The sequence below is a fragment of the bacterium genome (assembly GCA_026708015.1).
GTDB lineage: Bacteria > Actinomycetota > Acidimicrobiia > Acidimicrobiales > Bin134 > Poriferisocius.
Genome location: JAPOVT010000018.1, coordinates 57672 through 171493, shown reverse-complemented (window position 1 = coordinate 171493; position 113822 = coordinate 57672). Strand labels below are relative to the sequence as shown.

Genomic DNA, 113822 nt, shown 5'->3' with positions numbered 1-113822 from the left:
GACGCCGGGGGCGTCTTCGATCAACAGGTGCCCTTCGGCCAGCAGGCAGGTCACCGCCAAGTCAAGGACATCGGCCTTGCCCATGATGGCTCGGCCGATGTTGCCGGTGATGGATTGGAACTGCTCGGCGAACAGTCCTTCCTCCGGTTCTTGCAAAGCCATATCTTCGATTCTCTCAGGTGTTGTGAAGCTGCGGCCAACGGCTTGGCATGTCGACGAGCATCCCGTCGGGACAGGGGCCGTGGTCGCGCAGCGTTCCCCGGCGTCGGAAGGCGACGTGATAGCGCTCGGGCTGCGACGTCCAGCAGACATCGGCGACCAGCCCTGATTCGATGGCATCGTCGCAGTCCTCTAGCTCGCTGAGTCGGGCTCCCGAAAGCCAGGTGGTGCGCTGGAGCACCCATGCCGCCTCGGCCTCTTCTGGCCTCAGAACCTGTTCGCACCAGCGGACGAAGCCGCCCCTGATCGCACGACCGGAGAACGGCTCAGGCGATTCGATCTCCAGTCGGGCGGCCATCCGCCAACGGAGCACTTCAACTCCGTCTCTTTCGATCCAAGCGTCGAATGGTGGTTCCTCCCAGTCGGGCACGGTGGCGTCGTACTGGCGGGTGCCGGACTCCCCCCGGGCGGCGTGAAGCACCCCGAGGACGGCCGCATCGTAGAGGTGGGTGCATTGTTGGCGGACATCGGTCCATGCGAAGACCTCGGAAGCGGCGGTGGTCAGCGGGCAGCCCACCAGGAGTTGGAGCTGGTCGAGCGCCCCCTCGCACGGCTCCCAGGGCATTCGGGGTCCGGCCGCGTCCGCTCCGGTGATTCGCTGTCCGTCGTGGGTCAATGCGGCTTCGTAGTGGTGCATGTCGTCCTCGAGCCCCACAACCACGGTCTTGTCGTCGGGGGCAATCATGCGCAGCCGTCGGCGAAATGCTCCACTGCCATGGCGATTGCGGACCAACATGGGCTCAGATTCATGTTGGGGCATTGGTCGATGTTGGCATATCAGCGCCAGACGACCAGCTTCGTCGCCAAGGCAAGTACTGTCGGCTAATCGTGCCCGCCCAGCCTTCTGCCCTCCGCGCCCTGTCACATCGGTCGTTCCTGCTGTTCTTCATCGGAGTGTCCATCGCCACCACCGGGCAGTTCATGCAGTCACTGGCCGTGCCCTTCTACATGAACGAGCTGACCGACTCGAACTTCTGGGTGGGCAGCTCTGCGTTCGCGGTGCTGGTCCCTTCGCTGTTCATGACCCCGGTGGCCGGCATCTGGAGCGACCGGATCAGCCGCAAAGCCATCTTGTTCGGATCGTTCTTCACCCAGCTGGCGTGCTCGGCAGCGTTCTTGGCTTTGTTCGCCGCCGACCTCCTCACCCCGTGGCTGATGATCAGCATCCAAGTGGCGGTGGGAGTGGCGTCGGGGTTCCAGTGGGCGCCCACCCAGGCGATGACCGCGCTGTTGGTGCCTCCCGAGGATCTTCTGTCGGCGGTGCGCTTCGTATCGCTGTCGTTCACGGTCGGACGGGCCTTAGGACCATTTCTCGCTGGCGTCACGTTGTACCTTTTGGGGCCTGGGCCAGCCTTCGCGTTTACCATCGTCGGCTTCGCGATGGGCTTGGCGTTGATGGCGCCGATGAGGCTGCGGCCGGTGGAGCCGGTTGAGCAGGAACCGTTCTTGCTGCAATTCCGCCACGGTTTGGAATACGTCAGACACCGTCCCGCCATGCGTCTGGTGATGTTCACATCATTCATCGTGGCCTGTGTCGGTGCGGTCTTTGCCTTCGCCTTGGTGGCCAGCGTGGCCGACGACGTTTTTTCTCTCGGCGATGGCGGCTTGGCCTGGCTCACCGGCACCTTTGGATTCGGATCGCTGGTGGTGGGCTTGTATGTCACCAGCAACGGAGACCGCCATCTTCGCTCCCGGGTCGAGATGGCCGCCGTCGGGGTATATGCCTTGGGGGTGCTGGCGGTGGGGGCTACCCCGTGGTTGGCGTTCGGTTTCTTGGGCTACTTCGTGTTCGGAGCGGCCCACATGGCCCACGGGGTCACGGTGAACAGTGCCCTGCAAGTGCAGGTGGACGAGGAGTATCGAGGCCGGGTGATGTCGGTGTGGTTGATGTCGGTGCTCTCCGGGTTGCCGGTCGGATCGTTTATCGGCGGTTTCCTAGGCGATCTCGTGTCGATGCGGTTCGTGCTGCTTCTCTATGGCGGGCTGCTGGCCGTGTTCTGGGCCATCACCGTGGTTCGATCCAATGGATTCGCCGGACTCAATCTTGGCTCCGACTGACCGGCGGGGTTGGGAGATGACTCCACTAGTACCGTTGTAAAGGCTGCGGAGGAAGCTGATATTGGGAGGCGAATCGATGAAGACACGAGCGGCGGTGTACCGGGCGCCGAATGCGCCGTTGGACATCGTGGAGCTGGATATCTGCAACCTGGCCCCCCAAGACGTGCTGGTGCGGATCACCCACAGCGGCATATGCCACAGCGACCTGCACGTGTACCACGGCAACCGCGATTGGGAAACCCCCATGATCCTCGGCCACGAAGGCGCCGGTGTAGTGGAGCATGTGGGGGAGGGCGTCACCGGGATCAGTCCCGGCGCCCGGGTAGTTCTGTCGCTGGTGGCCAGTTGCGGGCGGTGCCGGTCATGTGCGGCCGGCTTCGCCAACCGTTGCCAGGTGCTGCCTGCTTTTCCCATCGGCACCTACTACGACGGCGGTCACCGCTTTGAGCGCGACGGCGAGATCCATCACTCGTTCTGCACGGTGGGTTCGTTTGCCGAGCACGCAGTAGTCCACTTCTCCAAAGCAGTGGCGGTGCCCGACGATGTGGGTTTGGACGTGGCCTGTCTGGTGGGGTGCGGGGTGCCCACCGGGGTGGGTTCGGCGGTCAACACCGCCAAGGTCCGCCGAGGGAGCATGTGCGTGGTCTACGGCTGCGGAGGAGTGGGCCTCAACGTGATCCAGGGTTGCCGCCTGATGGGCGCGGCCGAGATCGTGGCGGTGGACTTGCTGGCCGACAAGTTGGCCCTGGCCGAGAGATTCGGGGCCACCCATACCCTGAACGCGACCAACGATGATCCGGTGGCCGCGGTGATGGAGATGACGGGGGGCCGAGGTGCCGACTATGCCTTCGAGGTGATCGGCACCGGGGCCACCTACATGAATGCCTGGAACTCAATCGGCATGGGCGGCTTGGCGGTGATGGTGGGGGGGCCGCCGGCGGGAACCCCGTTCCACATCGATGCTAACGAGATCTACTTCGGCAAGGCGCTCACCGGCAGCATGTACGGCAACTCCTCGCCCGCTCGGGACTTTCCGTGGATCTTCGACCTCTACCGATCCGGCGAGCTCCTGCTGGACGAGCTGATCACCCAGCACCGCCCTCTCGACAACGTCACCGCCGCTCTCGACGAGCTTGATACCGGCGGCGTTGTCCGCACAGTGCTGGACATCGGCGAGGAATAGCCCTGCTTGGGCTGACTGTTTGACTGCTCGCGACGGTACTCTCAGGGCAGTCTCATGAGACACCAACCCGAGATCAGGTTGATCGCCACCACCGAGGTGCCCATGAATTGGGGTCGCTTCACCTGTCACGCCTTCGAATCGATGGACGATGGCGAGGAGCATGTGGCGTTCGCCCTCGGCGACTTAGACAGTGCCGACGAGGTCTTGGTACGGGTACACAGCGAATGCCTCACCGGCGATGTGTTCGGCTCGTGGCGCTGCGATTGCGGGGCTCAACTGCACGCCGCCATGGACGCCATCGCCGACTGCGGCATTGGTGTGTTGGTGTATCTGCGAGGCCATGAGGGCCGAGGTATCGGAATCGGCCACAAGGTCCAGGCCTACGCCCTTCAGGACAAGGGCCACGACACCGTGGATGCCAACCTGGAATTGGGCCTGCCGGTGGACGCCCGCACCTACGGCATCGGTGCCGCCATCCTGGCCGAGTTGGGTGTGAAGCGGGTTGCGCTGATGACCAACAACCCAACCAAGCACGACGGATTGGCATCATTCGGCCTGGAGATAGCTCGCCGGGTTCCCCTCGAAGTGGCTCCCCGAACCGAAAACATGGACTACCTCCGCACCAAACAGCAGCGCCTCGGCCATCTGCTCGATTTGGTGTAGATAAGATTCAGCCCTCCGGTCTCGCAGTCGACAAAAGCCTGGCCGCCTCGCGATCGACAACCACGGAGACATCGGTGTGCAATTGAATTGCAGAGGCCGGAGTCTCAACTGACACCGGTCCTTCGAGGGCATCGCGGATCGGACGGGCCTTATGGTCGCCGAGGGCGACGAGAAGCACCTTTTTAGCCTGCAAGATGGTTCCGATTCCCTGGGTAATCGCCAGGCGAGGGACGTCGTCGATCGATCTGAAGAATCTGGCGTTGTCTCGTCGTGTCTCCTTGCTTAGCGTGACGACGCTTGATGGCGCGTCGAACGGAGTGCCCGGTTCGTTGAAGGCGATGTGTCCGTTGCCCCCTATTCCGAGAAGTTGGATGTCGATTCGAGCCTCGGTCACCAGTTGGTCGTAGCGCCAGGCCTCAGCCTCAAGGTCGCGTGCTCTCCCATCGGGCCCGAACACCGCGTCATCGCCCAGGTCGACAAGGTCGGCAAAACCCTCCCTGATCACGTTTCGGAACGCCTGTGGGTGCCCGGGGTCAAGGCCGACATACTCGTCAAGCAAGTAGACAGATGTTCCAGAGAAACCGAGCGCGCCGGCTTGGTGCCGATCAACCAGCGACCGATAGACGCCGACCATCGTGCTGCCGGTCGCCATCCCGATGCGGGGCCGGAGTCTTGACCGGACAACGCTTTCTACGATGTCGGCTGCCTTGACGGCAGCCGCTGCGGCATCTTTGGCGATAAACACCTGCATGGACGGAATCGATGCTTCAGCCGGTGCCGCGGGCCCCGGTGATGTAGGAAACCAGGTCGTCCTTGGTGACGTCGGCCACGTTGACTTCGGCGCACTTCCGTCCTTGGTAGAGCACGACTGCTTGGTCGCACACTGCTAGCACCCGGTCCATGTTGTGGGTGATAAGCAGTACCGCCACTCCCTGGTCACGCAGATTGACTATGAGGTCGAGAACTCGTTGGGTCTGCTCCACACCGAGGGCAGCAGCCGGCTCATCGAGCAGCACGATCTGCTGGCCCCAGGCCACCGCCCGGCCAATGGCGACAGCCTGGCGCTGTCCGCCGGAGAGCGAGCCGACTGAACGCCTCAGCGACGGAATTCGGATGTCGAGGCGAGCCAGTGTGGAAGCGCATTCCTGGCGCATGCGACGCTTGTCGAGCAAGCCGATGCGGGCCCCCAGCCATCCCCCACGGGTGTGCTCGCGGTTCAAGAAGAGGTTTTCGGCCACATCGAGCGGATCGATGACCGACAGCGTCTGATGGACGGTCTCGATGCCCAGCTCTCGTGCGTGGCGTGAAGAGCTGATGCGGTGCTCTGTCCCCTGGACGAAGATGTGGCCCGCGTCGGGTTGGTAGAGGCCGGAGATGCATTTCACCAGGGTCGACTTCCCCGCTCCGTTGTCGCCCAACAAAGCGGTGACCCGACCGTGGTGCAGCTCAATGGAAACGTCGTCAAGGGCTTGTACCGCCCGAAACGACTTCGAGATTCCAGAGACGACCAACGCGGGGGCACTGCTCATCGGGAGCCCTTCCAGGCGACCGGATTGCCCTGCACATCCCAGACACCGGCCACTGATGGGCTGCCCGAGCGCACTCCGGCCACACCGACAACAAATGCCCTGGTCACGAAGGCTTGAATGCGGAAGCCAAAGACGACTGTATCGCCCTCGCTAACGGTGCGGCCCGGTTCAGGCCTCAATTTGGCGTAGTAGTCGATGGCGGCAGGGTCGGGCATGTCCACGGGCACGGGCTCAGTCACCGCCTCGCTGGGGTCGTGGGCAACGACGGCGGTGGTCTGGTAGTCCCCGAATACGGGATCGATATAGAGACCGCCGCCAAAGCAGAGCGGCGCTCCCTGATGGATGTGAGCGATCTCGCTGACGTAGCAGACCGCAGGTTGTTCGGGTAGGTCGCCCATCGCATGCAGGGGAGTGGTTCCGGTGAGCCCATGCCCCGGCTCCACTTGCGTGGCCCCTGCCTCGGCGAGTTGGGACAGCACAGATGTAGATGTGGTGCCCGGCGCGTTGATCTGAAGCACGTTTTGGTCTTCGCCGCCCAAATGATGCCGGACAGACTCAGCGGCTCGAGCCAGGGTTGCCATGTTGGGAGTGACTCGAGTACCTCCAGTATGCGGATCGAAAAGCAGGGCGGGAAACGTCGTGAGGCCGGCGAACCGGACTCCAGGCAGCCCGCCAATATGGTCGATCATGGCGCTCAATTCTTCGATCGGGACGCCGCCCTCGTGGCCGGTGTAGAACTCGTCGCCGGGAGCGAATACCCTCACCAGCAGATTCTGGACCCGCCCGAGGCGAGCGGCCGCGGCCGATGCCTCAGCCGCCTTATTTGGCGAGAACACCGTCCAATAGTCGGGTTCCATGGCAATGGCCTCACCGGTCTCGGACGCCGCAACCTGCACGAGGTGCCCGATGTGTCCCAGGTTGTGGCCGTTGGCAGCAATGGGCCGAGCGCAGGCCATGTCGACAGCTACGTATCCGTCGACACCGGCTCCTGTTATCGCCTTGAGAACGCCCGGTGCCCTACCCAATTGCTTGGTCATGGCGTACACGGTCAGACCCAGTGCCTTGGCTTCGCCCACGAGGTGGGCGGTGTTGACGGCCACGGTATCGAGGTCCACCGCATAGCTGTTGGCTGGAATGGCACCGGCTTGGTGCAGCGCCACCGCCGCTTCCACGAAGGCCGGGTTCTTGCTCCGAAGCGATTGCAGGAACACGGTCAGGTTTCCTTGGCTTCTCGCATGCTCAGGGCCACGGCCAAGATGATGATCACACCCCGGGCGATGAGCTGGTCGGCCACTTCCAATCCCATGAGGATGAGGCCGTTGTTGAGCATGGCCATGATCAGGGCGCCGGTGACAGCTCCCAGTATCGACGCCCGACCGCCGAACAGGTTCGTTCCGCCGATCACCACCGCGGCGATGACGGTGAGAAGGTAGTCCTCTCCGAGGTCATGGCGGCCGATGCTGAGACGGCCGGCGAGGAGAATCCCGGCGAATCCCGCCGCGATGGCGCTCACCACAAGAGCGGAGATCTTCACCCGGGCCGTGTTGATCCCCACTGCGTTGGCTGCATCTCGATCTGCGCCGGTAGACAGCACATGGCGTCCCCAGCGCAGGTGGTGCAGCGCAATGTGCCCGAGCGCCCCGACGACGACGATCCAGATCAGCAGCGAGGAGACCGGGCCCAGTCCGCCGGCGCCGAAAATCCCGCTGAACCGGTCGTTGCGGATGGGCAGCGACTGCAAGTCGTTCCAATTTCGGGCGATACCGCTGATGATGCCCAGCATTCCCAGCGTCACCAGAAACGACGGGATACGCACCTTCACGGTGATGAGCCCGTTCACGATTCCGACCAGCGCCGATGCCCCAAGAGCCGCCAGTGCACCGGCCAGGAACCCGTGGTTTCCCACGATCTCTGCGGCCACCAGCGACGAAAGCGCAACTACCGAGCCGACCGAGAGGTCGATCTCTCCTGCGGCCAGCGCGAAAGCCATCCCTACCGCCATAACCGCGATCGGCGCAGCCTGTCGACCGATGTTGAGCAGGTTGGAGGAGCTGAGGAACCCGTCGTCGTGCAGGATGATGCTGAACGTGGCCAGGATCAGGGCGAACGCCAGGTAGACGACGTACTGGCGAAGCCCGCCGTTATGACGGTAGCGGTCGATCCAGGCCTCGACCGGGGAGGGGAGATCGGCCGAGGCCTGTTTGCTGATCGACTTTCTAATCACCTGTGCAGGCTATTTTTCCGTCAGACCACTAGCCGCCGAGGGCGTCAAGCACCTCTTGCGGCGGGTCGGCGGCCAGCGACACCCGATATGCCTCGACGATGTTGGCCGCAGTTACCTCGATGGCAGGCACGACAACGAAGGGAGGCGCCTGCTTCCCGAGCAGGCCATAGGCACCTTCGGTGGCCATCGTCCGGCCGATCTCGTAGGCCTCGTCAGCGGCGATGCCCACGATATTGCCGCCTTCCACGAGGTCGAGGGAGACGTTGGTATCCAGGTCCATGGTCACCACTGCCACATCGCTGGCCCCCGCGGCCCGCAATGCGGCCAGCACGCCGTCGGCGGGGCCGGCCGACCACGGGGCGTAGATGCCGTCGAGGCCGGGATTGCGGGTGAGCATGGTGGAGGCGATGTCCTCGGCAGTGGCCGGGTCGGCCAGACCCTGCTCGGCGACGATCTGGATTCCGGGGAAGTTGATCTCGATCCAAGCCTTGAAGGCCTGGTCTCGCTGGTTGGTCACATAGAACGGGGCATCGTGGAAGATGAACCCGATCTCGCCTTCTCCGCCCAGCGCGTTGCCGAGCAAGTTGGCGGCGGCGATGCCCATCTCAGCCAGGTCATCGGTCACCACCCCGACGAACTCCTGGCCCTGGGTGTACCCCTCCGGGGTCGTGGACAAGAACACCAGTTGCACACCGGCCTCGACGGCGGGCCGGAAGCCTTCTGCCGCGGACACCGGGTCGATGGTGAGGCTGAGGATGATATCGGGGTTGAGCGCCATTGCCGTTTCGACGTCGTTGGCCTGCTGGGCAGGGTCGAAACCGGCTTCAGTTTCCACCACCACGTCGATGCCCATCTCGGCGAAGGCGTCGCGCGCCCCCTGGCTCACCGCATCGGTGAAGGCCCCGGAGATGTGCCATAGCAGGGCGGCGGTATAACCGCCCTCTTGGATCTGGGCCAGTTCATCGGCGGTGAGAACGATCTCCCCTGACGGGCTGGCCGGCTCGCCATTCGGACCCTGGGTGACCGGGGCTTCCCTGGCCGGAGCCTCCTCCTCGGTTGGCTCGGGCTCAGGCTCGGGTTCGGGTTCGTCAGGCGGTTCAGGGGCCGCGGTGGGTGCGGCGGTCGCAGGAGCGGCCGTGGCTTCGCTGCTGCTGTCATCGTCGTCGTTGCCGCAAGCCGCGGCCACCAAAACGAAGACGGCGAGTAGTGCGCTCAGTACGAGCCATCGCGATCTCTTTCGTGGTTGCATGGGTTTCTCCTCTTTCAGTTGGTGGTTGGGGCTGGTTCGAGTCCGCACCACGACGCCACGAAATGGGCGAGGGTGCGGGTGGCGGCTACGAGTTCGTCGATCTCCACGCGTTCGAACGGCGTGTGGGCGTGCGAGATGTCGCCGGGCGCGAAGTACACCCCGGGCACGCCCATAGCTGAGAGGAACGACTTCTCCGACCAGTACGGAGCGGCCTCGATTCGGGGCGCATCGCCGGTGATCGCCGTTATCGACGCGCCCAGGGCTTGCACCGCGGGGTGGTCGGCGGAGGTTTCGTCGGGGGTGCCCCCCACCGGATGGTCCCGTGGGGCGGTGAACTCCACCGTGGCTTCGATCCCGTGATCTGCGGCCACTCGAGCGGTGATGTCCCGGATGGATTGCGCCGCGTTGTCAAGGCTCTCGTGGGGGAGGACTTTGCGAATCAAGGACAGATCGAACCGCCCGGGCACCGCGATGCTCTCCCCTGAGCGGACTTCGGTGACGAGGAGGAATGCCTCTCCAATCAGCGGATGTGCTGGCTGGGTTCGGAGACTTTCGGAATGCTCCCAGAGGGCGGTCAGGAGGCGGTGGCCAGCCTTCAAGGCGTCCACCCCCAATTCGGGGCGCCCGAAGTACGCCGACTGTCCGGTGAGTTCGATGTCGGCGATGAGGAAGCCCATCTGCGCGGTGTAGATGGCCGAGGTGGTGGGCTCGGTGTAGACGAGGAGGTCCGGTGGCTGGTCTTGTTGGAATTCTCCGTCTGCTATTGCTGCCTTCATCCCGGCAGAAACACCGCTGCCGGGCTGGCCGGATTCCTCATCGCTCACAAAGAGGGCAGTCACCGAACCCTTTGGCCGGCAACCGGAGCGGCGAATGGCCCGGAGTGCTTCCAGGATGGCGCAGATGCCAGCTTTCTGGTCTGCGGACCCCCGGCCCCAAATCTCCCGGTCGATGATCGAGGCGGCAAAGGGATCGGCCCGCTCAGTTCCCGCCCAGTGACTCTTCCAGTCGTCGGCATGCACGGTGTCGAGATGTCCCGCCAAGACCAGGGATGGGGCCCCATGGCCGACACTGGCGTAGACATTGGCCCGGGAGGCGTCGAAGGGGGCCAGCGCTTTGTGGTCCCAAGCGTTGTCGTCCAGTTGATCGTGTACCCACCGGGCGAATTCACCTTCGTGGAGTGTCACGCTGGGTATGGCGATGGCTTGCTGGAGGCGTTCCACCAGCACGTCGGCATCCACCGACTCGGCGACGGCCTCGGGAGTCACCGCGGCCGCCCCAGCGTGTCGGTCACTAGCGACTCGTGCAGCTCGTCCAGCGCCCACGACACAGCACCGAGAAACGTGGCCCGCCGTCCAAGCGTCGAGGCGAAGACCTCCACGGGCTGGGGGAGATGTCGACGCAGTTCGGCATTGACGGCTTCGACGAACACCGGATTGGCGCCCACACCACCGCCGAAGACAATCCGCTCCGGATCGATCAAAAGGCACACCTGCATGACGGCGGTCGCCATTGCTCCCGCTGCTCTCTCCAAGACATGTACGGCTGCCGGGTCGCCTTGAGCGGCGGCATCGAAGATTTCCGGAACGTCGGCACTGCCGTGCAGTTCGGTCGGGTATCCGGACTCGGCCGCCTGCCCGAATTGCTTGCGGATGGCTGGTGCCGAAGAGACGTTTTCCAAGATGACTGTCGAGTTTGCATCGGCTGGGGAGTGGTTGAGCACCAGCGATCCCACCTCCCCGGCAGCACCAGTTCCCCCGCGATAGAGCTCCCCGCCCACAATGATGCCCATTCCGATTCCGGTACCGATAGAGATGGCGGTGAAGTTGGTTTGGTCGATATCCAGGTCGGCTTCAGCCAGCGCAGCCAAGTTCACGTCATTGTCCACGTGGGCGTCCATCTTCAGTAGCTCTTCGAGCTTGGCTCGCACCCGCAGTCCCTCGAATCCTGGCAGGTTCAAGGCCTGCTCGACGCTGTCGGATTGCGGGCGGTAGATGCCGGGGACGCCGATACAAGCTGAACCGGCTTGCCCGCCGGTCTCTGAGAGCATCTGTTGGGCCGTTTCCGCCACCCGGTTGAGAGCGGTCTCGGCGTTCGGGCCGGTCTCCAGTTCCTGTTCGGCGACCACTGCTCCCAACAGGTTGGCCACGCCCACGATGATCTTGGCGGCTCCGATATCGGCCGCCACCACGAATCCTGCCTCCGGTACGAACTCGTAGAGCATGGCTGGCCGGCCCACATTCCCGGAAGTGGTTGGCGTCTCGGCCAGGCGGATTAACCCCGATGACTCCAAATCGGCTACGAGGTTGGAGACCGTTGGCTTGGACAACCCGGTGACCCGGGCGATGTCGGCTCGGGAGATGCCCTGGGGCGCAGCATCGAACATGGCATCGGCGATGCGCTGCCCGTTCAGCAGCCGAAGCAGTCGGGAGTCGGAGGCCCCTCTCACTAGTTTGTAAGCATAACTAACAAATAAAACCCATGCAAGAGGCGCTCAGTGGAATTCTCGGGACTTGGAAAAGCCTTGCCTGGCAGGCTTGGAGTCAGCAGAACACGGGGGCGACGACATCGGCAAAGGTGCGCATCCAGCCCTCTTTGTCCTCCATGAACTGGGCCAGCACCAACTTGTTGACGCCCCGCTCGGCCAACTCGGTCAAGCGGTCAATGCAGTATTCGGGTGGGCCGGCGATGGTGCCCCGACTGGCCAAGAACTCGGTGAGGCCGTGCTTGTCGGCCAGCCCGGCGTTGACATTGGCGCCGTCGGCGAAGGCGTGGTGGCGGCTGTCATATTCGGCCATCATGGCGGCCACCCGGGGTTTGATGTCTTCAGGCAGGCCTTTGCCGTCCATGTGGAAGCGGTAGACGTGGTTGGCGGTGCCCGCGATCAGAAACTTGATCTGCTCCAGGCCAGCCTCCTCCGACTCGGCGAACAGCAGGTTGGCAAACCACCACACCTCGATCTCATTGGGATCCCGGCCCACCGAGCGGGCCCCTTCGGCGATGTTGTCCAGCACGATCTCGCACACATCGGCGGGCAGGCTGTTGGACAAGATCACTCCGTCGGCTATCTGGCCAGCCATGAACTGGGTGCGAGGGCCTTCGGCGGCGATCCACACCGGGACGGGGGCTGGACCCCACCGCATGTGCAGGTCTTTGCCTTGCCAGTGAGCCGTCTCGCGGTTGCTGAGCGCCTTGACCGCCGCGGTGTAGTCCCGGAGGTAGTCCACCGATGCCGGTTTCTCGCCGATGTTGAGCAGCGCGCTGTCGCCCGAGGCGATGCCGTATCGGAATCGCCCTCCGGAGATCTGTTGGAGCGCCATGGCCGTCGATGCAGCCGCCGCCGGGTGGCGGGTGACAGGGTTGGTGACTGTGGTGGCCAGCAGCGCCTTGTCGGTGTGGTTGGCGGCCACTGAAAGAGTGAGGAAGGGGTCGGCCCAAAGCGACTGGGAATCGCCCGCCACCACCATGGAGAAGCCGGAACTCTCCACTTGGCGGGCCCAGGCCCCGTAGGTCGTCAGGTCCTCGGGAACCTTGCCGGTGCCGAATGCAATCGATGCGACCATGGCCTGAGAATAGAGGCCGCAGTGCGGGCTATTAGCATGGGCCAGTGCAGGACGTCGCTCCGATCGACTTCAGCGAGCCCTCGCTGTACATCACCGCCCATGCCGATGAACGCGTTGGCACTCCCCGGGTGGTTGGCCTGGAGGAGTGGCGGTCGAGGGTGGCCGAATGCTGCGTGGTGGGCCGGCCCGACGACCGCCTCGGCGAAGTCGTGGTGGCATTTGTGCAGCCGGCTGACGGCGCCCAATTGGCCGCAGACGAACTGCTCGCGCGGTGCCGATCCAATCTGGCCTCGTACAAGGTTCCCAGCGAAATCTGCTTCGTGGAGGCATTTCCCCGCAGTCCTCTGGGCAAGATTGCTCGATCCCAAGTACAAACAATGGCCCAAGGATGAGCGGGCGGAGGCACCCATGAGCGACGAACAAACATCCACCGAGGGGTCGGCCTACTTCGAGGACGTGACGGAGTGGTGGCTGGACGCCGAAGCTGAAGAGGCCATGCTGGCTGCTCAAACCGAGTGTACGTTCATCTGGGCCAACAAGGAGGGGTGGCCGGTGGGGGTCATCATGAGCTTCATCTGGCGACGGGGACGGTTTTGGCTCACGGCCAGCGGCCAGCGGGCCCGCATCGCCGCGGTGCGCCGAGACCCCCGAGTGTGCCTGGTGGTGACCAGCACCGGCGCGCCCGGGGTGCCCCGCAGGCAGACGGTGACCTACAAGGGCATATGCCGCCTCCACGATGACGATGAGACCAAGGCCTGGTTCTACCCGGACCTGGCCGCGGCCCTGCATCCCGACCAGGAAATGCAGGGCCACTTCACCCGGTTCCTGGACTCTCCCCGGCGGGTCATCCTCGAGGTGGAGCCCACTCAGCGCATCTCCTTCGACGGCACCAAGCAGTCGGCTGCCACCGCAGCGTGGATTGAGGACACTCGCTGATCTAGAGGAACTGCGCCGCTGGGGAGTTCAAACCGCCGCTGGAGGGCGGAGACGGTCGGCAATGGCCCGGGTGAGGCGGTCCAAGATGCTGGCCAGCAGCACAATGGCGATGCCGGCTTCAAAACCCCGGCCCACCGCGTCGCTGCGCCGCAGCCCCCGGACCGCTTCCAGGCCCAACCCGCCCCCGCCGACCAGCCCGGCGATAACCACCATGGCCAAGATCAACATGATCACCTGGTTCACCGCCACCATCAGTTCCGGTGCGGCCAGCGGCATCTCCACCCGGCGCAGGCGCTGGCTGCGAGTGGCGCCAAAGCTCTCAGCTGCCTCATGGATCTCGGCCGGTACCCGGCGCAACCCCAGGTCGGTGTAGTGGACCGCGGCGGGAACGGCGTAGATCACCGAGGCGATGATGCCGGGAATGCGGCCTACGTGAAAGAGGGTTATCACCGGGACCAGCAGCACGAAGCTGGGGATGGTCTGGAAGAAGTCCAGGACTGGTTTGAGGGCGGTTCGGAGCAGATCGTTGTGGGAGGTCATGATCCCCACCGGCACGCCGATGGCCAGGGTGATGGCCACCCCCACGATGGTCTGGGCCAAGGTGTCCATGGACAGCGCCCACATGCCCAAAAAACCGATGGCGAACAACGCTGCTCCGATGCCGACGGCCAAGCGGATGCCCCGGGCCCACATACCGAGAACAACCCCGATCCCGATCATGGCCGGCCATGGGATGTCGGACGACAGCAGTTCTCGCAGCGGGGTGACGAACTCGAGGGTGACGAAGTCGCTGAACGGTCCTGTGCCGATTCCCGATCCGCCGATGTCGTACAGGTTGTCCCGCGCCCAGTCGGTGGCGTCGTTCACATAGGGGGCGAATTGCCAATTCAGCGACTCGGGGAATTCGTTGTGACCCAGCAAACCCCCGACCACTGCAACCAACGCAACCCCAATAGCCAGCCGTCGGATGGCGAATCCGTCGCGCCCCGGGTCAGCAGTGGCAATGCCGGTAGAGAAGCGATCCAAAACGATGGCCATGATCACAATGGCGATGCCAGCCTCTGAGGCTTTTCCTACGTTGATGTTCTGCATGGCTCTGAGCACCACTTGGCCCAGTCCGCCCGCGCCGATGAATGCGGCGATAACCACCATGCTCATGGCCAGCATCGTGGTCTGGTTCATGCCCGCGAAAATGGCCGGGCGGGCTTGGGGCAACCGCACCAGCCGAAGCGTCTGCCGCTCGGTGGCCCCGAACATCTCTGAGGCTTCGACGGTGACTTGGGGCACCGTGCGTAGCCCCACTTCGGTGAGTCGCACCACTGGGGCGAGGGCGAAGATCACCGTGGAGATCATGGCCGGGACCCGCCCAAACCCGAACAGCAGCACGAAGGGGATGAGATAGACGAACCCCGGCATGGTCTGCATGGCGTCCAGGGAAGGACGGACCACCCGGGCAACCGCATCGCTGCGCCAGGCCGCGATGCCCAGCGGAATGCCGATGACCATGGATATGAGCACCGACACCCCCATCAGGGACAGGGTGGCGAAGGACTCCTCCCACAGATCGACCACTCCGATGAGGGCCACGCTGGCCAAGCCCAGCGCTCCAGCCACCTGCCCCCGGGTCCACCACAGTCCAAGGCCGGTGATCAGCGGGTAGGAGTACCACGGGAACCACCCCAGGATGGATTCCAGCCGGCGAATGCCCCAGTCGATGGCGTCGGTGATCGGGTTCAAGAAAACCGTGTACAGCCAATGAGAGGTTTGGTTGTTGATCAGCCACCGCCGGGTCCGGTCGATGGGATCGGCTAGGCCGATATCCCAGGATTCCGGGAAGACGCTGAAATTCGTGAACAGCCGGAAAACCAAGACCAGCACGACGATGGTACCCACCGCCAAGACAAAGCGAGCCAGGCGACTGTCTGACGCCGTTCGCAGCACACTTGCCGTGGGACGGGCGTCCTCCACCGCGGTCATTGCTGGTTCTCGGAGATCACCCCAGCGACATCGTCCCCGTGGAGCAGCCCCACTGGGGTGTTCTGCTCATCGCATACCACCACGGGATTGATGGACCCGAGCAAGTGGGGGAGTGCGACCTCCAGCGGTGTTGTTGACGAGACACGGCGCCAATCGGGCTCGATCGCGGCACCGTCGAGGGACCGCATCAGCGAACAGACCTGCAAAACCTTGGCCACAGGGGCGTCCTGGGTGAACGCCCGCACGTAGTCATCGGCCGGGCTGGTCAGTATTTCCACCGGGGTGCCGACTTGAACGAAGGCGCCATCGTTCATGATGGCGATCCGGTCGGCCAGCTTCAAAGCTTCGGCGAAGTCATGGGTGATGAACACCAGTGTCCGCTGGAGCTTCATCTGGAGGTCGATAAGCTCGTCCTGCATATCCCGGCGGATGAGCGGGTCGAGGGCGGAGAACGGCTCGTCGAAGAACAGCACTTCGGGATCGACGGCCAGGGCACGGGCCAACCCCACTCGCTGTTGCATGCCGCCGCTGAGCTGCTGGGGGTAGTGGTCGCCCCAGCCATCCAAACCGACTGTGTCCAACAGCTCCCGGGCTCGGTCTTGGCGGTTCTGGCGGTCCACTCCCTGCACCTCGAGCCCGTAGGCCACGTTGTCCACCACCTTGCGGTGGGGGAACAGGCCGAAATGCTGGAACACCATGGCCATCTTCTGTCGGCGCAACTCGCGCAGTTTGGCGCTGTCGGCTTGGGTGAGTTCGGTGCCGCACAGCTCAACGGTTCCCTCGGTCGGTGCCACCAAATGGGAAACGCACCGGATGAGGGTGGACTTGCCCGACCCGGAGAGCCCCATAACCACGAACGTTTCTCCGGCGCCCACGTGGAAGCTGACGTCTCGGACGGCCACCACGCTTCCCGTGGCAGTTTGGATCTTCTCACGGGTGGCCCCCGCTTCGGCCATCTCCCTTGCTTCGCGTGGCTTTCTTCCGAAGACCTTCCAGACGCCCTCAACTCGGACTTGGACTGTTTCGCTGGCTGTGTCCATTGCGCCCCAGTCCTAGACCTTACCGTCCGCTCAGACGGGTATCGGCTTGGAGTACCCTGACTCCGCAATGGCGGAATCTAAGGGGCGGACCAGGAATCTGCCGGTGCAGGAGCGGGCGGTGCTGACCCGTGACCGGATTCTGCAAGCGGCCGCCGAAGTGATCAAACGGGAGGGGGTGTCGTCGCTGACCCTCGACAAGGTGGCGGCCCAAGCGGGGGTGAGCAAGGGCGGCTTTCTCTATCACTTCGGCTCCAAAGACGCGTTGATCATCGGGCTGCTCAACCAGGTGATGGGAGTCCTTGACAACGAGCTCAATGTGTTGGCCGATGGCATTGACGTCCGCCAGGGAGCGTTCGCACTGGCCTATCTCGATTACGTGCGGGAGCCGACTCAGGCGGCCACCGATACAGCGGTGTCGATCCTGGCCGCAGCCGCGGTGGACGACGATCTGCTGGAGAGCACGCGGGAGACTTTTGAACTCTGGCAAGACCGGCTTCGCCATGATGACGGTCTCGACGATGTGGTGGCGCTGTTGGCCCGGATCGTGGGCGACGGTCTCTGGCTCATCGACCTGTTCGGATTGGCACCGCCCACCGCGGAGGAACGCAGGAAGGTGATCGACATGGTTTCCGACCTGATTGGCGATCATGGAGCGGCTCGGGACCTGATCGGCTCAGCGGAATAAACCGGGACGTCTTCGGGGGGAAGCGGCTCGCAGCCCAGTATGAGGTCAGCCGCCTTCTCGGCAATCATCATCACCGGCGCGTAGATGTTGCCGTTGGTGACGGTGGGCATCACTGAGGCATCCACCACCATCAGCCCGCTGGTGCCGTGAACCTCCATTGTCTTGGGATGCACCACCGATTGGTCATCGGTGCCCATGCGAGCCGTACCGGCCGGATGCAGCGCGGTCTCGGCATCGTGGGCCACCCAGTCCATGATCTGCTGATCGGTGGAGACTTCGGGCCCGGGCGACAATTCGCCAGCATTATAAGGGGCGAACGCCGGTTGGTTCATGATGGTACGGGTCACTCGTATGGTTTCCACCCACTCGCGGCGGTCTTGCTCGGTGGAGAGGTAGTTGAACTGAAGGGCAGGTTTGGCTCTGGGATCACGCGACTTGATCCGCAATTGGCCTCGGGCATCCGAGTACATGGGTCCAACATGAACCTGATAACCGTGACCGCTGCTCGGCGATGAACCGTCATAGCGGATGGCCAGTGGCAAGAAGTGGAACATGAGATTCGGGTAGGCCTCGTTGAGGTTGGAGCGCACGAAGCCACCCCCTTCGAAGTGGTTGGTGGCCCCCGGACCCCTCCGGGCCAGCCACTGCAGGCCGATCCAGGGCCGGCGCCACTGCTTGAGGGCTGGTTGCATGGACACTGGTTGGCTCGAGGCGAATTGGATGTATACCTCCAAGTGGTCCTGAAGGTTCTCGCCCACGCCGGGCAGATCAGCCACCACCGGGATGTCCAGCGAATCCAGCAGGTCGGCTGGACCCACTCCGGAGAGTTGCAAGAGCTGGGCCGAGCCGAAGGCCCCTGCACACAGCAGAATGTGCGCCCCCTGGGCGGTATGGGTGCGTCCCCTTCGCCGGTACTCCACGCCCACTGCCCGGTTCTGATCGAACAGCACCCGGCTGATGAGGCTGCCGGTCTCCACCTTGAGGTTCTTGCGGTTCATCACCGGATGCAGGTAGGCCCGAGATGCTGAGAGCCGTCGGCCTTTGTGGACGTTGCGGTCGAACGCCGCAAATCCCTCCTGGCGATACCCGTTGACGTCGTCGCTCAACTCGTAACCGGCCTCTTGCACCGCCTTGAAGAAGGCGGTGAACAGGGGGCTGTCGGCCGGTCCCCGCTCCAACACCAGCGGTCCCTCCTCGCCACGCCATTGGTCCGCTCCGGCCAGGCAGGTTTCCATGCGCTTGAAGTAGGGCAGACAATGGCGGTAGTCCCAGTTCTCCATGCCGGGCTCGGTGGCCCATTTGTCGTAATCGGCGGGATTTCCCCGCTGGAAGATCATGCCGTTGATGGAACTGGAGCCGCCCAGCACCTTCCCCCGGGCGTGGTAGACCCTTCGGCTTCCCATGTGGGGCTCAGGCTCGCTCTCGTATTTCCAGTCGTAGAAGCGACTGCCGATGGGAAACGCCAGGGCCGCGGGCATATGAATGAACACATCCCACTTGTAATCCCGGCGCCCTGCTTCCAGCACCAGAACTCGGGTGCTGGCATCCGCGCTCAGACGGTTGGCCAACGCGCAGCCAGCAGAGCCCCCTCCGACGATGATGAAGTCGTACAACGACTGCTCCTAAAGAGAGAAAGAGAGAACCGGTGTCGGCGACTCCCGCAAGCCGCCGACACCGGTTCTCAGCTGGAGCCTAGGAGGGGAGCCAAGCGCTCCAGACGCTCTCGTTGGCCTCGATCCACTGGGCTGCGGCGTCGTCCACTGACATTCCGTCGTTTTCAATTGCGGCCAGCATCGAGATCTGGTCGGCGCTGGTGTAGTTCATCGCACGCAAGAAGGCATCGGCGTCAGGGGCGTTCTCAGCCAAGTCGCTATTGATGATCTTGAACAGCACGTCTGCTGGGTAGTCGCAGTCAACATCTTCGGGCGCACTGGCCGCTGCCTTGCCACAGGCGTCGGTGTACTCGGGAAGGAGCACATTAGTGAGGTCGTAGTTGTTGAATGCCGAGTGCGGCGTCCACAGGTAAACAAGGACCGGCTCTTGACGGCTGTATGCCGAATCGACCGCGGCCAGGATTGCAGCTTCGGAGCCGGCGTAGACCACCTGAAGGGGCAGGCCCAAATTGTTGATGATCGCCTCGTCGAACTGCACGAAACTCGGGTCGCCGCCTAGGAATTGTCCCAGGTCACCGGTCTCTGCGGTGGCGAACATCCCGGCCAGCTCAGGATTGGAGAACCCCTCCCAAGTGGCCAGTTCTGGGTACTGGTCCACCATGTAGGTGGGGATGAACCAGCCGATCTTGCCGACAGGTCCGAGCAGGCCAGCGTTGTCGATGTTCGCATCTGGATTGTCGATGAAGTCGACGACGTCCTGGGCGTGCCCAGATGGCCAGATTTCAAGCGATACATCGATGTCGCCGGTGTTGATGGCTGGCCACTGGGCGTTCTCGTCGATGTCCACCCGGACAACGTCATATCCGAGTTCGCTCTCTAGTAGCTGGGCGGCTACTGCGGAGTTCGCCGCAGCTCCGTTCCATCCGTTGACGGCAATCGTGATCGTTGACTGAGAGCCTCGGGAGTCGTCGTCGTTGCCGCAGCTGACGGCAACGAGTGCCAGGACCGCCAAGAGCAAGGCGATAATCCTCCAGCTTCGGGTTGACTTGGTGTTTTCTGTCCGCATGGGATCCCCCTAAATTCAATTGCCGAAAACAGGCTAACTGGACTGTTTTCTAAGATAGCACATCCCTGAGCCGTGCGCTAGAGGCTCTTGGTCATTTGGCAGAGCGGGCAGGTTGCGGGCCATGCTGGGCATCCCGACAAGACGATTCGACGATAGGAGAGAGCGATGTCTGATCTGCCGACCGATCCCAGCGAACTGGTGAGTGCGTTTTGCGCCGCGTGGGCCAACGGCGATGCCGATGAGCTGATGGCCTACTTCACCGATGACGCCGTCTATCACAACGTCCCGATGGATCCCTTGGAGGGGGCCGAGGCCATACGGGCGTTTTTGGAGGGGTTCTTCGCCACCTCCGGAGGCATCGTATTTGAGACCCACCAACAAGCGGCCAACGGCAATGTGGTGCTCAACGAGCGAACCGATTACATCAACACCGCCGACGGCCAGGTGGATTTGCCGGTGTGCGGCGTGTTCGAGATTCGCGACGGTCGAATCGCCCGTTGGTCGGACTACTTCGACATGGGCAAGCTGATGGGCAGCTGAGCTCGTCGCCCAAGTGGGCGGCGCAACTAGCCGCCAAACAGCTCCGAGAGCGTGTCGACCACGTAGCCGACGTCGTCTGATCCCAGCCCGTGGTGGGTGGGGATGCACAACGCATGGCTCATCACCAGATCGGCGTTGGGGAAGCCGTCGGCCGGGGCCCGGTGCTCAATGCCCGAGAAGCCGGGCTGGCGGAGGATATTCCCGGTCCAGACCATTCGGGACTGCACATTGCGGTCTTCGAGGAAGTTCTGCACATCGGTGCGGTCGTGCCCTGACTCGGGCCGCAGGATGAACCCGTAGCGCATCCAGGTGGTCTCCAGTTCGGGCGTGGTGCGGGGCAGGATCACTTTGTCGGTGTGATTGACCAGCAGATCGTTGTAGCGATTGAAGGCGTGCTGACGGCGGGCGTTGAACTCTTGGAGCTTGCTGAATTGCACCAACCCGTAGGCCGCCCCCAGCTCGGAGGGCTCGAAGTTGTAGCCCAGGTCGTCGAAGATGAAGATCTGGTCGTACATGGTGCCGTCGTCCAACGGGCCCCAACGGGTGTCCTGCCCTTTGCGGGAGCCGTAGAGGTACGACTCTGACCGCCTTCCCCAGCGGCGACGGGTCAGGCACTTGTCGTGCAGCTCGGGATCGTCCATTGCCACCATGCCCCCATTGCCCGCGCAGGTGAGCGAGTGGGAGATGGCGAAGCTGGTGAGGCTGATGTCGCTGCGGGCGCCGATCCGGGAGCCCCGCAGCCGGGTGTCCAGCACGTCACAGGAATCTTCGATCACCTTCAGCCCGTGCTCGTCGGCAATGGCCCTGATGACGTCCCAGTCGGGGCAGTTGCCCATCAGGTTGGGGGTCATGATGGCCTTGGTGCGGGGGCCGATCATCTCGGTGATTCGGTTCACGTCGATCTGGAAGGTGTCAGGCTCCACGTCGACGAAAACCGGCACCAGGCCCAACTGGATGATCGAGGACACGTCGGTGGAGAAGGTGAGCACCGAGGTGATGATCTCATCACCGGGCTCCAGGTCGAGCAGTCCTATCCCCAACAGCAGTGCCGAGGAGCCGGAGTTGACCATCACCCCCAGTTCCTTGCCCAGCACCGTGGACACCTCGTCCTCGAAGCGGGCCACGTTCTCGCCGATGTTGAGGTCGCCTGAGCGCAGCACCTCGAGCACGGCTTCGATCTCGCGCTCGTCTTGGATGGCCCCGGCAGGCGGCAGGGTGCGGACTGGTTGATTCGCCATGGCCGCCGATCCTATGCGGGGCGCTGCTCCACCAGCCGCACCAGAGGAATGCGGCGGTGGGGGGCCTTAGCCTGGTAGTCGGCGTACCAGGCCCGGTCGGCCACCAGGCCTTCCCAGGTGGCCTGGTAGTCGTCGCCGTCGCAGATGTCGGCCACCGCCCAGAAATTCCGCCCTTCATCGGTGACCAGCAGTTCGGGGTTGGCCTCTTTGTCGGCCAGGTTGAAATACCAGGACGGGTGGGCTTTGGCCCCGGCATACGACGCCACCACAATGCGATGGCCATCAGGATCTCTCCAGTAGGGCAGGGCCACTTTGTGCTCTTTGCCCGAGCGCCGCCCGATAGTCCTGATGAGCACATGGTGCATGCCCGCGACGCCCCAGACGGCGGGGTCGTCGCTGGACTCCATAGCCTCCACATGCATCTTGGTGATAACCGGGATCTCCTCCAACGACGGGGTCTCCCAGTCTTGTTCCACTCGTTGATCGCTCATCGCTTGTCTCCTCTACTCAGTTCTACTCAGTCGAATACTCAGTCCAGCTTCAACACCCGGCGGGCGTTCTCGCGCAGAAAGCTGGGCCATACCTTGTCCCGGAAGGGCACATCCTTCATGTCGGTCATGATCCGCTCCAGCGACAGCCCCATGGGGAAATAGCCGGCGTAGATGACCTTTTCGGCCCCCCGGGTGTTGGCGTAGCGAATGATGGCCTCGGGGTAGTGCTTGGGGGCGAACGCCGAGGTGGAGTAGTGCAGGCCGGGCCATTTCAGCATGAGCTTCACCGCTAGGTCCTCCCACGGCTCGCAGCCATGGCGGGTGACGAAAGTGAGCTCGGGGAAGTCGTACATGACCCGGTCAATGCGCTCCACGTGCTGGGGCGAGAACGGGAACCGAGGGCCGGGAACACCGGCGCACACGAACATGGGCAGATCCAGCTCCACGCATTTCGCGTAGATCGGGTAGAACTTGGCGTCGTCAATCGGCACCTGGGGGAAGCACCCCGCGGGGAACGCGCCCACCGCCTTGACGCCCCACTCCTGGTGGAGTTGGTCGATGCGGCGTACCTCACCCATCACGTCGTTGGGGTCGACACTCATGGAGGGGATAAACCGCTCGGGGTAGTCCTTCAGCGCCCGCTGGCCGGAATCGTCCTCGCAGGAGACCAGGGCCAGCTCGATGTTGAACCGGTCCATCTCCTTGAGCGTTACCTGTACCGGGTCGTCGTCGGTGCCGTACAGCTCCTTGGGCACCCCTTTGAACATGTACTCCACTGGGAAGTCGAACTCCTCGGACGACTGGGCGTCCTTGGTCTGGGACCGGATGAAGTCGTAAGTGGAGAAGTCGGGCTTGGGGAACCCGATCATGGTGTCGATGATCGGAATGTCGGAGGGCATGGCCATGGTGATGGTCCCTTTCGGTCGGCGGGTCAGGTGGGCGGTGTCTAGGCGGACGCTGCTCAGGCGGCCAATCCTCAGGCGGCCAGCGCGGAGCGGGGGGTGATCACGTCCCAGGCGTTGTCCCGCATCATGGCCTTGGCCTCGGCATCGGTGAAGTTGGGGATGTCGTAGATGAAGTCGGTAGGCACCTCCAGCCCCTCGGCGTGGGGGTAGTCGGAGCCGAACAGCATGTGGTCGGCGCCCATCGTCTCTTTGATCAGATCGATGTCATCCTCGTAGTAAGGCGAAACCCAGACATGGGACAAGAACTGGTCAACCGGGTCGGTCTGGAACTCGTTGGGCATCTTGCCGTAGGCGATCTTGAGCTCCTCCACCAGCCGGGGGGCGAACATTCCCCCGTTCTCGATGCAGGCGATCCGCAGGTTGGGGTGGCGGTCGTACAGCCCATGGCACACCATGGCCGCCATGGTGTCGAAGATCTGGCGGTCGTGTCCGGTGACCTGCTTGAACGTGGAGGTCCGGAACGACTGGAAGTCCTCGGTCGGCTCCCACATCTCGTTGTATTCGTGCAGGCCGCCGTCGCCGCCGTGCATCCCCACGGTGATGCCGGCCTCAGCGAGGCGGGCCCACACCGGGTCGTAGTCGGGCATTCCCGGCGATTGGCTACCGCCGTCGGCGGTGGGCACCGGCCCGGGCACCATCACCACCATGCGGGCGTCGTTGTCCAAGGCCCACTCCACTTCGGAAACGGCCCAGTCCACGTTGATCATCGAGACCACCGGAGCGGCGAATATACGCTCCTGATAAGCGAAGCCCCAGTCTTCGGCCAGCCAGCGGTTGAATGCGGTAAAGGCCGCCACCACCGCCGGAGGGTCGTGGCGCAGGGATTGCTCCATGCCCACACCCAGAGTGGGGAAGAACAGGGCGGCTTCGATGTTCTGGGCGTCCATGAGTTCGAGGCGCTTGTCCCGATCTCGGTACTCGGGCCGCTCGGAGATGGGGTCGAGTTCACCGAACATGGTCTTCACGTCCACACCGTCTTTGTTGCGGCCCCGGAAGAAGTCTTGGAGCGCCCCCGGCTTGGACACCGGGTCGAACGTGGGGTTGGGGATGAACCGGTTGATCTTGCCCGCCACCAGCAAGCGCTGCTTGCCGTCGATGTTGGCCCACTGCATACAGCGTTTTTTCATGGTCGGGTCGATGTAGCGAATGAAGGCGTCGGTGGCCTCGTAGTAGTGGTTGTCGGCGTCGAACACCTTGAACGGCAGGTCTGCCATTTTGCACCTCTGAGTGGGGGAGCGAACGCCTTGATTTTCCTCCTCGTCGGGAATCGGCCACAAGTTGCGCTGCGAAAAGCGACAGCCTGCCTTCTTTTCCAAGGCGGGAAGACCGAGGGCCAGGACGTACCATTCAGAGTTGTGAGCGACGCCGTAATGAGCCTGGCCGTCGATTTTGACCCGGCCGGGCGGGACCAGTGGATGGAGCTGGTGGAGCAAGTGCTGCGGGGAGCGCCGTTCGACAAAAGGCTGGTGGGCACCACCTACGACGGCATCCAGATTCAACCGCTTTACACCAGCGACGACCACCCCGGAGACTTCAGCCTTCCCGGTGCCGCGCCATTCACCCGGGGCAGCAGGGTTGCGGGAGGGGCGTGGCAGGTTCGCCAGGCCCACAGCTGTGCTACCGGCAACCGGGCTGTGCTAGACGACTTGCGCGGGGGAGCTGATGCCATAGAGCTCCACATCGACGGCGAAATCAGGCTGGAAGAGCTCGAAGAGCTACTTGATGGTGTTCCCGCCACGGTGCCCATCATGCTGGCGCCGGGGAGCGAGGCCGCGATATGGCACTTGGTCGATCTCTGGGACAGCAGGGGAGTGGCCAGGGACAAGGCTCTCGGCGGCTTTGGGATGAACCCCCGAGATCCTGCGGCGGCTGAGGCGGTGGCCAACACCTTGAATCTGAACTATCCCAACGTGTTGGTCGCGGTTGTCAACGGGGCGCGGCTGGCTGATCAGGGTGCCACCGAAGCCCAGGAGCTGGCCGGGTCGCTGGCCGACGGAGTTGCCTACCTGCGGGCCTGTGAGCAGGCGGGGCTAGACCTGGCACCGGCGGCCGACAAGCTGGAATTCCGCTACGCCGCCGGAGTGGACCAGTTCTTGACCATGGCCAAGCTGCGCGCCGCCCGCCAGCTGTGGGTCCGGGTGACCGAGGCATGCGACATTGAGCCTGCTGCCCAACGTCAGCACGCGGTTACCTCTGGCGCCATGATGAGCCGTCGTGACCCGTACGTGAACATGATCCGCACGACAGTGGCCTGTTTCGCTGCTGCTGTGGGCGGCGCTGATGCAATCACGGTCAGTCCGTTCGATGCTGCCATCGGTGTCCCGGACCAACTAGGGCTGCGTATCGCTCGCAACACGCAACTCCTGCTGCGAGAGGAATCCCACGTCGATCAGGTGATCGACCCCTCTGGCGGCTCCTACTACGTGGAATCGCTCACTGACGCGCTGGCGGCAACCGCCTGGGGCCTATTCCAAGAACTGGAGGCGGGGGCAAGCCTGGTCGAGCGCATCGAAGCGACCCATAGAGCTCGAAGCCAGGACGTGGCCACCCGCCGCCTCCCCCTCACGGGAGTGAGCGAGTTCCCCGATATCGACGAGGAGGCGGTGGATCGGCTGTCGGGGGCGCCAGAGCCCGAACTGCGCCGACTAGCCGAGCCGTTTGAGGCAATGCGGGATGCCGCCGATGCCGCTCCGTCGCGTCCAACCGCATTCTTGGCCAACCTCGGCCCCATGGCGGTACACACGGCTCGGGCAGCGTTTGCCGTCAATCTGCTGGCCGCCGGGGGAATCCGTGCCTTGGGCAATGACGGCTTTGACGCTCCGGCAGAAGCCGCAGCAGCCTGGTCGTCGTCGGGCTCGCTCATTGCTGTGATCTGCTCCTCCGACGATGTGTACCAAGAGTGCGCCGCCAGCACGGTGGCAGCTCTCAAAGCAGCCGGGTGCGGGTATGTGGTGCTGGCCGGACGACCCGATGACCGGTGGGGGGCAGACGCATACATCCACCTTGGATGCGATGCCCTGGCCGTTTTGCAATCCCTTCACGCAAGGCTGGGCCTGTGACTGTTCCCGACTTCACCGGAGTGGAATTCGGTCCAATGTCGGTGTCGAGTGCCAACGGCACCAGCTGGGCCGACCTGGTGTCCGAGCAGACCGGAGATAGCTCTGACCGTCTGACCTGGGCTACTCCCGAGGGGTTCGGTGTGCGCCGGCTCTACACCGCCGAGGACCGGGCGCCGCTGGACTTCTGCGACACCTACCCCGGACTGGAGCCCTACCTGCGTGGCCCCTACGCCACCATGTACGCCACCCAGCCGTGGACCATTCGCCAATACGCCGGGTTCTCCACTGCGGAGGATTCCAACGCCTTTTATCGGCGCAACCTGGCTGCCGGCCAGAAGGGCCTGTCGGTGGCCTTCGACCTGGCCACCCATCGGGGCTACGACTCCGACAACCAGCGGGTGAGCGGTGATGTGGGGATGGCCGGGGTGGCCATCGACTCCATTCTCGACATGCAGATCCTGTTCGACGGCATCCCGCTGGACCAGATGACCGTGTCGATGACCATGAACGGCGCAGTGCTGCCGATCCTGGCCATGTACATCGTGGCCGGCGAGGAGCAGGGAGTGGAGCCCGAGAAGCTGGCCGGGACCATTCAGAACGACATCTTGAAGGAGTTCATGGTCCGCAACACCTTCATCTATCCGCCGGCGCCGTCCATGCGGATCATCTCCGACATCTTCGCCTTCACCTCGGCCAACATGCCGAAGTTCAATTCCATCTCCATCTCCGGCTACCACATGCAAGAGGCCGGGGCCACCCTCGACCTGGAACTGGCCTACACCCTGGCCGACGGGGTGGAGTACGTGCGGGCCGGGTTGGACTCGGGGCTGGAAATCGACGCCTTCGCCCCCCGGCTCAGCTTCTTCTGGTGCATCGGTATGAACTTCTTCATGGAGGTGGCCAAGCTCCGGGCCGCCCGACTGCTGTGGGCCAAGCTGATGCGGCCATTCAATCCGAAAAATCCCCGGTCGCTGTCGCTTCGCACCCACAGCCAGACCTCGGGGTGGAGCCTCACCGCCCAAGACGTATTCAACAACGTGGTCCGCACCACTATCGAGGCCATGGCCGCCACCCAGGGCCATACCCAGTCGCTGCACACCAATGCATTAGACGAGGCCCTGGCTCTGCCCACCGATTTCTCAGCCCGGATCGCTCGCAACACCCAGCTTTTGTTGCAGCATGAGTCGGGCACCTGCCGGGTGGCCGACCCCTGGGGCGGCTCGTACTACGTGGAACGCCTTACCCACGACCTGGCTCAGCGGGCGTGGGAGCACATCAGCGAGGTGGAGACGGCCGGCGGCATGGCTGAGGCCATCGAGGCGGGGATTCCCAAGATGCGCATTGAAGAGGCGGCGGCCCGTACTCAGGCCCGAATCGACTCCGGCGCTCAAACGGTGGTTGGCGTGAACCGCTATCAGGTCGAAGGCGAAGAGTCCATCGAGGTGCTCAAGGTGGACAACGCCGAGGTACGGGCATCGCAGATCGTCCGCTTAGAGCGGCTGCGCACCGAGCGGAACAACGAGGTCTGCGGTCGTGCCTTGGACGCGCTGACGGCGGGCGCCGACCAACCGGTCGGCAGCGCGGACTCCAATCTGCTAGCTCTGGCCGTAGATGCGGCCCGAGCCCGGGCCACGGTGGGAGAGATCAGCGATGCGTTGGAGAAGGTGTATGGTCGCCATGCGCCCCGGATCCGAACGATCTCCGGGGTGTACCAGTCAGAGATGGGACAGAGCGAAGGCAACGGCAGCGGCACTGGCGAAGTGCGGGAGGCAGTAGCAGGCTTCGCGTCCCGAGCCGGACGCCGGCCTCGCATTTTGGTGGCCAAGATGGGCCAAGACGGCCACGACCGGGGCCAGAAGGTGATCGCCACCGCATTTGCCGACCTCGGATTCGACGTGGACGTCGGGCCGCTGTTCCAAACCCCGGCCGAGGTGGCCCGCCAGGCGGTGGAGGCCGACGTTCACATCGTGGGGGCGTCGTCGCTGGCTGCGGGGCACATGACCTTGGTGCCCGAGCTGCGGGCTGAGCTGAAGCAGCTGGGGCGGGCCGACATCATGATCGTGGTCGGCGGGGTGATTCCGCTCAGCGACCACGACGAACTGCGGGCCGCGGGGGCCGAGGCCATCTTCGGCCCCGGTACCGTGATCGCCGACGCCGCCCTGGAACTGCTGGCCGCCTTGGACGACCGCCGGTGATCGACCTCGACGCCAATGAGCGCTGACCGGTCTCGCCGTTCACCGACAGGATGTCGGTGATGGAATTCGATCTCGACGCCTGTGTCGAGGGGGTGCTGGCGGCCGACCGGACTTGGCTGGGCCGAGCCGTCACCCTGGTGGAGAGCACCAAGCCCGATGATCGGGAGTCGGCTACTGAACTTCTCCAGAGACTGCTACCCCACACCGGTGGCGCTCGCCGGGTGGGTATAACCGGTGTGCCCGGGGTGGGGAAGTCCACCTTCATCGACGCATTGGGCACCTACCTCACCTCCCAAGATCACCGGGTGGCGGTGCTGGCGGTGGACCCGTCTTCGTCGGTGTCGGGGGGCAGCATCCTGGGCGACAAGACCCGGATGCCCAACCTGGCAATTGACGATGCTGCCTACATCCGTCCGTCGCCGTCCTCCGGTTCGCTGGGCGGGGTGACCCGCACCACCCGCGAGACCATGACCGTGGTGGAGGCGGCCGGATTTGACGTGGTTCTGGTGGAGACGGTGGGGGTGGGCCAGTCGGAGATTGCGGTTGCCGACATGGTGGACTTCTTTCTGGTGATGATGCTGCCCGGTGCCGGCGACGAGCTCCAGGGCATCAAGAAGGGCGTGTTGGAATTGGCTGACGCCTTGGTGGTGAACAAGGCCGACGGCGGCAACCAAATTGCCGCTCAGCGGGCGGTGCGGGACTACCGGGCTGCGCTGGCCATGACCGCTCCGGACAATCCCAATTGGGTTCCCCCGGTGCTGGCGGTCAGCGCTATCGAGGGCACCGGCCTCGACCAGGTGTGGGACCAGATCCAGGCCTACTTCCAGGTGCTGGCCGACTCCGGGGAACTCGCCGGCCAGCGTGCTGGCCAGCAAGTGCGGTGGATGTGGGCGATGGTGGAGGATCGCCTCCGCGATCGCCTACAGGCCTCGCCAACCGTTGGGGATCTGGCTGTTCAGCTCGAGCAGCAAGTAGCAGCTGGTCAGACCGCCCCTGCGGCCGCGGCGGACCGAATCTTGGCGGCGTTCGACGGCTAGTCGCCGTTGTGTAAGGGCCCGGTGTAGCGGGCGCTGGGGCGCATGATCTTGTTGTTGGCGGCTTGCTCAAGCAGATGGGCGCCCCAGCCGACGACCCGGCTGGTGGTGAAGGTGGGGGTGAAGGCATCTTGAGGCAAGCCGGACAAGTGGAGCACCACGCCGGCGTAGAACTCCACATTGGTGACGATCACTGCATCGGGCTTCCATTCGGCCAGGTAGGCCAGGATGCGGCTCTCGATGTCGAGGGCCCGTTCCACCAACTCGCCGCCCAGCTCAATTGCGACGGCTTTCAGCGTCTCGGAGCGGGGGTCGGCCGCTCGGTACACGGCGTGGCCAAACCCCATGATCTTGCGGCCGGCGTCGAGTTCGGCGGCGATCCAGGGCACCGCGTTGTCGGGATGGCCGATGGAATGCAGCATGTCCAGCACCCGGCCCGGCGCTCCACCGTGCAATGGCCCAGCCAAGGCGGCCAGCGCTCCACACATGGCCCCGGCTACGTCGGTACCGGTGCTGGTGATGACCCGGGCGGTGAACGTGGAGGCATTGAAGCCGTGGTCGGCGGTCAGGCACAGATAGGTCTCCACTGCCCGGGCATGCTCAGGGAGCGGCGTCTCGCCCAGGGTCATGCGCAGGTAGTCGGCGCTGTGGGAGAGCGACTCGTCGGGTTCCAGCGGCTCAGTTCCTGAGCGGATGCGGTTTACCGCGGCCAGGACGGTAGGGGTGATACCGATGGCTCGCATTACCGCATTTCGCCGCCCGGTCGGATCTAGGTCTAATGTGGGGCGGGGATCGACCACTACCCCCAGCACACTTCGCAAAACCGACATTGGCGGAAGATCGGTCTTGGCCAGGGCAGAGACCATTTCTGCCGCGTCCGGCATCAGACGACGGGCAGCAGCTAATTCAACCCGAAATCCCTCCTCGACTGTCCGGTCGGGAAGGGTGCCGTTCAAAAGCAGGTGGGCCACCGCCTCAAAGGAGTGGTTTCTGGCCAGCGCCGCGGCACTATGGCCTCGATAGTGGTACCACCCCTCATCCCCGCGAACTGAGCCCACCTCCGTGTCGGCCACGATCAAGCCCTTCAGGCCAGGAGGAGCGATGTTCTCAGTCAACGGGGAGACGGCATTCATGCCGCCCATGGTACCCGGAGACCGAATTGTTCCGTTTCTGACCCTGCAGTGGGCCCCGTACTGGGAGTGCAGGCGCTAGAGGATCTGGGACAGGAAGAGTTGGGTGCGTTCTTCTCGGGGGTTGGTGAAGAAGTGCTCGGGCTCTCCGACTTCGACGATTTCGCCGTCGGCCATGAAGATGACCCGGTCGGCGGCTTCTCGGGCAAAGCCCATCTCGTGGGTGACCACGATCAAGGTCATGCCGGTTCTGGACAACTCTAGGATCACGTCGAGTACCTCGGAGATCATCTCGGGGTCGAGGGCCGACGTGGGCTCGTCGAACAGCATGATCTTGGGTTGCATGGCTAGCGAACGGGCGATGGCCACCCGTTGCTGCTGTCCACCGGAGAGCTGACCAGGGAATTTGCGGGCTTGCTCGGGGATCTTGACACGCTCTAACAGCTCCATGGCCCGGTCTTCAGCTTGCTTCTTCGGCATCTTGAGCACTTGTCGGGGCCCCAGGGTGATGTTGTCGATCACGGTGAGGTGGGGGAACAGGTTGAACTGCTGAAACACCATGCCGGTTTCCCGGCGAATGAGAGCGATGTTGCGCACGTCATCGGTTAGCTCGATCCCGTCAACCACAATGCGGCCCCGATCGTGGTGCTCCAACCGATTGATGCAGCGGATAAGGGTGGACTTTCCCGATCCCGATGGCCCGATCACCACCACCACTTCACCCGTGCCCACTCTCATGTTGATGTTCGTAAGGGCCTGGAAAAACCCAAAGAACTTGTCCACGTCCGCCATCTCGATGATGAGGTCCCGGCCGCCGATTTGGGTGGCGTCGCTGTTGACTCTGGAGGTTGTTGTTGTGTCTGTCATCGTTCTCCGACTCCGAGGTGGCGCTCGAGGCGCTGGCTTTCTTTTGACATGGTGTAGCTGATTGCCCAGTAGACAAAGGCTGCGAAGACCAGGGTTTCTGCAATGGCGACGGTCGAGTATTCCTGTTGGGAGTGGATCAGCTCGCGGGCCCTATAGAACTCCACCACACTGATGAAGGCGAACAACGTGGTGTCCTTGAACAAGCTGATGAACTGGCCCACCATCGCAGGAATGACGGCCCGCAGGGCTTGGGGCAGCACGATGAGGCGCATCACAGCGGGTGGTTGGAGGCCCACGGCTTGCCCGGCTTCGATCTGGCCCCTGGGCACGGCTTGCAATCCGCCGCGGACCACTTCGGCCACATAGGCCGAACTGAAGATGGTAAAGACGATGATGGTCCGGGTTATCAGGGAAAGGGGAGTGTCGATGTTGAGGAAGAAGTCGATGAAGATCTTGGCCACAAACAGAAGGGCGATGAGCGGCACGCCGCGAAAGAACTCGATATAGGCCACGCACAGCCAGCGAATGGCGGGAAGTGAGGAGCGCCGTCCCACGGCCAGCAGTAAGGCCAGCGGGAATGACAGGATGATGGCCGCCCCGGACGCCACGAGAGTTAGGTACAGGCCTGACCATTCGTCCCAGCTCACGCTAGAGGTGTCGCCGATGAGCCAGTAGATGACTCGTACCGCGACGACCGCGGCAACCACGGCCAAGGTCTGGGCCACTCGCTTGAGCCACACGAGATCTCTGGCGGTGACAAGTCGTTCACGGCCGGATACTGGCCAGACCATCGTCGTTCCCAGGTACCTGGTGAGGTCTCTGGCGCCTGTGAATTGGAAGGCGGCAAGTGCGAACAACCCACTCATCCACCACCATGCACTTCCTCGTGCGCCCGAGACCACCTGGAAGGACACGATGGCCATGAAGGCCGACGCGAACCAGCAGATGCGCCGGGAGGAGCGGGGGAGGCGTATGGCCACTGACCGCACACCGAGCCCCACCGCAATGGTGGAGAGGGTGAAGAGCGTCGGCCAGATGGTGCGGGTGAACACCAGAATGACCACAAGCAGCAGCAGGATTGGCCAATAGCGGCGAAGCAAATCGAGGGGTGTGGGGCGCTGTGCCTCAACGCCAGTGTCATCGGCCCGGTCTTGGCTTCTGGCGGTAACCGTCCCCCAAGCCAACCCCAGGGCTGATGCCACGATGTACATCTGGGCTACGAGCCGCCAATGCTCGTTACGGGGGTACACGCCCAACATGAGGAGCGTGAGGTTCTTGCGCACCGCCTCCCACTGCCCGGTGACGAAAATGAATCGCCCGCCGTAGTAGAGGAGGATCGCTCCCACCACGACGGCTATCACGGTTATCAGGGTGTTGTACCAACTGTTGAACAGGTTCTTGCGCAGCCAGGCTTTGGGGGATACCCGCATATCCGGGGGCAGGGCCGATTGGCTGTCTTCGGGGTTGGTCTCAGAGGGCGGCATAGTGACAGTCATCGGTTCATCGCTCTTTGAGTTGGATGGATCGGTTGTACGCGTTCAACAGCGCCGACACGATGACGTTTATGGTCACGTAAACAATTACGACTATGAGGATGAGCTGGGGAGCGGGGAAGTTGATGCCCCAGGCGGTGACGACCACGAGGAAAAGGTCGGGGTAGGCCACCGCGAGTCCCAAAGTCGTGTTCTTGATGAGGTTGGCGCACTCGCTGATATACGGGGGAATGGCGATTCGTTGCGCCTGCGGAAGCACCACATGGCGGTATCGCTGGCTGGATTTCAGCGCCACCGACGAAGCCGCCTCGGTCTGGCCCTTGGGTACGGCCAGGATGGAGCCGCGGATTATCTCGGCTACGAAGCTGGCCGTGTATAGGCCGAGGCCCAGAGTCAGCGCCATGTAGCCCGAGTTGGTGCTGAATCCCCCGACCACGCGCCTCCCGTTCTCCGACACGGCGGGCCACGACCACGAGTAGGGGCCGCCCAGGGCCGCAAAGCATGCGACCACGATCACTGCGAAGACCCCCAACGACCACAGGACGCGGTGATGGGGCTCGCCGGTGGCATCGTTGCGACGAGTCCGCCATTGCCACACGGCTACAGCGATGATGGCCGCGGCTAAGACGAGCAGCCAGAAGACGCCAACATTGTTCTCAGAGGCCAGCGACGGGATGGCCCACCGGTCTCGGCTGACAAGGATCCAGTTGGCGTCGGAGCCGAAGAAAGTGCCTTGCCACGGAGGGCTCGACGGATTGAAGCGGGGAAACGGGCCGAAGGTGAACAGGGCAAAGCCGAAAAAAACAATGACCACCAGCGGTGGGATATTTCGCAGGCTCTCCACGTACAAGCTGGCCCCCTTGGCTACTAACCAGTTGGAGGAGAGTCGGGCAATGCCTACGAAGAGTCCCACAATTGTTGCGATGAATATCCCGACCACCGAGGCAACGATGGTGTTCTGTAATCCGATGAGCAGCGCTTTCCATACGGGATCGCGCACGTCAAAGCCGTGGGCGTCTCGCAGGGCAACCCCGTAGGGGGAGTCGAGGAATTCGAAGCCCTTGGGCAGGCCTATTTCATCCATGCTCACGATGAGGTTGTGGAACATCCATCGGATGAGGGCTACAACAACCACCACGGCCAGCAGCTGTGCAGCCAACCGGAGGACTCGCACATCGCGCCACAGCGCCGGTATGCCGGGTTCGGGGACTCTCGGATCACTTGTGGGGAGAATCCGCTTTGTCGTGCCGTCGTGAACGGCCCGGATGCCGACAGCGGCCATGCCAGGCGTTTGTCCGATGCGCACCGCATCGATAGCCACAATGGCAACAACCGCCGCGGGTACCGCAGCGGCGAATAACCAGGCGAGGGCCAGCTCGGGAATATCGCTGTAGTCGTTGAGCAGCCGTAGCCCGAACTGCCACACGGAGATGACTCCAACCAATGCCAGAATCAGCAGGTCGGCCACCAGCGCCAGCACCCTGCGGTTACGGGGCGCGGAGGGTACTGCGGTGAGATCAGCTTGTGTGCTGGCGAAATCAGCCGTGCTGCTCATAGCAGTGTGACCTTGAACTTTAGACGAGAGCGGCCCACCGGTCTGTGACCGGTGGGCCGCTCATCGTTTCAGTATCTGCTCGTCACGAGACGAGCGGGATTTTCCCTAGCGGTAGGGCGGGACGTACATGAGCCCGCCATTAGACCAGAGGTCGTTGACGCTGCCGGCGAGGACTCCCAACTGCGGATAGCGGTTGAAGATCTCCTCGTAGTTGCCGACCTGCTCCACCACATTGACGGCGAAGTCAGTGGGAAGGCCGAGGCCGGGATCGAAGCCGTCGCGGCCCAAGAAATTCAGGATGTTGGGATCGTTGCCGTCGTAGCTGCCGATGTTGCTGGAGTCGAGTCCGAACTCCCAGGCCTGCACGGTGGCCATGGTGGCCCAGTTCACGACCTGTGCCCACTGGGAGTCGCCGTCGCGCACCACGGTGCCGAGGGGCTCCTTCGAGATGATCTCGGTCAAGATGTGCTGGTCAGGTCCGCCCTTCCCCTCAATCTCAAACTTGTAGACGCCGAGAACGCTGCTGTCAGCAGTCATCGCCTCGCACTGGCCCTCTTCGTAGGCCGGTACCAGGGTGTCGAAGCCCTCGAAGGTGACCGGGTTGAACCGGATACCCCGGGCAGCGAATACCGCGGTGAGGTTCAGTTCGGTGGTGGTACCGGTGCTCACACAGATGTTGGCGTCTTCCAAGTCTTCCAGGGTGGTGAACCCAGTGGAAGCCGGCACCATGAGGCCCTGGCCGTCGTAGTAAGTCGTGAACAGGAATTCGGCGCCTTCCGTACCGTCGCGGGTGGCGGTCCAGGTGGTGTTTCGGTTCATCACCTCGAACTGGCCTGATGCCAGCGCAGTAAAGCGCTCGGCACTGGTAACGGGCACGATCTCAACGGCATCGGCATCGCCGAAGATGGCGGCTGCCACCACCCGGCACATGTCGATGTCGAAGCCCTCGTACTCGCCGTCCGCATTCAACAGCGCGAAACCGGGGACGTCGTCGCGGGAGCCGCACAGCACATGGCCGCGATCCAGCACAGCCTGCAAGGTTCCACCGTCTTGAGAGGGAACAACCTCAACTGTTTCCTCGGGTGTTGCCTCTGGCGCCTGTGTGGCTGCTTCGGTGGCCGCCGGCTCTGGGGCAGGGGCGGCGCCGTCGTCATCGTCGTTGCCGCACGACGCGGCAATCAGCGAGAAGGCCAGCACCAACCCGAGTAGGGCCAGCAAGCGGTAAACGGACTTTTGCATGTGATTGCTCCCAACGTTGGACTCAAGGGATGGGTAAGACGCTAGCGGCTGAATCGCGGCCTGACTAGGCCCATCAAAGAATTTTGGATGGAGTTTTCAATGACTTTCGACAATTGATCAGACGCACTATTGCGACGCCAGGGCAGCCTCGCGCTGGCGGGTGGAACGGTGCACAGGGTCGGTGTCGATCACCGGGATGACGTGCTTGCCGAAGTTCACGATGGTCTCGCGCACCACGTCCATGGGCAATGTCGAGGTGAGCGGGCTGATCACGTACTGGTCGGCGCCCACCCGCTCGTACTGGCGGGAGACGTGGATGCAGTCTTCGGCGTTCCCCACGCACAGCGACCCGCCCTCGATGGCCATCTTCACATCGTCGTGGCTCGGCTCGGGGATGACCGCGGGCCATTCGGGAATGCCGTCGGGCTTGGGGAAGGTGTCCAGCCAGCGGTACACGAGGCACTGGTAGTAGTACATGTGGCTGCGGGTGGCCAGGTCGATGGCCATCTCCCGGTCGTCCAGGCAGATGCCGAATCCCACGCACATGACGTTGTCATGGACGAAGTCGCCCACCGGGTTCTTGCAGCTGGCCACCTCGTTCTTGTAGATCTCGATCAGCGGGGCGATCTCGTCGGGGGTGCCGATGGTGAAGCACAGCACCCCGATGCCCAGCTTGCCGGCCTTCTCAAAGGTGCCCGGGCTGCCGCACGCCACCCACAGCGGGGGATGGGGCTTGGTAACCGGTTTGGGGAAGATCTCCCGGGCCGGCATCGAGAAGCTGTCGCCTTCGTAGCTGTAGGGGCCCTCGCGCCACATGTGGGGGATCTGGCGGATGGCCTCGTCCCACAGGCCGCGGGTTACCTCGGTGTCGGCCAGACCGGTCTCCGGGTCGCGGGGGGTGCCCGGCATGCCGAATCCCATGACCTCGGTGGATGAGGAGCCCCGGCCGGTGCCCAGCTCGAAGCGGCCGTTGGACAGCACATCGATCATGGCGGCCCGCTCCGCCGACCGTGCGGGATGGTTCACCGGGGCGGTGATGTTGAAGATGGCCGAGCCCAGATGCACGTTTTCGGTGGTGGACGCCACTGCCGACAGAAACACCTCAGGGCAGGACATGTGGGAGTACTCCCGCAAGAAGTGGTGCTCAGACGACCAGATGTACTTGAACCCGTGCCGGTCGCACAGCTGGGAGATCTCCAAGTTGTCGCGGATGCGCTGGGCCTCCCAGTCGGGATTGCCCTCGTAGCCGAAGTCGGGCACGAAGCATTGGGCGAAATATCCGAATTCCATCTTTAGCAACCCTTGGCTAGTGGTATATCGAGCGGGACTGTACCGGCGTTTGCCCGCGGCAAGCTATACAAGGGTTGATTCGGCTGCGCTGCGGTCCTCGTAGGCCCGGCAGGTAGGGTCGGCGCCCATGGCCTGGACGCTGCGTCGCCCCGCAGCCCGAGTGGTGCTGCTAGATCGACACGGGCGCATCTTTCTGATGCAGGCCAGCGATCCCATCGACCCCCGCAAGGGGCCGTGGTGGGAGATTCCCGGGGGTGGTCTGGGGCCGGGGGAGGATTCGGCCCAGGCCGCTCGTCGCGAGCTGTGGGAAGAGGCGGGGTTCGCCGACGTAGAAGTGGGTCCCTGCATCTGGACCCAGCACGTGGAGTTCGATTTCGCGGGCATCCACTTCGACTCAAATGAGCGCATCCATGTGGCCTGGTGCGCCGATGGGGGCGAGTGGAACCCCCAGCATCTCGAAGCTCTGGAGGCGGCGGCGTTCGAGGATGCGCGCTGGTGGACCCTGGACGAGCTGCTGGCTTCTGATGATCAGGTGTTGCCCGAGCGATTGCGGGAGTTCTTGCCTGACGTAGTTGCCGGTCGGTTGCCTGAAGAGCCGATTGACATAAGTCCTTAGCTCAACGGGTCATCGCGGTCGGCGGCTCTTACGGCGTAGGAGAAGATGATGGCGGGGGCCAGGACGAGGGAGCCGACCACGAGGCAAACGATGATGGCGGTGACCAGGGGGCTGTGGAACCTGGTGGCGAAGCCGGTGAAGAACAGGGTGGTCGCGGCCAGGTACAGGAGGTAGCCCAGCCGCTGGCCGGTTGCGGTCAACCGGGCGATGCGGTGGCGGCGGGCAGCCAGATTGTCGGCGCTCACGGAAGCCACCCGGCGTCGTCCAAGAGGGCGACTAGGTCGGATCGCACCCTCTCAAGGGAGAAGTGCTGCTGGGCGATGGCTTGATTCTGGTCCAACAGGTCGGCGTCGGGGCAGCTGAGGAAGTCGCGAACCTCGTCGAGGCGCTGGGGCGAGAACCACCGGAACCCGAACTCGGCCAACTCATCGGCCACCGGGTAGTCGCCCACCACGCACGGCCTCCGCCAGATGGCCGCCTCCACCGGGGGGTTGCCGAACCCCTCCCAAAGAGAGGGGAACACCACCAGATCGGCCGCCGCGTAGATGTCGGGAGTGCGGGCCACCGGCCGGTGGATCACCGGGCACCGGGCATCGGCCAGCAACCCTTCCAGGGTGTCGTCGTAACCCTCTTCGGCTTGTCCCATCAGCCAGTAGGTTCCCCCCAGGGCCTCGGCGATGGCTATGGCCGTCGGAATGTTCTTGCGGGGAATGGCCCGGACAGGATGGGCCACCAACAGCGTCTCGTCGGCTACTCCCAGTCGGGTTCGCATAGCGTCCCGGTTGCCGGCGGCGCTATTGGTGTCGAAACCGTTGTAGATCACCGCTGCCTTGAGCCCCCGCTGAGCAAACTGATCAGCGGTGAGCCGGTTGATCACCACATGGCGCCAGGCGGGATCGTCGGGGGGCAGTTCGGTTACCGAGGCGAATCTCTCCCGCTGCCACGGTGGATCGTGGTGGTGGAGTATTGCCGGCCGACCGGCCAGCGCCCGGGCCACCGTGCGAGCGGCCGACAGGTTCAGCGGAATGGTGCAGAGGTTCTCCACCACTACCAAGTCGACGTCGTCCACCGCGGCCGAGAACTGTTCAGGGTCGGGCCCGTCAGGCTGGTCGATGCCCAGGCCGGGCACCAACCGGTCGACCGGACCTTCGGCGGCCACCGTCACCATGTCGAATCCGATGTCGCCCAGCAACTCCTGCCAGAGGCGGGCGACGATGGACACTCCGTCGCTCAGCCCCAGTCGAAAGGAGACGATCGCAGCCCGGGCCATTCCTACGAGGTAACCAGATAACCCGGTTTTGTGAGACTTTGGAAGTATGGAAGTCCCTGAGAACCCTGACCGCTCGGCGGTTCGGGCCGCGGCGCGAGCGGTGCTGGAGGCCCACTGGGTTCGCCAGGGCTACACCGCTCCGAACCACGCCACCTATCCGTGGCAGTGGCTGTGGGACTCGTGCTTCCACGCCATTTGCTGGGCTGAGCTCGGTGACGACCGCGCCTTGACCGAGCTTCGCACTGCGCTATCGGTACAAGCCGAAGACGGGTTCGTTCCCCACATGAACTATGTCCGCAACCCCGGAGTGGCCGCCGACCTGTGGGGGAGGGACGACGCTTCGTCCATTACCCAGCCCCCCATGTACGGCCACGCAGTGGCTGAGCTCGTGCGCCGGGGTGTGGACGTTGACGAGGAAACGGTGGCCAAGGCGGAGAGCGGGCTGCGATTCCTGCTCTTCGTCCGCCACCGTCTTCCCAACGGACTGGTGGCGCTGTGCCATCCGTGGGAGAGCGGGGCTGACGACAGCCCCCGCTGGGATGACTTCTGCCCTGGGGGGTTTTCGCTGGAGTCCTGGCGGCCGATCAAGAACCAATTGGTGACCTCGATCGAGCGCAGCCTGGCCGGCTCACCGGTGGCCAATCCGACCTTCGAGTCCGCTTCTGCCGGGTTCAATGCTCTCGTGGTGTTCAACGCCTGGGAGTTGGCCGCGGTCACCGGTCGAACGGCGACAACCGAGCGAGCCGACGAGTTCGCCGACTGCCTGGCCGGTCAGTGGGACGAGTCCCGCCGAACCTGGACCGATGCCGGGGCGTCAGAGTCGGGCTCGGGGAGGGTCCGCACCCTGGACGGCCTGCTGCCGATGCTGGTCTCCGCCAAACCAGACCGAATCGATGCGGTTGCGGCCGACCTAGTCGACCCCTCGGCCTACGGGGGATTATGCGGCCCCGCGGGCGTTCATCGCCAAGAGCCCGGTTTCGATCCCCGCTCGTACTGGCGGGGACCGGCGTGGCCCCAGCTCGGCTATCTGCTCTGGCAAGGGCTGCTTCGACACGGCCGGCATGGGACCGCTGAGCAGCTGGCTTCGACCACGGTCAGGGGCGCCATGCGAAGCGGCTTCGCCGAATATTGGGATCCCGACGACGGTACGGGCGGCGGGGCGGTGCCGCAGTCGTGGACGGCTTTGGCCGCGCTGATGGCCTAAACGGCTCGGCTCAGAGAGCGATGTCTTTCATGGTGCCGACGATGAGGAGTCGCTTGCGGCTGAACACATAGCAGGAGACGCTCCGGAGGCTGTCCTCGCCTTCCCAGTCGGTCCGGCTAGGGGTGATCACGCCGATGTCAAGCTCAGATTTCTCATAGACGAGGCCCACGAACGGCTCGAACTGCTCGTAGCACTGAAGCACGCTCCAGGTGTTGACCGCCTCTTCACCGGGGTAGGGGGCGCCGGAGGGTGCGTTGTGGATCAAGATGGCGTACACCTGGCCGTTGTGGGGACGGTTGCAGCCGATAGCGGTGGTCAACTGGGCCGGTAGGTCGTTGCGGTCCAGGTAGGTGTACTGGTTGAAGCATGTCCCCACTGGCAGGTCGTAGGGATCGGTGACGGTGCCCTCGAACCGGTCTCGAAGGTCCTCTTCGGTGGGCAGGAGATCGGGCTCCGCCGTGGGCACGACAAATATCACGTCGAGCACGGGTTCCTCGGGCTCTTCGTCTCCGCATCCGGCCGCGATAAGGGCCAGCACGAGGACTAGGGGCATCCAGATTCGCCTCAAGATCAGCACCGGTTCCTCAGCATCAGTAGGAGGGTAGGACTTGATCGATGTGCCAGAAGGCCATGAACATGACAACCAAGAAGGGCACTGCCGATAGAGCGTAGGCCGGGAGCCTCCTCCAGCGTTGCCCGGCGAACAGAGCGAAGAACCAAATGGCCAGGGCGGCCATACCCCACAGGATGGCGGGGACTAGCCCGTCGGAGTCACCGTCGAGGCCTTCGCCAAAGGAGCTGGCCGCCTGGGTCTCTTGGGGCGCTTCCGGCACCGGCATTGGGTCGGGCGGATCGTCGTTCGGTGCCGAGACCGGCGCCGGTGCGGCCTCGGCCTCGGTCGGCTCAGGATCGGGGGTCAAACTGGTCGCCTGCTCGGTGGGCTCGGACGTGGGTTCCGGGGAAGGCGCCGCCTGTTCGGCTGGCTCGGTGGGCTCGGTGGCGGGGGCCGCCGCCTGCTCGATGGGCTCCGGAGCGGGAGTTGCTGTGATCGTCTGCTGGGAGTCGATGGCCTCTTCCAGGTTCTCAGTGGCCAGCTCGACGGTCGGAAGTGTCTCCTGCCCTGGACGCGGATAGGTGGGCGCGGGCTCGCCTACCAGCTCAGCAATGACAATGATCCGCTGGCGGGCTGAGCCCTTGGGATGGCATGCCGTGAGGGTGAGCCGGTTGGGATGCACGCTGAAGTCTTGGTCGAGAACCTCTACGGCGGTGGGGGCCACGATGAGGTGGCCATGGTCTTCTCCTTGGGGCAGCACCCGGTAGGTGAACTCTCCTTGGATGGTGGTGATGATGATCTCGTCCCCGGGAAGCACCTTGTCGATCTCCCCGAATGGGGCGCCGTAAGTGGTGCGGTGCCCGGCGATAGCGGAGTTTCCGGCCTGACCGGGTAAGGGGGTCGCCGGGTAGTGGCCGGGGCCCTTGCGGAGATCGCCCACCCGGACGCCTTCCACCACGGTTTTGTCCACGTCGATAGCGGGGATCTGGATCCGGGCGATGGCCGCTCCATTTTCCCGGTAGAGCATGGCCAGCCAGGCGGCATCGGGTTGGTGCGGTTCCCGGACCGGCTCGGGAGTGGCGGCTGGGGTGGGAATCGGGGTGGCGCTAGGGGTTGCCGCGGCTGGCTCGGAACCCTCGGCCGGTGGTTCGGCTGTCGGCTCGGGGGCAGCCGCGGTTGGTGAGGGTGCCGGAGTGGCTTGTGCGACTGGAGCGACCGGGGTGGCCGGTCCCAGGGCGCTGGAGGCTTCCAGCAGATCGGCGAACTCGTTGTCCAGGCTCTGCTGGGCCCTGGCTTCGATGATGCCGGTACCCCAGAGCTGGAAGATCCCGAATAGCAGAATCATGAGCCCGAGCGCGATGACGGTCTTGCCCAGTGATCCCAAGACCCGCGCAACTGTCACGGCGGAGATTCTACGAGTAGTGGGTGGCGAACCCATGTTGACCGGAGGTCTTCGATTGACCTCGGGTCCAAGGGGGAGTCGGCGCGCCGTTGTGTAGAGGTGATGGCGGGCTGGGTACGGTGGGACAATGAAGGTAGCTCTGAGCGTGCGGGACTTCCTGGATCGGGCCGAGACGGTTTACGGAGATCGGGTGGGGATCGTTGACGAGCCGGACCAGCCAGCCGAAGGCTGGGGCGAGCTGACCTACTCCCGGATGGCCGAGTTGGCTCGGGCCCAGGCCGCCGCGCTGGACGACCACGGGATCGGGTTCAGCGAGCGGGTGGCCATCGTCTCCCACAATGCTGCCCGGCTGATGGTCTCCTTGTTCGGCGTAAGCGGTTACGGCCGGGTGTGCGTGCCCATCAATTTCCGACTCAACGAAGAGGAGATCAGCTACATCGTGGAGCACTGCGGGGCGACGATGCTGCTGATCGATCCCGAGTTGGTCGACTCTCTGGCCGGCGTTGACTGCCGTCATCGCTACGTGATCGGCGCGGAATCCGACGAAGCCCTGTATCGATTCGACGCCGAACCCGTGCCGTGGACCCCGGACGAGGATGCCACCGCCACTATCAACTACACCTCAGGCACAACCGCCCGCCCCAAGGGCGTGCAGATGACCCACCGCTCGCTGTGGCTGAACGCCACCACCTTCGGCTGGGCCGCCGGGGTGAGCGACTGGGACGTTTACCTCCACACGCTCCCCATGTTCCACTGCAACGGATGGGGCATGCCCTATGCCATCAGCGGCGCGGGCGCTTCCCACATCGTGTTGCGCAAGGTGGACGGGGCGGAGATCCTGCGCCGGATCGACCGCCACGGGGTCACCTACCTGTGCGGGGCGCCGGCGGTGGTGGCCGCTGTGTTGGACGCGGCCCAAGACTGGGAGGGGGAGATTCCCGGTTCGGGCCGGGTGCGGATGACAGTGGCCGGCGCGCCTCCGCCCACCCGCACCATCGAGCGGATGGAGACCGAGTTGGGCTGGGAGTTCATGCAGCTCTACGGCCTCACCGAGACCGCGCCCTATCTGACCATGAATCGCCGCCGGGCCGAGTGGGACCACCTCAGCCCGGCCGAACGAGCGATCAAGCTCTCCCGCCAGGGTGTGCCCGGATTGGGCATCTCACTGGGCGTGGACGACTCCGGCGAGGTGCTAGCCCGGGGCAACCATGTGCTGGCGGGGTATTGGGAGCAGCCCGACGCCTCGGCCGAGGCCCTGGCCGGGGGCTGGTTCCACACCGGCGACGGCGGGCTTATCGACGACGAGGGCTATCTCACCCTGTCGGACCGCAAGAAGGACGTGATCATTTCCGGCGGCGAGAACGTGTCATCTATCGAAGTGGAGGACGCCTTGTTCGCCCACGAGGCCGTGGCCGAGGTTGCGGTCATCGGGGTGCCCGATGAGAAGTGGGGTGAGACGGTGAAGGCCCTGGTGGTGCTGGCGTCGGGGGAGTCGGCCTCTGAGGCTGAGCTGATTGAGCACTGCCGAAACCGCTTGGCCCACTACAAGTGCCCCACGTCGGTGGAGTTCCGCGACGAACTGGCCCGCACCGCCACCGGCAAGCTCCAGAAATATCGCCTCCGCGAGCCCTACTGGTCGGGCCACGACCGCCAGATCAACTGAGCGACAGGACCCGCCGCCCGGGAGCGCTCTGTCAGCCCAGCGTCACTGGCGTCGACACCTCAGTAAAGAAGTCATTCCCCTTATCGTCAGTCACGATGAAGGCCGGGAAGTCTTCCACCTCGATCCGAAACACCGCTTCCATTCCCAGCTCGGGGTACTCCAGCACCTCAACCTTGCGGATCGAGTCCTTGGCCAGCCGGGCGGCCGGCCCGCCGATCGAACCCAGATAGAAGCCGCCGTGGCGGGCGCAGGCATCGACCACCTGTCGAGACCGGTTGCCCTTAGCCAGCATCACGAGACTGCCGCCGGCGGCTTGGAATTGGTCCACATAGGCGTCCATGCGCCCCGCGGTGGTGGGTCCGAATGATCCGGAGGCGTAGCCCTCGGGAGTCTTGGCCGGACCGGCGTAGTAAATCGGGTGGTCGCGCAGGTACTCCGGCATGGGCTCGCCGGCGTCGAGGCGCTCCTTGATTTTGGCGTGGGCCAGATCGCGGCCCACCACCAGTGTTCCGGTGAGCGAGAGCCGAGTCTTCACTGGGTATTTCGACAACTCGGCGCAAATGTCGGCCATGGGCTGGTCCAAGTCGATGCGCACCACCTGGCCGCTCAACTCGTCATCGGTAACCTCCGGCAGGAAGCGGGCCGGGTCGGTCTCCAGTTGCTCCAAGAAGATCCCTTCTGAGGTGATCTTGCCGAGGGCCTGGCGGTCGGCCGAGCACGACACCGCCACGCCCACGGGACAGGAGGCGCCGTGGCGAGGCAGTCGGATAACCCGGACGTCATGGCAGAAGTACTTGCCCCCGAACTGGGCCCCGATGCCGAATTGCCGGGTCAGCTCGAGGATTCGGCCTTCCCACTCCAGGTCGCGGTAGGCGTGGCCGGTCTTCGACCCCTTTGTGGGCAGTGTGTCTAGGTAGCGGGCCGATGCGTACTTGGCCACCTTCAGCGTGTACTCGGCCGAGGTGCCGCCGATGACTACCGCCAAGTGGTAGGGCGGGCAGGCTGCGGTGCCCAGAGTGCGGAGCTCTTTGTCCATGAAGCGGGTGAGCGATTCGGGGTTGAGCAGCGCCCTGGACTCTTGGAACAGATACGACTTGTTGGCCGAGCCGCCGCCCTTGGCCATGAACAGAAACGAGTAGGCATCTCCCGGTGTGGCGTAGATCTCGATCTGGGCCGGCAGGTTGTTGCCGGTGTTGCGCTCTTCGAACATGGTCAGGGGGGCCATCTGGGAATAGCGCAGGTTCGAGGTCTGGAAGGTGTCGAACACCCCCCGGGCGATGGCCCGCTCGTCGTCGGCATCGGTAAGCACCCGCTCGCCCTTGTGACCCACTACCACTGCGGTCCCGGTGTCCTGGCAGCCGGGCAGCACTCCGCCGGCCGCGATGTTGGCGTTGCGGAGCAGCTCGGTGGCCACGAATCGGTCGTTGGCCGAGGCCTCGGGGTCGTCCAGGATGGAGGCCAGTTGGGCCAAGTGACCGGAGCGCAGCAGGTGGGAGATGTCCCGCATGGCCTCGCTGGTGAGCAGTCGCAGGGCTTCGGGATCGACTTGGAGGAATTGGCGGTCGCCGAGTGTGACGGTGGAAACGTAGTCCGTGGTCAGCAGCCGGTATTCGGTGGCGGTATCAGGTCCCTTGGGGAGCAGTTCGGAGTAGGCGAATTCGGCCATTTTGTTGAGCCATTCAGCGCGGGGTTCTACTCAGCCTAACGCCGGGGTTCCGGCGAACGGCGATGGGTCGCCGGTGTCGGGAATTACTGGGGGGTGCCAGCTCATGACCTGGCCAAGCTGGTTTGCGAAGTCACGCCAGTCCGGAGGATTCCAGCCTTCGGCCGAGGCCCGAAGGTTAAGCTGGTGGTCCAAATGGACGATGGCCGGAAGGGACTCCAGCCCCAGGGCTCTCACTACGGAGCGGTCTTCGTCGGCGAATGTCAGGAATTCTTCGCTCCACGGTCCGAGAAACTCCTCGGCCTCTTGAGCTGAGGCGGTGACCATGAACGACACCCGGCAGTCGGCACCGACGAAGTTCCGCAGAATGCGACCGGCGGTGTCGATCATCCACGAGCTTTCATAGGTATAGGGATCGAGCACGACGATGACCAGATGGAAGACGGTGACCCAGTCGCCGATCGGGCGGGGCTCGCCGTTCAGAGGTGTCAGGTTCACATCGGCGTCAAGCGTGGTGGACATCGCATTTGAAAATAGCCCAGTGGGAGGTAGGAACCCGGTGTCGTGGCTGATGATCAGATTGCCGTCGCGTACGCTTTGGCGGTGCACCCGATCGAGCATCTGCGCTATGTGGCCCGGTCTTCGGGCGTGGGACAGGAGTCACTGGTGCGGGAGACGGCCGGGGCGCTGTTGAGTTTCGGTCACGACCCGGCCGGGCTGGTTACCACCTGTCGGCGGATGCTCGCTCGGCAGCCTTCTTCTGGTCCGCTGATGTGGCTGGCCTCACGGGTCCTCACTGCGGCTGATCCCCGGTCTGAAGTCCGGGCGTGCATGGAGGCGATCTCCGATGACAAGACCGCCCGCCTGTTGTCGCGCCAACTTCCCGTCGAGGCCTCGGTCTGCGTACTCGGATGGCCTGATCTGATCGGCCGGGCTCTCCGGCTTCGAGGCGATCTTCGGGTACTGGTGGTGGACGTGCTGGGGGAGGGCCAGCACTTCGTGCGGCGATTATCGGAACAGGACGGTTGGGTGGACGAGGTGGCCGAGAGCGGGTTGGGTGCGGCGGCGGCCTCAGCCGACGTCGTGCTGTTGGAGACCGCTGCGGTGGGCCCGGACGGATGTCTCGCCGTTGCCGGGTCTCGTGCGGCCGCGGCGGTGGCCCACGCTGCCGGCGTGCCGGTTTGGCTGATCGCCGGCAGGGGAACAGTCCTTCCCGGTCCCATGTGGGACTCGCTGATCGAGGGGGCATTGGGAATGGTGGAACCGTGGGATGCCGACGAAGAGGTTGTGCCACTCGCACTGGTGGACCAAGTGGCCGGCCCTGATGGACTGGTCACAGTGGCCGAGGCAATCTCGAGCACCGACTGCCCCGTAACCCCTGAACTGTTCTGCGCCGCCATTTGACTGGTATCCGCCTGATCAGTTGCACCGGTCGCCGGGCCGCGGCGGCTTTGCTGGCTGCGGTGATCGTGTTGGCGGGTGGTTGCGGTGACGGTGGCACGGCTCCAGCGTTCATTTCTGATCCCACTCCCAACACCTCAACGCCGGTTCCCGCGGCCGCGCCTACTCCCGTTGCCACGCTTGCTCCCGCGGTTCCTCCTTCAGCCGCGCCTACTCCCATTGCTCCGCCAACTGCCACTAGCACTTTTGCTCCCACAGCCACACCCATCCCTACGGCTTCGGCGACTCCCGATCCCTCGGCCGAGCCGCAGTCCTGGCATGCTCGGCTGGCCTTTACCGGAGACCTCTTGTCACATGGTCCGGTGTTCAGGCAGGCGCAGGCCAATGGGGGCGAAGATTTGGCCTACGACTACCGCCCCATGTTCGAGTTGGTGCAAGACACCCTGAGCGATGCCGACTTGGCGGTCTGTCACTTGGAGACTCCTCTCTCGCCCAACAACCGCAACCTTTCCGGCTACCCCTTGTTCAATGCCCCCGGCGACCTGGCTGTTGCCATTGCCCATGTGGGCTATGACGGTTGCTCGACCGCTTCGAATCACTCCCTGGACCAGGGGATCACCGGCATCAATGACACCCTCGACCTATTCGACCAGGCGGGCCTGGGCCACGCCGGCATGGCTCGCACTGCTTTGGAGGGGGCAATCCCGAGGTTGTATTCGGTAAACGGCGTCACCATCGGTCACCTGTCCTACACCTACGGCCTCAATGGGCTCATCCTCCCCGATGACAAGCCGTGGGCAGTGGACATCAATTCTGTCCAGGACATTCTCGGAGAGGCTCGGGCGGCCATCGAGCTCGGGGCCGAGTTCGTGGTGCTGAGCATCCATTGGGGCGCGGAATATCAGGTGGCACCGACTTCGCAGCAGAGGTCTTTGGCCAAAGAGCTCCTCGCCGGCGACGAGATCGACATCATCGTCGGCACGCATGCCCATGTGATTCAACCGGTGGAGCGACTCGGCGGCAACCTCGTGATCTATGGACTCGGGAACTTCTTGTCCAACCAGTCACCCCAGTCATGCCGGTCATGTCCGCCGGAAAGCACCGATGGTGTGATTGTGCTGGTTGATTTGGTGGAAGGCGAGACCGGCGCTCTTGATGTGGCCGCGATCAGCGCCGTGCCGACTTGGGTCGATCGGCGGACTTTTACCATTGTCGATGTGGGTGCCGCGTTGGCCGCCGGAACCAGCTCAGAGCTCACCGGCCAGCTTGAGCAGTCGTGGGCCCGGACGACCGCCACGCTTCGCAGCTACGGCGTGGATGTGATGTTCGCGGGGCTGCCTTAGGCGGAGCCTGATGGGGGTCCCCGACGGGAGGTCGATTGGGGATAGGCACTAGCCTTAATGCTGTGGAGGGGCAAGATGTGTCCCTTTTCGAGGAGTCCAAGTGTCTGACAGTCCGCCGTTCGACTCGGCCTTTTTCCGCCAAGTGCTCGGACAGCTTCCCACGGGCGTAACCGTGGTCACCGCCGCGGGCTCTGACGGACCCGCCGGGCTGGCCATTGGTTCCTTTGGCTCCGTGTCACTCGACCCGCCGCTGGTCATGTTCATGCCGGGCAAGACGTCAACAAGCTGGCCGGCCATCGAGGTCGCCGGCCATTTCGGGGTGAACATCCTGGCTGAGGACCAAGGGGACATGTCCAACCTCTTCGCCTCCAAGGCCGAGGACAAGTTCGCCGGTTTGGAGTGGACGACCAAGATCACCGGCGCACCGATATTCGAGAGTTCCCTTGCTTGGATCGACTGCGAGATCGACCAGATCGTTGAGGGGGGCGACCACTGGATCGTTCTCGGCCGGGTATTGGATCTGGGCGTGCAGCGAGACGATGTGGGGCCACTGGTGTTCTTGGCCGGCAAGTACGGCTCTTTCGACCCGATGGGCTGACCCCCAGGACCACAGAGCCATGCCGATCTATGCACTGGGAGACATTGAGCCCAACATCCATCCGGAGGCGTTTGTCCACCCGCAAGCGGTGATCATCGGCCGGGTGAGCATCGGTGTTGAGTCGACCATTTGGCCGGGGACGGTGCTACGTGGCGATGGAGCGGGGATCACCATCGGCGACCGCACCTCCATCCAGGACAACGCCGTTATCCACAACACCGATGAGCTGGCCACGGTGGTGGGCAACGACGTCACCGTCGGCCATCTGGCTCACTTGGAAGGCTGCACCGTGGAAGACGAGGCGCTGGTCGGCGTCGCCGCAGTGGTGCTGCACGAAGCGGTGGTGGGCCGGGGCGCGCTGGTGGGTGCCAGCGCGGTGGTCACCAACCACATGAAGATCCCGCCGCTGGCCTTGGCCATCGGGGTGCCGGCCAAGATTCGGGAGGGGCACATGGCCGAGGGGCAGAATCGAGAGGACGCCCAGGGCTATGTGGACCGGTGCCACCGATATCGGGCTGAGATGCGCCTATTGGGCTGATCGCCGGTAGTATTCAGATCAACCACGCCTTCCCTGCAACTAGGATTTGGATATGTCGTCGGAAGCCCTCGCCTTAGATCTCGGCCGATACAAGCTCGGCTGGAGTGACGAGGAGGATTACGTCTTCAAGCCCAAGAAAGGGCTGAACACCGACATCGTGCAGGAGATGTCGTGGATGAAGAGCGAGCCCGACTGGATGCGGAACTTCCGGCTGAAGTCGCTCTCCCGGTTCGAGAAGCGGCCCATGCCCACATGGGGCGGCGACATGTCGGGCATCGATTTCGACAACATTTACTACTACATCAAGCCCACCGAGGAGCAGGTCGACGCCTGGGAGGACCTGCCCGACGCCATCAAGGACACCTACGAGAAGCTGGGCATTCCCGAGGCCGAGCGCAAGTACCTGGCCGGGGTGACCGCGCAGTACGAGTCGGAGGTTGTGTTCCACCGCAATCGGGAGGACTTGGAGCACCAGGGAGTGCTGTTCTGCGACATGGACACCGCGCTCAAGGAGTATCCCGAGCTGGTGAAGGAGCACTTCGGCACCATCATTCCGCCGGGCGACAACAAGTTCTCTGCTCTGAACTCGGCGGTGTGGTCGGGGGGCAGCTTCATCTACGTGCCGCCCGGGGTGACGGTGGAGATGCCGCTTCAGGCCTACTTCCGCATCAACGCCGAGAACATGGGCCAGTTCGAGCGGACCCTCATCATCGCCGACGAGGGCTCACAGGTTCACTACATCGAGGGGTGCTCGGCCCCGGTGTACACCAGCGATTCGCTGCACTCCGCGGTGGTGGAGATCCTGGTAAAGAAATCGGCCCGGGTCACCTACACCACCATCCAGAACTGGTCCAACAACGTGTACAACCTGGTCACCAAGCGGGCCAAGGTCGAGGCCGAGGGCCACATGGAGTGGATCGACGGCAACATCGGCTCCCGGCTGACCATGAAGTATCCGGCAGTGGTGATGGTCGGCCCCAAGGCCTCGGGCGAGGTGCTGTCGGTGGCCTACGCCGGTCCCGACCAGCATCAGGACGCCGGAGCCAAGATGACCCACGCCGCTCCGGAGACCACCTCCAAGATCGTGTCCAAGTCGATCTCCAACGGTGGCGGGCGAACCAGCTACCGGGGCTTGGTCCGGGTAGAGGACGATGCCTACGGATGTCGCAGCCATGTGCAGTGCGATGCGCTGATCTTGGACGAGGACAGCGTGTCCGACACCTACCCCTACATGGAGGTGGGCACCCGGGACGCGGAGATCGGCCACGAGGCCACCGTCTCCAAGGTGGCTGATGAGCAGTTGTTCTATTTGATGAGCCGGGGGCTGACCCAAGAGCAGGCCATGGGCATGATCGTCAACGGCTTCATCGAGCCCATCACCCGCACCCTGCCAATGGAGTACGCCGTGGAGTGGAGCCGGCTCATCGAGCTGCAGATGGAGGGATCTGTCGGCTAATGCCCATGCGGCAGGATTGCAAGTACTTCGAGAGCCGGTCGTACCCCAATGGTGAGACCGTGCGGAAGTGCGATTTAGACTTGGCCCCTGAGGCTCCGTGGCGCTGTCCCGACGACTGCTCGGCCTACGAGCGGCGCATGGTGGACGTGAATTGGTCCCACGGAACCTTGGTCACACCGCCCACTCCCGAGGCGCCGGCCAGCGTGGGCAGCGACGAGAGCGTTGGTGCCCTGTTGGACGCCGCCGAAGACATCGTGAATGAAGCAGGCCCCAGAGTGCTGGCCGAACTGGAGAAGGAGAAGTCCCGGCGACGGCTGAGAGCAGGCGGCGGCGGAAAGGCGAAGCGGCGAAAGCGCCGTCGGCGTACGTGACCAAAACCCAGTTCACCCCCGATGCGGCCGGAGCCATTCCCGGCCCCGACTGGCTGGTGCGCCGACGAGTCGCCGCCGCCGAGCAGGTGGCTGCTGCGCCTATGCCCTCGGTGGAAGAGGAGGTGTGGCGGTATACGCCGATTGGCCAGTTGGACCTCGGCCGCTATCAGCTGGCGGCAGATCCCGGTGAGCGGTATACAGCCGAGGTTCCCGACCACTGCGCCGTTGCCGATACCAGCAACGGCCGGCTCTGCGGAGTTGAGTTGGCTCCGGAGCTCGCCGACATGGGGGTGGAGGTCCGCCTGCTGGGCGATGGCGACGCCGACTTGGCCGCGTCGGTGGATGTTGACCTGTTCGCCCTCATGAACGCGGCCTTCGCCGTCGAGCCTTTGCTGATTCGGGTGCCGCCAGGGGCGAGCGTGGAGGGTCCGATCATTGTGCGCCATTGGCTTGACGCCGATGGGGGAGCAGTGTTTCCCCGGCTGATCGTGGACGCGGGGGCTGACTCTGCAATTGAGGTGTTGGAGCTGTACGGCTCGGCCGACGTAGCGGCGTTCGTGAGCCCGGTCATCGAGATCAGGGCGGCCGCCGCCGCTCGGGTGGGGTACCTGGCAGTGCAGGATCTGGGGCCCAAGGTGTGGCACATCGGCTCTCAGGTCAGCCATATCGGCTCGCAGGCCCACCTGAGGGCATCCACCGCCGCGCTCGGCGGGGCATATGCCCGGACGCGGCTGGACACCCACTTATCGGGACGGGGGGCGACGGGCGATCTGATCTCGCTGTATTTCGGTGATGGCGAGCAGACGCTGGATTTCCGCACTTTCCAGGATCATGCCGCTCCGGATACCACCAGCAGCCTGCTGTTCAAGGGGGCGGTGGACGACGCCTCCCGGTCGGTGTACACCGGTCTCATTCGGGTGCGGCCCGACGCTCGGGGCACCAACGCCTACCAGACCAACCGGAACATCAAGCTGTCGGAAGACGCCTGGGCTGAGTCGGTGCCCAACCTGGAGATCGAGAACAACGAGGTCCACTGTAGCCACGCCTCCGCGGTGGGACCCATCGACGGCGAGCAGCTGTTCTACTTGGAAAGCCGGGGAGTGCCCACCGAGACCGCCGAACGCCTCATCGTCACTGGGTTCTTTGACGAGGTGCTGGATCAGTTCCCCGTTGCAGGGGCGGTGCCGGCGGTGCGCGCTCGGCTTCAGGCCAAGATCGCGGGGTTGAGCCATCATCATGTGGGCAACGGGAGCGGATTGTGAGCGCTGAGGGGATCACGAGGATCACGCTGTGCCCCCTGGACGAGCTAGAGGACGGGGAGGCTCGACGGTTCGACGTCGAGGTCAGCAGCCTGGTCCACAAGGTTGCAGTCATCCGCTTGGGAGATGATCTCTACGCCTTGGGCGACATATGCAGCCATGCTGACTATTCGCTAGCGGAGGGTGAGGTGGATCCCGAGGAGGGCACCATCGAGTGCTGGAAGCACGGCAGCCTGTTCTCGTTGGAAACCGGCGAGGCCGAGACTCTGCCCGCCACTCGGCCGGTCCCGATCTACGACGTGGGCGTGGATGACGGCCAGGTCTGGCTGGAGGTGGGCCACGATGAGTAGGTCGAATAAAGAAACAGCCAAGAGCAAGCTGGTCGTCTCAGACCTTCATGTCAGGGTCGGCGGGCAGATGGTGCTCAATGGGGTAGACCTCCGAGTGGCGTCGGGCGAAGTCCACGCCGTGATGGGACCCAACGGCTCGGGCAAGTCGACTTTGGCCTACGCCATCATGGGCCGTCCCGGCTATGAGATCACCGCGGGCTCGATCACCCTGAACGATGTCGATCTCGTGGATCTCTCCCCGTGGGAGCGGGCCCATGCCGGACTGTTCTCCACCCAGCAGTATCCCACCGAGGTGCCGGGTGTGGGTTTGGAAGTCATGCTGGAAGAGGCAGTGGCCGCTACCGAGGGAGATCGCAGCGCGGTGGAGGCCCAGGTGGTGGCCGAGGCTGAGTTGGTTGGCTTCGACCTTGATCTCTTGTACCGCTCGCTAAATGTCGACCTGTCCGGAGGAGAGATGAAGCGGAGCGAGGCGGTGCAGCTCGGTGTGCTCCGTCCCCGCATCGCCATCTTGGACGAGCTCGACAGCGGCCTCGACGTGGATGCGCTGGCCGCGGTGAGCCATCGCATCGAACAGGCCACCCATGAGGACAATCTCGGGGTGCTGGCCATTACGCACTTCAGCCGACTGCTGACTGTGCTTCATGCCGACGTGGTCCACATCCTCATCGATGGTGCTATCGCCGAGACTGGAGGCCCAGAGTTGGCTGCCCAGCTGGAGGAGACTGGTTACGATCCCTGGATCGACACTCGGGCCGAATCACCGGTAGAGATCCACTCACACTTAGAATTCGGAGGGGGAGGAGACCCATGGCCGTAGACGCTGATGCCAAGAGACTGCTGAGCGACGAGGAGATTTCGGCTGCCTTGGCCGACCTTCCCGGTTGGGAGCGCCAAGGCGACAAGCTCGCCGCCACCTTCAATTTCTCCGACTTCTCTGAGGCCTTCGGCTTCATGTCCCGGGTGGCATTGATCTCCGAGCGGCTGTTTCACCATCCCGAGTGGTCCAACGTCTGGTCCACCGTCGAGATCGCCATCACCAACCACGCCGCCGGCGGCCTCACTGAGCTAGATCTCGAATTCGCCCGCCGCGTCAACGCCCTGGTCTAAGACCGCCTAATCGGGCGACTTGCGGGGACCGCTGCCCTAACCGACAAGCAGATGCCGAGCCCAAAGGGCAAGACGGTGATTGTGACACACAACTGTTAGCGGTAGGGTTGGCCGCAACCACTCGAGGACATGGGTTTTGGTCCTCCTCTAGCGATAAGAACATCCGAGGAGGCTGGAAATGCCTGCGAGTGAACAAAAGCGACTGGCGCTGCGCAACCGACTGATCGAAGTCCTGGGAGAGGAGGAGGCCGAAGTTCTGATGGAGAGCCTTCCCCCCTTCGATTGGCACAAACTCGCTACCAAAGAGGATCTCTCTGTCTTGGAAGGCAAGATCGAGGCTAACAAGGCGGCCATCGAGGCCAGCGAAGAACGTCTCCGCACCGAGATGGACGCCGGATTCGCCAACATCCGCACCGAGATGGACGGCAAATTTGCCAACATCCGCACCGAGATGGACGGCAAATTTGCCAAGGTCGATGCCGAATTCACCAAATTGCGTGGAGACATGGCGCTTCAGTTCGCCAGACAGACCCGCACGATGGTGTTCACCATGTTGGGCATGTCGTTGCCGACCTGGGGCGCGATCTTGGCCGTGGGCCTGGGCTGACGCTGCTCGTCAATAGCCGCCGGCGGCGAGCCCTTGACCTTGCCCTAGATTCTCGCTGGCCCACGGCCCTCGTCATCGGGGTCCTCCACAGGTCGCGGATGTGGGGTTTTGGTTTAGCCGGCTGGTTTTGGTGTTTGGGGTGGCGGTCCTGCGGGGTGCTGGTTGGGAATGTCCATGGGCATGAAGCCTGGTCCGGGCCAACGGCGGGCTGGGTGGGGAATGCGCGGCCAGTGGGCGGGGTTCGCCGTCTAGGGTTGTTTGAGTCTTGAGCGGTGGGGGGAGCGGCCTTCGAGCGGGCTCCACCGGGATCACTGCTGAACGGGCAGATCCAACTCGACCAAGGTGTAGTGCCCGGTGCCCTCCTGGTCATCCCACTGCACTGCCCAGTTCCAGCAGGCGATGGTCTGGTCGGCCCGCAACCCGCACATAGCGCCGTCGAAGCCGCCGATCTCGGTGAAGCCGGCGATCTGGGTGAACTGCCCGGCGGGCCCATCCAACTCGACCCTGACCGGGTTGTGCTCCCTGCCCTGGATAGCTACCGCGTTTTCCCAGTTCCAGCAGGTGAGGGTCTGGTCGGCCTGTATCCTACACCCAGCGAAATTGAATTCAGCGGTCTGAGGGATCTGGGTGAACTGCTCGGGGATCTGGGTGAATTGCCCGGTGGGCGTGTCCCGCTCGACAAAGACCCAGTTGTGGTCCCGTGACAGTTCCCAGTCCCAGCAGGCGAGGGTTTGGTCGGCCCGCAACCCGCACATAGCGCCGCCGAGTTGGGCGGCGAAATGGGTGAATTGCCCGGCGGGCCCGTCCTGCTGGGCCAAGATCCAGCCCAGATCGTTGCCATCGATATCTCTGCGGTGTTTCCAGTCCCAGCAGGTGAGGGTTTGGTCAGCCCGCAACCCACACACAACGCCACCTAGGTCGGCGATCTGGGGGATCTGGGTGAATTGCCCGGCCGGCGTGTCCAACTCGACCCAGATGACGTCCCAATCTGGCCCCAGGTATGTCAGTGCCCAGCAGGTGAGGGTTTGGTCGGCCCGCAACCCACACATAATGAGGTCTCTATCGGCGATCTGGGCGATATGGGTGAATTGCCCGGTGGGCACATCCTGCTCGACCAAGACTCTGTGCCGGTTGCCCTGGTCATCCTGCTGCGTTTCCCAGTTCCAGCAGGCGAGGGTCTGGTCGGCCCGCAACCCACACACAAAGTTCCTGCCGGTGTCGTAGTTGGCGATATGGGTGAATTGCCCGGTGGGCACATCCTGCTCGACCAAGACTCTGTGCCGGTTGCCCTGGTCATCCTGCTGCGTTTCCCAGTTCCAGCAGGCGAGGGTTTGGTCGGCCCGCAGCCCGCATATACCGCCGCCGAGGCTGGTGATCTGGGTGAATTGGCTGGCTGGGGCTGGTTCGGTTGGGCTCGTGGTTGGTTCGGTTGGTGGGGTGTTGTTGGTGCAGCGGCCGGGCACGATGTGGGTGTCGATGTCGAACTGGCAGCGGTATGTGTTCAGCAGTGTTTCTTGGTTGGCGATTAGTTGGTCGCGGGTTTGTATGTCGGTTTCGGTCGGGTTGCCTTGGAACGGTGTTGGGGGTTGGGGGTCTTGTGCGGGGGTGTTGTTGGTGCAGCCGCCGGGCACGATGTGGGTGTCGATGTCGAACCGGCAGCGGTATGTGTTCAGCAGTGTTTCTTGGTTGGCGATCAGCCGGTCGCGGGCTTGCACCTGTTCGGCTTCGGGGCTGTCTTCTGGGCTGGTTTGCGCGCCCGCTATCGGTGCTGCCAGTGTCTGCGCCGCCAGGCACACTGCGGCGGCAGCCAGCAGCGCCGCTGTCCGGCTTCGGCGTTTCACCCATGTGGAATCCAAGATTATGGGGGGCGACGATACCCCCCCCCCCCCCCGGCAAGTTTCCAATTCCCATGGCCAAGCGGGCGCCTATGTCGTCGCAGACCAGGCGAAAGAGTTGAGCGCAGGCACATTGAGGTGATCGAAGCCGCGGGTGCTTCGAGCGGCCACGGTGAGCCGGTGGACGATGGCGACGGCGGCGATCAGGGCATCTTGTAGCAGCTTGTCGGCTTGCCGATGCATCAGTTGGGCCCATTCGCGAAATGCGGCCGCGTCAACAGCCAGGACTTCACAGGAATCAAGCACCCGCTCCAGCCAAGCCCCAACCTCGCCTGCTTCGGCCGCGCCCTGCTCGCGGGCGATATCAGGCGGTGGCTTGGGCTTCTTCGACGGCTTGGGTGAGGGTGTGCCACGACAGAGTGGCGCACTTGATGCGGACGGGGAACTTGACCACGCCCTTGAGGGCTTCCAGATCGCCGAGCTTGATATCGGCGCCGTTGCCGTTGATCGGCGCGGGATCGTCGGGGTCGGGCTCGATGGACATCATGGACTTGAAGGCCCGGTTGAGTTGGTGCAGTTCCTCGGTGGTGCGGCCCTTGACGATGGCCGACATCATCGACGACGAGGCCTGGCTGATGGAGCAGCCCTGGCCTCCGAACTTGATGTCGTCGACCACCCCGTTGGCCAAGCGCACGTAGATGATGACCTCGTCGCCGCACAGAGGATTGAAGCCCTCGGCCCGGACGGCGGGCGGGGTGTCCAGCTCACCCCGATTGCGGGGATTGCGATAGTGATCAAGGATGATCTCGCGATAGAGGTCTTCAAGATCAGGCATGGCGACGGTTCAACAGTCTACGGGTGAATGCCCGAAGATATGCAGTCATTCTGCCGACCGCGACTTCACTCAATGAAGAAGGCGTCGGCATCGGCCAGGGCATCGGCCAGGGCATCCACGTCGGACTCGTCGTTGTACACGTACATCGAGGCCCGGCTGGTGGCGGCGCAGCCCAGCACCCGCATCAGCGGCTTGGCGCAGTGGTGGCCGGCCCGCACGCACACCGCCGATCGGTCCAGCACCTGGGCCACATCGTGGGGATGGATCCCCTTGTACTCAAACGAAAGCACCCCGCCCCGCTCAGCCGGCTCGGTTGGCCCGTGGATGGTGATGTCGTCGCCGTAGCGCTGGTTCAAGGTGCGCAGCGCATAGCCGGTGAGGGCCACCTCGTGCTCTCGAACCTGCTCCATTCCCAGCCCATTAAGATAGTCCACCGCCGCTCCCAGCCCGACCGCCTCGGCGATGGGCGGAGTTCCGGCCTCGAACTTCCACGGCACCGCAGCGGTGCTGAAGCCCTCCTTGGTCACGTTGAGGATCATCTCGCCCCCGCCCAGGAACGGCGGCATGGCCTCCAGCAGCTCAGACTTGGCCCACAGCACCCCGATTCCCGTTGGGCCGCACATCTTGTGCCCGGTGAAGGCCACAAAGTCGGCCCCCATCTCCATCACATCGGTGGGCAGATGGGGGGTGTACTGGCTGGCGTCCACCATCATCAAGGCACCGGCTTCGTGGGCGGCGTCGGCCAGCTGCCGGATGGGATTGATGGTGCCCAGCACATTGGACACCGCGGCCACGCTCAGCAGCCGGGCGCCGTCAAGCAGCCGGTCGAGGTCGGTCAAGTCGAGATGTCCATCGCTGCGGATGGGGATCCAGCGCAGATCGATGCCCTGCTCGGCGGTCAGCATGTGCCAGGGGACGATGTTGGCGTGGTGCTCCAACTCGGTGATCACCACCGGATCGCCCGGACCCAGATTGGCCCGACCCCAGGCTCGGGCCACCAGGTTGATGGCCTCGGTGGCGTTCTTGGCGAAGATGATCTCTGAGTCCTGAGAGGCCCCGATGAACTGGGCGACCTTGGCCCGGGCCTGCTCCAGCGCCTCGGTGGCTTCCACCGCCAGTTGGTAGGAGCCCCGGTGGACGTTGGAGTTGAAGCGCTCGTAGTAGTCGGTAACCGCGTCGATCACCGGCCTGGGCTTATGAGAGGTGGCAGCCGAGTCGAGATACACCAGAGGACGGCCGTGTACCTGCCGGCACATGATGGGGAAGTCGGCCCGGATGGCCCCTGGGTCTAGCGCCATGCCTCGTACCCCTCAGCGTCCAGCTGAGCGGCCAACTCGAAGCCGCCGCTGGCCGCGATCTTGCCGTTCATCAGGATATGGACGTGGTTGGGGGCCAAATGGTCGAGCAGTCGCCGGAAGTGGGTGATGGCCAGCACCCCCATCTCCGACCGGGAGGTCATCACTTCCTGCACCCCGCTGGCCACGATCTTCAGCGCGTCGATGTCCAAGCCGGAGTCGGTCTCGTCCAAGATGGCCATTTCCGGTTCCAAGATGGCCAGTTGAAGCACCTCGTTGCGCTTCTTCTCGCCCCCGGAGAACCCGTCGTTGAGGTAGCGGTCGGCGAATGACGGGTCCATGTCAAACCGCTCCATCCACTCCATCACGGCCAGACGCAGTTCCAGCACCGACAAGTCGATGCCCTTGCGAGCCGACAAGGCCTGACGCAGGAAGTTCATCACCGACACGCCAGGGAACTCCTGGGGGTATTGGAAGGCCAGAAACAGCCCGGCCTTGCCCCGAACGTCGGCGGGCCAGTCGGTGATGTCGTCGCCTTTGAAGCAGATCCGTCCCCCGGTCACCTCGTACTCCGGGCTGGCCAACAGCGCGCTGGCCAGGGTTGACTTGCCCGAGCCGTTGGGCCCCATGAGGGCGTGTACCTCACCCGCTCGAATGGTGAGATCAATGCCCGACAGGATCGGGATGCCGTCTTCAGCCGTGGCGACGTGCAGGTTCTCGACCTCGAAGAGCGGGGCCTCGGGCGGGCTCACCAGATCAGTCTACGTCGGAGGGCCTGTGATCCCTATCACTGGAAAGCGGTATGGCGCACCGACGAATACGCCTACCAGCCCCGGTCGATCCACTCTTGGAGATGGGGAGTCTCGGTGCCGATGGTGGTCTGATCGCCGTGGCCGGGCAGCACCACGGTGTCGGCGGGGAGCGGGGAGAACATCCGCTGCTCAATTGACTCGATGATGGTGTCGAAGTCGCCGCCCTCGAAGCCAGTGGCGCCGGGTCCGCCGGGAAAGAGGGTGTCGCCCGAGAACAAGATGGGCGAGCCCTCCAGGCGGAACGACATCGATCCCGGGGTGTGGCCCGGCGTGTGGATGCAGTGCAGCCGGAGCTGGCCAACCTCGATCACCGACTCGTCCTCCAGCAGGTAGTCGTAGGAGCCGAGCATGGCGGCATCCTCGGCGGTCACCCCCACCTCATAGCCGGCATCGCGCACCGCGGGGATGGCCTGGATGTGGTCCCAGTGCCCGTGGGTCTCCAGAACGGTGCGGACCCCGAGCGACGAGCACAGCTCCAGCAGCCGCTCGTGCTCGTTGGCCGCGTCGATCAGCACTGCATCGCCGGTTTCGCGGCAGCGGACGACGAACACGTTGTTGTCCATCGGACCCACCACCACTTTGTGGATCTCGGCCTGGGTATCTTTCCAGTGCAGGGTCATAGCGGCGCTACTCACTCTCCGACTCAGGGAATGCTGATTGACACTCCGATTGTGCCCCATCTAGCGGGTCAGTGACAGGTCATTGACGTAGAGGCAGCGAACCGATCGGTGAGCAGAGTGGTCGGGCGTGGCTACCGGGGTTGTGGTCTAGTAGAAACTAGGCCGTGAACTTTGCCTTCAGCGAGGAACAAGAAGAGCTGCGACGCTTTGTCCGGCAGTTCTTGGAGGACAAATCCCCCGAATCGGCTGTCCGAGAGCAGATGGACACCGAGAAGGGCTACGACGATGCCGTGTGGAACCAGATGGCCGAGCAGCTTGGGTTGCAGGGGCTCATCATCCCCGAGGAATACGGGGGCAGTGGCTTCAGCTATATCGAGCTGATCGTGGTGCTGGAGGAGATGGGCCGGGCCCTGCTGTGCGCCCCGTTCTTTTCCAGCGTTGTGCTGGCCGCCAACGCCCTCATCCACAGCGGCGACGAGGAGGCCAAGGCCGCCCTTCTGCCCGGAATCGCCGGCGGGGAGACGGTGGCCGCGCTGGCGTTCACCGAGGAGAACGGCCGCTGGGACGAGTCGGGCATCACAGTGGAGGCCGCTGCCGACGGCGACGGCTGGCGCATCAGCGGCACCAAGATGTTCGTGATCGACGGCCATACCGCCGATGTGGTGCTGGTGGCCGCCCGCACCGCCGGTGGGGTGAGCCTGTTCTGGTGTCCCAGCGACGCAGACGGCTTGACCAGCACCGCACTGTCCACCATGGACCAGACCCGCAAGCAGGCCCGCCTGGACTTCGACAACACCCCGGTCACGCTGATCGGTGCCGAAGGCGGGGGCTGGGCCGTGCTGGAGCGGGTGCTCGACCTGGCGGCGGTGGCCCTGGCCGCCGAGCAGGTGGGCGGGGCCCAAATGTGCTTGGACATGTCGGTTCAGTACGCCAAAGACCGGGTGCAGTTCGGCCGGCCCATCGGGTCGTTCCAGGCCATCAAGCACAAGTGCGCCGACATGCTGCTGGAAGTGGAGTCAGCCAAGTCGGCTGCCTACTACGCCGGCTGGTGCGCCTCGGAGCTGAACGACGAGCTCCCATCGGTGGCCAGCCTGGCCAAGGCCTACTGCTCGGAGGCCTACTTCCACGCTTCGGCGGAGAACATTCAGATCCACGGGGGGATCGGCTTCACCTGGGAGCATCCCGCCCACCTCTATTTCAAGCGGGCCAAGTCGTCGGAGCTGCTGTTCGGCGATCCCACGTACCACCGCGAGCTACTCGCTCAGCGCATCGGCATCTGACGCTCCTAATCGTCCTCGCCGCGGTCTTGGTGGTCGGGCTGGCCGCCTATGCGGTGATGCGGGTGTCATCTCGTTTGTCCCACACCCGGGCTCGAGCGGTGTACGACCTGTTCGAGGCGGTGGACTTTGTGGCCGAGCGCCTGCCTGACGCCCTCTCGGCCAAGTTGAGCTACGACGACGTGCAGGAGATCTTGCTTTGGCGGCTGGACCACCTGCGGTTGCGGGGATCGGCCACCTACGGTCGGGGGGATGTGACGGCCACTGAAGCGGAAGGCCGGGAGGAGAAGGTCGTCACCAGCGACGACGACTCGGTGGACTATGTGCTGGCCAAGGCCTCGGAGTCAGATCGGGACATCGACGCCCTCGACGTGGTTGTGGTGCTCGACCTCGAGAGCCAATACCTGAAGGCGATCGGTGCCCTCGGTCCTCCAGCCGAGGAATCCGAGTAGCGGAAGGGTACGGTTAGGCAATGGACAGGCCTCGGTCGTTGGAAGGCTTCCGGTACGTGGGGGACAAGCGGTCCCAAGTGGTGTACGACCTGGATGAGGTGAGCGACGAGTCGGTCATCGAGGAGCTGGTGGCGTCGGAGCAGTACTTGGTGTTCGGACCTGACTCATTAGCTGAAGCCCGAAACCGCGGTTATCAGCCTCGGTCGGTGTGATTCACTGGCAGACTTCCGACGGCCTCAAGCTTGCCGGGTACTTGGCGCTGCCGGGGAGCCGGCGGATGAGGGCGCTGCCCGGTGTGGTGCTGTGCCCCGCATTTCCATCGGCGGCCAACGGTGGCAAGAGGGCCGCCGACCGGCTCTACCCCCTGGCTGATCGAATAGCACAAAACATGGAGTGGATTGCGCTAGTGCTCAACTATCGCGGCTGCGGTGACAGCGAGGGGGATTTCTCCCTGGACGGATGGACCGACGACGTCCGCAGTGCAGTGGACCACCTCGACGGACTCGAGGAGATTGAAGGGGTTCGGCTGGCGGGATTCGGCATCGGCGGCGCGCTCGCGGCCCATGTAGCCCAAGAAGACCTCCGGGTGCGAGGAGTGGCCACCATGGGAGCGCCGGTGGACTTCGCCCATTGGGGCCTGGATGCCTCCGGGGTAGTGGAGTACTCCCGCTCGCTGGGAATCATCTCCACTCCCGACTACCCCGCTTCGGTCGATTCTTGGGCCAAGGCTGTCGGGTCGATCCGAATTGACCGGTGCGCTGCTGAAATCGCTCCCCGGCCAATGCTGGTGCTGCACGGCTCCGACGACCGGGAAGTGTCGCCCCTCGACGCCCGAGTTATCGCCGACGCCCACGGTGATGCCGGTATGCGCATCATCAGCGGTGCCGGCCACCGCCTCCACTCCGACCCTCGCTGCATCGCCATCCTCCTAGGCTGGCTCGACTCCCAAATCACCCTCATCCCCTGAGGGGCTACGTGGGCTAGTAGTTCAAGAGCGTCTTGATCACCGCGGCCACTTGGTGACTTGGGTCGGGCTCCAGGATTCCCAAGCGATGGATAAGGCGCTTGCGATTTACTGACCGGATGAGTTCGCATTGAACGAAGCTGGCCTCAGAAAGGCCGTTGAATTGGGTGGCTTCCAGTTCAACATGAAACGGCAGGCCGCGGTAGGTGGTTGTCAGCGGCACGACGACTATGAAGGGAAGCTCGATATCTGATTGGTCCGGTTGGCTGAAGATAGGGGATGGCCCAATGACGAGAGCTGGTCGAATGGACCCCGGCTCTCCTGGATGGCGCTCTCCGAAGTCAATCAGACATAGCTCGTCAACCGATGCCATCGGCGACGTAGGTCTCTTCAGCCTCAGCCAGGTACTCCTGCCAGGCTTCGGGATCTTGACGCAACTCGTTGAGCTGCCTCATCACTTCGCGAGCGAACCGCTGCCGCCAAAGAGCCTCAGCGGCGTCTCGAACTGTGGCGACAAGGGAGGTTTCGGCATCGCGGCTCAACTCAAGCAGTCGAGCGTGAGTACTTGTGTCCACGCGGATCGTGGTGGTCTTCATAAGAGCAGTCTACATATTGTAGACATAGAGCCGGAAGTGCATCCCTTCGAAATTTGCGCAACGTCCGCGGTGGTCAAGTACTTCGATCTGGCCCGGTCGATAGGTACTGCTGAACTTCATGGAGGGTGGAAATGACACTGTATTGGCCTTCGGGGAGAGCGGTTGGGTTTGGCGATGCCGATCTCGCCAGCGACGATGGTGGGCAGGCTCCACCATTGGGACTGGGCCTCGTCGAAGACATCTTGCTCGAGTTGATTCGGGTCGCCGCCGAGCACGATGGCGGCCTGCTGGCATGTCGCGGCCACCGCTGCTTCGGCGGCGGGCCGCTCGACAATGAGAGTGTCGTCGAGGTCCCAGACCACTGCTTCAACTGAACTGGGTGGACGGTCTCCTTGATTCAGGTTGGCCAATCGATCTTGCTCCATTCAGCATCACACCGCCGTCACAGATCTTGGTGCTGGTTGAACCATACTGTGAGACGCGTCCAGTTGGAGTTGGCCCGAGGAGAAGCTGTCACTGGCGTCAATAGACTTGTATGTATGGAGTTTAGGCCCTGTGATCAGGGGGAACGGGCTGATCAGGAGTCACCCGGGCCGGTGTGGCCGGAGGTGGTTGATGTGGCTGGCCTGTCGCTGTCGGAGCTACGGGCGAGGCTGGGTTTGATCAAGAAGTCCGAGTCCCGGCTGGCGGCGATGAAGACGGCCGCGCTGGCTGAGTACGCGAGCCGGGGCGGCGAGGGTTTGGCCCGGCGGGTGGCTTTGGATGAGCTTCAGGCTTCCAAGCAGCAGGCCCGCCGTGAGGTGGAGACCGCCTCCCAGTTCTTGCAGGTTCCCGAGACACTTGAAGCTTTGGGGGCCGGGGAGATTCCCGCCGGTCACGCCAAGCAGATCGCCAAGGCCGCTTCCCAGGGGCCGATCGACGAGACGGTGCTGGTGGAGGCGGCTCGCCGCCAGGACTTCGGCAGCTTCTCCCGAACGTTGCGCGACCACCAGCACGAGCAGTCGGGCGACGACGGCAAGTCGCTGTATGAGAAGCAGCGGGAGCGCCGCACGTTGCGCGTTTTCAAGTCGCCTGAGGATGGGATGTTCAACCTGAACGGCTGGTTCGACCCGCAGGCCGGGAACAGGATCGAGGCCGCGCTGGCCGCCGAGGAACGCCGACTGCGCACCGACGACAACAGCGCCGATCAGGCAACATTCGACCAGCGCTTGGCCGACGCACTGGAGAATCTGGTCTGCGCCGACACCGGCGACCGCAAGCCCCAGGGCACCACGCTGATCTTGACCGCACAGTGGGACATGATCAACAACCAGATCTCGGATGTGCGACTGCCCGACGGCGACCTGCTGCCCATAGGTGAGGCGCTGCGGTTGGCCTGCAACGCCGACGTCCTGCCCTGCGTGTTCAACACCAAGAACCAGGAACTCTGGATGGGGCGCACGCACCGCCTGGCAACCGAAGCCCAGCGGGCCGCGCTCATCGTCCGAGACAAACACTGCGTCGGATGTGGGCGATCAGCAGTCTGGTGCGAAGCCCACCACATCCAAGAGTGGTTCAAGGGCGGCCGCACCGACATCGACAACCTCGTGCTGGTGTGCACAAGCTGCCACCACAACATCCACGACGACGGCTGGGAAGTACACCGGCGAAGCGACGGCACCTACGAACTCAGACCCCCGCCGAAGCCCTACGCCGATCTGCGACCGTGGCAATCCAAACCCGACAAGCCCTCCCAGGAAACCGACCCATTCCCCGAAACAGGAATCAGCAACTTGCTGCCAGCCAATCTCCAGCCGGTACTCCTGAGCTGAATACCGTGTCCACCCGCAATGGAAGCTCCTGCGGTATACGAGCGCCTAGTGGGCAGCCAGCAAGTCTCCGAGTTGTTGGAGCCGTAGCTTCATAACTCTCGGCGCTGTAGCCAATACATAACCCTTGTCAGCGGTGCCTTGGATTGCGCCAACTAGTGGACTGGCCAAGGTGTCCAGAACTCGTTGGATCTCCTGCGCTGAGCTGGGCTTATCGGGCTGATCGAGCATCACCATCAGTTGCGAGGCGGTGAGCGATCCGAATGCGCCGGTCCTCTCAGCCAACTTCGCACAGAGCTCTGCTGCGAGGTCCCGAGTCCGGGCCATGTCTCGGGCAGCAATCTCAATCGGGGCCATGTCGACAGCACCGCCTGTGTCGAAAAGCACCCGGTAGTTCTCAAGGCCCAGTGGCGCGTCGGCGTGCTGGATGCACAGGCCAGCAAGTTGCTCAGTGGAAAGCACAGCTACTGTCCTATTCGCCGCCCGGTCCATCAGGCGTTTACCAGACGGGCTCGGTCCCACGAGCATCGAGTAGTCAGCGTTGTGTTGTTTGCGGTGGTCTGCAAGGGTGTCCCAGTCCACCTGGTGATCGCCCAGTGAGCCAGAGCCGACTGTTTTGGCATCGATGGTCACCGAATAGGAATCGTCCCTGCCCAGCGGTGCCTTGACAAGAACATCGGTCTTGCCGCTGCCGCCAAGCTTCTCGGCGTCAAACCCAAGCGCAACTCTTCGAGAGATCTGGGCTCTTCACTCAACTCTGCGAGCAATTCGCCGAAAAACTGGAGTCGACTGTGCAGTAGCCCGATAAGAATTCCGTCGTCCGAACTCAAATGCCAGCGGCTCGAATATTCGTTTAGACGAAGTTGGTCGGTAGCTGACTCAAGAACCCCTGCTTTCCGCAGAAAAGCCACTCGAGCTTTGGCGCTTCCACTACTGAGTTCAAACTGCCTCCGAATCCAGTTGGCCAAGTCTGGAGGTGAAGGGCGTTCGCTGAGGACATGTTCACAGATTTGACGAAGTGAATGGAGGTAGCCTGTATACCCCCCAGGCATGGCATCGACTCCTGGAGCGCGCTGGTCCCAGGGGAGTGGGGGTGGGATGTCGGCTGGGTTGGTCATGCGGGGGTAACCGTACTGAATCAGCCGGTTACGGTCAGTCTTGCTTGGTTTTGCCTTTGGCCTTTTGGGCTTTCTTCCAGGCTCTTACTTGGGCGAGGGCTTCGGGGCTGTCGATGTCGGCGACGGTGCGGGGGGTTGGGTCGGAGAAGGGGCCGGCGGCGGCTTCCCAGCCCTCGGGGGTCACGTCGAAGCGCTTGGCTAGCACGGCAAGGAAGATCTTGGCCTTCTCATCGCCGTAACCGGGCAGGTCCTTGAGCCGCTTGAGGAGGTCTTTGCCGGTAGCGGCCTCGGTCCAGACTCGGGCGGCGTCGCCGTCGTAGTGGTCCACGATATGGCGGGCCAGGTCTTGGGCCCGCTTGGCCATCGATCCGGGGAACCGGTGCAATGCGGGCTTCTCCTTGAACGCTGCCTCGGCCTTCTCGGGATCGAGCACGGCGAGCCGCTCAGCGGAGAAATCGTCGGGGATTCGCTCCTTCAACCGCAGAGGCGACTTGAACGCCCATTCCATGGGCACCTGCTGGTCGAGCATCATGGCCAGCAGCAGGGCGAACGGATCATCGATGAGGAGTTGGTCGGCGTCGTGGTCGCCGGTGACGGCAAGTGTTCCCATCTGCCCATCGTACCGATCTCTCATCACAACGCGTAGCCTGGAGAAGTGGCTCGATCGCTGGCCAGGCTGCTCGTACATCCCAGCCTTTGGACGACCGCAGTGCGGCTGGGATGTCGCCTGAGGCTCTTGCCCGATCCGGCATATATGAAGTTACGGATGGTCACCATGTACGGCGATGCCCAGGCTCAGCCCCAGACCGATGACCTGGTGACCTACCTAAGATGGTGCAGATCTTGGGAGCAGGCCACGAGGTAAACCCGCATTGAATCGCCCCTTACGGGCGGTCAAAGCGGGGGAGTGTTCTCAGTAAACCGCGCGATGGACCTCGGCGGGTTCACTATGGTTTCCCTCATGAGCCGGGCGCTGGTGCTGAACGCATCCTTTGAACCGCTGAGCGTGGTATCTCCCCGGCGCGCCCTCGTTTTGGTGATGACCGAGAAGGCCGAGGTCGTGTTGGAGTCCGGCCAGCGGATCCGCTCCGAGCGGCTCGACCTGCCCGTGCCGTCGGTGGTTCGGCTGCGCTACTACGTCAAGGTGCCGTTCTTCCGCACCGGCGGACTCAGCCGCCGGGGAGTCTTTGCCCGCGACGGATACCGCTGCCAGTACTGCGGACGCCACGCCGACTCCATCGACCACGTCCGGCCTCGAAGCCGGGGAGGAACCCACTCCTGGGAGAATGTTGTGGCGGCCTGCCGCCACTGCAACATGGCCAAGCGGGATCGGTTGCTGTCGGAGACCCCCATGCGGCTGATGCGTCCGCCAGCCGAACCGCCCCGGTCGGCCTGGGTGGCCTCTGCTGTGGGCCACGTGCCCTCCGACTGGCTGCCCTACCTAGACCCCACGGCCGAGTCCGTCGCCCAAACTGCCTGAGCCCGTCGCTAGATGTCAGGCGACATGAGGCGGTGAACGACTCCTCGGCCATCGAGGGCGGGTGGAAATCCCGTCATTTGAGCGGGACAGTGGGCGAGTTGCACCAACTCAGCCCCGATCCCGACTCCGATAGGGAAGTGTGGCTCATGTCGCCCCACGACGCTGCGCTGGTGCTGGGCTCGGCCCAATCCGAGAAGATCGCTGCGGGCGAAATCACCGATGGAACCGGAATAGTGCGGCGCCGCAGCGGTGGGGGCGCGGTGTTGGTGACACCTGGCGACTCGGTGTGGATCGATGTGGTGATCAGCCGGAACGACCCTCTTTGGGATGACGACGTGAATCGGGCGCCCCTGTGGCTGGGACAAGCCTGGCGGGTCGCTCTGGCCTCGCTGGAGGTCCCAGCCGGAGTGGTCCTGGATCGCTATGACCCTGGCCCATGGGGTCGACTGGCTTGCTTCGCCAGCAAAGGCCCCGGAGAAGTACTGGTCGGCGAGGCCAAAGTGGTCGGCATCACTCAGCGCCGCGCCCGGAATACGGCCCGGTTTCAGACCCTGGTGTATCGCCGCTGGGATCCTGAAGAGCTAGCCGCCCGCCTGGCAATACCGGCCGATCAGATCGATGATTTTCGAGAGGCCTTATCAGGTGCAGCCTTCGCCGTTGATGCCCAACGTGATGACATCAACACGGCTTTCTTGAGCTCCCTTCCTAGATAAACGCCTAGTTTCGTCGACCAGTCCTCGAGGTACCGGCCCGTCCCCGTAGCCCTCGGTGGCGCGGCCCTTCTCAAAAACCCAGAGTTGGGTTGCTTTGGTGGGGCTATAGGGGATAAGGTGGGGCGAAATGGGAGATAAGGGGAAATACTCGGGGCCCATTAGGGGAAGTCGTGCTCACCGGTGAGCACACGCGTTCCCTGGATGACAAGGGCCGGCTCTCGCTGCCGTCGGCCTTTCGCTCGGTGCTGGCCGAAGGGGCATACGTGGCCATCTACAACCAGTGCCTCGGCATATGGACCACCGATGAAGCCCGCAGCGCGCTGGAGCGGCTCGAAGCCGCCGTTCGGGCTGGAGAAGCCACCGGCGATGAGTTCCGCCGATTCTCCTCCAGCCTCGAACCGGTGACCGTCGATGTCCAGGGCCGATTGAGTCTCCCGACCTCCAAGCGCGAGGTGCTGGGCTTGGACAAGAACGTTGTGCTGGTCGGCGTCTTCAACCGGGGCGAGGTGTGGGACGCCGACCAATGGGAGTCGGTATTGAGCGACCGGAGCACCGACGACATCGGCCGGTGGTTGTGACGGAGATTGAGAGAGGGAGGACACGGCTGAATAAGGCGATGTAGGAGGAAATAGGGCTCATGGGCAGTCCTCCGTCTGACGAGATGGAAGGCCCCTACTCCGCCCGCTTGCCATCTGACACTGCCGGGGAGAAATCCCGGAGTGCGGTCGCCAGGCGGAGGACTGCCGATGGGCGCCATTTTTATCGCCCGACCCGGTCGGACGCAAAAAACAGCTTCCTCAACCGTGGGGCCGCTGAGTTGCCGAGGAGGTGAATGAGCATGAACGGGGGGACACCGAAGGCGATCGACAGTCGGTTTGTTCATCACCCCGTCATGGTCGCAGAAGTGGTGGAACATTTGTCCACGGTGCCGCCGGGAGTATTTCTCGATGGCACCGTGGGTTGGGGAGGACATTCTCGGGCGCTCTTGAACGCCCGACCTGACTTCTCGCTGATTGGCCTCGACCGTGACCCCTCCGCGGTCGAGGCCGCCACCACTGTCCTGGGCGGCCGCGGCGCCACCATCTGCCGGGCGAGCTTTGCGCAATTGGACGAGGTGTTGGAGTCACAGGGCGTATCTCGCATCGTGGGATCGCTATTCGACTTCGGGGTGAGTTCGCCACAGCTCGACAAGCCAGAGCGGGGGTTCAGCTACCGCCATGAGGGGCCATTGGATATGAGGATGGACTGCGGCCAGCAACTCTCGGCTGACGAAGTGGTGAACCACTGGGCACCGGGCGACCTGGCCCGAATACTGAGCAGCTACGGTGATGAGCGCTACGCCAATCGCATCGCCACAGCAATTGCTGCCGCCCGGCCAATCGCCTCAACCACCGCGCTGGCCGACGTTGTGCGAGAGGCCATCCCCGCTCCCGCTCGCCGGCGGGGTGGCCACCCGGCCAAGCGGACCTTTCAGGCCATTCGTATTGCGGTCAACGACGAACTGGACCAGATTGAGCCTGCTTTGGAAGCGGCCATCGATCGTACGGTGCCCGGGGGCCGAGGAGTGGTGCTCAGCTACCACAGCGGCGAGGACCGCATCGTCAAGCGGGTCCTTCGCCGCCGCGCCGGGCTCAGCGACGAGTCACGCTTCCGCGGTCTGCCTCCGTCGGCGTCCCAGCCCCAGCCCGCCATCGAGTTGACCCCCCGGGGCAGTCGCCGCCCCAGTCCAGCGGAGATGGCCGAGAATCCCAGAGCCTCCAGCGTCCGTTTTCGGGCATTCACCAAGCTGGGAGACGACCAGAGTGGAGAGGCTGCGTAATGGCCTCCCCCCAGCGCCACCCCCGTCCCTCACCGGCCAAGACCGAGGCCAGTCCCCGCCAGCACCTTCAAGTCGCCACCCGGCCCAGCCGCAAGCTGATGCCTCTCATGGGCTGGGCTGCCGCCATCACCGTGGTGGTTGGCCTCTTTGCTCTGGCCTTGTTCCACGCCATGATCGTCGATAGGCAAACTACTCTCGACAACCTCAATGAGGAGCTCGAAGACGTTCGAGCCACCAACGACAGGTTGAGATTCAACGTGGCTCGGGCCGAGGCCCCCGACCGCATTGTGGCGGTGGCCCTATACCGATTGGGGATGGTAGAGCCCGACCGTCTGATTTACCTGTCTCCCGTGGATTTGGACGAGGGTGGCGGGGAGTGAACCCCTCCGAGGAGGTCAGGGGCACCCGATCGCGCCGACGGCGAGGCACCGCCATGGCCGTGGTGTTTGCTTTGATCGCGGTGGTGCTGGGGGTTCGGCTGGCCGACCTCCAGCTTTTTAGTTCCGACGCCTATGTCAAGTACGGCGAGCAGCAGAGAATTCGAACCGTCAAGCTGACCGCCGACCGAGGTCAGATCTTCGACCGCAATGGGGTGGAGCTGGCCGTGTCGGTGCCGCAATGGACGGTCTGGGCCGACCCCAGTCAGGTGGACGACCCGAGGAAAGCCGCCGCCGCGCTGGCTCCAGTGCTGGAGATGGAGGAAGACCACCTGTTCCAACTGCTTAGCGAACCCGATCAGCACGCCTATCTGGCCCGGACGGTGCCCGACAAAGTGTCGCGTGCGGTGGCCGAGCTAAGCCTCAAGGGGGTGTACCTGCTGGAGGAGTCGGCTCGCTTCAATCCCGCAGGCTCCCGATTGGGCCGAGCCGTGGTCGGGATTGTGGACGTCGACCAAATCGGCATCAGCGGCCTGGAGTACCAGTATGACGCTGTCCTCGGCGGCACACCCGGTGAGATGGTGCTGGAGAGCAGCCAGGATGGCCGGACCATCCCCACCGGCGCCCGCCACATCAAGCCGGCCCAGCCGGGCGCCGATCTGCATCTGACAATCGACCGTTCGCTGCAATTCGAAGCCGAGCGCGCCCTCATGCGCCAGATCGAGAAGGTGGACGCGTCCAGCGGTTCGGCCATCATCATGGTGCCCGACACCGGCGAGATTCTGGCCATGGCCTCGGTGGGTCGAAATGGGGAAGGCGATCCGGTCTCGCTCAGCGAGAACCTCGCCGTCACTTGGGGCTACGAGCCCGGTTCGGTAATGAAGAGCGTGGTGCTCTCCGGTGTGATTGAGGAAGGCCTGGGAGCGCCCCACCACGTGCGCGAAGTCAACCACTGGCTCAACCTCTACGATCAGGAGTTCACCGATCACACCGAGTACGGGACCGCGCTCTACACCATGGAGGAGATCCTGGCCCGTTCGTCCAACACCGGAACTGTCGAGTGGGCCCTCGTCCTGGGCTCCACCCGCTTGGCTGCCTATATGTCCCGGTACGGACTGGGATCACTCAGCGGATTGGGATTCAAAGGGGAATCGTCCGGCTTGGTACCCAATCTCCTGGAATGGAGCGGCACCGATGTGGCCAGCTTTGCGCTGGGCCAGGGCATGCTGGCCACGCCATTGCAGGTGCTGATGGTGTACAACACCCTGGCCAATGGCGGACTGCGGGTGCCCCCCACCCTGGTGCGCTCGGCCGTAGACGCCGATGGCCGGGAAATCCCGCTGGAGCAGGCCGAACCGGTCAGAGCGGTCTCGTACAACACCGCCTCGCTCATGACCGACATGCTGGTAACGGTCGTGCGGGAAGGGACGGGACGCAACGCCCAAGTCGATGGCTACACCGTCGCGGGCAAGACCGGGACCGGCCAGAAGGTGCTGACCGGCGGCAACTACGAGGGCGAGGACGGGGCGCGCCTCTATACCGCCACCTTCGCCGGCTTCTTGCCCGCCGAGGATCCTCAGATCTCGATCATCGTGGTGATCGACGAGCCGGTAACCAACATTTATGCCAGCCAGGCGGCCGCCCCGCTGTTCGCCGAATTGGCCAAGTACTCCCTGCAACGCCTCCGCATCGCCCCGCCAGTCGACTTTGTCACTGTCGAGCCGAAGCTGGGTCCTGCTCCCACCCCCCAGCCGACCCCCGCGCTTGTGCCCGCAGCCACCCCGGCGCCGACTCCTGCTTCCACCCCGCAGCCCACCGTGGCGCCGACCAGCGCTCCCCAGCCCGCTCCCATCTCGGCTCCCGAGCCAGCGCCTGAACCGGCATCCCCGTCAGAGCCAGAGAGCCCCTCACAGAGGGTCGAGCCCCAGGGATCAGGAGCGCCGGAACAGGCAAACGGCGAATCCCCTCCGATCGAGGACGGGCAGTGAGCGCTCCGTCGATGGCATTGCGGAAGCTGGCTGAGTCGGCACCAGGACTGGTCGACCGCCAAGGCGATACCGAGATCACCGGGCTGGCCCACGATTCCCGGGCCGTGAACCCCGGCGACTTGTTCTTCTGCGTGCCGGGGGCCAACCACGATGGCCACGACTTCGCATCAGAGGCGGTGGACCGGGGAGCAGTTGGGCTGGTGGTGGAGCGCTCTCTAAGCCAAGACTGCCCTCAAGTGCAGGTCGATTCGGTCCGCCGGGCTATGGGGCCCATGAGCTCTACCTTCCACGGCCACCCGTCCCAGTCCATGGCCATGGTCGGTGTGACCGGCACCAACGGCAAGACCACCGTGTGCAGCCTGCTGGGCTCGGTGCTGGCCGCCGCGGGCTTGCAAACCCAGGTATTGGGCACGCTGACCGGCACCAGAACCACACCGGAATCCCTCGACGTGCAGCATCAACTGGCGGGTTGGCGATCGGCCGGCGTTGAAGCGGTGGCCATGGAGGTGTCCAGCCATGCCCTGTACCAGCACCGGGTGGACGGCATCCGCTACGACGCTGCGGTGTTCACCAACTTCTCTAACGATCACCTCGACTACCACGGCACCGACGAGGAGTATTTTGAGGCCAAGGCCCGCCTGTTCACCCCTGAACTGTCCGACCGCGCCGTGGTCAACTGCGGCGACGAGCACGGCCGGCGGCTGATGGCTGACTCCCGCATCCCCACCACGGGCTATGACCCCGCAGACTTGCCGGTCGAGGTGGGACCGCATGGTTTGTCCATGCAGTGGAGGGATCAATATGTCGCCTTGTCGCTCGTCGGCCGATTCAACGCGGCCAACGCCTTGGCTGCGGCAGAGGCCGCCCTGCTGCTGGGAGTGAGCGTTCCCGACGTGGTAGCCGGACTGGAATCGGCAGCTCCGGTGCCGGGCCGATTCGAGGCCATCGAGTCCGACCGCACGTTCACGGTGGTGGTGGACTATGCCCATACTCCCGACGGGCTAGCCCAGGTGCTGGCTGCCGCCCGGGAGATGGTCGCCGACGCCGGTCGCCTGTGGGTGGTGTTCGGCTGCGGCGGCGACCGCGATTCCAGCAAGCGACCGATGATGGGCCGGGTGGCGGCCGAGCAGGCTGATCAGGTCATCGTCACCTCCGACAACCCCCGTTCCGAGGATCCCGACGCCATCATTGCCGACATCCTGGCCGGAGTGCCTCGCCGCGCCAGGGGGATCATGTCTCTGGCCGATCGAGCCGCCGCCATTGCCCGGAGTCTGGCCGAGGCCGACCAGGGCGATGTGATCGTGCTGGCCGGGAAGGGCCACGAAACGACTCAGACAGTGGGCGACCAGGTGATTCCCTTTGATGACCGGGAGGTGGCTCGAGAGCTACTGGCCGCCATGGAGGCAGCCCGATGATCCGGCTTTTGTTCGCGGTGGCCATAGCCGGTGTGGTGTCGGTGATCGGCACCCGACTGTTGATCACCTTCCTGCGCCGGCACTCCATCGGCCAGCCCATCCAGTTGGACGGACCTCAGGGCCATATCAGCAAGGCGGGTACGCCCACTATGGGAGGAGTGGCCATCGTGGTCGGCGCGCTGGCCGGGTACGGCATCAGCGACCTCTACAACGGCATATTCACCCGCACCGGTTTGATCGTGATGCTGTCCATCCTCGGTGCCGGTGTGGTCGGCTTCATCGACGACTGGCTCAAGGTGACCCGAGAGCGCAATCTGGGTTTGGGCAAACAGACCAAGATCTTGGGTTTGCTAATCGTGGCGGTTGGTTACGCGCTCATGATGATCCACCTGACCGATGTTCGCACCGAGCTGTCTTTCACCCGCTACGACTCCCTGAACATCGACTTGGGGGCGTGGGGCTGGGGCCTGTGGGCCGTGCTGCTCATCCTGGCTACGAGCAATGCCGTGAATCTGACCGACGGGCTGGACAGCCTGGCCGCTGGCTCGTCGGTGTTCGCCTTCGCCGCCTTTGTGGTGATCGGTTTCTGGGCCTTTCGCAACGAGGACATCTACGGCATTCCCCATGCGCTCGACCTAGCTATCTTGGCCGCCGCCATGGTGGGGGCGAGCGCCGGGTTCATGTGGTGGAATGCCGCGCCGGCCCGCATCTTCATGGGCGACACCGGATCGCTGGCCTTGGGGACCGGGATGGCCGGGCTGGCCCTGGCTACCAACACCCACCTCTTGCTGCCCATCATCGGTGGGTTGTTCGTGATGGAGACCCTGTCGGTGATCATCCAGGTGTTCGGCTTCCGGGTGTTCGGCACCCGGGTGTTCCGCATGGCCCCCATCCACCATCATTTCGAACTCCGCGGCTGGCCGGAGACAACGGTGATCATCCGGCTATGGATCATGACCGGCTTCGCCACTGCGGTGGCCTTGGGCCTCTTCTACGCCGACTTCGTTTCCATCGGAGGGGCAGATTGAGCCGGGATCCGCTGCTGCTGGTGGGCTTTGCCGTGACCAACCGGGCGGTGTGCGCCCAGCTGGTGGAGCGCGGCTTGCCGGTGGTGGCTGCCGACGACGCCCCTGACGACCAGGCCCGCCGCTACGCCGCCGATCTGCGGGTCGATCTCCGAGAGCAGCTCGCCACCGAAGAGTGGACATCCTTGGCGGCCGAAGCTCGGGCCATCGTTCCCACTCCGGGACTGCCCGAGTCCCACCCCTCGCTCAGTGCGGCCGTCGCTGCGGGCACGCCCGTCATCTCTGAGTTCGACTTGGCTCAACGGTGGGATGACCGCCCGACGCTGGCGGTCACCGGGACCAACGGCAAGACAACGGTGACGCTCATGGCCGCAGCCATGCTGGAAGCCTCCGGGATTCCGGTAGCGGTGGCCGGGAACACGGAGACGCCGCTGGTTGAGGCCATTCGGGGCGATCGACCCGCCGCATTCGTGGTAGAGGCATCCTCGTTCCGCCTGGCCCACAGCCGGTGCTACCAGCCCACGGTGGGGGCGTGGTTGAACTTCGCCCCCGACCACCTCGACGTCCATGCCTCGCTGAACAGCTATCGGGCCGCCAAGGCCGCACTGTGGAGCCGTGTCGATGAGAACACCACGTCGGTGGTGAACCGAGACGACCCAGTAGTCGCCGAACATGCGCCTGGACGAGGGCGGGTGGTGACCTTCGGGCTCGAACAAGGCGACTTCCGAACGAGCGGAGGGGCATTGTGGGCCGAGTCAGAAAAGCTGGCCAAAATCGCAGAGCTGCACCGGCCCCAACCCCACGAGTTGGCCAATTGCCTGGCCGCGGCGGCCGTGGCCATGGCCGGCGGGGCCCACCGTGATGGAGTGAGGGCGGCTCTGCTGTCGTGGACCGGCCTGCCCCATCGGGTGGTATTGGTGGCCGAACACGATGGGGTGCGCTTTTATGACGACTCCAAAGCCACCACTCCCCATGCGGTGTGCGCCGCGGTGCAGTCGGTAGGGCGATCGGTTCTCATTGCCGGTGGCCGTAATAAGGGACTTGACCTGCGGCCGCTGGCCGCGGCGGCCGACGAGCTCCGATCGGTGGTGGCCATCGGAGAGGCCGCCTCGGAAGTCCAGCAGGTGTTCTCCGGGCTGTGCCCGGTGGTCACCATCGAGTCCATGGAGGAGGCGGTACGCACCGCCGCGGAGATGGCCCAAAGCGGCGATGCAGTGCTGTTGTCGCCGGGATGTGCCTCGTTCGACTGGTACGGCTCCTATGCCGAGCGAGGCGACCACTTCTCCTTCTTGGTACGCGAGATGATCGGAGGATCGCCATGACCGCAATAGCTCCCCGGGCTCCCCGTCGGGCGTGGGTCTCGGCCCTCCGAGCGGCCCCGGCCGGCCAGGCCACGGTTCCGTTCTACCTGTTGTTCGGATTGATCGTGACCCTCAACGCCATCGGCTTGGTCATGGTGCTGTCGGTCTCGTCGGTCACCAGCCTGTACGTCGGCCAGTCCACCTGGTTCACATTCCAGCGTCAGTTCGTCTGGTGTGTGGGTGGGCTCGTGGCCATGATTTTGGTTTTGCGGATGGACTATCGGCAGTGGAAGAAGTACGCCAATGCTGGAGTGGCGCTCTCCTTGCTGCTCCTGGTGGCCGTGCTGATTCCGGGGATCGGCACAACGGCCAATGGCGCCACTCGCTGGATCTACTTCGGCCCGATCAGCTTCCAGCCCTCTGAACTGGCCAAGCTGGCCATGATCTTGTTTGCGGCCGCGTGGCTGGCTGACAAGAAGGGCGAAGAGCGCAGTACCCGAACCACCATCCGTCCGGTGCTGGTGATCTGCTGCATCATGTCTGGGCTCATTCTGCTCCAGCCCAATCTGGGCACTTCTGTGCTCCTCGTGTTGATCGCTTTCGCCGCGTTGTTCATGGCCGGAGTGCCCCTGCTTCCGCTGACCGGCTGGTCGCTGTTCAGCGGCGGGGCGGCTGCATTGGCCGCATGGGGATCGACCTATCGCCGCAACCGGTTGGCCGCCATGCTCGATCCGTGGTCCGATCCGCTCGACACTGGATGGCAGACCATCCAATCGCGGGTGGGCATCGCTTCGGGGGGGCACTCCGGAGTGGGCTTGGGGGAGGGCCGCATCAAGTGGGGATTTCTCCCCGAAGCCCAAACCGACTTCATTTTCGCCGTATTGGCCGAGGAGATGGGCTGGCTGGGCGCCACCTTCGTCATTTGTCTGTTCGCCGGCTTTGTGGTCTGCGGGATCTGGGTGGCGGTCAATGCACCCGACCGCTTCGGACAAGTCCTGGCCACCGGTGTCACGGTGTGGGTGGGGGCCCAGGCCTTTGTGAACATCGCTGCGGTGGTTGGGGTGTTGCCGATCACCGGGGTTCCCCTGCCATTCTTGTCGGTGGGAGGCTCAGCACTGTTGACGAGCATGGTGGCCTCAGGGATGCTCTTGAACATCGCCCGTCAAATTCGAGTCGAGCCGTGAACCTCCCGGCCCAGCCGGGCGAGTCGGCGAGGCGCAGCGAGGAATCAGACCGCCATCCGGTTTGGGCGGTGATCGCTGGGGGAGGAACCGCCGGCCATGTCCACCCGGGATTGGCTGTAGCCCGCGCCCTGGTTCGGCGCGGCCACGAGCCCCACACCGTTCATTTTGTGGGATCGGCCCGAGGGGTAGAGCGTGATCTGATCCCCGCCGCCGGGTTCAATCTGACCCTGCTGCCGGGCCGGGGCATCCAGCGGCGGCTGACGAGGCAGAACCTGTCGGCGGCCTGGAGTTTGGCCCAGGCGGTGGTTCGGGCCTGGAGGCTGCTGCGGTGCCTTCGGCCGTCGGTGGTTTTGGGGCTGGGGGGCTATGCCAGCGTGCCCTGCGCCCTCGCGGCGAGGCTGCTCAGGATCCCGATCGTCGTGGCCGAGCAGAATGCTGTTCCTGGGTTGGCCAACCGCTTCGCCAGCCGGTGGGCCCGGGCGTCGGCCGTCTCCTTTGCGGGAACCCCGCTTCGCCGGGCGGTCCTGACCGGCAACCCGGTGCGGGGCGAAGTCCAAGGGGTCGACCGGGAAAGCGGCCGGTCTGCGGCCCGGGCTGCGCTAGGGGTGGAGGACGGGCGCCGACTGGTCGCCGTGGTCAGCGGGTCACTGGGGGCCGCCCGCATCAACCGGGCCGCCTTCGACGCCGTCCACCGCTGGGCTGATCGGAATGATCTGGCCGTACACCACGTGGTGGGCCGAAGGGATTGGCAGGAGTTGGCCGATTTGCGGCCTGACCTGTCCAATGCGGCGCTGGACTACCGGGCAGTGGAGTACGAAGAGAACATGCCCGGTGTGTATGCCGCCGCCGATCTGATAGTGGGCCGAGCCGGGGCATCCAGCGTGGCCGAATTAGCCGTTGTCGGCCTGGCGTCGGTGCTGGTGCCGCTGCCGGGAGCCCCGGGCGATCACCAGACAGCCAATGCCGCCCAACTGGGCGCTCGGGGAGGGGCGGTGCTGGTGCCTGACGCCGAGATGGACGGCGACCGCATGGTCGTCGAGGTGGAAAAACTCCTCAAGGTCCCCGGCATTCTCAATGCCATGGGCCGCGAGGCGTCCGACCTGGGTTACCGCGACGCCGACGACCGGGTGGCCGATCTTTTGGAGGTGCACGCTCGCGGCCCTCGCCAAGATCAACAATAGAGACCATGGTCGATCTGAGCACGACACCCCGGGTCCACCTGTTGGGGGTGGGCGGAGCGGGCATGTCGGCGATCGCCGTGGTATTGCGGGGGTTGGGCTGTCGGGTGAGCGGCAGCGACTCGGCTGAGACCCCGGTGCTCGACCGGTTGCGGGAAATCGGGGTTGATGTTCATGTCGGCCACGAGGCGTCCCAGATATTGGGGGCCGACATCGTTGCCCGCTCCACTGCGGTGGGCGACGACAACCCCGAGATCGCTGCGGCCCACCAAGCTGGCATACCCGTCTACCGCCGGGCTGAGATCCTGGCGGCCATCACCGATATGCGCTCCACCGTGGCGGTGGCCGGGACCCACGGCAAGACCACAACGGCGGCCATGCTGTCCTATGTGCTGACGGCGACTGGCGCCGACCCCGGATTCGTGGTGGGCGCGGTGTTGGCCGACGACAGCATTGGCGCACGGTGGTCGAAGGGTCCCTTGTTTGTGGTAGAGGCCGATGAGAGCGACGGCACCTTCGGAGAGCTGATCGTGACCCGGGCCGTGCTCACCAACGTGGAGCCTGACCATCTGCGCCCGGATCGTCCGGTTGCTGAGCTGGAGGCCGAATTTGCCCGGTTCTGCGCGGGAGCGGCCGATGGGCTGGTGGTGTGCGCCGACGACCCCGGGGCCATGAAGGCCTCGGAGGGTTGCCACCGGGTTCTGTACGGCTTCGGGCCCGAAGCCGACTACCGCTGGGAGACCCTGAGCCGTAGCCGTGAAGCAATGGTTGGGGAGGTCACCCGCCATGGCGATCTATTGGGACAGTTGACGGTACCCATCCCGGGAGATCACAACGCGCTCAATGCGCTGGGGGCGTTGGCCATGGCCTGCGAGTTGGGAGCGGACAGAACCGAGGCCGCCGCGGCCATGGCCGGATTTGGCGGGGTGAACCGGCGGTTCGAGCGCCGGGGCGAGGCGGCCGGGGTCGAATTCATCGATGACTATGCCCACCTGCCCACCGAAATCGCCTGTGCGTTGAAGACGGCGTCTGAAGGCAGGTGGGATCGGGTGGTTTGCGTATTCCAGCCTCATCGCTTCACCCGCACCTCGCACCTGTGGGCGACGTTCGCCCACTGCTTCGAGGCCGCCGACGAGTTGATCGTCACCGACATCTACCCTGCGGGCGAGCCGCCCATCCCCGGGGTGTCCGGGGAGCTGATCTATCGGGCGGTGAACGAGGCCCACCCGGATAGCGACATCTCTTATATGGCCCGGCTCGAGGATGCGGCCGACTATCTGGTCGACAGTCTTCGCCCCGGAGACCTGTGCTTGACCCTGGGCGCCGGCGACCTCACCCAGGTTCCCGACTGGATAATCCCGAGGCTTTCTGAGCAGTTATGAGCCCGGTTGACTGGAATCGCCTTGGTCAAGACCTGGCCCGAGTGCTGGGACAGGATGCGGTTGTCCGCGAGCGCCTGATCGGCCCGGAGACCACCTACCGGGTGGGTGGGGCGGCTCGAGTGGGTGTGACATTGGCCACCGATGCCGACATGGCCGCCCTGGCCGAGGTGGTGGCAGCCAGCTGTGCCGACGTTCTCGTGGTGGGAAAGGGCTCGAACATGCTGGTGGCCGACACCGGTTTCGACGGGGTCGCCGTTTGGCTGGCTCCCGGGTACGACTGGATGGAGATCGACGGTCTCCAGGTCAGGGCCGGTGCCGGGGCCAGCCTGCCCGTACTGGCCCGCCAGAGTGCGGCGGCGGGCCTGACGGGCTTTGAGTGGGCGGTCGGCGTGCCCGGATCGCTGGGGGGAGCGGTTCGAATGAACGCCGGTGGACACGGGTCCGACATGGCCGCGTCGCTGATCCATGCCGAGGTCGTCGATCTGCGGGCCGGCGCTGTCCAGTCGTGGAACCGACCAAAACTGAAGCTCGGCTACCGCAGCTCCGCGTTGGCCGATCACTACCTGGTGCTGGGTGCCGAACTGGGCCTGGCCGACGGAGATGCCGAGGAGTCGCAGGCCTTGATCGCCGACATCGTGGCATGGCGAAGGGAGAACCAGCCGGGAGGACAGAACGCCGGTTCGGTGTTCACCAACCCCGACGGAGACAGTGCGGGGCAAATCATCGACGCGGCTGGCCTGAAGGGGCTCCGGCTGGGCACCGCCTCGGTATCCGACAAGCACGCCAACTTCTTCATTGCCGACCGGGGCGGATCGGCTGATGACCTTCACGATCTGATGGGTGAGGTGTTCACCAGAGTCCTGGCTGAGTTCGGTATTGCCTTGGTGCCCGAGACCCGCCTCGTGGGGTTCGAAGCCGGTCCCTGGACAGAGCGCGGGGGCTGATATGCCCGCGGATGAGACCCCTGGAGACCGGCCTGAAGGCAGGCCACTGGAGTCCGAGTTGCCGGTGGATCCCCGGATCGAGGCCCGCCGCAAAGACGTCCATTCCCGTCGGCGTCTGCGGGTGTGGATCACCATCGGAGTTGTCGTCGTCTTGTTTGCCGCCGCCTTCGGGATCAGCCGGAGCTCGTTGTTGGATGTGGATGAGGTGGAAGTGATCGGCGCCCGACGCGCCGGAGTCAATCAGGTGTTGGAGGCGGCCGGAGTAGAACCGGGCACGCCGCTGTTGGGACTGGATTTGTCTGGTCCCCGGAGGTCCATCGCGGCGCTGCCGTGGGTGGACCAAGTCCGCTCCAGTCGAACGTGGGGCGGCAAAGTCACGTTCGACGTCACCGAGCGCACGGCCGTCGCCCAGATCCCCGTTGAAGCCCAAATCCCCGGTGAGCAAAGCTGGGCGGTGGTCGACCTCCAGGGCAGGGTCCTTCAGGTCGATTCAACTCGCGGGCAATTGCCGGTGGTGCTGTTCGCACCGGTGCCCGAGCAGGGGGAGTGGCTATCGGAGTCAGTACTGCCGCTGTTGGAAATCAGCCAAGCTCTGGTTCCCCTCCAAGGCAGTGAAATCGGCCCGATTTTCTGGGACAACGGACAATTGATTGTGGACTTGCCCGGTGTGGGGCATGCCTATTGGGGAGGAAGAGACGATCCCCGTGGCAAAGCAGTGGCCCTGGCTACGTTTCTGGCCAGGGTTGACTTGCACTGCTACGAGAAGGTTGATCTGAGCGACCCCGATCGTCCCGCCTTGACCCCAATCGAGGATTGCTCGTAAGCTGGATGCACCTCTACTTGAGGAATAGGTTCTAAGGCCTCAACCCTTCATTCATATAAACCAAAAGTAGAGGGTGAAGAGTTGAGCTATTGGAGTGAGGAAGCCCCATGGTTGAACCCCAAAATTATCTAGCAGTAATCAAGGTAATCGGCGTGGGCGGCGGCGGTGTCAATGCCGTTGACCGCATGATCAATGCCGGTTTGCGCGGCGTGGAGTTCGTGGCCGTCAACACTGATGCTCAAGCTCTGCTCATGAGTTCAGCTGAGGTAAAGCTTGACATCGGTCGAGAGTTGACCCGAGGACTGGGCGCGGGTAGCGATCCTGAGGTCGGCGCTCAAGCGGCAACCGACCACCGCAAGGAAATCGAAGAGGCACTCAGCGGCGCCGACATGGTGTTCATCACCGCCGGCGAGGGCGGCGGCACCGGTACCGGGGCTGCTCCCGTCATCGCCGAGATCTCCAAGAGCATCGGCGCGCTTACCATCGCAGTGGTGACCCGGCCGTTCGGCTTTGAGGGTCGCCGCCGTTCGGTTCAAGCGGAGAGTGGCATCCAGTCCCTCAAGGACAAGGTCGACACTCAGATCGTCATTCCCAACGACCGCCTCCTCAGCATCTCCGACGACCACACCTCGGTGGTCGACGCGTTCCGCATGGCCGACGAGGTGCTGCTGCACGGCGTCCAGGGAATCACGGACTTGATCACCACCCCCGGACTCATCAACACCGACTTCGCCGACGTGCGCATGGTGATGCAGGACGCTGGTTCTGCGCTCATGGGCGTGGGCATCTCCTCCGGTGAGGGCAAGGCAGTCAGCGCGGCCCGCAAGGCCATCGCCAGTCCGCTGCTCGAGGCCTCCATCGAAGGGGCTCGCGGAATCCTGCTGAGCATTGCCGGCGGGGCCGACCTCGGTATCTTCGAGGTGAACGAGGCGGCCGAAATCGTCCAGGGCGTGGCCCACCCCGACGCCAACATCATCTTCGGCACGGTGGTGGACGACGCCATGAAGGACCACATCCGGGTCACGGTGATCGCGGCTGGATTCGACCGCTGGGAGGGCGAGCGGGCAACCAGGATGTCGGCCACCGATTCGCTGGGCGCTGGGGATGTTCCCGATGTGTTCGGAGATTCCGGAGACGACCTGTTGTCCTCCGAGGTGGAAGACGAGTTCGACATCCCCTCCTTCCTCCGGTAACACGCCTAATCGAGACGTTGATCAGCCCCGCAGAGGTAGCCGATCGCCTGGGTGCTCTGCGCGAGCGGCTGTCTAGAGCGGGGGGCGATCATGTGAGGGTGGTGGCAGTGACCAAGGGCTTCGGCCCTGAAACGGTGGCCGCGGCCATGGAGGCCGGTTTGACCGACCTTGGCGAGAACTACGCCCAAGATCTGCTGGCCAAGGCAGCGGAGTTGCCTGCCCAGCCTGACGTGAGCCACCAGCCTCGCTGGCACTTCATCGGCCGGCTCCAGCGCAACAAGATCCGCAAGATCACCAGCCTGGTCCACCTCTGGCAGAGCGTGGACCGCCCGGAACTGGCCGCGGAGATCGCCCGGCGAGCTCCGGGCGCCAGAGTGCTGGTGCAGGTGGACATCGCCGGCATCGGAGGCCGAGGAGGATGTTCTCCCGAAGACACTGCCGGATTGGTCCGGAGCTGCCGCGAAGAGGGCTTGGAGGTGGCCGGGTTGATGGCGGTGGGAGCGCCGGGAACGCCCGCTCAGGCCCGCCCCGGCTTTCGCCTCTTAGCCTCCCAGGCCCACGACCTCGGTCTCGTAGAGCTGTCGATGGGCATGACCGCCGACATAGAGGTGGCCGTGGAAGAGGGGGCCACCATGGTGAGGGTCGGCACCGCCCTGTTCGGCCCTCGACCAAACTAAGCGGCATCGGGGTAGCTGCCCTCCCCGAATTGGGGGGCCGGTTCCTGTACCATCAGCGAGAGAAGTGAATGACTGCCGAGAGGGGGATGAATAAATGTCATCCGTGTGGCAGAAAACCAAGTTCTGGCTCGGATTCGGGACCGAAGAGGAGTTCTCGCCCGAGGGCTATATGGAGCAGGACTCCGACATGCGACTCGTGTCTCAGTCGCCTGGCGATGAGTTTGCCTCGGGTCCTGAGGGAGGCTCGGTGCGGCCCATCCCCGCGGCTGACTCGCCGGATGCAGAAGCGACGGCCGAACAGCCTCGTACCAGCTTTGTCCGCCCCATTCCGTCTACGTCATCCAAGCCCTCCGTGGTCAGCCCTATCTCATTCGACGACGCCAAGGATGTGGGGGACTGCTTCCGGGGCGGGCAGGCGGTCATCGTGAACCTGCAACACAGCAGCCGGGAAGTGGCTCGACGGCTCATCGACTTCTCCAGCGGTCTGTGCTACGGGCTGGACGGCCGCATGGAGCGGGTGGCCGATCACGTGTACTTGCTCACCCCCACCAACGTGGAGGTGTCTGCCGAAGACCGCCGCCGCATGGAGCAGGCCGACTACCAGAACGGCTGACTACTGAGATTCGGCCTTGGCCAGTCGAACAGAAAGCTGGCCCGCGTCAATTGACAGGTCGGTGGGAGTCTCGGCCTCTTGATCGACGTAGATGAGTTGAGGCTGGCCGACGGCCAGCACCTGCTCGCAGACGTAGTTGAGGTGTGCCTGCACCGCCTCGATGATCTCGGCCTCGGCGGCAATGGACAATTCGATCCGGTCGGTGACGTCTAGATCCTGGTTCTTGCGCTCGGCCTGAATGACTCGAACCACGTCTCGGGCGATTCCCTCGGTGGCCAGCTCGGCGCTGACGGCGGTGTCCAGCGCTACGAGGGCATCATTGGTGCGCAGCGCCGCCGCAGTGGTCCCCTCGACCGGGTTCAAGGCCAGCTGGAATTCGCTATCCGAGAGCGTGTGGCCGCCCACGGTTACTGTGCCGTCGGGATTGGCGTCCCACTGGCCCTTTCGGGCGGCGGCGAACACCGCCTGGGCGTCCTTGCCCAAGCGGGGGCCCAGCACTTGGCCGTTGGGTCGGAGCACGAACTGCCCGTAGGCAGTGAGGTCGTCGCTGAAGAGAACCTCCTTCACGTTCACCTCGTCGGCGATCAATGGGGTGAACGGGGCCAGATCATCAACCCCTGTGCCTGCCACCGTCAGAGATAGCAGGGGCTGGCGGACCCGGATGCCCTCATCCTCACGAACCCGCAGACCGGTGGAGCACACATCGCGCACCCGGTCCATGGCGGCCACCAGTTGTGGATCGGCCGGAAGCTCCGCAGGGTCGGGCCAATCACACAGGTGAACACTCGACTCTCCGGTCAGGCCCCGGTAGATCTCCTCAGAAACCAGTGGCAAAAACGGCGCCAGCAACCGGGCCAAGGTGGTCAAAACCGTGAACAGAGTGTCGTAGGCATCTTGCTTGTCATCAGCCGAGGACGGGCGCGACGGGGCCCAGAATCGGTCCCGGCTGCGGCGGATGTACCAGTTGTTGAGGGAGTCGATGAACCCCTCTAGCTCGGCGGTGGCGCCGGGCAGGTCGTAAGCGTCCATGTGGCTGGTGACCGATTCGGTGAGCAACCGGGTCTTGGCCAGGATGTAGCGGTCCAGCAGTTCCTCGGAGCAGGTCCGGGGTTTGGCCTGGATGCCGTCGGCGTTGGCGTACAGGACGAAGAAGTAATAGGCGTTCCAGATGGGGATGATCACCTGGCGCAGCACGTCGTCGATGCCCGAGTCGTCGAGGCGCGGGTCGCCTCCCTTCACGATGGGCGAGGCCATCAGATACCAGCGGAGGGCGTCGGCTCCCTTGGTGGCGAAGATCTCCTCGGGCTCGGTGAAGTTCCGCAGCTTCTTGGACAGCTTCTGGCCCTTGGCATCAAGCAGGATTCCGTGGCAGATCACGTTGTTGAACGCCGGGCGGTCGAACAGGGCCGACGCCAGCACGTGGAGGGTGTAGAACCAGCCGCGGGTCTGGTTGATGTACTCCACGATGAAGTCGGCCGGGAAGTGGTGCTCGAACCACTCCTTGTTCTCGAACGGGTAGTGGACCTGGGCGAAGGGCATGGATCCCGATTCGAACCAGCAGTCCAGAACCTCGGGCACCCGGCGCATGACCGAATTGCCGGTGGGATCGTCGGGGTTGGGCCGAGTCAGTTCGTCGATGAGCGGCCGGTGCAGATCGACCGGGCGCACGCTGAAGTCTCGCTCTATCTCGTCCAGGCTTCCGTAGACGTCCACTCGGGGATAGGCCGGATCGTCGCTGCGCCACACTGGGATGGGCGATCCCCAAAACCGGTTGCGGCTGATCGACCAGTCTCGGGCGCCTTCCAGCCAGGTGCCGAACCTTCCGTCGCGCACATGACCCGGTACCCAGTTGATCTGCTGGTTTAGCGCCAGCATCTTGTCCCGGATCTCGGTCACCCTCACGAACCACGAGCTGAGGGCCCGGTAGATGATCGGCTCGTCGGTGCGCCAGCAGTGCGGATAGTTGTGCTCGTAGGTGGCGTGGCGCAGGATCCGCCCCTGTTCCTTGAGCCGGGCGATGATGCCGCTGTTGGCCTCGAACACGTTGGCCCCGGCCCAGTCGACCACCTCGTCGGTGAAGCGGCCCTGGTCGTCCACTGGCACCACCGTGGGCAAGCCGTGGGCCTCGGCGGCCTGCTGGTCGTCCTCACCGAAGCCGGGGGCGGCGTGGACCACGCCGGTGCCCTCAGCGGTGTCCACGAAGTCGGCCCCCAGCACCTGGAAGGCGCCGTCGGCGTCCAGGGAGGCGAAGTAGTCGAACAGCGGTCGATAGCGCCGCCCGACGAGTTCGGCGCCGGTCACCGTGCCCACAACCCGGCTCTGGCCCAGCTCAGCGCCGTAGGACTCCAGCGCCGCCGCAGCCAGCACCACATGGCCACCGCCATGCTCCACCACGGCGTAGTCGATCTCGGGCCCCACGATCAGCATCAAGTTGGACGGGAGGGTCCAGGGCGTGGTGGTCCAGGCCAGAATGCGCATCGGACCGGGATCACCTGCTTCCGGCACCAGGTCGAAGGCCACGGTGATAGCCGGGTCCTGGCGGGGACGGGTGGCGTCGTCGAGGCGGATCTCGAAATTAGACAGCGGGGTCTCGGCCGCCCACGAGTAGGGCATCACTCGGTAGGCCTCGTAGACCAGGCCTTTGTCCCACAGCGACTTGAAGGCCCACATGACCGACTCCATGTAGGGCAGGTCCATGGTCTTGTAGTCGTCAGCGAAGTCCACCCAGCGGGCCTGGCGAGTCACCGTGGTCTCCCACTCCTGGGTGTAGCGCAGCACCAATTGGCGGCAGTAGTCGTTGAACCGGTCGATGCCGTAGCCGGTGATGGCGGCCCTCCCCGACACCGACAGCTCCTTCTCGGCCTCCATCTCCGCCGGTAGTCCGTGGCAGTCCCATCCGAAGCGCCGCTCCACCCGACGGCCCCGCATGGTGTGGAAGCGGGGGATCACATCCTTCACATATCCGGTGAGCAGGTGTCCGTGATGGGGGAGTCCGTTGGCAAACGGGGGGCCGTCGTAGAACACATATTCGTTGTCGCCGTCGGTACCCGCAGGCCGTTGGTCCACCGACTGGGCGAAGGTCTCGTTCTCAGCCCACGACTCCAGCACCCGGCGCTCGATCTCGGGGAAGAACGGCTTGGGGTCGACCTCGGGGTAGGGAGTGGGCAGATTAGACAACGGGCCTCCAGAAGAAACTGGGAAATCACAAAATAACCCGTCCCCAATCCGGTTCAGACATCGTTAAGCCTGTCTCAGCCATTTGACAGTAATTCGCGGCGGCGGCGGCTACACTCCCGCCTGCGATGGCTGCCAAGAAGACCGCGACCAAGAAGGCTGGGGACAGCAAGTCCGCCGCGAAGAAGCCCGCGGCCAAGAAAACCGCGGCCAAGAAAACCGCGGCAAAGGCAACTACGGCGAAAAAGCCTGCGGCCAAGAAAACCGCGGCAAAGGCAACTACGGCGAAAAAGCCTGCGGCCAAGAAAACCACGGCAAAGGCAACTACGGCCAAGAAGCCTGCGGCGAAGAAACCCCAGTTCGACAAGAAGTACCTGGACAAGCAGCGGCGGCTCCTACTGGAGGAACGCAACCGCTACATCACATCGGCCACTCGCCTCAAGGCCGAGGCTGATTCCCTGGTGGAGGAACGTGAGCCGGGAGATGTCCAGTTTGACGAGGAATCAGGCGAGGGCGACACCCTGGCGGTGGAGCGGGAGCGGGACTTGGCTCTCAGCGCCCATGCCCGCGCCGCAGTCGACCAGATTGACGCCGCCTTAGCCCGTATCGATAACGGTACCTATGGCATCTGCCTGGTCTCGGGCAAGCCGATTCCCCGCCAGCGGCTCAATGCCATTCCGTGGGCGGCGGAGCGGGTTGAGCACAAAGCCGGTGGGTTCTAGAGCCGTCACTCCCGCCGAGACAAAGCACCGATCTCGTCGCCACAACCTGGTCTTGCTGGGGGTGGCGGCTTTTGTGGTGGCCGTTGACCAGTTGACCAAATGGTGGGCGCTGGTGGCTCTCGACGACCGAGACATAGACCTGGTATGGACCCTGCGGCTGCATTTGATCCACAACACCGGAGCGGCCTTCGGGCTGGGCCAGGGACTGGAGGCGGTGATCGCGGCGATAGCGCTGGTGTTCGTGGTCGTGGTGGCCTGGGCCAGCTGGGGCGGCCGCCGGTTGTCGCTGCCGCCGGTGCTTCTGGGCATGATTCTGGGCGGGGCGATCGGCAACCTGGCCGACCGGGTCTTGCGAGCCGGCGACGGGTTTCTCGGCGGGGCCGTGGTCGACTTCGTCGATCTTCAATGGTGGCCGGTATTCAACGCCGCCGACTCCGCCATCGTGGTGGCCGGGGTCATCCTTGTTCTGACCGCGCCCCGCTATCGCCAGCCGGAAGGCGAGCCCCATGGGGCCACGAGCGGAGGCGACACAGAGCTAGATCCCTCCAATGGGCACTAGCGGGGTTGTTCCCGACCCATTGGCGGGCGAGCGCCTCGACCGGGTGGTGGCGCTGGTGTGGGAGTGCAGCCGGGCCGAGGCCGCCCGGCTGATCGACCAGGAGAAGGTGGCCGTCAACGGCAATCCCGCCGGCTCCCGGTCCCAGAGGTTGGCGGCCGGTGATCACATCTCCCTCTTCGAGGCGCCCACGGTCGGCCCGGCGGCGTTGGAGCCCGATCCATCGGTGGAGCTGGATGTGGTCCATGTCGACGAGCATGTGATCGTGGTCAACAAGCCAGCCGACCTGGTGGTCCACCCCGGATCGGGCAATGCCCACGGGACGATGGTGCACGGCTTGCTGGCCCGGTATCCCGAGATCGCCGAAGTGGGGGAGCCGGAACGTCCTGGGATTGTCCACCGTCTCGACCGGGGCACCTCGGGTTTGTTGATGGTGGCCCGTACGCCTTCCGCTTATCATGCTCTGTCCGCGGCGCTGGGCCGACGAGAAGTACACCGGGGCTACGTCGCCCTGGTGCAGGGGTTGCCGGCCGATGATCGGGGGGTGATCGATGCCCCGGTGGGCCGATCCACTCGCCACCCCACCAAGATGGCAGTGAAGGCCGACGGCCGGCCGGCCACTACCCACTACCGGGTGACCGACCGCATGGCGACCGGTTCTGGATCCCAAGACGGGCCCCAAGATGCGCCCGTCCCCTATGACTCGGCCCGTCTGGAGTTGCGCCTGGAAACCGGGCGCACCCACCAGATTCGGGTCCATCTAGCGGCCATCGGCCACCCGGTTTTGGGTGACTATCTCTACGGAGGCCCCGGTGCCCCTGGCATCAACCGTCCCGCCCTCCATGCCCACACCTTGGGTTTCGACCCCCCCGAGAGCGGCCAGCCCCTCCGATTCGAAGCCGAGCCTCCCGAGGACTTCTCCCTTCTCTACCGGCTGCTTAGCGGGTAGAGGTGCTCAGCGTCAGTCTGATCCCGGCCAAGGGAGGAGGCCATTGGCGGTCTTGGCGATGTCATCGAGGGTGTAGTCGCTCAGAAGGTCGTGCATGATGTCGCCCGCATGGGTCCAGATGGCCAGCAACACGCATTGACCTTCGTGGTCACAGGCGCCGTCTTGGTGGGGTTCGCCGAAATCGCCCAGCACGATGGGACCGTCCACCGCGCTCACGATCTCGCTCAGTTTGATTTCGGCGGCGGGGCGGGCCAGCGCGTAGCCGCCCCCCGCCCCCCGCTTGGACCGGACCAGTCCGGCGCCTTTGAGGGCTTGGAGAATCTGCTCCAGATAGGGCTGGGGGAGTCCGGTGCGCTCGGCGATGTCCCGTACCGAGGTGGGACCGGATTCGTCGGCGTGCAGGGCCAGCGACAGCAGCGCCCGGCTGGCGTAGTCGCCTCGAGTCGACACCCTCACGAGCCATCACACTACTTCTCAATCTTCTCCGCATGGTCGAGCCGGTAGTTTGAAGGTCGAATGGGAAGCCCCAGCCAGCACAACGAGCCAACCGCCGGCGGTCCGGCCACCGGCTTTCCGGTGCTGCCCGACTACCGGGGTTCGTGTCTGAGCAACGTGATGCCAGCCCTGCTCGGTCCTCCCGATGCCGCTGAATGGCTGCCCGCACCGGTTCGTGAGGCCAAGGCGGTGGTTCTGTTGCTGATCGACGGGATGGGCTGGGAGCAGCTCCAAGACCGGGCCGAGCTGGCCCCGGTGATGTCGGCTATGGAGGGAGGCCCCATCACCACGGTGGCCCCGACCACCACCACCACGGCGCTGACATCGCTGGTCACCGGGGCGGCGCCAGGCGAGCACGGATTGATCGGCTACCAGATCTACATCCAGGGGCAGGTGCTCAACGCCCTGCGGTGGACCGTGGGCCCCAAGTCATCGGATGCCCGCAAGACCATCGTGCCCGAGCAAATCCAAACCCGGCCCGCATTCTTTGGACGACGAGTGCCGGCAGTAGGGCGAAGCGAGTTCCAGGGAACCGGCTTTACCCGGGCCCATCTCGATGGAGTGGACCACAAGGGGTACAAGCTGACCAGCTCCATCGCCGTGGAGGTGCAGAAGCTGGTGGAAGGGGGTGAGCCGCTGGTGTACGCCTACTACGACGGACCAGACCGAATCGCCCACGAGTACGGATTCGGTCCCTACCTGGACGCCGAATTCGCGGAGGTGGACCGCTTGGTGGCGCAAATCCTGGTCGTACTGCCCTCCGATGCGGCCCTGCTGGTGGTGTCCGACCACGGACAGGTCATGGTGGGCGACAACAAGGTGGAGCTGGCCCGCGACGTGCTGGCCCTGACCGCGGTGACTTCGGGAGAAGCCCGGTTTCGCTGGCTCCACGCCCGGCCCGGGCGAGCCGGTGAGCTCAAGGACGCGGCTGGCGAGCTCTACGGCCGCCATGGTCTGGTGGTCGAGCGGCAGCAGGTGCTGGACGAGGAATGGTTCGGCCCCTACGTCGGCCCGGAGGCCCGCTCTCGAATGGGCGACGTGGCCCTGGTGCCCTGCGACCCGGTGGCTTTCGTCGAGCCCAAGCCCGAGCGCCGAAGCGCGGCTGGGGGAGGGACCAGGCCGGTGTTTGAGCTGCTGGGCCGGCACGGATCGCTGACCTCGGCCGAGATGCTGGTTCCCTGTCTGGCCGCGTCCGGCACCAGAGCGTGACGGTGTTGTCCGACGCCGGCGGTTAGCCGGTAGATTTCCAGCCATGGCAGACATCCCACAGCCGGTTCCGGTCGAACCCACCGAGGTTATCCGCGAAGGACCGCTGGCCGAAGGTGATTCGGATGAGCCGTTGTCGGCCGGGGAGGCCATTGAACAGCCGGCCAAGGTGATGAGGGTCGGAACCATGATGAAGCAGCTCTTGGATGAGGTGCGCCAGTCGTCCCTTGATGAGTCCAGCCGCGATCGTCTGAGAGACATCTACGCCACATCGATCGAAGAGCTGGGCTCGGCGTTGTCTCCTGACCTGCGCGAGGAGCTCGACCGGCTGATTCTGCCCTTTCCCGAGGACCACCCTCCCAGCCAGGCCGAGCTTCAGGTGGCCAAGGCCCAGCTGGTGGGCTGGCTGGAGGGTCTCATCCAGGGCATCCAGGCCGCCTTGTTCGCCCAACAGGTGTCGGCCCAGCAGCAGCTGGCCAACATCCGGGCCGAGCTGCCTCCCGGTGTTCAGCCGCCAACCGAACGCAGGCCGGGCACATATCTGTAAGACCCCTGTAACCAGGGGAGAGACGCCAATTCGGCAGAGGGCAGCATGCGTCCCCCGGTCTTGGTATGGTCAGGGTAAGGCCAAACCACAAGCCTGTAGTTATCCACAGGCAGGCCGCCAACACGCACAGACCATCCACAAACAGCCCACAGGAGCGCCGTGTCCAGTTCCTTCACCCACCTCCACGTCCACACCGAGTACTCAATCCTCGACGGTGCCTCCCGGGTGAGCGATCTGGTCAAGGCAGCCGCGGCCGACGGACAGCCCGCCCTGGGAATGACCGATCACGGCAACATGTACGGGGTTGTCGACTTCTACCGGACTTGCCTCTCTGAGGGCATCAAGCCGGTCATCGGTACCGAGGCCTATATGGCCCATGAGAACAGGAGTGAGCGGCCACCGAGGCGAGGCAAGGTGGACGACAGCGGGGGCAGCACTGAGGGAGGGCAGAAGATCTATTACCACCTCACCCTGCTGGCCGAGAACAACACCGGGTACAAGAACCTTATCCAGCTCTCCAGTCGGGCCTTCCTCGAGGGCTACTACTACAAACCCCGGCTCGATTGGGAGCTGTTAGCCGAGCACAGCGAAGGGCTGATTGCCTCCACCGGCTGTTTGGGCGGCCACGTGCTCCAAGCCCTTCTACGCAATGACTACGACGATGCGGTGGCCAAGGCGGCCCGACTTCAAGACATATTCGGCAAGGACAACCTGTTCGTGGAGATCCAAGACCACGGCATCCCCGAGCAGCAGCGCACCAACCCCGAGCTGCTCCGACTGGCCCGCCAGATCAATGCCCCCCTGCTGGCCACCAACGACAGCCACTACACCCACCGCCATGATGCCGAGGCCCACGATGCTCTGCTGTGCGTGCAGACTGGCTCGCTGGTGAGCGACCCCGACCGATTGAAGTTCGACGGCAGCGAGCACTACCTCAAGACGGCGGCGGAGATGCGCCATCTGTTCTCCGACCTCAGCCCGGCGTGCGACAATACGCTGTGGATCGCGGAGCGGGCCGACGTGGAGATCGAGTTCGGCAAGCCGCAGCTTCCCGACTTTCCCATCCCCGACGAGTACGATAACGCTGACGACTACCTTCAAGCCCTGACCTTGGAGGGGGCCAAAGCACGGTGGGGCGAACCGCTGTCGGAAGAGGTGGCCGACCGGCTGGCATTCGAGCTTAAAGTCATCTCCGACATGGGCTTCTCCTCCTATTTCCTGATCACCTGGGATCTGATCCGCTACGCCCGGGAGCGGGGCATCCGCGTCGGTCCCGGGCGGGGCAGCGCGGCGGGATGCGCGGTGGCCTACTCCCTGCGCATCACCGATCTGGATCCCATTCGCTACGACCTGCTGTTCGAGCGTTTCCTCAACCCGTCGCGGGTGTCCATGCCCGACATCGACATGGACTTCGACTCCCGCTACCGAGACGAGATCATCCGCTACGCCACCCACAAGTACGGCGAAGACCATGTGGCCCAGATCATCACCTTCTCTACCATCAAGGCCCGGGCCGCGGTGCGCGACAGCGCCCGGGTGCTGAACTTCCCCTACGCGCTGGGCGACAAGCTGGCCAAGGCCATGCCCCCGCTGGTTTTGGGGCGGGACACCCCGCTGTGGGCCTGCCTCGAAAAAACCGAGGAGTACACCGACGGCTACACGGCGGCCGCCGAACTGCGGGAGATGTACGACAGCGAAGAGGACGCCCGCAAGGTGGTCGACGTGGCTCGGGGCCTGGAGGGCCTGCGCCGCCAGGACAGCATCCACGCCGCCGCGGTGGTGATCACCAAAGACCCGCTCACCGAGCACCTCCCCATCCAGCGCAAGGCATCGCCGGGCCAGACCCTTGAAGAGGCCCCCATCGTCACCCAGTACGAGATGCACGCGGTGGAGGATTTGGGCCTACTCAAGATGGACTTTCTGGGCCTGCGGAATCTCGACGTGATCGAGGACGCTGTCGGGCTCATCAAGCAATCCCACGGCGTGGACCTCGACATCGACAATGTGCCGCTGGACGATGCAGCCACCTACGAGCTGCTGTCCCGGGGCGACACCATCGGGGTGTTCCAGCTGGAGAGCGGTCCGATGCGCTCGCTGATCCGATCGCTTGAGCCCACCTGCTTCGACGACGTGGCCGCCCTGGTGGCCCTCTACCGGCCCGGCCCGATGGCCGCCAACATGCACAACGACTACGCCGACCGTAAGAACGACCGCAAGCCGGTGCAGGTGTTCCACGAGGATGCCGCCGACATCCTGGGCGACACCTATGGGCTGATGATCTACCAGGAGAGCGTCATGCGGGTGGCCCAGCGCTTCGCCGGCTATTCGCTGGCCGACGCCGACAACCTTCGCAAGGCCTGCGGCAAGAAGGACCGGGCGCTGATGGCCAAAGAGCGCGACAGCTTTGTGGAAGGGTGCGAGAAGAGCGGATACGGCTCAGAGCTGGGGACCCATCTCTTCGACATCATCGAGCAGTTCGCCGACTATGCCTTCAACAAGAGCCACTCCTACGGCTACGGGCTCATCGCCTATCAGTGCTCCTTTCTCAAGGCCCGATATCCGGTGGAGTACATGGCCGCGCTGTTGACCAGCGTCAAGAACCGGCTGGAGAAGGCCGCTGTCTACCTGGCCGAGTGTCGGCAAATGGGGATCACCGTCGCGCTGCCCGACGTGAACCTCTCGGAGTCGGACTTCGCGGCCATCAGCGCCTCAGACGGTGAGAGAGCCATCTCCTTCGGGCTCTCCGCCATCCGCCACATGGGTACGGGCACCGCGCAGATGATCCTCGACGACAGGAGGAAGAACGGCCCGTTCGACGACTTCTACGACTTCTGCTCCCGGGTCGATCCGATTGTGCTCAACAAGGGCGTGGTCGAGGCCCTCATCAAGGCGGGCTGCTTCGACTCATTCGACCATCCCCGACAGGGGCTGCTCAACGTGTCGGAGACCATCGTGCGCCGCTGCATCCAACAGCAGCGGGAGCGCAGCCAGGGCATCATGAGCTTGTTCGGCGAGGGCAGCGAAGAGAGCTTCGATGAGCGCATCGAGATCCCCAACGTCGAGTTCGACAAGGCCCGCAGACTGGCCGCCGAAAAGGAGATGCTCGGGCTCTACGTGTCCGACCACCCCATCATGGGCATGGAGGGAGTGCTGGCCCGCAAGACTACCCATCGGATCGACCAGCTGTCTGAAGTGGAGGAGGGCACCTCGGTGAAGGTTGGCGGGGTGGTGAGCAACTTGCGGAAGCGATGGACTCGCAAAGGCGACCAGATGGCGTCATGCGATCTTGAGGACTTGTACGGAACCATGGAGGTCACCCTGTTCCCCCGGGCCATGGAAGAGCACGGCCACAAGCTGGCTGACGACTTGGTAGTGGTTTTCGAGGGGCGCCTCGACCGGCGCGACGACGAGCCCAGCCTGATCTGCTTTTCCGCGGAGCCCATCGACCCCGCCACCGCGAACGGGCGCTCGACGGTGAGACTGCATCTGGGGGTTCGCACCATCACGCCGGAGCGGATCGACTCCCTGAAGTCCATTTTCGCCAACCACCCGGGTAAGGCTGAGGTTTTCCTGGTGGTGGGCGACGACAAGGCGATCAAGCTCTCATCGGAGTACGGGGTAGACGCGGGTAGCGGGCTGATCGGCGAGTTGCGGGAGATGCTGGGGGAGCACGCCGTAGCGGTGTAAGCGGGCAAGCTGGGGTTTTGCCAGAAGCGGTCCTTACTGAAAACCCTGATGGTGCTGCGGGTTTGCGCGCCTACCGAAGCGATTGATGGACTATAGGGGTGCCCACGGGCCGACAACTGTGGGGGAACGGCGAGCAGAAAGGGCGAGCAGCGCATGGCAATCGACGTCGAAACCAAGGACTGCACAGCGGTTACCGACGCTGAGCTGGCCGAAATGGCCGACATGTGTGCTGATGGTTGCAACCCATTCTCGGTGGGGCTGCTCTCCAAGCAAGCCGAGGAGTGGGTGCTGATATCCACCGCTCGGGAGAACGGCAAGCTCCGGGGATTCGCCTTCTCCACGCTGGAGCGCATCGGCGGGACCCCGAGCGTATTGGTGGGGTTGGCTTCGGTGGCTCGAACCTCCAAGCGCAGCACCGTTCTCCGCCAGCTCATCGAAGCACAGCTCCATCGGGCGCTGATGGCCTTCCCCGACGAGGACGTGCTTCTAGGCACCCAGTTCGACAACGCCGGCGGGTTCGAGGCGTTCAAGACCTTGGTTGAGATCGTTCCCCGTCCGGGACACAAGGCCTCCGGGGAGGAGCGGGCCTGGGGTCGCCGCTTGGCCAAGCGGTTCAGCATCAGCGCCTCCCGGTATCTCGACCGCGACTTCCGGGTGGTGGGCGACAGCGGCCAGGCCTGTCTGCTGGACTACGAGACCGTCAAGCCCGAGGGTATCGATCCCGAAGTGGAGGCCCTGTTCGACAAGGTGGACCGCGACGGCGGCGACACCATGATCGCCTTCGGCTGGATCATGGCCGAAGACCTGCTCAAGTACACCTGAGCCAAATACCGCCCAATCGGCGGCCCATGTGCCGCAACTATCTTCCCGATCCGCTGTCTGAGGGGCTAGTGGCCGAATTGCTCGACCAAGCCCGACGGGCACCCTCGGCGGGAAACACCCAGGCAGTGGAGTTCTGCGTGGTCACCGACCCCGGGCGGTACTGGCGCCTGACCCTCGCGCCGGAGCGACGAGCCGAGTTCCCCTGGCCCGGCCTGCTGATAGCCCCCGTGCTGGTGGTGGCACTCACCGACCCTCAGCGCTACGTGGAGCGCTATGCCGAGCCCGACAAAGCCCATACTGGACTCGGCGACAGCACAGAGGTCTGGCCAGTGCCATACTGGTGGGTAGACGCCGGTATGGCAGTGCAGAGTCTTCTGCTGGGAGCGTCGGCCGAGGGCTTGGGCTCCTGCTTCTTCGGCGCCTTCGAGCACGAAGAAGCGTTGCGGGCTGGACTCGAGCTGCCCGCAGGACATCGCATCGTGGGAACAGTGGCACTCGGCTACCCAGCCCCCGACCGCTCCAGCCACTCCGCAAATAGACCTCGCCGCCCGCTTGAAGAAGTGATTCACACCTATCCCCTTCCCACTAAGGAGAGGGGTCAGACGACTAGCTAGGGTGGGGTGGGGTAGCTCCAAAGCAACACTGATCAAGAAAATCGTCTACCGTTCCCGCCCATGAGCATGCCTGACCCCGGCGACCGCCTGGCCATCGAAGACGTCATTGTCCGCTACACCATCGCCATTGACGAGAAGGACTGGGACCTTCTCGACACGGTCTTCACCCCCGACGCCCATCTGGACTACTCCTCGTCGGCCCCCGGCGTGGACGACGCCAACGCCGACTATCCCACCGTCAAGCGCTGGCTCCAGACCGCGCTGTCCATCTTCCCTATGACCCAGCACATGGTGGGCAAGACCTACATCCGCAGATGGGACGGCGACACTGCCCAGTGCACGACGCTGTTCCACAATCCCATGGGCATGCCCGTCGACGGCGACGGGAAGTTCGACCTCAGCGGGTCGGGGCTGCACATGTTCTACGTGGGCGGTTGGTACCACGACACTGTCGCCCGGACCCCCGACGGATTCCGCATCGTCAAGAAGGTGGAAATCGGGGGCTACATGGAGGGCGGGTTCCCCGACGGATTCGACATTCCCCAGTAGCCGACTATCGGCTCGCCAGCCCGGCGCAGTTGGGCCGGTACATCAGGTGCTGAGGTAGTATTCCCGTCGTGCAGATTCCTCTTGTGGACTACCTCGTCTTGGGCGATGAGCCCCACTTGCAAGCCAACGAATGCGCCAATTGCGGCGCTCGTTTCTTCGGCCGGCGCAACGCCTGCGCCAGTTGCGGCCACCGAGAGTTCAAAGAGGTTCGAGTAAGCGACACCGGCACGCTGCGGACCTTCAGCATCGTCTACCGAGCCGCCCCCACCATTCCCACGCCGTACGTCTCGGCCATCGTGCTCACCGACGACGGCACCTCGGTTCGCTCCAACCTCATCAACATTGAGCCCGATCCCACCAAGATCTCGCTCGGCATGAAAGTCAAGCTCGACACCTATGTCGTGGGCACCGACGACGATGGTCAAGAGGCCGTCGCCTTCGGCTACGCCCCGGCGTGACGACCAATCAATAGGAGGCCGAAAATGGCACAAGACATCTGGGTTCTGGGAACTCACATGACGGCGTTTGGCCGCTACCCCGACCAGGATGCGGTGGATCTGGCCAGCGCGGCCGCCTTGGGCGCGCTCGACGACGGCGGGGTGGCCATCTCCGACATGGACCTGCTGGCCTGCGGGACCCTGTTCCATGCCAACGCTGGCATGGGCCAGCAAGTGCAAAAGCAGATCGGCCAGACCGGCATACCGGTGTACAACGTGTCCAACGCCTGTGCCACCGGGGCCACCGCCCTGCGCACCGTGATCATGGCCATCCGGGCCGGAGAGGCCGAAATGGGCCTGGCCATCGGCGTGGAGCAGATGGGCAAGATGGGCCTTCTGGCCGGTGGCGCCCGCAAAGAGAAGAACGTGTATGAGCCGTCGGGCCGCTTCGGGGCGGTGATGCCCACCGACGGCATATTGGGCACCGACACCATGCCCGGCGTGTTCGCCCAAGCGGGCATGGAGTACGCCAACGACAACGACGGGGTGGGCTTTGAGCAGTTCGCCAAAGTGGCCCAGAAGAACCACGCCCACTCCACGCTCAACCCCCTGGCCCAATACCAGAAGGAGTTCAGCCTGGAAGAGGTGATGGGCTCGCCCATGCAGAGTTACCCCAACACGCTGCTGATGTGCTGCCCCACCGGCGACGGGGCCGCGGCCTGCGTGCTGGTGGGCGAGGAGCGCTTTGCCACCCTCAGCCGCGAGCAGCAGTCTCGGGCGGTGAAGATCTCCGCCTCGGTGCTCACCACCGACCCATATGTGGAATCCGGTGCCATGCAGCCCGACGTGAACACCCTCACCCGCAACGCCGCACAAACCGCCTACGAGCAGGCCGGAGTGGGCCCTGAAGACCTCAGCCTGGTGGAGTTGCACGACTGCTTCGCCACCGCCGAGCTCATCCACTACGACAACCTGGGGCTGTGCGAGCCGGGCGGCGCCGGCGACTTCATCGACCGAGGCGCCCCGTGGCGCGACGGCGACACCCCGGTGAACGTGTCCGGAGGCCTCATCTCCAAGGGCCATCCCATCGGCGCCACCGGCGTGGCCAACGTGTACGAGGTGGCCACCCACCTGCGGGGCGAGGCCGGCGACCGCCAGATCGAAGGCGCCAACGTGGGCCTGGCTCACGTGATCGGCCTCGGCTCGAGCTGCGGCGTCCACATCCTGGAGAAGAGCGGGATCAGCTGAACGGGCTGGGCTCAAACCCCGATAGGAGACCGCGATCATGAGCAGCACTTGTCGGGGCGTGGTCTTCAACGGCGACGGAACCTTTCAACTGAGGGACGATTTTCCGGTGCCCGAGCCGCCGGCTGGTGGTGGGGTGCTCAAGGTGGAGGCCGTGGGCATGTGCGGCAGCGACGTGGCCCAGCTCCACGGCCACCAGCACGTCCCCGGAGAGAAATCACCGCTGGTTCCCGGCCATGAGATCGTGGGCCGGGTTCATGCCCTGGCCGACGACGCCAACTTGGGCGTGGCGGTGGGCGACCGGGTGGCGGTGGACCTTGTTGTGCGGGCCCCGGTTACGGAGAACAACCCGTTCGGCTTAGGCGAGGTGTACGGCTACACGATGGGCCTCGAAGACGGCCACGGGCTGTGGGGCGGCTACGGGGAATACATGGGCGTGTTGCCCAACACCCATCTGGTGAAGCTGACCGAGGACACTGACGCCGCCGAGCTGACCCTGTTCGAGCCTCTGGCCAACGTGTGCAACTGGTTCAGTCGGATGCCCGTGGGCGAGGGCGAGACCGTGGTGGTGCAGGGTCCGGGCCACATGGGGCTGGTGTACGCCGCGGAGGCCAAGCGCCGGGGCGCGGAGACGGTGATCGTCACCGGCACCGATGCCGATGCCCTGCGCCTGGAAGTGGCCCGCGAGGTGGGCGCCGATGTGACTGTCGACGTCACCGCCACTGACCTGGTGGCGTTTGTGGCCGAGATCACCGGTGGGGCCATGGCCGACATGGCCGTAGATCTGGCCGATGCCACCGCCACCGTGCCCCTGTGCCTGAGCCTGGTTCGCCAAGGGGGCAAGGTGCAGCTGGCCGGATTGAAGAACTTGGCGCCAGTGGAGATGATCACCGACCTGATCGTGCTCAAGGGACTGACGGTCCAAGGCGGCAGCGGTTCCACTCCGAGCTCCATGCGAGAAGCGGTGGAGATATTGAATAGCGGGGAGTTTCCCACCAGTCCGCTGCTGGGCGAGGTGTTCAGCCTCGACCAGATCGACGAGGCCATGGCCCTGCTCCAGCGCACCGCCGACCACGACGCCGTGCGGGTCGGCCTCCGGCACGGCTAGCAGTACTGGACCAGTGAGCGTCGAGATCGAGTGGTTGACGGCGGCATTGAGGCGATGAGCGTAGAGATCGACCACTCCGGCAAGGTGGCGCTGGTCACCGGGTCAGGAGCAGGCATCGGCCGAGAGATTGCCCGGTGGATGGGTCGGGCGGGCGCTGCGGTGGCCGTGAACGACATCCGTTCCGCCAATGCCGAGGAAACGGTGGCCCTCGTTGCCGAAGAGGGGGGCACGGCCAGAGCCTTCGCTGCCGACCTGCGAGACGATGCCGCCATCGAGCAGCTGATGGCCGATGTGGCGGCCTGGGGCGGGAGTCTGGATATCGCCGTCAACAACGTCGGCATGATGGCCGGGCGTTCCCCCACCCGGTTTGTGGACATGGACGGGGAATTCTGGCGAGATCTCGTGGATCAGAATCTGGTGCTGACCGCACTGTGCGGCCGGGCTGAAGCCTTGGTGATGATGGAGCAGGGGGGCGGCGTGATCATCAACGTCAGCTCGGGGGAGACCACCCGGCCATCGCCCATGATGTCGAGCTATGCCGCGGCCAAGGCGGCTATCAATCACCTCACGTGGTCGATGGCGGTGGAGCTCGGCCCCCACAACATCCGAGTCAACGCCATCGCCCCCGGCACCACCCCCACTGAATTGATAAGGGAAGCATTTTCTTCTGAACACTACGAAGCCATCGTGGCCGCCACCCCTCTGCGCCGGGAGACCCTGCCCGAAGAACTGGGCCGCCTATCTGTATACCTGGCCTCCGACCTGGCCCGCTGCACCACCGGCCAGCTCATCCTGGCCGACGCCGGGGCGTTCCTATCCCGCACCCGGCCGCCAAATCTCGGCCAAGACGCCAGTTAGATGCCGCGCGGATAGGCGGCCTACCTGGGATAACGCTGTTGAGCGATGTCATAAGGAGAATCCTGTCACCTGCGGATACGCGCCAATCCCCGCGTCCGCCGAGCGATTCGGGAAACGACGTGGTTCACCTATCCGCTTGAGCTCCAAGTGACAATTTGATGGTGCGACCGGGTAGGCCCTGGACTCGATCCCGGTGGCCACCCTCGATCAGCCCGGGCGTGGTGGCCTGGACTCGATCCCGGTGGCCACCCTCGATCCTCGATAGCCAATGCTCCCCAAGCCTGCAAGCCATGTAGTGGTTGGGGGCGGTTTTGCTCCACCAACAGCGCATAGGTGTGGTTGGTCGTGAGGTTCCCCCTTTTTCGTGGAGGCATGCTCTATAAGGAGGAGCTATGTCCAGATTGCGAAGAAATTTCGACTGGGAGTTCCGTGATGGGGCTGTTCGGATCGTCAACGAGACCGGACGGCCGGTGGCCCATGTGGCCCGGGAGCTCGGTGTGTGTGAGGGCACGCTGGGGAGCTGGGTGCGCCGGGACGCTGCCGAGCGGGCCGGCGGGCTGAGCGCAGACGAGCGGGCCGAGTTGGCGAGGCTCCGCCGCCGGGTGGCGGAGTTGGAGATGGAGCGTGATGTCCTCAAACGATCCGCAGTCGTCCGGGTGAGCGGGGCAACGCGGTGACAGCAGAGTTCATCGCCGCCCAGAGGACCGATCACGGTGTGCCTCATGCGGTGTCGTTGCGGGCGCTGGATGCAGCTTCTTCGACGTTCTACAAGCACCTCAACCGTCCGCCGGCCGATCAGCAGTTGCGCCGCCAGGCCCTCGACGCCGAGGTGCGGAAGGCGTTCGACCGTTCCCGGGGCGCCTACGGGTCGCCCAGGGTCAGAGCCCAGCTGCGCCGCGACGGGATATCGGTGTCGAAGAAGACGGTGGAGGTCTCGATGGCCCGCCAGGGCCTGTGCGCCCGCCCCAAAAGGAACAAGGGCCTGATCGGCCAGAACCCCGGCGCCGCGGCCCCGTCGGACCTGCTGGGGCGCGACTTCAGCGCCAAAGCGGTCAACCAGAAATGGTACGGCGACTTCAAAGAGGTCAAGACCGCCGAGGGCCCGGTGTTTTTGGCCACGGTCCTGGACCTGTGCTCGCGGCGCATGGTCGGGTTCGCCACCTCCGATGGCTACCCGACAGCGGAGCTGGCCAAGGCCGCCGCCAACACCTCCACCATCAAGGCGTTGCGACGACCGATTGAAACCGGCCAATACACAGCCAGAGCCTTCGCCGCCGCCTGCCGGCGCCTCGGCATCCACCGATCCTCCGGGCGCACCGGCAACGCCCTGGACAACGCCCCGGCAGAGTCGTTCTTCTCCACCCTCACCCACGAGCTCATCGACCAGAGGGCCTGGGCCACCAAAGCCCAAGCCCGCCAAGAAATCACCCTGTGGGTACACGGCTGGTACAACCAGCACCGCCTCCACTCCGCCATCGGAATGATCCCACCGGTAGAATACGAACTCACCCTGACCCCTATAACCAACCTCTCCACGATTAGGGGGGGAAGCTCATGAATCAAAGCGGCTCGCTTGGGCCTCCGTGGCTAGTGGTAGTTGTTGAGTCTGTTGTCGTTATCGCGATTCTGCGGGTAGCGCTTTGGCTGGTTCCCTTGTCGGGCCAGTGGGATTTAGTCGTTTGGCTCGGCGTGGGAGTGCCTTTGGCTGCGGTGGCCCACCGCTTCAACAAAGCCCGTTACGGGGCTGCCACCCGACCGCCCCTGTGGTCGGGGAAGAAGCGATGAAGGCCCCCATACCCAAGCCCTATCAGAGCGTTCTGGGGATAACGGCAGTCTCGGCCGCGTCGGTGTGGCCGCCAACCCCCTTTGTCTGGGCTGCGATCGCCATGACGCTTGTGGTCGCCGCCTACCTGTACCGGCTGGAAAAGAAGCCGAGACGCAGCAAATCACGCTTGGAGCGCGAAAAGGCTCTATAGGCCGCTGCCAAATGTGGGCCTGGAGTCGATCCCGGTGGCCGCGGTGGGCCTGGAGTCGATCAGCCCGGCGTGTAGGGCATCCAGGCTCGATCCCGGTGGCCAAGCCCGATCCCGGTGGCGTGGCGGCGGTCTGCGTTCCGAGACATGACCCGGCGCGGTCTCCACGGCCTGGTGGTCTGGTCGGGGTGAAGGTGTATGGTGGGGGGAGGGCATGGCTTTAGACAACCCCCCACCACACCTCCCCGACGATACAGCTTCCGGCCCGGCGCGGGAGTGGCTGGAGCGGGAGCGGCAGCGCGCCGAGCCATCTACCTACGGCTTCGCACCTGCCCCAGCGTCGAAGGCAAAAGGGGCGAGTGAATCGAAGGCAAAAGGGGCGAGTTGGCAGGTTTGGGCTGCCATAATTTTGATTAACATCTTTGTCGTGAGGCCGTATGTCGGCTGGTGGGCAGCGGGGCCTTTCGGCGCTGCCGTTCTTATTTTCGTTCTTATTTTCTACCCGCACATGGCTCGGAGATTCAGGGCCTATCGCCATCGCCGACGTGCTAACCAGGGTGGCGCTTTGAGTGGCGGGGGATCGGATGGTTGAGAAATGGCGGACTATGACCGCTTTTGCCAGTGTGCGCCTATTGACCGTTATCGCTGTGGTGGCTCTGTTGGGGTCGGCCTGCGGAAACGACGACGACACCCCCGCTGAGGCTCTTAGTATCCATCGCCATGGATCAAGCCCTATTGGACGAAGCCGTCGGCGAACTGAGAGCCCTTGTAGCCCTTGACGGCGGCGATGTGGAACTGGTATCGGCCAACGAGGGCACTGTGGCCCTGCGGCTCATCCTTGAAGGCGCCGAATGCCGCGAGTGCGTCATGCCCAAAGAGTTCCTAGAACAAATCGCCTTAGACATGGTCACCACCCGCTTCCGCGAGGTCAGCGCCGTCACCATCGACGACCCTCGCGAATAGAGCCTCAACGCCTTTCCCGGTGGTGGATGCCCTAGATTGGGCACCCACCACTCTCACGAATTTCAGGGAAAAGCCTACGGATTAGTGATTGGGGTACCGACAGTAACCGTGTCGTCCGTTCGGTCTGGTGTGTCGTTGTTGTCAATGGTCACCAGGTATCGGTCTGACTCATCGAAGGCGCTATTGCCACCGCTGGAGCTGGCGCCATTTGCCCGTACACGGGCCTGGTAATATATGCCGTCACGCAGGCTTGTCGCTGGGTATAGCGACTCAAGCGTGTCGGTGGTAGCCACGGTCTGACTCGAGCCCCATCCACCGCAGCTGTAGCCGCTGGTGCCACAAGAACGCCACTGCACGTAGTAGCGGTTGACGGTCAAGGAGCTGCTGGGCACACTCCACGTCACTTGAACGGTTGGCCGGCTGCTGGCGTCGGTGCCAGAGGTGATGGCCCCAATTGACGGAATGAAGCTCGAACCCGGACTTTGTATGTTGTCCGCACTAGTTATCGGGTCGGCATCAGGCGTGACCGACCACGGGCCGTTGCCGTAGCTGTTTCGCGCCAATATCTGAACCTCGTAGTACACGCCAGTTGTCAGACCGGTGAGTTCGTAGCTGTACCCGCCGGAGCAGTAGGGATGACCGGTCGCGGTCGTCGGGCAACCGGCTTGAGCCAGCGAGATGTTCCGAGTGGAACTCCAACTCGTTGATCCGACTTGACGCCACCGAAGGGCGAAACCATTCAAGGTGGGCTTGCCAGCCTCTTCGGCGTATGTCCAACTCAAATCCAGATTCCTGATGTTGGTGGGATCATCTGCTGTGCCTTGGTTGTCTTCAGCGGCGGTAACGCTGGTCGGAGCCATTAGCGTGCCGGGCTCAGCAGAGACTATTTGCGACCACGGACCGGGACCGTTGCCGTTAATGGAGCGCATCCGGATGTAGTAGACGACGTTGGTGCTCAACCTTGGTGTTGTGAAAGTCGTTGCACTGGATGCCAGCGTGTCCTCGGCACAGGAGGCGTCGGCTCCGCAATTGGCGGCAAAGCTGCGACTGGTGTCCCACTGAATGATGATGTCATCCACCGCTGGCGAGCTAGGCGGATTGGCCCAGCTGACAGTGATGGTGTCGCCACTGGGCATGGCGGCAATGTTGAAGGGAGTTCCCGCGACTCCCAGGGTGATCCTGGCTGTGGAAGACCACGGTCCACCCACCCTGTCGTTGATGGCTAGGACCCGTACTTCGTACAAGTCCAAGCTTGATAGGCCGGTGATGGTGTGAGTCAGGGTACCGGCAGTGATAGCTGGCGACTGCCGTCTGGATGGGGACCAGTTCTCGTTATCGCTCACGTTGCGCCATTGGACCCGGTAACCGGTTGCCGCAGGGTCATTGTCATTGATCAGCGGCCCCTCCCAGTTCACCTGCAAGCTGGTGCCCGGTGCGACTGTGGTAAGTCTGACGTTTCTCGGCGCACCGGGGTCCTTCAGGTCACTGGTCAATGCGAGCCTTTGGGTGAGTGACCATGTGCCAGGCCCATTCGAGGTGGCCCCCTGGATTCTCACGTAGTAGGTACGCTTATTGGTTAGGCCAGTGATGGTGTATTCCGTGGTCGAGTTCGAAACTCTATGCTGCTCGCAGTTGCTACTGGTGCCGCAGTTGTTGGCGAAGCTGGTACTGGTGCCCCACTGAATGGTATAATTCAAAATTGCGCTATTGCCCTCGGCCGGGTGATCCCAGTATGCCGATATCTCGCCGTATTCCTGGCTAACCAGCGCTTGAACTCCGGCCTCATCGTTATCTTGGTCGACCCATCTCGGCGGGCCAGCGATCCCCGTCCTGATCGCCAGAGTGGGAGTCCAGTAGTCACGGGTGGCGTTGTTACCTGACCCTGTGGAGTTGGGATTACCCCGATTGGCCAAGACCCGCACGTAGTAGGTGGTGTCCGTGCGCAGCTGGGGAATCGGGCATTGGTACTCGGAATGACCGGCGCTCTCGGTACCGCAGTTGTCGGGTTGGGTGCCCGAAACTGAGCCATCAGTGTTGAGCTTGAGCACAAGCTCCTTGCTGCCCGACATGCTGCTGCTGGTGCTGTATTGCACCTTGTATTCGAAAACGTCGTTGGCGTCGTACGGATCATTGTTCGCGTCGGTGTCGTCATCATCGGCGGTAACCGGGTCCCAACTCGCCACAATTGAACGGTCACTCGGGGCGAGCAACAAATCCTGAGCGGCCCGCTTGCTATAGGTGCCGGGGTTTGTGGCCGTCGGAGAAGAGATACTCTGGGTAGGTCGAGTCGGCCCCTGGGAGCCGCCGGTGTCTTCTTCGTCGTCGGTGCCGGTGTCACCAGTGCCACCGGCACCACCAGTACCGGTGTCGTCTTCGTCCTCGTCACCGGGGAGCGGCCTTCCGGTGCCGGAGGGGTCGGCGCATTCGTCGGTGGCCTCTTGGGGCTCTCCGAATGTGGTGCTGAGCAGTCGGGCGCACTCGCTGGCGAACAACGAGTCAAACAGGTTGTCTCGCTCGCGGGAGAGCTGCTCTAGCGCGTTCTGGCGGGCGATGGTGGCCCGGCGGGTGGTGGGCAGCGAGCAGATGTCGGCCACGTTGTCGCCGTTGACGTCTAGCGGATAAGTCACCGGACCGCCCAGGCTCCGGTTCAGGCAGAAGTTGGGGCCGGTAACGACAGGCCCAGAGAAGAATCCACTGGGCCAAGTTGTGACAAGTACCGGCGAGACGCGAGACAGCGGAACCTGTGGAATGCGCTGTCCGGCAGCATCAGCTCGCCGGGGCTCGGCGCACTCATCTTGGGCTTCTTTCACCGGTTCGCCATAGGTGGCGGCCACATTGGCGCACTCGTAGGCGAACAGCTGGCCGAAGCGGGCCGGGAGGTCCAAAGCCAACAGCTCCATGGCGTTTTGTCGGGCCACAGTTTCTCGGCGGGTGGTGGGCAGCGAGCATACATCGGCAATTCCGTCGCGGTCCTGGTCGAACGGGTAGGTCCTGGGGCCACCCAGGCTGTTGTTGACGCAGTAGTCGGGGCCGGTGATATCCCCCGAGTAGTAGCGCGATTGCGCAGTCTGCGCAGACGCGATCGCGGTGATGCCAGCTACCAGTGCCACTATGGCAATGAGCGCACCGCCCAACTGCAATGCCCGCCTCGGTTTGCTGGTGCCGTTGGACATTTTGCCCTCCATCGTTGCAGTCCGCGCGACATTCCGTTCGCGGCCCCATAGCTTATCCCAGGCTGGGGTGCTTCTGGTGAATCCCTAGCCCTATACAGCGCATTCTCGCTACAGTCGGGCAAGCAGGTCGTCTTTGCTTTCGGCGGGGGCCTCGCAGGTGTAGTTGCGGCAGACATAGGCCAGCCCGTCGGTGCGGTTTTCCCACAGGGGGGAGTCGTAGGGCTCTCCCCAGGCCAACACGGTGTTGGGGCGGTAGCTCTCACGCACCGCGTCCACCAGGTCGGGGCGGTCGCCGCCAATCACAACTTCGGTGAGACCGGTGGCGTTCATGTCCACCGCTTCCAGCAAATGGCCGAAGCCGCTGGGGTGGTTGGCGGCCACTTCGCCTAGCAGGGCCAGGATGTCCTGGGCCCGATCGAGATAGTGGTCTTGCCCGGTGAGGGTGCCCAGGCGCAGCAAGGCCACAGCGGCAGCGCTGTTGGCCGAGGGCACCGCGTTGTCGGTTATCTCCTTGGGACGGCATATCAGCTCTTCGGCGTCCGATCCGGTGGTGAACACCCCACCCCGCTCGTGGTCCCAGAACAACTCCAGCAGTCCGTCGGCCGTCTGAGTGGCCTCGTCGATCCAGCGGGCCTGGCCGGAAGCCTCGCCCAGGCGGGTGAAGGCGTCGGCCACTGCGGCGTAGTCGGCGGCGTAGGCCAGGTGGCGGGCTTGGGCCGGGCGGTCGACGTCGCCCGCCTGCCAGGAGCGCAGCCACCGGCCGTCGGGTTGGCGCAACCGGTCGAGCAGGAACCCGCCGTTCTTGATGGCCGCCTCCATCCACTGCTGGTTGCCGGTGGCTGCGGCGGCCTCGGCCAAAGTGGCCAGCATGAGGCCGTTCCACTCCAGCAGCACTTTGTCGTCCAGGCCGGGGGGAATGCGCAGGTTGCGGGCCGACAGCAGCCGCTCCCGGCTCAATTCCACGCTGGCTGGGCGCAGCAGGTCGCCCCGCACCGGTCGCCACAAGATGTTGTGGCCTTCGAAGTTGCCGGCCTCGGTCACTCCGAACCAGGCCATGAACTCCGTGGCGTCGTCGCCCAGCACCGAGGTTATCTGATCGGGGGTCCACACGTAGAACCGGCCCTCCTCGCCCTCGGAATCGGCGTCGAGGGCCGAGTAGAAGCCGCCGCTGTCGTGGCGCAGATCTCTCAGCACGAATCCAATGGTCTCGTCCAGCACCTGGCGGAAACGGGGCCGGCGCGTCACCTGCCAGGCATGCAGGTACAGCCGGGCGAACAGGGCGTTGTCGTACAGCATCTTCTCAAAGTGGGGCACGATCCACTGGGCGTCCACCGAGTAGCGGCTGAAACCGCCGCCCAGGTGGTCGTAGATCCCCCCCGAGGCCATGGCGTCCAACGAGTTGATCACCATGTTGAGCACGTCCTGGTCGCCGCTGTGCAGGTAGGAGCGCAACAGCACCTCCTGGCTCATGGTCTGGGGAAACTTGGGGGCGCCGCCGAAGCCCCCCCAAGCGGCGTCGTACTGCTGGCGCAGCGCGGCGGTGGCCTGTCTCAGGGTCTCCGATCCGGTTCCGGCCGGGGCTCGCTGGGGGTCGGGCTGGATCAGCGCGGTGCGGTTCAGCGAATGGGTGAGATGGTCGGCCTGGTTGTTTACGTCTTCGCGGCGGTTAACCCACACGTCTTGGATCCGGTGCATGATCTGGGTGAACGACGGCATCTGTCCCCGGCTCTCCCGGGGGTAGTAGGTGCCGCCGTGGAACGGGCGGCCGTCGGGGGTCATGAACACGGTCATGGGCCAGCCGCCCCGGCCGGTGAGAGCTTGGACGGCCTCCATGTAGATGGTGTCCACGTCGGGGCGCTCCTCGCGGTCCACCTTGACGTTCACGAACAGCTCATTCATGACTTTGGCTGTCTCGGGGTCTTCGAACGACTCGTGGGCCATGACGTGGCACCAGTGGCAGGCCGAATAGCCCACCGACAACAAGATGGGCTTGTCATCGGCCCGGGCCGCGGCGAAGGCATCCTCGCCCCACGGGTACCAGTCCACCGGGTTGTCGGCGTGCTGGCGGAGGTAGGGGCTGGTCTCGGCCCCGAGTCGGTTCATGGCTCGGAATCCCTCACGTCTTCAAAACTCGTATGGCTCCGACACTAACGAACTCGGGCGATGGGCTAGACATGGCCCGATGATTCGGCTGTGGATCCAGGGGGCTCGGCCCCGAACCCTTCCTGCCGCACTGGTGCCGGTGGCGGTGGGCACCGCTGCGGCTGCCCCCGACGTGGTGTGGGGGCGGGCGGCGGCGGCGCTGGTGGTAGCGGTGGCCCTCCAGGTGGGGGTGAACTACGCCAACGACTACTCCGACGGGATTCGGGGCACCGATGCCAACCGGTTGGGCCCGGCCCGGCTGGTGGGCGGTGGTGCGGTGGCGCCTGATGTGGTGAAGCGGGCCGCGTTTGGAGCCTTTGGGGTAGCGGCGGTGGCTGGGCTGGTTCTGGCCATCGTGGCGGCACTGTGGCTTATTGCGGTGGGGCTGGCGTGCATTGTTGCTGGTTGGTACTACACCGGGGGAAAGCGGCCCTACGGCTATGCCGGTTTGGGAGAGGCGGCGGTGTTCGTGTTCTTCGGTATGGTGGCCACGGCCGGCACGGCTTTTGTGCAGGTCGAAGAGTTGACCGGGTTGACATCGGCCGCCTCTGTGCCGGTGGGGCTCTTGGCCTCGGCGCTGCTGGTAGCCAACAACCTGCGCGACATTCCCCAAGACCAGGCCGCGGGCAAACGGACTTTGGCGGTGCGCTTGGGCGACCGGGGCACCGCCTGGCTCTACGCCGCCTTGGTGGCGGCTGCTTTCGCGGTGGGCGGCGTGCTTGCCATTGCCCGCTCCTGGACACCGCTGACACTGGCCGCTCTCGGTTTGGCCATCCCCGCTGTGGTTTTGGCCTTTTCGTCAGCGCCCAAGGCCCCCCTGCTCAACCACACCGCCCGGTTGCATCTGGTGTTCGGAACTCTGTTGACGATTGGCCTGGCGGTATCGGCCTAGCCCTCCTTAGACAGCTATCCCTTCCAATACGGGGCCCGCAGGGCCTGTTTGTTGATCTTGCCCATTGCGGAGCGGCCCAAGCGCTCTTCGCTGATGAACTCAACCGATCGAGGGCACTTGTAGTGGGCGATCCGGTCGCGGCAGAAGGCAATGATCTCGGCTTCTGCGGGCGGGTGGTCCGGGTCGGCGGGCACTACCAGGGCCTTGAGCTGCTCGCCCATCTCCTCGTCGGGCACGCCGATGCAGGCCGAATCGGCCACACTGGGGTGTTCGGCCAGCACCTGCTCGGTCTCGGCGGGGTAGATGTTCACCCCGCCCGACACCACCATGTCGGAGAAGCGGTCGGTGAGGTACAAGAACCCGTCCTCGTCGGTGTAGCCGATCTCGCCCAGCGTGAACACCCCGGGTCGCAGGTGGGCAGCCGCCGTCTTTTCCGGGTCGTTGCGGTAGCTGATTCCCCGGCCGCTGGTGTCGGTGAAGTACACCCGTCCCTCTTGGCCTGGCGGCAGCTCGTTGCCGTCTTCGTCCACAATGAGCACCTCAAAGGGGGGAACCGGGCGCCCCACCGAGCCGGGATGGGCCAGCCAGTCTTCGGAGTTGATGTGGCACGATCCGCCCACCTCGGTGGAGCCGTATCCCTCAGAGACGATGGGCCCGAGCCAGTCGATGATGGCCCGCTTTACCGACACCGGGCAGGGCGCGCCGCTGTGGGTCACCGACACCAGGCTGTCAGTGCGGTAGTGCGCCCTCACCTCGGCGGGCAGGGCCAGCAACCGGGTGAAATGGGTGGGCACCATGAACATGGCGTTGACCTGGTAGCGGTCGATGGCCGCCAGAGTGGCCTCGGCATCAAACCGGCCCATCACCACCACTGGGGCGCCGCCCATGAGGTTTCTGGTGGCCGAGAACGGCCCGGCGTGGTACATAGGCCCCACCACCAAATGGGTGCCGATGGCCGCGTTGGGAGTGGCGCAGGTGGCGAAGTACTCCTCCACCGTTCGCCCGCCCCGGAACAGGGCCGGTGGCGCGTCCACGCCCTTGGGCCGCCCGGTGGTGCCTGAGGTGTAGAACAAGTGGGGGACCGGCGGGATGTCGGTGGGCGGGGGCTCGTGTAGGGCAGTGGCCAGGCCGTTTTCCCAGGAAGCCACCTCGGGGTGGTCGGCGCAGCGCCAGCCCATCACCGCGATGGGCGGTGCGCCGGGATTGTTCGACACCGATTGGGCGGCCTGTACGCCCCGCTCTGCCGTCTCGGGGCCTACCAGCAGCAAGGCCGAAGCCGAGTCATCCAGGATGTAGGCCAGTTCGTCGGGGGTGAGGTGGAAGTTCACCGGTACGGCGGAAACCCCCGCCAGCGCGGTGGCCACATAGGCCATCACCGTTTCGGCTGAGTTCTCGGCGAACACCGCCAGCCGCCGCTCCGGGCCCAGGTCGAGGGTGTGGAGCAGGTTGACCGCCCGGTTCATCATCTGGTCGAGCTCGGCCCAGCTCAGGGTGGTCTGCTGGTCGGTCAGCGCCATTTGGTCGGGGTCGTCGGCGGGGATGTGCTGGGCCAGCAGGGACATGGGAGGTTCTGGGCTAGTGCCTTCGGGTGGCGGTGACCAGCTGGGCTATGCCCCCGGAGAGCGGCGAATGCTGGACCGCGTCGAAACCGCGCCCGGCCAAGAGGTCGAGCATCTCCTCGGTGGGGGGCATGTAGGCCACCGACTTGGGGAGGTACTCATAGGCGGTCCGGTCCGACAGCAAACCGCCGATCAACGGGATCACCTTGCCGAAGTACACGCGGTGGCCCAGCCGCATGATCGGGTTCGACGGCTCGGCCACCTCTAGCAATGAGATTCGTCCTCCTGGGCGCACAACCCGGGCCAGCTCGGCGAACAGGGCGTCCAGATCCACCACGTTGCGCAGGGCGAACCCGCAGGTGATGCCGTCGGCGCTCTCCGGAGGGACCGGAAGGCACAGGGCGTCGCCCAGCACCATCGGGGCGCTCAGCTTGCCCGAGTCGCGGTACTTCTGGGCCGCCCGGAGCATGCCGGCCGACAGGTCGAATCCCACGGCCCGGTATCCGGCGGACTCCAGGTCGCGGCACAGATCACCGGTGCCGCAGGCCAGATCGAACACCAGGGACTCCGCGGGCAGCCCCAGCTCCCGCACCGACCGTCTCCGCCAGCGACAGTCCATGCTGAAAGTCAAAAGCCGGTTCAACATGTCATAGCGGGGCGCGATGGCATCGAACATCGACCGCACCGCCGCCACTTTGTCTTGGCCTTGAGGCAGCGAGGGGTCGGCACTCATTGGACAGCCACCTTGTCCTGACACTGGGGGAGTGAAGAGTCCGAGCTCATTCCACAATGCACCGGTAGGCCCGGTTGGTGGAACGGTGGTCGAAGCCCAGGCGGTGGTAGGTGGCCACCGCGGGATCGTTGTCCGACTCCACATAAAGAAAGCCCACGGTGAGCCCCTGGTCGGCCAGGTGGTCGAGGCCGGCCAGGGTCATGGGCTTGCCCAGTCCTTGGCCGTGGAAGTCGGGATCCACCGCGATGGCGTAGATCTCGCCGGCTGGCGGCGTCTCATCGGGGTGGACCTTGGTCCAGCAGAATCCGGCCAGGCGGCCATCTCGCTCGTGGAGCCGAAAGCCCTCGGCGTCGAACCAGGCTTCGGCTATGCGCTCGGCCAAATCGGCGGCAGTCAAGCCCCCTTGTTCGGGGTGCCAGTGGAATGCCCGGTTGTTCACCGCGAGGAATTCCTCGTCGTCGGCGCCGGGCACGAAGGCCCGGGTGGCGATGGTGGCGCGCGGCGCGGGCAGCGGCCGCTGCATCCGCCACAGGTCCCGGTACGGATCAAAGCCGAGGTCGGCGGCGAAAGCGTCGTCGGGGTCGGCGGCTTGCTCGATCCAGAGCTGCACCGCTTCGCCGGACTCGGCGCCGGCGATCACCTCCTGGATCTGGCCTGCGGTGGCTTCGTCCCGGGCCACGTCGGGGGCGATGGTGACGGACCAGGCGAACTCTCCCTGGTGGGGTCGGGAAACCGTCAGCGTCACAATCCTCACGGTAGCGCTGCAATCACCGACTCCGAGCAATTCCCACGGTAGCGGCCCCGATCGCCGACTCCGGGCAAATCCCACGGTTGCGACTCCCATTGCCGAATTAAGAGTCAGGGTCGTTACCATGCGGTCGATGGCGAGGCCACGCACCCCCAAAGGCAGAGCCAGGCGGACGCACGAGCTTCTGGCCGAGGAGTATCCCGAGGCAGTGTGCGAGCTGGACCATGAGAACCCGTTCCAACTGCTGGTGGCCACCATCTTGTCGGCCCAGTGCACCGACAAGCGGGTGAACATGGTCACACCTGACTTGTTCGCTGCCTATCCCACACCAGAGACCCTGGCTGAAGCGCCGTTGGCCCACGTGGAGGAGTTGATCCGCTCTACGGGTTTCTTTGCCACCAAGGCTCGCAACATCGTGGGCATGGCCCAGGATCTGGTCAACCACTT

General features: G+C 64.3%; 113 protein-coding genes (2 of these 113 cut by a window edge). 65 read left to right on the top strand and 48 right to left on the bottom strand.

The features are described from left to right. A protein-coding gene (locus OXG30_04410) for a MoxR family ATPase (GenBank protein ID MCY4134142.1) crosses the window boundary here: on the bottom strand, positions 1–162 show its start. Its footprint begins 798 nt before the window's first position; the window shows 162 of its 960 coding nt (coding positions 1–162); its start codon is at positions 160–162; the stop codon falls past the left edge of the window. 13 nt (positions 163–175) lie between these two features. Further along, on the bottom strand, positions 176–979 hold the full coding sequence (locus OXG30_04405; protein MCY4134141.1) for a DUF2889 domain-containing protein: 804 nt from the start codon (positions 977–979) through the stop codon (positions 176–178). Between the two features lie 68 nt (positions 980–1047). On the opposite strand from OXG30_04405, the gene OXG30_04400 reads away from it, so the two are divergent. The 3 genes from OXG30_04400 to ribA all read left to right on the top strand — a co-directional run bounded on the left by OXG30_04400 (position 1048) and on the right by ribA (position 4123). Next, positions 1048–2277 carry an MFS transporter gene (locus OXG30_04400; protein ID MCY4134140.1) on the top strand — a complete coding sequence of 410 codons (1230 nt, stop codon included), beginning with the start codon at positions 1048–1050 and terminating at the stop codon, positions 2275–2277. Between the two features lie 76 nt (positions 2278–2353). Further along, entirely contained in the window at positions 2354–3460 is a 1107-nt protein-coding gene (locus OXG30_04395; GenBank protein MCY4134139.1) for a Zn-dependent alcohol dehydrogenase, read from the top strand. A gap of 54 nt (positions 3461–3514) precedes the next feature. Continuing rightward, positions 3515–4123, top strand: a complete 609-nt coding sequence (gene ribA / locus OXG30_04390; GenBank protein ID MCY4134138.1) for a GTP cyclohydrolase II — start codon at positions 3515–3517, stop codon at positions 4121–4123. 7 nt (positions 4124–4130) lie between these two features. On the opposite strand, the gene OXG30_04385 is transcribed toward ribA, so the two are convergent. The 8 genes from OXG30_04385 to OXG30_04350 all read right to left on the bottom strand — a co-directional run bounded on the left by OXG30_04385 (position 4131) and on the right by OXG30_04350 (position 12685). Further along, positions 4131–4874: a glucosamine-6-phosphate deaminase gene (locus OXG30_04385; protein ID MCY4134137.1), complete on the bottom strand. Its 744-nt coding sequence runs from the start codon at positions 4872–4874 to the stop codon at positions 4131–4133. Positions 4875–4890: 16 nt separating this feature from the next. Continuing rightward, entirely contained in the window at positions 4891–5652 is a 762-nt protein-coding gene (locus tag OXG30_04380) for an ATP-binding cassette domain-containing protein (GenBank protein MCY4134136.1), read from the bottom strand. After that, positions 5649–6863 (bottom strand): alanine racemase, encoded by a 1215-nt coding sequence (locus OXG30_04375; protein MCY4134135.1) that lies wholly within the window; start codon positions 6861–6863, stop codon positions 5649–5651. The genes OXG30_04380 and OXG30_04375 overlap by 4 nt, the downstream gene beginning before the upstream one ends. A 2-nt stretch (positions 6864–6865) precedes the next feature. Beyond that, on the bottom strand, positions 6866–7876 hold the full coding sequence (locus OXG30_04370; protein ID MCY4134134.1) for an ABC transporter permease: 1011 nt from the start codon (positions 7874–7876) through the stop codon (positions 6866–6868). A gap of 28 nt (positions 7877–7904) precedes the next feature. After that, on the bottom strand, positions 7905–9125 hold the full coding sequence (locus OXG30_04365; GenBank protein MCY4134133.1) for a substrate-binding domain-containing protein: 1221 nt from the start codon (positions 9123–9125) through the stop codon (positions 7905–7907). 14 nt (positions 9126–9139) lie between these two features. Beyond that, on the bottom strand, positions 9140–10390 hold the full coding sequence (locus OXG30_04360) for a M20/M25/M40 family metallo-hydrolase (GenBank protein MCY4134132.1): 1251 nt from the start codon (positions 10388–10390) through the stop codon (positions 9140–9142). Continuing rightward, positions 10387–11571 carry an ROK family transcriptional regulator gene (locus OXG30_04355; protein ID MCY4134131.1) on the bottom strand — a complete coding sequence of 395 codons (1185 nt, stop codon included), beginning with the start codon at positions 11569–11571 and terminating at the stop codon, positions 10387–10389. Before OXG30_04355 ends, OXG30_04360 begins: the two co-directional genes overlap by 4 nt. Positions 11572–11665: 94 nt before the next feature. Continuing rightward, the gene (locus OXG30_04350; protein ID MCY4134130.1) at positions 11666–12685 is read right to left on the bottom strand and encodes an LLM class flavin-dependent oxidoreductase; all 1020 of its coding nucleotides are present in this window, start codon (positions 12683–12685) and stop codon (positions 11666–11668) included. A gap of 44 nt (positions 12686–12729) precedes the next feature. Here OXG30_04350 and OXG30_04345 point away from each other — a divergent pair, with 44 nt between their 5' ends. Both OXG30_04345 and OXG30_04340 read left to right on the top strand, forming a co-directional pair. Then, positions 12730–13077, top strand: a complete 348-nt coding sequence (locus tag OXG30_04345) for a hypothetical protein (GenBank protein MCY4134129.1) — start codon at positions 12730–12732, stop codon at positions 13075–13077. Between the two features lie 16 nt (positions 13078–13093). Continuing rightward, entirely contained in the window at positions 13094–13621 is a 528-nt protein-coding gene (locus OXG30_04340) for a pyridoxamine 5'-phosphate oxidase family protein (GenBank protein MCY4134128.1), read from the top strand. 27 nt (positions 13622–13648) lie between these two features. Here OXG30_04340 and OXG30_04335 read toward each other — a convergent pair whose 3' ends face one another. Further along, positions 13649–15598 (bottom strand): ABC transporter permease subunit, encoded by a 1950-nt coding sequence (locus tag OXG30_04335; protein MCY4134127.1) that lies wholly within the window; start codon positions 15596–15598, stop codon positions 13649–13651. Beyond that, on the bottom strand, positions 15595–16638 hold the full coding sequence (locus OXG30_04330) for a glycine betaine/L-proline ABC transporter ATP-binding protein (GenBank protein MCY4134126.1): 1044 nt from the start codon (positions 16636–16638) through the stop codon (positions 15595–15597). Before OXG30_04330 ends, OXG30_04335 begins: the two co-directional genes overlap by 4 nt. Positions 16639–16705: 67 nt before the next feature. Here OXG30_04330 and OXG30_04325 point away from each other — a divergent pair, with 67 nt between their 5' ends. Next, entirely contained in the window at positions 16706–17323 is a 618-nt protein-coding gene (locus tag OXG30_04325; protein ID MCY4134125.1) for a TetR/AcrR family transcriptional regulator, read from the top strand. Here the strand turns inward: OXG30_04325 and betA are convergent. Beyond that, positions 17284–18936 (bottom strand): choline dehydrogenase, encoded by a 1653-nt coding sequence (gene betA / locus OXG30_04320; protein ID MCY4134124.1) that lies wholly within the window; start codon positions 18934–18936, stop codon positions 17284–17286. The two genes, OXG30_04325 and betA, sit on opposite strands and share 40 nt — an antisense overlap. Positions 18937–19015: 79 nt before the next feature. Continuing rightward, positions 19016–20002: an ABC transporter substrate-binding protein gene (locus OXG30_04315; protein MCY4134123.1), complete on the bottom strand. Its 987-nt coding sequence runs from the start codon at positions 20000–20002 to the stop codon at positions 19016–19018. Positions 20003–20167: 165 nt separating this feature from the next. Here OXG30_04315 and OXG30_04310 point away from each other — a divergent pair, with 165 nt between their 5' ends. Further along, positions 20168–20542, top strand: a complete 375-nt coding sequence (locus tag OXG30_04310; protein MCY4134122.1) for an SgcJ/EcaC family oxidoreductase — start codon at positions 20168–20170, stop codon at positions 20540–20542. Between the two features lie 26 nt (positions 20543–20568). Here the strand turns inward: OXG30_04310 and OXG30_04305 are convergent, their stop codons facing one another. From OXG30_04305 to OXG30_04290, 4 genes are all read right to left on the bottom strand, one after another. Beyond that, positions 20569–21780, bottom strand: coding sequence for a DegT/DnrJ/EryC1/StrS family aminotransferase (locus OXG30_04305; GenBank protein MCY4134121.1), 1212 nt, complete (start codon positions 21778–21780; stop codon positions 20569–20571). A gap of 11 nt (positions 21781–21791) precedes the next feature. Next, positions 21792–22271, bottom strand: a complete 480-nt coding sequence (locus tag OXG30_04300; GenBank protein MCY4134120.1) for a nitroreductase/quinone reductase family protein — start codon at positions 22269–22271, stop codon at positions 21792–21794. 38 nt (positions 22272–22309) lie between these two features. Then, the gene (locus OXG30_04295; protein MCY4134119.1) at positions 22310–23176 is read right to left on the bottom strand and encodes an amidohydrolase family protein; all 867 of its coding nucleotides are present in this window, start codon (positions 23174–23176) and stop codon (positions 22310–22312) included. Positions 23177–23247: 71 nt separating this feature from the next. Further along, complete coding sequence (locus OXG30_04290; protein MCY4134118.1) at positions 23248–24450, bottom strand: amidohydrolase family protein; 1203 nt, start codon at positions 24448–24450, stop codon at positions 23248–23250. A gap of 141 nt (positions 24451–24591) precedes the next feature. On the opposite strand from OXG30_04290, the gene OXG30_04285 reads away from it, so the two are divergent. Genes OXG30_04285 through meaB form a run of 3 tightly spaced genes read left to right on the top strand, consistent with a single transcriptional unit; the run spans position 24592 to position 29527 of the window. Continuing rightward, the gene (locus OXG30_04285) at positions 24592–26295 is read left to right on the top strand and encodes a methylmalonyl-CoA mutase family protein (protein MCY4134117.1); all 1704 of its coding nucleotides are present in this window, start codon (positions 24592–24594) and stop codon (positions 26293–26295) included. After that, on the top strand, positions 26292–28490 hold the full coding sequence (gene scpA / locus OXG30_04280) for a methylmalonyl-CoA mutase (protein ID MCY4134116.1): 2199 nt from the start codon (positions 26292–26294) through the stop codon (positions 28488–28490). Before OXG30_04285 ends, scpA begins: the two co-directional genes overlap by 4 nt. 50 nt (positions 28491–28540) lie before the next feature. After that, positions 28541–29527, top strand: a complete 987-nt coding sequence (gene meaB, locus OXG30_04275) for a methylmalonyl Co-A mutase-associated GTPase MeaB (protein MCY4134115.1) — start codon at positions 28541–28543, stop codon at positions 29525–29527. On the opposite strand, the gene OXG30_04270 is transcribed toward meaB, so the two are convergent. From OXG30_04270 to OXG30_04245, 6 genes are all read right to left on the bottom strand, one after another. After that, positions 29524–30657 (bottom strand): citrate synthase/methylcitrate synthase, encoded by a 1134-nt coding sequence (locus tag OXG30_04270; protein MCY4134114.1) that lies wholly within the window; start codon positions 30655–30657, stop codon positions 29524–29526. The two genes, meaB and OXG30_04270, sit on opposite strands and share 4 nt — an antisense overlap. Before the next feature lie 75 nt (positions 30658–30732). After that, positions 30733–31455, bottom strand: a complete 723-nt coding sequence (locus OXG30_04265) for an amino acid ABC transporter ATP-binding protein (GenBank protein ID MCY4134113.1) — start codon at positions 31453–31455, stop codon at positions 30733–30735. 62 nt (positions 31456–31517) lie between these two features. Then, positions 31518–33017, bottom strand: coding sequence for an amino acid ABC transporter permease (locus OXG30_04260; GenBank protein ID MCY4134112.1), 1500 nt, complete (start codon positions 33015–33017; stop codon positions 31518–31520). 4 nt (positions 33018–33021) lie between these two features. Continuing rightward, positions 33022–34569: an ABC transporter permease subunit gene (locus OXG30_04255; protein MCY4134111.1), complete on the bottom strand. Its 1548-nt coding sequence runs from the start codon at positions 34567–34569 to the stop codon at positions 33022–33024. 105 nt (positions 34570–34674) lie between these two features. Continuing rightward, a complete protein-coding gene (locus OXG30_04250) occupies positions 34675–35808 on the bottom strand; it encodes an amino acid ABC transporter substrate-binding protein (protein MCY4134110.1) in 1134 nt (377 codons plus the stop codon). Between the two features lie 126 nt (positions 35809–35934). Beyond that, positions 35935–37098, bottom strand: a complete 1164-nt coding sequence (locus tag OXG30_04245) for an LLM class flavin-dependent oxidoreductase (GenBank protein ID MCY4134109.1) — start codon at positions 37096–37098, stop codon at positions 35935–35937. A gap of 127 nt (positions 37099–37225) precedes the next feature. Here OXG30_04245 and OXG30_04240 point away from each other — a divergent pair, with 127 nt between their 5' ends. After that, positions 37226–37714, top strand: a complete 489-nt coding sequence (locus OXG30_04240) for an NUDIX domain-containing protein (GenBank protein MCY4134108.1) — start codon at positions 37226–37228, stop codon at positions 37712–37714. Here the strand turns inward: OXG30_04240 and OXG30_04235 are convergent. Next, entirely contained in the window at positions 37711–37959 is a 249-nt protein-coding gene (locus OXG30_04235) for a hypothetical protein (protein MCY4134107.1), read from the bottom strand. The genes OXG30_04240 and OXG30_04235 overlap by 4 nt on opposite strands. Then, positions 37956–38984 (bottom strand): glycosyltransferase family 4 protein, encoded by a 1029-nt coding sequence (locus tag OXG30_04230; protein MCY4134106.1) that lies wholly within the window; start codon positions 38982–38984, stop codon positions 37956–37958. Before OXG30_04230 ends, OXG30_04235 begins: the two co-directional genes overlap by 4 nt. A gap of 46 nt (positions 38985–39030) precedes the next feature. Between OXG30_04230 and OXG30_04225 the strand changes: the two genes are divergently transcribed. After that, complete coding sequence (locus OXG30_04225) at positions 39031–40188, top strand: hypothetical protein (protein MCY4134105.1); 1158 nt, start codon at positions 39031–39033, stop codon at positions 40186–40188. Positions 40189–40198: 10 nt separating this feature from the next. Here OXG30_04225 and OXG30_04220 read toward each other — a convergent pair whose 3' ends face one another. Both OXG30_04220 and OXG30_04215 read right to left on the bottom strand, forming a co-directional pair. Beyond that, a complete protein-coding gene (locus OXG30_04220; GenBank protein MCY4134104.1) occupies positions 40199–40741 on the bottom strand; it encodes a septum formation family protein in 543 nt (180 codons plus the stop codon). Positions 40742–40778: 37 nt separating this feature from the next. Beyond that, positions 40779–42143 carry a sortase gene (locus tag OXG30_04215; protein MCY4134103.1) on the bottom strand — a complete coding sequence of 455 codons (1365 nt, stop codon included), beginning with the start codon at positions 42141–42143 and terminating at the stop codon, positions 40779–40781. Between the two features lie 127 nt (positions 42144–42270). On the opposite strand from OXG30_04215, the gene OXG30_04210 reads away from it, so the two are divergent. Continuing rightward, complete coding sequence (locus tag OXG30_04210; protein ID MCY4134102.1) at positions 42271–43806, top strand: AMP-binding protein; 1536 nt, start codon at positions 42271–42273, stop codon at positions 43804–43806. A 31-nt stretch (positions 43807–43837) separates the two neighbouring features. On the opposite strand, the gene OXG30_04205 is transcribed toward OXG30_04210, so the two are convergent. Next, positions 43838–45472 (bottom strand): fumarate hydratase, encoded by a 1635-nt coding sequence (locus OXG30_04205; protein MCY4134101.1) that lies wholly within the window; start codon positions 45470–45472, stop codon positions 43838–43840. Between the two features lie 30 nt (positions 45473–45502). After that, positions 45503–45991 carry a hypothetical protein gene (locus OXG30_04200; protein ID MCY4134100.1) on the bottom strand — a complete coding sequence of 163 codons (489 nt, stop codon included), beginning with the start codon at positions 45989–45991 and terminating at the stop codon, positions 45503–45505. A gap of 42 nt (positions 45992–46033) precedes the next feature. Here OXG30_04200 and OXG30_04195 point away from each other — a divergent pair, with 42 nt between their 5' ends. The 11 genes from OXG30_04195 to OXG30_04145 all read left to right on the top strand — a co-directional run bounded on the left by OXG30_04195 (position 46034) and on the right by OXG30_04145 (position 54499). Next, positions 46034–46873: a hypothetical protein gene (locus tag OXG30_04195; GenBank protein MCY4134099.1), complete on the top strand. Its 840-nt coding sequence runs from the start codon at positions 46034–46036 to the stop codon at positions 46871–46873. Between the two features lie 65 nt (positions 46874–46938). Continuing rightward, positions 46939–48213, top strand: a complete 1275-nt coding sequence (locus tag OXG30_04190; protein MCY4134098.1) for a CapA family protein — start codon at positions 46939–46941, stop codon at positions 48211–48213. Between the two features lie 100 nt (positions 48214–48313). Next, entirely contained in the window at positions 48314–48811 is a 498-nt protein-coding gene (locus OXG30_04185) for a flavin reductase family protein (protein ID MCY4134097.1), read from the top strand. A 19-nt stretch (positions 48812–48830) separates the two neighbouring features. Beyond that, entirely contained in the window at positions 48831–49349 is a 519-nt protein-coding gene (locus OXG30_04180; GenBank protein ID MCY4134096.1) for a gamma carbonic anhydrase family protein, read from the top strand. 52 nt (positions 49350–49401) lie between these two features. Next, a complete protein-coding gene (gene sufB, locus OXG30_04175) occupies positions 49402–50805 on the top strand; it encodes a Fe-S cluster assembly protein SufB (GenBank protein ID MCY4134095.1) in 1404 nt (467 codons plus the stop codon). A gap of 5 nt (positions 50806–50810) precedes the next feature. Further along, positions 50811–51176, top strand: coding sequence for a hypothetical protein (locus OXG30_04170; protein MCY4134094.1), 366 nt, complete (start codon positions 50811–50813; stop codon positions 51174–51176). Then, entirely contained in the window at positions 51173–52438 is a 1266-nt protein-coding gene (sufD, locus tag OXG30_04165; protein MCY4134093.1) for a Fe-S cluster assembly protein SufD, read from the top strand. The genes OXG30_04170 and sufD overlap by 4 nt, the downstream gene beginning before the upstream one ends. After that, positions 52435–52785, top strand: a complete 351-nt coding sequence (locus tag OXG30_04160; protein MCY4134092.1) for a non-heme iron oxygenase ferredoxin subunit — start codon at positions 52435–52437, stop codon at positions 52783–52785. Before sufD ends, OXG30_04160 begins: the two co-directional genes overlap by 4 nt. Beyond that, on the top strand, positions 52778–53602 hold the full coding sequence (gene sufC, locus OXG30_04155) for a Fe-S cluster assembly ATPase SufC (GenBank protein MCY4134091.1): 825 nt from the start codon (positions 52778–52780) through the stop codon (positions 53600–53602). Before OXG30_04160 ends, sufC (OXG30_04155) begins: the two co-directional genes overlap by 8 nt. Continuing rightward, positions 53593–53892 carry a 4a-hydroxytetrahydrobiopterin dehydratase gene (locus tag OXG30_04150; protein MCY4134090.1) on the top strand — a complete coding sequence of 100 codons (300 nt, stop codon included), beginning with the start codon at positions 53593–53595 and terminating at the stop codon, positions 53890–53892. Before sufC (OXG30_04155) ends, OXG30_04150 begins: the two co-directional genes overlap by 10 nt. Positions 53893–54070: 178 nt before the next feature. Next, positions 54071–54499: a hypothetical protein gene (locus OXG30_04145; GenBank protein ID MCY4134089.1), complete on the top strand. Its 429-nt coding sequence runs from the start codon at positions 54071–54073 to the stop codon at positions 54497–54499. Positions 54500–54807: 308 nt separating this feature from the next. On the opposite strand, the gene OXG30_04140 is transcribed toward OXG30_04145, so the two are convergent. The 6 genes from OXG30_04140 to OXG30_04115 all read right to left on the bottom strand — a co-directional run bounded on the left by OXG30_04140 (position 54808) and on the right by OXG30_04115 (position 59896). Continuing rightward, positions 54808–56340, bottom strand: coding sequence for a hypothetical protein (locus tag OXG30_04140; GenBank protein ID MCY4134088.1), 1533 nt, complete (start codon positions 56338–56340; stop codon positions 54808–54810). Between the two features lie 84 nt (positions 56341–56424). Beyond that, positions 56425–56697 (bottom strand): PIN domain-containing protein, encoded by a 273-nt coding sequence (locus OXG30_04135; protein ID MCY4134087.1) that lies wholly within the window; start codon positions 56695–56697, stop codon positions 56425–56427. Between the two features lies 1 nt (position 56698). After that, positions 56699–57169, bottom strand: a complete 471-nt coding sequence (locus OXG30_04130) for an SUF system NifU family Fe-S cluster assembly protein (GenBank protein ID MCY4134086.1) — start codon at positions 57167–57169, stop codon at positions 56699–56701. Between the two features lie 65 nt (positions 57170–57234). After that, the gene (locus tag OXG30_04125; protein ID MCY4134085.1) at positions 57235–58467 is read right to left on the bottom strand and encodes a SufS family cysteine desulfurase; all 1233 of its coding nucleotides are present in this window, start codon (positions 58465–58467) and stop codon (positions 57235–57237) included. Beyond that, entirely contained in the window at positions 58458–59216 is a 759-nt protein-coding gene (gene sufC, locus OXG30_04120) for a Fe-S cluster assembly ATPase SufC (GenBank protein MCY4134084.1), read from the bottom strand. Before sufC (OXG30_04120) ends, OXG30_04125 begins: the two co-directional genes overlap by 10 nt. 71 nt (positions 59217–59287) lie before the next feature. Next, positions 59288–59896 carry an MBL fold metallo-hydrolase gene (locus OXG30_04115; protein ID MCY4134083.1) on the bottom strand — a complete coding sequence of 203 codons (609 nt, stop codon included), beginning with the start codon at positions 59894–59896 and terminating at the stop codon, positions 59288–59290. Positions 59897–60060: 164 nt separating this feature from the next. Between OXG30_04115 and OXG30_04110 the strand changes: the two genes are divergently transcribed. From OXG30_04110 to OXG30_04095, 4 genes are read left to right on the top strand one after another with little or no spacing between them, the layout of a single operon-like run. Further along, positions 60061–61176 (top strand): acyl-CoA/acyl-ACP dehydrogenase, encoded by a 1116-nt coding sequence (locus tag OXG30_04110; GenBank protein MCY4134082.1) that lies wholly within the window; start codon positions 60061–60063, stop codon positions 61174–61176. Positions 61177–61205: 29 nt separating this feature from the next. Beyond that, the gene (locus OXG30_04105) at positions 61206–61625 is read left to right on the top strand and encodes a hypothetical protein (protein MCY4134081.1); all 420 of its coding nucleotides are present in this window, start codon (positions 61206–61208) and stop codon (positions 61623–61625) included. Positions 61626–61645: 20 nt separating this feature from the next. Next, on the top strand, positions 61646–61837 hold the full coding sequence (locus tag OXG30_04100) for a hypothetical protein (protein ID MCY4134080.1): 192 nt from the start codon (positions 61646–61648) through the stop codon (positions 61835–61837). Continuing rightward, positions 61834–62592 (top strand): hypothetical protein, encoded by a 759-nt coding sequence (locus OXG30_04095; protein ID MCY4134079.1) that lies wholly within the window; start codon positions 61834–61836, stop codon positions 62590–62592. Before OXG30_04100 ends, OXG30_04095 begins: the two co-directional genes overlap by 4 nt. Positions 62593–62605: 13 nt before the next feature. Here the strand turns inward: OXG30_04095 and OXG30_04090 are convergent, their stop codons facing one another. From OXG30_04090 to OXG30_04080, 3 genes are all read right to left on the bottom strand, one after another. Next, a complete protein-coding gene (locus tag OXG30_04090; GenBank protein MCY4134078.1) occupies positions 62606–62962 on the bottom strand; it encodes a type II toxin-antitoxin system PemK/MazF family toxin in 357 nt (118 codons plus the stop codon). Beyond that, complete coding sequence (locus tag OXG30_04085) at positions 62949–63185, bottom strand: hypothetical protein (GenBank protein MCY4134077.1); 237 nt, start codon at positions 63183–63185, stop codon at positions 62949–62951. Before OXG30_04085 ends, OXG30_04090 begins: the two co-directional genes overlap by 14 nt. Positions 63186–63301: 116 nt before the next feature. Further along, positions 63302–63610, bottom strand: a complete 309-nt coding sequence (locus OXG30_04080) for a hypothetical protein (GenBank protein ID MCY4134076.1) — start codon at positions 63608–63610, stop codon at positions 63302–63304. A 114-nt stretch (positions 63611–63724) separates the two neighbouring features. Between OXG30_04080 and OXG30_04075 the strand changes: the two genes are divergently transcribed. Then, positions 63725–64996, top strand: coding sequence for a DUF222 domain-containing protein (locus OXG30_04075; GenBank protein MCY4134075.1), 1272 nt, complete (start codon positions 63725–63727; stop codon positions 64994–64996). Positions 64997–65041: 45 nt separating this feature from the next. Here OXG30_04075 and OXG30_04070 read toward each other — a convergent pair whose 3' ends face one another. After that, positions 65042–65626 (bottom strand): hypothetical protein, encoded by a 585-nt coding sequence (locus tag OXG30_04070; protein ID MCY4134074.1) that lies wholly within the window; start codon positions 65624–65626, stop codon positions 65042–65044. A 519-nt stretch (positions 65627–66145) separates the two neighbouring features. Beyond that, positions 66146–66721, bottom strand: coding sequence for a Fe-S cluster assembly protein HesB (locus OXG30_04065; GenBank protein ID MCY4134073.1), 576 nt, complete (start codon positions 66719–66721; stop codon positions 66146–66148). A gap of 351 nt (positions 66722–67072) precedes the next feature. Between OXG30_04065 and OXG30_04060 the strand changes: the two genes are divergently transcribed. From OXG30_04060 to sepF, 17 genes are all read left to right on the top strand, one after another. Continuing rightward, the gene (locus OXG30_04060) at positions 67073–67591 is read left to right on the top strand and encodes an HNH endonuclease (GenBank protein ID MCY4134072.1); all 519 of its coding nucleotides are present in this window, start codon (positions 67073–67075) and stop codon (positions 67589–67591) included. A 32-nt stretch (positions 67592–67623) separates the two neighbouring features. Beyond that, positions 67624–68304: a hypothetical protein gene (locus OXG30_04055; GenBank protein MCY4134071.1), complete on the top strand. Its 681-nt coding sequence runs from the start codon at positions 67624–67626 to the stop codon at positions 68302–68304. 170 nt (positions 68305–68474) lie between these two features. Then, the gene (locus tag OXG30_04050; GenBank protein ID MCY4134070.1) at positions 68475–68882 is read left to right on the top strand and encodes a cell division/cell wall cluster transcriptional repressor MraZ; all 408 of its coding nucleotides are present in this window, start codon (positions 68475–68477) and stop codon (positions 68880–68882) included. Between the two features lie 254 nt (positions 68883–69136). Beyond that, a complete protein-coding gene (gene rsmH, locus OXG30_04045) occupies positions 69137–70123 on the top strand; it encodes a 16S rRNA (cytosine(1402)-N(4))-methyltransferase RsmH (GenBank protein ID MCY4134069.1) in 987 nt (328 codons plus the stop codon). Beyond that, positions 70123–70503, top strand: a complete 381-nt coding sequence (locus OXG30_04040) for a hypothetical protein (protein ID MCY4134068.1) — start codon at positions 70123–70125, stop codon at positions 70501–70503. Before rsmH ends, OXG30_04040 begins: the two co-directional genes overlap by 1 nt. After that, a complete protein-coding gene (locus OXG30_04035; protein ID MCY4134067.1) occupies positions 70500–72488 on the top strand; it encodes a penicillin-binding protein 2 in 1989 nt (662 codons plus the stop codon). The genes OXG30_04040 and OXG30_04035 overlap by 4 nt, the downstream gene beginning before the upstream one ends. Beyond that, positions 72485–73903, top strand: coding sequence for a UDP-N-acetylmuramoyl-L-alanyl-D-glutamate--2,6-diaminopimelate ligase (locus OXG30_04030; GenBank protein ID MCY4134066.1), 1419 nt, complete (start codon positions 72485–72487; stop codon positions 73901–73903). Before OXG30_04035 ends, OXG30_04030 begins: the two co-directional genes overlap by 4 nt. After that, on the top strand, positions 73900–74931 hold the full coding sequence (mraY, locus tag OXG30_04025; GenBank protein MCY4134065.1) for a phospho-N-acetylmuramoyl-pentapeptide-transferase: 1032 nt from the start codon (positions 73900–73902) through the stop codon (positions 74929–74931). The genes OXG30_04030 and mraY overlap by 4 nt, the downstream gene beginning before the upstream one ends. Then, complete coding sequence (gene murD / locus OXG30_04020; GenBank protein ID MCY4134064.1) at positions 74928–76250, top strand: UDP-N-acetylmuramoyl-L-alanine--D-glutamate ligase; 1323 nt, start codon at positions 74928–74930, stop codon at positions 76248–76250. Before mraY ends, murD begins: the two co-directional genes overlap by 4 nt. Next, positions 76247–77413 carry a putative lipid II flippase FtsW gene (gene ftsW, locus OXG30_04015; protein ID MCY4134063.1) on the top strand — a complete coding sequence of 389 codons (1167 nt, stop codon included), beginning with the start codon at positions 76247–76249 and terminating at the stop codon, positions 77411–77413. Before murD ends, ftsW begins: the two co-directional genes overlap by 4 nt. Further along, positions 77410–78594 (top strand): undecaprenyldiphospho-muramoylpentapeptide beta-N-acetylglucosaminyltransferase, encoded by a 1185-nt coding sequence (gene murG / locus OXG30_04010; protein MCY4134062.1) that lies wholly within the window; start codon positions 77410–77412, stop codon positions 78592–78594. Before ftsW ends, murG begins: the two co-directional genes overlap by 4 nt. 5 nt (positions 78595–78599) lie before the next feature. Beyond that, the gene (gene murC, locus OXG30_04005) at positions 78600–79973 is read left to right on the top strand and encodes a UDP-N-acetylmuramate--L-alanine ligase (protein ID MCY4134061.1); all 1374 of its coding nucleotides are present in this window, start codon (positions 78600–78602) and stop codon (positions 79971–79973) included. After that, positions 79970–80917 carry a UDP-N-acetylmuramate dehydrogenase gene (gene murB, locus OXG30_04000; protein ID MCY4134060.1) on the top strand — a complete coding sequence of 316 codons (948 nt, stop codon included), beginning with the start codon at positions 79970–79972 and terminating at the stop codon, positions 80915–80917. The genes murC and murB overlap by 4 nt, the downstream gene beginning before the upstream one ends. 1 nt (position 80918) lies before the next feature. Next, positions 80919–81740: an FtsQ-type POTRA domain-containing protein gene (locus tag OXG30_03995; protein ID MCY4134059.1), complete on the top strand. Its 822-nt coding sequence runs from the start codon at positions 80919–80921 to the stop codon at positions 81738–81740. Positions 81741–81847: 107 nt separating this feature from the next. After that, positions 81848–82933 carry a cell division protein FtsZ gene (ftsZ, locus tag OXG30_03990; protein ID MCY4134058.1) on the top strand — a complete coding sequence of 362 codons (1086 nt, stop codon included), beginning with the start codon at positions 81848–81850 and terminating at the stop codon, positions 82931–82933. A gap of 17 nt (positions 82934–82950) precedes the next feature. Next, positions 82951–83610 (top strand): YggS family pyridoxal phosphate-dependent enzyme, encoded by a 660-nt coding sequence (locus OXG30_03985; protein MCY4134057.1) that lies wholly within the window; start codon positions 82951–82953, stop codon positions 83608–83610. Positions 83611–83704: 94 nt separating this feature from the next. Next, the gene (sepF, locus tag OXG30_03980) at positions 83705–84223 is read left to right on the top strand and encodes a cell division protein SepF (GenBank protein MCY4134056.1); all 519 of its coding nucleotides are present in this window, start codon (positions 83705–83707) and stop codon (positions 84221–84223) included. Here the strand turns inward: sepF and ileS are convergent, their stop codons facing one another. Then, positions 84224–87400: an isoleucine--tRNA ligase gene (gene ileS / locus OXG30_03975; GenBank protein ID MCY4134055.1), complete on the bottom strand. Its 3177-nt coding sequence runs from the start codon at positions 87398–87400 to the stop codon at positions 84224–84226. 125 nt (positions 87401–87525) lie between these two features. On the opposite strand from ileS, the gene OXG30_03970 reads away from it, so the two are divergent. The 3 genes from OXG30_03970 to OXG30_03960 are packed head-to-tail and all read left to right on the top strand — an operon-like array spanning position 87526 to position 89624. Beyond that, entirely contained in the window at positions 87526–88119 is a 594-nt protein-coding gene (locus OXG30_03970) for a histone H1-like repetitive region-containing protein (protein ID MCY4134054.1), read from the top strand. Beyond that, the gene (lspA, locus tag OXG30_03965; GenBank protein MCY4134053.1) at positions 88109–88678 is read left to right on the top strand and encodes a signal peptidase II; all 570 of its coding nucleotides are present in this window, start codon (positions 88109–88111) and stop codon (positions 88676–88678) included. Before OXG30_03970 ends, lspA begins: the two co-directional genes overlap by 11 nt. After that, positions 88668–89624, top strand: coding sequence for an RluA family pseudouridine synthase (locus OXG30_03960; protein MCY4134052.1), 957 nt, complete (start codon positions 88668–88670; stop codon positions 89622–89624). Before lspA ends, OXG30_03960 begins: the two co-directional genes overlap by 11 nt. Before the next feature lie 12 nt (positions 89625–89636). Here OXG30_03960 and OXG30_03955 read toward each other — a convergent pair whose 3' ends face one another. Then, positions 89637–90080 carry an Rrf2 family transcriptional regulator gene (locus OXG30_03955; GenBank protein ID MCY4134051.1) on the bottom strand — a complete coding sequence of 148 codons (444 nt, stop codon included), beginning with the start codon at positions 90078–90080 and terminating at the stop codon, positions 89637–89639. Between the two features lie 60 nt (positions 90081–90140). Between OXG30_03955 and OXG30_03950 the strand changes: the two genes are divergently transcribed. From OXG30_03950 to OXG30_03885, 14 genes are all read left to right on the top strand, one after another. Continuing rightward, positions 90141–91328 (top strand): alkaline phosphatase family protein, encoded by a 1188-nt coding sequence (locus tag OXG30_03950; GenBank protein ID MCY4134050.1) that lies wholly within the window; start codon positions 90141–90143, stop codon positions 91326–91328. 43 nt (positions 91329–91371) lie between these two features. Continuing rightward, entirely contained in the window at positions 91372–91872 is a 501-nt protein-coding gene (locus OXG30_03945; protein MCY4134049.1) for a DUF2587 domain-containing protein, read from the top strand. Between the two features lie 159 nt (positions 91873–92031). Beyond that, the gene (gene dnaE / locus OXG30_03940) at positions 92032–95559 is read left to right on the top strand and encodes a DNA polymerase III subunit alpha (protein ID MCY4134048.1); all 3528 of its coding nucleotides are present in this window, start codon (positions 92032–92034) and stop codon (positions 95557–95559) included. Between the two features lie 153 nt (positions 95560–95712). Then, positions 95713–96381 (top strand): hypothetical protein, encoded by a 669-nt coding sequence (locus OXG30_03935; protein MCY4134047.1) that lies wholly within the window; start codon positions 95713–95715, stop codon positions 96379–96381. 26 nt (positions 96382–96407) lie between these two features. Then, entirely contained in the window at positions 96408–96995 is a 588-nt protein-coding gene (locus OXG30_03930; GenBank protein ID MCY4134046.1) for a nitroreductase family protein, read from the top strand. Between the two features lie 60 nt (positions 96996–97055). After that, on the top strand, positions 97056–97544 hold the full coding sequence (locus tag OXG30_03925; protein MCY4134045.1) for a nuclear transport factor 2 family protein: 489 nt from the start codon (positions 97056–97058) through the stop codon (positions 97542–97544). Positions 97545–97612: 68 nt separating this feature from the next. Then, positions 97613–98002: an OB-fold domain-containing protein gene (locus OXG30_03920; GenBank protein ID MCY4134044.1), complete on the top strand. Its 390-nt coding sequence runs from the start codon at positions 97613–97615 to the stop codon at positions 98000–98002. A 24-nt stretch (positions 98003–98026) separates the two neighbouring features. After that, positions 98027–99229, top strand: a complete 1203-nt coding sequence (locus OXG30_03915) for a thiolase family protein (protein MCY4134043.1) — start codon at positions 98027–98029, stop codon at positions 99227–99229. A gap of 37 nt (positions 99230–99266) precedes the next feature. Continuing rightward, positions 99267–100334, top strand: a complete 1068-nt coding sequence (locus tag OXG30_03910; GenBank protein MCY4134042.1) for a zinc-binding dehydrogenase — start codon at positions 99267–99269, stop codon at positions 100332–100334. Between the two features lie 54 nt (positions 100335–100388). Next, positions 100389–101192, top strand: a complete 804-nt coding sequence (locus OXG30_03905) for an SDR family NAD(P)-dependent oxidoreductase (GenBank protein ID MCY4134041.1) — start codon at positions 100389–100391, stop codon at positions 101190–101192. A gap of 392 nt (positions 101193–101584) precedes the next feature. Next, on the top strand, positions 101585–101869 hold the full coding sequence (locus OXG30_03900; protein MCY4134040.1) for a transposase: 285 nt from the start codon (positions 101585–101587) through the stop codon (positions 101867–101869). Then, entirely contained in the window at positions 101866–102750 is an 885-nt protein-coding gene (locus OXG30_03895; protein MCY4134039.1) for an IS3 family transposase, read from the top strand. The genes OXG30_03900 and OXG30_03895 overlap by 4 nt, the downstream gene beginning before the upstream one ends. Before the next feature lie 223 nt (positions 102751–102973). Further along, entirely contained in the window at positions 102974–103168 is a 195-nt protein-coding gene (locus OXG30_03890; protein ID MCY4134038.1) for a hypothetical protein, read from the top strand. 717 nt (positions 103169–103885) lie between these two features. Continuing rightward, entirely contained in the window at positions 103886–104128 is a 243-nt protein-coding gene (locus OXG30_03885; protein MCY4134037.1) for a NifU family protein, read from the top strand. Between the two features lie 74 nt (positions 104129–104202). Here OXG30_03885 and OXG30_03880 read toward each other — a convergent pair whose 3' ends face one another. Next, positions 104203–107313 (bottom strand): fibronectin type III domain-containing protein, encoded by a 3111-nt coding sequence (locus OXG30_03880; protein MCY4134036.1) that lies wholly within the window; start codon positions 107311–107313, stop codon positions 104203–104205. A 96-nt stretch (positions 107314–107409) separates the two neighbouring features. Then, positions 107410–109404 (bottom strand): thioredoxin domain-containing protein, encoded by a 1995-nt coding sequence (locus tag OXG30_03875; GenBank protein ID MCY4134035.1) that lies wholly within the window; start codon positions 109402–109404, stop codon positions 107410–107412. 79 nt (positions 109405–109483) lie between these two features. Here OXG30_03875 and OXG30_03870 point away from each other — a divergent pair, with 79 nt between their 5' ends. Further along, positions 109484–110335 carry a 1,4-dihydroxy-2-naphthoate polyprenyltransferase gene (locus OXG30_03870; GenBank protein MCY4134034.1) on the top strand — a complete coding sequence of 284 codons (852 nt, stop codon included), beginning with the start codon at positions 109484–109486 and terminating at the stop codon, positions 110333–110335. A 14-nt stretch (positions 110336–110349) separates the two neighbouring features. Here OXG30_03870 and OXG30_03865 read toward each other — a convergent pair whose 3' ends face one another. Genes OXG30_03865 through mshD form a run of 3 tightly spaced genes read right to left on the bottom strand, consistent with a single transcriptional unit; the run spans position 110350 to position 113372 of the window. Beyond that, a complete protein-coding gene (locus OXG30_03865; GenBank protein MCY4134033.1) occupies positions 110350–111897 on the bottom strand; it encodes an AMP-binding protein in 1548 nt (515 codons plus the stop codon). A 13-nt stretch (positions 111898–111910) separates the two neighbouring features. Beyond that, positions 111911–112627: a ubiquinone/menaquinone biosynthesis methyltransferase gene (locus OXG30_03860; GenBank protein ID MCY4134032.1), complete on the bottom strand. Its 717-nt coding sequence runs from the start codon at positions 112625–112627 to the stop codon at positions 111911–111913. Between the two features lie 46 nt (positions 112628–112673). Then, entirely contained in the window at positions 112674–113372 is a 699-nt protein-coding gene (mshD, locus tag OXG30_03855) for a mycothiol synthase (protein ID MCY4134031.1), read from the bottom strand. A 136-nt stretch (positions 113373–113508) separates the two neighbouring features. On the opposite strand from mshD, the gene nth reads away from it, so the two are divergent. After that, positions 113509–113822, top strand: partial view of an endonuclease III gene (nth, locus tag OXG30_03850; GenBank protein ID MCY4134030.1) — the start only. It continues 328 nt past the right edge of the window; 314 of the gene's 642 nt are visible here — the first part of the coding sequence; the start codon lies at positions 113509–113511; its stop codon lies off the right edge, out of view.

Coding starts and splice junctions, on each gene's coding strand:
- OXG30_04290 (MCY4134118.1), bottom strand. CDS start 24,450: ATGGCAGACCTGCCGTTCAAGGTGTTCGACGCCGACAACCACTACTAC.
- OXG30_04395 (MCY4134139.1), top strand. CDS start 2,354: ATGAAGACACGAGCGGCGGTGTACCGGGCGCCGAATGCGCCGTTGGAC.
- sufB (MCY4134095.1), top strand. CDS start 49,402: ATGTCGTCGGAAGCCCTCGCCTTAGATCTCGGCCGATACAAGCTCGGC.
- OXG30_04125 (MCY4134085.1), bottom strand. CDS start 58,467: ATGGCGCTAGACCCAGGGGCCATCCGGGCCGACTTCCCCATCATGTGC.
- OXG30_04315 (MCY4134123.1), bottom strand. CDS start 20,002: ATGCGGACAGAAAACACCAAGTCAACCCGAAGCTGGAGGATTATCGCC.
- OXG30_04350 (MCY4134130.1), bottom strand. CDS start 12,685: ATGGTCGCATCGATTGCATTCGGCACCGGCAAGGTTCCCGAGGACCTG.
- OXG30_04230 (MCY4134106.1), bottom strand. CDS start 38,984: ATGGCCCGGGCTGCGATCGTCTCCTTTCGACTGGGGCTGAGCGACGGA.
- OXG30_04060 (MCY4134072.1), top strand. CDS start 67,073: ATGAGCCGGGCGCTGGTGCTGAACGCATCCTTTGAACCGCTGAGCGTG.
- ftsW (MCY4134063.1), top strand. CDS start 76,247: ATGACCGCAATAGCTCCCCGGGCTCCCCGTCGGGCGTGGGTCTCGGCC.
- OXG30_04330 (MCY4134126.1), bottom strand. CDS start 16,638: ATGGACACAGCCAGCGAAACAGTCCAAGTCCGAGTTGAGGGCGTCTGG.
- ribA (MCY4134138.1), top strand. CDS start 3,515: ATGAGACACCAACCCGAGATCAGGTTGATCGCCACCACCGAGGTGCCC.
- OXG30_03905 (MCY4134041.1), top strand. CDS start 100,389: ATGAGCGTAGAGATCGACCACTCCGGCAAGGTGGCGCTGGTCACCGGG.
- OXG30_04065 (MCY4134073.1), bottom strand. CDS start 66,721: ATGGGAACACTTGCCGTCACCGGCGACCACGACGCCGACCAACTCCTC.
- OXG30_04100 (MCY4134080.1), top strand. CDS start 61,646: ATGGACAGGCCTCGGTCGTTGGAAGGCTTCCGGTACGTGGGGGACAAG.
- OXG30_04200 (MCY4134100.1), bottom strand. CDS start 45,991: ATGTCCACCACGCTTGACGCCGATGTGAACCTGACACCTCTGAACGGC.
- OXG30_03915 (MCY4134043.1), top strand. CDS start 98,027: ATGGCACAAGACATCTGGGTTCTGGGAACTCACATGACGGCGTTTGGC.
- OXG30_04240 (MCY4134108.1), top strand. CDS start 37,226: ATGGCCTGGACGCTGCGTCGCCCCGCAGCCCGAGTGGTGCTGCTAGAT.
- OXG30_03935 (MCY4134047.1), top strand. CDS start 95,713: ATGGCAATCGACGTCGAAACCAAGGACTGCACAGCGGTTACCGACGCT.
- OXG30_04300 (MCY4134120.1), bottom strand. CDS start 22,271: ATGAGCGATCAACGAGTGGAACAAGACTGGGAGACCCCGTCGTTGGAG.
- OXG30_04205 (MCY4134101.1), bottom strand. CDS start 45,472: ATGGCCGAATTCGCCTACTCCGAACTGCTCCCCAAGGGACCTGATACC.
- rsmH (MCY4134069.1), top strand. CDS start 69,137: ATGAGCATGAACGGGGGGACACCGAAGGCGATCGACAGTCGGTTTGTT.
- OXG30_04340 (MCY4134128.1), top strand. CDS start 13,094: ATGAGCGACGAACAAACATCCACCGAGGGGTCGGCCTACTTCGAGGAC.
- OXG30_03970 (MCY4134054.1), top strand. CDS start 87,526: ATGGCTGCCAAGAAGACCGCGACCAAGAAGGCTGGGGACAGCAAGTCC.
- murC (MCY4134061.1), top strand. CDS start 78,600: ATGGTCGATCTGAGCACGACACCCCGGGTCCACCTGTTGGGGGTGGGC.
- OXG30_03870 (MCY4134034.1), top strand. CDS start 109,484: ATGATTCGGCTGTGGATCCAGGGGGCTCGGCCCCGAACCCTTCCTGCC.
- OXG30_04385 (MCY4134137.1), bottom strand. CDS start 4,874: ATGCAGGTGTTTATCGCCAAAGATGCCGCAGCGGCTGCCGTCAAGGCA.
- OXG30_04085 (MCY4134077.1), bottom strand. CDS start 63,185: ATGAAGACCACCACGATCCGCGTGGACACAAGTACTCACGCTCGACTG.
- OXG30_04080 (MCY4134076.1), bottom strand. CDS start 63,610: ATGGAGCAAGATCGATTGGCCAACCTGAATCAAGGAGACCGTCCACCC.
- OXG30_03925 (MCY4134045.1), top strand. CDS start 97,056: ATGAGCATGCCTGACCCCGGCGACCGCCTGGCCATCGAAGACGTCATT.
- OXG30_04295 (MCY4134119.1), bottom strand. CDS start 23,176: ATGGCCATGCCCTCCGACATTCCGATCATCGACACCATGATCGGGTTC.
- OXG30_04255 (MCY4134111.1), bottom strand. CDS start 34,569: ATGAGCAGCACGGCTGATTTCGCCAGCACACAAGCTGATCTCACCGCA.
- OXG30_03865 (MCY4134033.1), bottom strand. CDS start 111,897: ATGTCCCTGCTGGCCCAGCACATCCCCGCCGACGACCCCGACCAAATG.
- murB (MCY4134060.1), top strand. CDS start 79,970: ATGAGCCCGGTTGACTGGAATCGCCTTGGTCAAGACCTGGCCCGAGTG.
- OXG30_04250 (MCY4134110.1), bottom strand. CDS start 35,808: ATGCAAAAGTCCGTTTACCGCTTGCTGGCCCTACTCGGGTTGGTGCTG.
- OXG30_03995 (MCY4134059.1), top strand. CDS start 80,919: ATGCCCGCGGATGAGACCCCTGGAGACCGGCCTGAAGGCAGGCCACTG.
- OXG30_04270 (MCY4134114.1), bottom strand. CDS start 30,657: ATGAATGCCGTCTCCCCGTTGACTGAGAACATCGCTCCTCCTGGCCTG.
- OXG30_04115 (MCY4134083.1), bottom strand. CDS start 59,896: ATGACCCTGCACTGGAAAGATACCCAGGCCGAGATCCACAAAGTGGTG.
- sufC (MCY4134091.1), top strand. CDS start 52,778: ATGAGTAGGTCGAATAAAGAAACAGCCAAGAGCAAGCTGGTCGTCTCA.
- OXG30_04180 (MCY4134096.1), top strand. CDS start 48,831: ATGCCGATCTATGCACTGGGAGACATTGAGCCCAACATCCATCCGGAG.
- OXG30_04405 (MCY4134141.1), bottom strand. CDS start 979: ATGCCCCAACATGAATCTGAGCCCATGTTGGTCCGCAATCGCCATGGC.
- OXG30_03960 (MCY4134052.1), top strand. CDS start 88,668: ATGGGCACTAGCGGGGTTGTTCCCGACCCATTGGCGGGCGAGCGCCTC.
- OXG30_04380 (MCY4134136.1), bottom strand. CDS start 5,652: ATGAGCAGTGCCCCCGCGTTGGTCGTCTCTGGAATCTCGAAGTCGTTT.
- OXG30_04245 (MCY4134109.1), bottom strand. CDS start 37,098: ATGGAATTCGGATATTTCGCCCAATGCTTCGTGCCCGACTTCGGCTAC.
- OXG30_04260 (MCY4134112.1), bottom strand. CDS start 33,017: ATGACTGTCACTATGCCGCCCTCTGAGACCAACCCCGAAGACAGCCAA.
- OXG30_04150 (MCY4134090.1), top strand. CDS start 53,593: ATGGCCGTAGACGCTGATGCCAAGAGACTGCTGAGCGACGAGGAGATT.
- OXG30_03885 (MCY4134037.1), top strand. CDS start 103,886: ATGGATCAAGCCCTATTGGACGAAGCCGTCGGCGAACTGAGAGCCCTT.
- OXG30_04040 (MCY4134068.1), top strand. CDS start 70,123: ATGGCCTCCCCCCAGCGCCACCCCCGTCCCTCACCGGCCAAGACCGAG.
- OXG30_03880 (MCY4134036.1), bottom strand. CDS start 107,313: ATGGAGGGCAAAATGTCCAACGGCACCAGCAAACCGAGGCGGGCATTG.
- OXG30_03910 (MCY4134042.1), top strand. CDS start 99,267: ATGAGCAGCACTTGTCGGGGCGTGGTCTTCAACGGCGACGGAACCTTT.
- OXG30_03860 (MCY4134032.1), bottom strand. CDS start 112,627: ATGAGTGCCGACCCCTCGCTGCCTCAAGGCCAAGACAAAGTGGCGGCG.
- OXG30_03950 (MCY4134050.1), top strand. CDS start 90,141: ATGGGAAGCCCCAGCCAGCACAACGAGCCAACCGCCGGCGGTCCGGCC.
- OXG30_03900 (MCY4134040.1), top strand. CDS start 101,585: ATGTCCAGATTGCGAAGAAATTTCGACTGGGAGTTCCGTGATGGGGCT.
- OXG30_03890 (MCY4134038.1), top strand. CDS start 102,974: ATGAAGGCCCCCATACCCAAGCCCTATCAGAGCGTTCTGGGGATAACG.
- OXG30_03930 (MCY4134046.1), top strand. CDS start 96,408: ATGTGCCGCAACTATCTTCCCGATCCGCTGTCTGAGGGGCTAGTGGCC.
- OXG30_04075 (MCY4134075.1), top strand. CDS start 63,725: ATGGAGTTTAGGCCCTGTGATCAGGGGGAACGGGCTGATCAGGAGTCA.
- OXG30_04170 (MCY4134094.1), top strand. CDS start 50,811: ATGCGGCAGGATTGCAAGTACTTCGAGAGCCGGTCGTACCCCAATGGT.
- sepF (MCY4134056.1), top strand. CDS start 83,705: ATGTCATCCGTGTGGCAGAAAACCAAGTTCTGGCTCGGATTCGGGACC.
- OXG30_04210 (MCY4134102.1), top strand. CDS start 42,271: ATGAAGGTAGCTCTGAGCGTGCGGGACTTCCTGGATCGGGCCGAGACG.
- OXG30_04305 (MCY4134121.1), bottom strand. CDS start 21,780: ATGGCGAATCAACCAGTCCGCACCCTGCCGCCTGCCGGGGCCATCCAA.
- OXG30_04220 (MCY4134104.1), bottom strand. CDS start 40,741: ATGCCCCTAGTCCTCGTGCTGGCCCTTATCGCGGCCGGATGCGGAGAC.
- ftsZ (MCY4134058.1), top strand. CDS start 81,848: ATGGTTGAACCCCAAAATTATCTAGCAGTAATCAAGGTAATCGGCGTG.
- OXG30_03945 (MCY4134049.1), top strand. CDS start 91,372: ATGGCAGACATCCCACAGCCGGTTCCGGTCGAACCCACCGAGGTTATC.
- OXG30_04145 (MCY4134089.1), top strand. CDS start 54,071: ATGCCTGCGAGTGAACAAAAGCGACTGGCGCTGCGCAACCGACTGATC.
- OXG30_03875 (MCY4134035.1), bottom strand. CDS start 109,404: ATGAACCGACTCGGGGCCGAGACCAGCCCCTACCTCCGCCAGCACGCC.
- mraY (MCY4134065.1), top strand. CDS start 73,900: ATGATCCGGCTTTTGTTCGCGGTGGCCATAGCCGGTGTGGTGTCGGTG.
- OXG30_04225 (MCY4134105.1), top strand. CDS start 39,031: ATGGAAGTCCCTGAGAACCCTGACCGCTCGGCGGTTCGGGCCGCGGCG.
- OXG30_04335 (MCY4134127.1), bottom strand. CDS start 15,598: ATGACCGCGGTGGAGGACGCCCGTCCCACGGCAAGTGTGCTGCGAACG.
- OXG30_04090 (MCY4134078.1), bottom strand. CDS start 62,962: ATGGCATCGGTTGACGAGCTATGTCTGATTGACTTCGGAGAGCGCCAT.
- OXG30_04325 (MCY4134125.1), top strand. CDS start 16,706: ATGGCGGAATCTAAGGGGCGGACCAGGAATCTGCCGGTGCAGGAGCGG.
- OXG30_04310 (MCY4134122.1), top strand. CDS start 20,168: ATGTCTGATCTGCCGACCGATCCCAGCGAACTGGTGAGTGCGTTTTGC.
- OXG30_04130 (MCY4134086.1), bottom strand. CDS start 57,169: ATGCCTGATCTTGAAGACCTCTATCGCGAGATCATCCTTGATCACTAT.
- meaB (MCY4134115.1), top strand. CDS start 28,541: ATGTCGGTGATGGAATTCGATCTCGACGCCTGTGTCGAGGGGGTGCTG.
- OXG30_04365 (MCY4134133.1), bottom strand. CDS start 9,125: ATGCAACCACGAAAGAGATCGCGATGGCTCGTACTGAGCGCACTACTC.